This window comes from Sorangium sp. So ce295, assembly GCF_051527405.1.
GTDB lineage: Bacteria > Myxococcota_A > Polyangia > Polyangiales > Polyangiaceae > Sorangium > Sorangium cellulosum_B.
This window is the reverse complement of sequence record NZ_CP150324.1, coordinates 12,960,234-13,072,849: the sequence shown is the minus strand read 5'-3', so window position 1 is coordinate 13,072,849 and position 112,616 is coordinate 12,960,234. Positions and strand designations below refer to the sequence as shown.

At 71.4% G+C, this 112,616-nt stretch carries 98 protein-coding genes (2 of these 98 cut by a window edge); 50 read left to right on the top strand and 48 right to left on the bottom strand.

The window, feature by feature from the left end; translation table 11 throughout:
- The 3 genes in view from WMF11_RS49385 to WMF11_RS49375 are tightly spaced (at most 2 nt apart) and all read right to left on the bottom strand, a layout consistent with a single transcriptional unit that may run on beyond the window.
- Positions 1-520, bottom strand: the start of a protein-coding gene (locus WMF11_RS49385) for a c-type cytochrome (RefSeq protein ID WP_437975712.1). The gene continues 893 nt to the left of window position 1, outside the view; 520 of the gene's 1,413 nt are visible here — the first part of the coding sequence; the start codon lies at positions 518-520; its stop codon lies beyond the left edge, outside the window.
- On the bottom strand, positions 517-2,871 hold the full coding sequence (locus tag WMF11_RS49380) for a PKD domain-containing protein (RefSeq protein ID WP_437975711.1): 2,355 nt from the start codon (positions 2,869-2,871) through the stop codon (positions 517-519). The genes WMF11_RS49385 and WMF11_RS49380 overlap by 4 nt, the downstream gene beginning before the upstream one ends.
- A gap of 2 nt (positions 2,872-2,873) precedes the next feature.
- On the bottom strand, positions 2,874-4,622 hold the full coding sequence (locus tag WMF11_RS49375; protein WP_437975710.1) for an Ig-like domain-containing protein: 1,749 nt from the start codon (positions 4,620-4,622) through the stop codon (positions 2,874-2,876).
- A 428-nt stretch (positions 4,623-5,050) separates the two neighbouring features.
- Here WMF11_RS49375 and WMF11_RS49370 point away from each other — a divergent pair, with 428 nt between their 5' ends.
- Positions 5,051-6,349, top strand: a complete 1,299-nt coding sequence (locus WMF11_RS49370) for a glycoside hydrolase family 43 protein (RefSeq protein WP_437975709.1) — start codon at positions 5,051-5,053, stop codon at positions 6,347-6,349.
- A 98-nt stretch (positions 6,350-6,447) separates the two neighbouring features.
- Here WMF11_RS49370 and WMF11_RS49365 read toward each other — a convergent pair whose 3' ends face one another.
- The 3 genes from WMF11_RS49365 to WMF11_RS49355 form a co-directional block, all read right to left on the bottom strand.
- On the bottom strand, positions 6,448-7,455 hold the full coding sequence (locus WMF11_RS49365) for a hypothetical protein (RefSeq protein WP_437975708.1): 1,008 nt from the start codon (positions 7,453-7,455) through the stop codon (positions 6,448-6,450).
- Complete coding sequence (locus WMF11_RS49360; protein WP_437547734.1) at positions 7,452-8,042, bottom strand: RNA polymerase sigma factor; 591 nt, start codon at positions 8,040-8,042, stop codon at positions 7,452-7,454. The genes WMF11_RS49365 and WMF11_RS49360 overlap by 4 nt, the downstream gene beginning before the upstream one ends.
- A gap of 341 nt (positions 8,043-8,383) precedes the next feature.
- A complete protein-coding gene (locus WMF11_RS49355; protein WP_437547733.1) occupies positions 8,384-8,623 on the bottom strand; it encodes a helix-turn-helix transcriptional regulator in 240 nt (79 codons plus the stop codon).
- Positions 8,624-9,009: 386 nt separating this feature from the next.
- Here WMF11_RS49355 and WMF11_RS49350 point away from each other — a divergent pair, with 386 nt between their 5' ends.
- Positions 9,010-9,705 carry an HAD family hydrolase gene (locus WMF11_RS49350; protein WP_437905989.1) on the top strand — a complete coding sequence of 232 codons (696 nt, stop codon included), beginning with the start codon at positions 9,010-9,012 and terminating at the stop codon, positions 9,703-9,705.
- A 151-nt stretch (positions 9,706-9,856) separates the two neighbouring features.
- Here WMF11_RS49350 and WMF11_RS49345 read toward each other — a convergent pair whose 3' ends face one another.
- A complete protein-coding gene (locus WMF11_RS49345) occupies positions 9,857-10,441 on the bottom strand; it encodes an RNA polymerase sigma factor (protein WP_437905988.1) in 585 nt (194 codons plus the stop codon).
- Positions 10,442-10,858: 417 nt separating this feature from the next.
- On the opposite strand from WMF11_RS49345, the gene hisZ reads away from it, so the two are divergent.
- Both hisZ and WMF11_RS49335 read left to right on the top strand, forming a co-directional pair.
- Positions 10,859-12,154, top strand: coding sequence for an ATP phosphoribosyltransferase regulatory subunit (gene hisZ / locus WMF11_RS49340; protein ID WP_437975707.1), 1,296 nt, complete (start codon positions 10,859-10,861; stop codon positions 12,152-12,154).
- A gap of 112 nt (positions 12,155-12,266) precedes the next feature.
- A complete protein-coding gene (locus tag WMF11_RS49335; RefSeq protein ID WP_437975706.1) occupies positions 12,267-13,550 on the top strand; it encodes an adenylosuccinate synthase in 1,284 nt (427 codons plus the stop codon).
- Between the two features lie 150 nt (positions 13,551-13,700).
- On the opposite strand, the gene WMF11_RS49330 is transcribed toward WMF11_RS49335, so the two are convergent.
- Both WMF11_RS49330 and WMF11_RS49325 read right to left on the bottom strand, forming a co-directional pair.
- A complete protein-coding gene (locus WMF11_RS49330) occupies positions 13,701-14,060 on the bottom strand; it encodes a tetratricopeptide repeat protein (protein WP_437975705.1) in 360 nt (119 codons plus the stop codon).
- Positions 14,061-14,162: 102 nt separating this feature from the next.
- Positions 14,163-14,666 carry a hypothetical protein gene (locus WMF11_RS49325; protein ID WP_437975704.1) on the bottom strand — a complete coding sequence of 168 codons (504 nt, stop codon included), beginning with the start codon at positions 14,664-14,666 and terminating at the stop codon, positions 14,163-14,165.
- Between the two features lie 540 nt (positions 14,667-15,206).
- Between WMF11_RS49325 and WMF11_RS49320 the strand changes: the two genes are divergently transcribed.
- Positions 15,207-16,010 carry a class I SAM-dependent methyltransferase gene (locus WMF11_RS49320; protein ID WP_437547727.1) on the top strand — a complete coding sequence of 268 codons (804 nt, stop codon included), beginning with the start codon at positions 15,207-15,209 and terminating at the stop codon, positions 16,008-16,010.
- A gap of 469 nt (positions 16,011-16,479) precedes the next feature.
- On the top strand, positions 16,480-17,325 hold the full coding sequence (locus WMF11_RS49315; protein ID WP_437905982.1) for a DUF4142 domain-containing protein: 846 nt from the start codon (positions 16,480-16,482) through the stop codon (positions 17,323-17,325).
- A gap of 18 nt (positions 17,326-17,343) precedes the next feature.
- Here the strand turns inward: WMF11_RS49315 and WMF11_RS49310 are convergent, their stop codons facing one another.
- Positions 17,344-18,012: a hypothetical protein gene (locus WMF11_RS49310; protein WP_437905981.1), complete on the bottom strand. Its 669-nt coding sequence runs from the start codon at positions 18,010-18,012 to the stop codon at positions 17,344-17,346.
- Positions 18,013-18,198: 186 nt separating this feature from the next.
- Between WMF11_RS49310 and WMF11_RS49305 the strand changes: the two genes are divergently transcribed.
- The 3 genes from WMF11_RS49305 to WMF11_RS49295 all read left to right on the top strand — a co-directional run bounded on the left by WMF11_RS49305 (position 18,199) and on the right by WMF11_RS49295 (position 21,747).
- Positions 18,199-19,368, top strand: a complete 1,170-nt coding sequence (locus WMF11_RS49305; RefSeq protein ID WP_437975703.1) for a hypothetical protein — start codon at positions 18,199-18,201, stop codon at positions 19,366-19,368.
- Entirely contained in the window at positions 19,365-20,408 is a 1,044-nt protein-coding gene (locus WMF11_RS49300; RefSeq protein WP_437975702.1) for a tetratricopeptide repeat protein, read from the top strand. The genes WMF11_RS49305 and WMF11_RS49300 overlap by 4 nt, the downstream gene beginning before the upstream one ends.
- Positions 20,409-20,493: 85 nt before the next feature.
- Positions 20,494-21,747: a hypothetical protein gene (locus WMF11_RS49295; RefSeq protein ID WP_437975701.1), complete on the top strand. Its 1,254-nt coding sequence runs from the start codon at positions 20,494-20,496 to the stop codon at positions 21,745-21,747.
- A 31-nt stretch (positions 21,748-21,778) separates the two neighbouring features.
- On the opposite strand, the gene WMF11_RS49290 is transcribed toward WMF11_RS49295, so the two are convergent.
- On the bottom strand, positions 21,779-23,731 hold the full coding sequence (locus WMF11_RS49290; protein ID WP_437975700.1) for a protein kinase domain-containing protein: 1,953 nt from the start codon (positions 23,729-23,731) through the stop codon (positions 21,779-21,781).
- Between the two features lie 88 nt (positions 23,732-23,819).
- On the bottom strand, positions 23,820-24,662 hold the full coding sequence (locus WMF11_RS49285; protein WP_437547719.1) for a Uma2 family endonuclease: 843 nt from the start codon (positions 24,660-24,662) through the stop codon (positions 23,820-23,822).
- A 661-nt stretch (positions 24,663-25,323) separates the two neighbouring features.
- On the opposite strand from WMF11_RS49285, the gene WMF11_RS49280 reads away from it, so the two are divergent.
- A complete protein-coding gene (locus WMF11_RS49280) occupies positions 25,324-27,810 on the top strand; it encodes a beta-propeller domain-containing protein (RefSeq protein ID WP_437975699.1) in 2,487 nt (828 codons plus the stop codon).
- Positions 27,811-27,874: 64 nt separating this feature from the next.
- Here the strand turns inward: WMF11_RS49280 and WMF11_RS49275 are convergent, their stop codons facing one another.
- Positions 27,875-28,603: a glutathione S-transferase family protein gene (locus WMF11_RS49275; protein WP_437905975.1), complete on the bottom strand. Its 729-nt coding sequence runs from the start codon at positions 28,601-28,603 to the stop codon at positions 27,875-27,877.
- A gap of 85 nt (positions 28,604-28,688) precedes the next feature.
- On the opposite strand from WMF11_RS49275, the gene WMF11_RS49270 reads away from it, so the two are divergent.
- The 4 genes from WMF11_RS49270 (at position 28,689) to WMF11_RS49255 (ending at position 36,971) form a co-directional block, all read left to right on the top strand.
- Positions 28,689-29,417 (top strand): helix-turn-helix transcriptional regulator, encoded by a 729-nt coding sequence (locus WMF11_RS49270; RefSeq protein ID WP_437905974.1) that lies wholly within the window; start codon positions 28,689-28,691, stop codon positions 29,415-29,417.
- A 195-nt stretch (positions 29,418-29,612) separates the two neighbouring features.
- Positions 29,613-31,238: a hypothetical protein gene (locus tag WMF11_RS49265; protein WP_437975698.1), complete on the top strand. Its 1,626-nt coding sequence runs from the start codon at positions 29,613-29,615 to the stop codon at positions 31,236-31,238.
- A 760-nt stretch (positions 31,239-31,998) separates the two neighbouring features.
- On the top strand, positions 31,999-32,889 hold the full coding sequence (locus WMF11_RS49260; RefSeq protein WP_437975697.1) for a hypothetical protein: 891 nt from the start codon (positions 31,999-32,001) through the stop codon (positions 32,887-32,889).
- Between the two features lie 212 nt (positions 32,890-33,101).
- Positions 33,102-36,971, top strand: a complete 3,870-nt coding sequence (locus WMF11_RS49255; RefSeq protein WP_437979409.1) for a protein kinase domain-containing protein — start codon at positions 33,102-33,104, stop codon at positions 36,969-36,971.
- Between the two features lie 26 nt (positions 36,972-36,997).
- On the opposite strand, the gene WMF11_RS49250 is transcribed toward WMF11_RS49255, so the two are convergent.
- Positions 36,998-37,915, bottom strand: a complete 918-nt coding sequence (locus WMF11_RS49250) for a helix-turn-helix transcriptional regulator (RefSeq protein WP_437975696.1) — start codon at positions 37,913-37,915, stop codon at positions 36,998-37,000.
- 104 nt (positions 37,916-38,019) lie between these two features.
- On the opposite strand from WMF11_RS49250, the gene WMF11_RS49245 reads away from it, so the two are divergent.
- The gene (locus WMF11_RS49245; RefSeq protein WP_437975695.1) at positions 38,020-38,784 is read left to right on the top strand and encodes an SDR family oxidoreductase; all 765 of its coding nucleotides are present in this window, start codon (positions 38,020-38,022) and stop codon (positions 38,782-38,784) included.
- Between the two features lie 52 nt (positions 38,785-38,836).
- Here the strand turns inward: WMF11_RS49245 and WMF11_RS49240 are convergent, their stop codons facing one another.
- Positions 38,837-39,625: a Uma2 family endonuclease gene (locus WMF11_RS49240; RefSeq protein ID WP_437975694.1), complete on the bottom strand. Its 789-nt coding sequence runs from the start codon at positions 39,623-39,625 to the stop codon at positions 38,837-38,839.
- A 220-nt stretch (positions 39,626-39,845) separates the two neighbouring features.
- On the opposite strand from WMF11_RS49240, the gene WMF11_RS49235 reads away from it, so the two are divergent.
- Positions 39,846-40,631, top strand: coding sequence for an HAD family hydrolase (locus WMF11_RS49235; protein WP_437905966.1), 786 nt, complete (start codon positions 39,846-39,848; stop codon positions 40,629-40,631).
- 18 nt (positions 40,632-40,649) lie between these two features.
- Here WMF11_RS49235 and WMF11_RS49230 read toward each other — a convergent pair whose 3' ends face one another.
- The 3 genes from WMF11_RS49230 to WMF11_RS49220 are packed head-to-tail and all read right to left on the bottom strand — an operon-like array spanning position 40,650 to position 42,453.
- Positions 40,650-40,889: a hypothetical protein gene (locus WMF11_RS49230; protein ID WP_437905965.1), complete on the bottom strand. Its 240-nt coding sequence runs from the start codon at positions 40,887-40,889 to the stop codon at positions 40,650-40,652.
- Positions 40,890-40,919: 30 nt separating this feature from the next.
- Positions 40,920-41,861 carry a hypothetical protein gene (locus WMF11_RS49225; RefSeq protein WP_437975693.1) on the bottom strand — a complete coding sequence of 314 codons (942 nt, stop codon included), beginning with the start codon at positions 41,859-41,861 and terminating at the stop codon, positions 40,920-40,922.
- Positions 41,862-41,895: 34 nt separating this feature from the next.
- Positions 41,896-42,453, bottom strand: coding sequence for a glycine cleavage system protein R (locus WMF11_RS49220; protein ID WP_437905963.1), 558 nt, complete (start codon positions 42,451-42,453; stop codon positions 41,896-41,898).
- A 223-nt stretch (positions 42,454-42,676) separates the two neighbouring features.
- Here WMF11_RS49220 and hisC point away from each other — a divergent pair, with 223 nt between their 5' ends.
- The 4 genes from hisC (at position 42,677) to WMF11_RS49200 (ending at position 47,785) form a co-directional block, all read left to right on the top strand.
- Positions 42,677-43,774, top strand: coding sequence for a histidinol-phosphate transaminase (gene hisC / locus WMF11_RS49215; RefSeq protein ID WP_437975692.1), 1,098 nt, complete (start codon positions 42,677-42,679; stop codon positions 43,772-43,774).
- Positions 43,775-43,995: 221 nt separating this feature from the next.
- Positions 43,996-45,612 (top strand): DUF4832 domain-containing protein, encoded by a 1,617-nt coding sequence (locus WMF11_RS49210; protein WP_437975691.1) that lies wholly within the window; start codon positions 43,996-43,998, stop codon positions 45,610-45,612.
- 113 nt (positions 45,613-45,725) lie between these two features.
- Positions 45,726-46,538 (top strand): alpha/beta hydrolase, encoded by an 813-nt coding sequence (locus tag WMF11_RS49205; RefSeq protein ID WP_437975690.1) that lies wholly within the window; start codon positions 45,726-45,728, stop codon positions 46,536-46,538.
- Between the two features lie 233 nt (positions 46,539-46,771).
- On the top strand, positions 46,772-47,785 hold the full coding sequence (locus tag WMF11_RS49200; RefSeq protein WP_437975689.1) for a zinc-dependent alcohol dehydrogenase family protein: 1,014 nt from the start codon (positions 46,772-46,774) through the stop codon (positions 47,783-47,785).
- Positions 47,786-47,915: 130 nt separating this feature from the next.
- Here WMF11_RS49200 and WMF11_RS49195 read toward each other — a convergent pair whose 3' ends face one another.
- Positions 47,916-48,848 (bottom strand): LysR family transcriptional regulator, encoded by a 933-nt coding sequence (locus WMF11_RS49195; RefSeq protein ID WP_437975688.1) that lies wholly within the window; start codon positions 48,846-48,848, stop codon positions 47,916-47,918.
- Between the two features lie 186 nt (positions 48,849-49,034).
- Here WMF11_RS49195 and WMF11_RS49190 point away from each other — a divergent pair, with 186 nt between their 5' ends.
- Complete coding sequence (locus WMF11_RS49190; RefSeq protein WP_437979408.1) at positions 49,035-49,988, top strand: zinc-binding dehydrogenase; 954 nt, start codon at positions 49,035-49,037, stop codon at positions 49,986-49,988.
- Here WMF11_RS49190 and WMF11_RS49185 read toward each other — a convergent pair.
- The 3 genes from WMF11_RS49185 to WMF11_RS49175 form a co-directional block, all read right to left on the bottom strand.
- Positions 49,985-50,776, bottom strand: a complete 792-nt coding sequence (locus WMF11_RS49185) for a helix-turn-helix domain-containing protein (RefSeq protein ID WP_437975687.1) — start codon at positions 50,774-50,776, stop codon at positions 49,985-49,987. The genes WMF11_RS49190 and WMF11_RS49185 overlap by 4 nt on opposite strands.
- A gap of 63 nt (positions 50,777-50,839) precedes the next feature.
- Positions 50,840-51,856 (bottom strand): aldo/keto reductase, encoded by a 1,017-nt coding sequence (locus WMF11_RS49180; RefSeq protein ID WP_437975686.1) that lies wholly within the window; start codon positions 51,854-51,856, stop codon positions 50,840-50,842.
- Positions 51,857-51,979: 123 nt separating this feature from the next.
- Positions 51,980-52,630, bottom strand: coding sequence for a glutathione S-transferase family protein (locus WMF11_RS49175; RefSeq protein WP_437979407.1), 651 nt, complete (start codon positions 52,628-52,630; stop codon positions 51,980-51,982).
- A gap of 120 nt (positions 52,631-52,750) precedes the next feature.
- Here WMF11_RS49175 and WMF11_RS49170 point away from each other — a divergent pair, with 120 nt between their 5' ends.
- A complete protein-coding gene (locus tag WMF11_RS49170) occupies positions 52,751-53,614 on the top strand; it encodes an AraC family transcriptional regulator (protein ID WP_437975685.1) in 864 nt (287 codons plus the stop codon).
- A 180-nt stretch (positions 53,615-53,794) separates the two neighbouring features.
- Here the strand turns inward: WMF11_RS49170 and eutB are convergent, their stop codons facing one another.
- The 3 genes from eutB to WMF11_RS49155 all read right to left on the bottom strand — a co-directional run bounded on the left by eutB (position 53,795) and on the right by WMF11_RS49155 (position 58,205).
- Positions 53,795-55,996: an ethanolamine ammonia-lyase subunit EutB gene (gene eutB, locus WMF11_RS49165; RefSeq protein WP_437975684.1), complete on the bottom strand. Its 2,202-nt coding sequence runs from the start codon at positions 55,994-55,996 to the stop codon at positions 53,795-53,797.
- Positions 55,997-56,035: 39 nt separating this feature from the next.
- A complete protein-coding gene (locus WMF11_RS49160; protein ID WP_437979406.1) occupies positions 56,036-57,448 on the bottom strand; it encodes an ethanolamine ammonia-lyase reactivating factor EutA in 1,413 nt (470 codons plus the stop codon).
- A 79-nt stretch (positions 57,449-57,527) separates the two neighbouring features.
- On the bottom strand, positions 57,528-58,205 hold the full coding sequence (locus tag WMF11_RS49155; RefSeq protein WP_437975683.1) for a DUF4336 domain-containing protein: 678 nt from the start codon (positions 58,203-58,205) through the stop codon (positions 57,528-57,530).
- Between the two features lie 50 nt (positions 58,206-58,255).
- On the opposite strand from WMF11_RS49155, the gene WMF11_RS49150 reads away from it, so the two are divergent.
- A complete protein-coding gene (locus WMF11_RS49150) occupies positions 58,256-58,762 on the top strand; it encodes a MarR family winged helix-turn-helix transcriptional regulator (RefSeq protein WP_437975682.1) in 507 nt (168 codons plus the stop codon).
- Here WMF11_RS49150 and WMF11_RS49145 read toward each other — a convergent pair.
- Both WMF11_RS49145 and WMF11_RS49140 read right to left on the bottom strand, forming a co-directional pair.
- The gene (locus WMF11_RS49145; protein ID WP_437975681.1) at positions 58,698-59,351 is read right to left on the bottom strand and encodes an exonuclease domain-containing protein; all 654 of its coding nucleotides are present in this window, start codon (positions 59,349-59,351) and stop codon (positions 58,698-58,700) included. The genes WMF11_RS49150 and WMF11_RS49145 overlap by 65 nt on opposite strands.
- Positions 59,352-59,650: 299 nt before the next feature.
- Complete coding sequence (locus WMF11_RS49140; RefSeq protein WP_437975680.1) at positions 59,651-60,622, bottom strand: hypothetical protein; 972 nt, start codon at positions 60,620-60,622, stop codon at positions 59,651-59,653.
- A 595-nt stretch (positions 60,623-61,217) separates the two neighbouring features.
- Between WMF11_RS49140 and WMF11_RS49135 the strand changes: the two genes are divergently transcribed.
- Positions 61,218-61,802 (top strand): hypothetical protein, encoded by a 585-nt coding sequence (locus tag WMF11_RS49135; protein ID WP_437975679.1) that lies wholly within the window; start codon positions 61,218-61,220, stop codon positions 61,800-61,802.
- A gap of 224 nt (positions 61,803-62,026) precedes the next feature.
- Here the strand turns inward: WMF11_RS49135 and WMF11_RS49130 are convergent, their stop codons facing one another.
- Together WMF11_RS49130 and WMF11_RS49125 are read right to left on the bottom strand one after the other, a co-directional pair.
- Complete coding sequence (locus WMF11_RS49130; protein ID WP_437975678.1) at positions 62,027-63,106, bottom strand: putative sensor domain DACNV-containing protein; 1,080 nt, start codon at positions 63,104-63,106, stop codon at positions 62,027-62,029.
- 697 nt (positions 63,107-63,803) lie between these two features.
- The gene (locus tag WMF11_RS49125; RefSeq protein ID WP_437975677.1) at positions 63,804-63,998 is read right to left on the bottom strand and encodes a hypothetical protein; all 195 of its coding nucleotides are present in this window, start codon (positions 63,996-63,998) and stop codon (positions 63,804-63,806) included.
- A 2,373-nt stretch (positions 63,999-66,371) separates the two neighbouring features.
- Here WMF11_RS49125 and WMF11_RS49120 point away from each other — a divergent pair.
- From WMF11_RS49120 to WMF11_RS49110, 3 genes are all read left to right on the top strand, one after another.
- On the top strand, positions 66,372-67,121 hold the full coding sequence (locus tag WMF11_RS49120; protein ID WP_437975676.1) for a hypothetical protein: 750 nt from the start codon (positions 66,372-66,374) through the stop codon (positions 67,119-67,121).
- Positions 67,122-67,300: 179 nt separating this feature from the next.
- Entirely contained in the window at positions 67,301-67,663 is a 363-nt protein-coding gene (locus tag WMF11_RS49115; RefSeq protein ID WP_437975675.1) for a hypothetical protein, read from the top strand.
- Between the two features lie 739 nt (positions 67,664-68,402).
- On the top strand, positions 68,403-68,969 hold the full coding sequence (locus WMF11_RS49110) for a hypothetical protein (protein ID WP_437975674.1): 567 nt from the start codon (positions 68,403-68,405) through the stop codon (positions 68,967-68,969).
- Between the two features lie 179 nt (positions 68,970-69,148).
- Here the strand turns inward: WMF11_RS49110 and WMF11_RS49105 are convergent, their stop codons facing one another.
- The 3 genes from WMF11_RS49105 to WMF11_RS49095 are packed head-to-tail and all read right to left on the bottom strand — an operon-like array spanning position 69,149 to position 73,520.
- Positions 69,149-70,678: a hypothetical protein gene (locus tag WMF11_RS49105; RefSeq protein ID WP_437975673.1), complete on the bottom strand. Its 1,530-nt coding sequence runs from the start codon at positions 70,676-70,678 to the stop codon at positions 69,149-69,151.
- 37 nt (positions 70,679-70,715) lie between these two features.
- Positions 70,716-72,320, bottom strand: coding sequence for a hypothetical protein (locus WMF11_RS49100; RefSeq protein WP_437975672.1), 1,605 nt, complete (start codon positions 72,318-72,320; stop codon positions 70,716-70,718).
- Between the two features lie 15 nt (positions 72,321-72,335).
- Positions 72,336-73,520, bottom strand: a complete 1,185-nt coding sequence (locus tag WMF11_RS49095; protein WP_437975671.1) for a hypothetical protein — start codon at positions 73,518-73,520, stop codon at positions 72,336-72,338.
- A gap of 226 nt (positions 73,521-73,746) precedes the next feature.
- Between WMF11_RS49095 and WMF11_RS49090 the strand changes: the two genes are divergently transcribed.
- From WMF11_RS49090 to WMF11_RS49080, 3 genes are all read left to right on the top strand, one after another.
- Positions 73,747-74,865, top strand: a complete 1,119-nt coding sequence (locus WMF11_RS49090) for an RNA polymerase sigma factor (protein ID WP_437975670.1) — start codon at positions 73,747-73,749, stop codon at positions 74,863-74,865.
- A 150-nt stretch (positions 74,866-75,015) separates the two neighbouring features.
- Entirely contained in the window at positions 75,016-75,882 is an 867-nt protein-coding gene (locus WMF11_RS49085) for a helix-turn-helix transcriptional regulator (protein WP_437975669.1), read from the top strand.
- Positions 75,883-75,945: 63 nt separating this feature from the next.
- On the top strand, positions 75,946-76,158 hold the full coding sequence (locus WMF11_RS49080; RefSeq protein ID WP_272104003.1) for a hypothetical protein: 213 nt from the start codon (positions 75,946-75,948) through the stop codon (positions 76,156-76,158).
- 214 nt (positions 76,159-76,372) lie between these two features.
- On the opposite strand, the gene WMF11_RS49075 is transcribed toward WMF11_RS49080, so the two are convergent.
- Positions 76,373-77,398, bottom strand: a complete 1,026-nt coding sequence (locus tag WMF11_RS49075) for a hypothetical protein (protein ID WP_437975668.1) — start codon at positions 77,396-77,398, stop codon at positions 76,373-76,375.
- An 845-nt stretch (positions 77,399-78,243) separates the two neighbouring features.
- On the opposite strand from WMF11_RS49075, the gene WMF11_RS49070 reads away from it, so the two are divergent.
- Positions 78,244-78,624, top strand: coding sequence for a hypothetical protein (locus WMF11_RS49070; protein WP_437547690.1), 381 nt, complete (start codon positions 78,244-78,246; stop codon positions 78,622-78,624).
- 18 nt (positions 78,625-78,642) lie between these two features.
- Here WMF11_RS49070 and tam read toward each other — a convergent pair whose 3' ends face one another.
- Positions 78,643-79,413, bottom strand: a complete 771-nt coding sequence (gene tam, locus WMF11_RS49065; RefSeq protein WP_437975667.1) for a trans-aconitate 2-methyltransferase — start codon at positions 79,411-79,413, stop codon at positions 78,643-78,645.
- A 198-nt stretch (positions 79,414-79,611) separates the two neighbouring features.
- Here tam and WMF11_RS49060 point away from each other — a divergent pair, with 198 nt between their 5' ends.
- The 4 genes from WMF11_RS49060 to WMF11_RS49045 all read left to right on the top strand — a co-directional run bounded on the left by WMF11_RS49060 (position 79,612) and on the right by WMF11_RS49045 (position 83,322).
- Positions 79,612-80,538, top strand: a complete 927-nt coding sequence (locus WMF11_RS49060) for a class I SAM-dependent methyltransferase (RefSeq protein ID WP_437975666.1) — start codon at positions 79,612-79,614, stop codon at positions 80,536-80,538.
- Positions 80,535-81,062 (top strand): hypothetical protein, encoded by a 528-nt coding sequence (locus WMF11_RS49055; RefSeq protein ID WP_437975665.1) that lies wholly within the window; start codon positions 80,535-80,537, stop codon positions 81,060-81,062. The genes WMF11_RS49060 and WMF11_RS49055 overlap by 4 nt, the downstream gene beginning before the upstream one ends.
- 206 nt (positions 81,063-81,268) lie before the next feature.
- Complete coding sequence (locus tag WMF11_RS49050; RefSeq protein ID WP_437547686.1) at positions 81,269-81,880, top strand: NADPH-dependent FMN reductase; 612 nt, start codon at positions 81,269-81,271, stop codon at positions 81,878-81,880.
- A gap of 35 nt (positions 81,881-81,915) precedes the next feature.
- Positions 81,916-83,322 carry a sigma-54-dependent transcriptional regulator gene (locus tag WMF11_RS49045; RefSeq protein ID WP_437975664.1) on the top strand — a complete coding sequence of 469 codons (1,407 nt, stop codon included), beginning with the start codon at positions 81,916-81,918 and terminating at the stop codon, positions 83,320-83,322.
- Here WMF11_RS49045 and WMF11_RS49040 read toward each other — a convergent pair.
- From WMF11_RS49040 to WMF11_RS49025, 4 genes are read right to left on the bottom strand one after another with little or no spacing between them, the layout of a single operon-like run.
- Entirely contained in the window at positions 83,315-84,673 is a 1,359-nt protein-coding gene (locus WMF11_RS49040) for a sensor histidine kinase (RefSeq protein WP_437975663.1), read from the bottom strand. The two genes, WMF11_RS49045 and WMF11_RS49040, sit on opposite strands and share 8 nt — an antisense overlap.
- Positions 84,670-85,869 carry an FtsX-like permease family protein gene (locus WMF11_RS49035; protein ID WP_437975662.1) on the bottom strand — a complete coding sequence of 400 codons (1,200 nt, stop codon included), beginning with the start codon at positions 85,867-85,869 and terminating at the stop codon, positions 84,670-84,672. Before WMF11_RS49035 ends, WMF11_RS49040 begins: the two co-directional genes overlap by 4 nt.
- Positions 85,863-87,122 carry an ABC transporter permease gene (locus WMF11_RS49030; RefSeq protein WP_437905905.1) on the bottom strand — a complete coding sequence of 420 codons (1,260 nt, stop codon included), beginning with the start codon at positions 87,120-87,122 and terminating at the stop codon, positions 85,863-85,865. The genes WMF11_RS49035 and WMF11_RS49030 overlap by 7 nt, the downstream gene beginning before the upstream one ends.
- Positions 87,119-87,838, bottom strand: coding sequence for an ABC transporter ATP-binding protein (locus WMF11_RS49025; protein WP_437905904.1), 720 nt, complete (start codon positions 87,836-87,838; stop codon positions 87,119-87,121). Before WMF11_RS49025 ends, WMF11_RS49030 begins: the two co-directional genes overlap by 4 nt.
- Positions 87,839-87,993: 155 nt before the next feature.
- Between WMF11_RS49025 and WMF11_RS49020 the strand changes: the two genes are divergently transcribed.
- The 4 genes from WMF11_RS49020 to WMF11_RS49005 all read left to right on the top strand — a co-directional run bounded on the left by WMF11_RS49020 (position 87,994) and on the right by WMF11_RS49005 (position 92,727).
- Positions 87,994-88,947 carry a GlxA family transcriptional regulator gene (locus WMF11_RS49020; protein ID WP_437975661.1) on the top strand — a complete coding sequence of 318 codons (954 nt, stop codon included), beginning with the start codon at positions 87,994-87,996 and terminating at the stop codon, positions 88,945-88,947.
- 273 nt (positions 88,948-89,220) lie between these two features.
- On the top strand, positions 89,221-89,937 hold the full coding sequence (locus WMF11_RS49015) for a DJ-1/PfpI family protein (RefSeq protein ID WP_437905902.1): 717 nt from the start codon (positions 89,221-89,223) through the stop codon (positions 89,935-89,937).
- A 312-nt stretch (positions 89,938-90,249) separates the two neighbouring features.
- On the top strand, positions 90,250-90,564 hold the full coding sequence (locus WMF11_RS49010) for a DUF3817 domain-containing protein (protein WP_437975660.1): 315 nt from the start codon (positions 90,250-90,252) through the stop codon (positions 90,562-90,564).
- A 243-nt stretch (positions 90,565-90,807) separates the two neighbouring features.
- On the top strand, positions 90,808-92,727 hold the full coding sequence (locus tag WMF11_RS49005) for a hybrid sensor histidine kinase/response regulator (protein ID WP_437975659.1): 1,920 nt from the start codon (positions 90,808-90,810) through the stop codon (positions 92,725-92,727).
- A gap of 152 nt (positions 92,728-92,879) precedes the next feature.
- On the opposite strand, the gene WMF11_RS49000 is transcribed toward WMF11_RS49005, so the two are convergent.
- A complete protein-coding gene (locus WMF11_RS49000) occupies positions 92,880-93,593 on the bottom strand; it encodes a glutathione S-transferase family protein (RefSeq protein ID WP_437975658.1) in 714 nt (237 codons plus the stop codon).
- Between the two features lie 250 nt (positions 93,594-93,843).
- On the opposite strand from WMF11_RS49000, the gene WMF11_RS48995 reads away from it, so the two are divergent.
- Entirely contained in the window at positions 93,844-95,220 is a 1,377-nt protein-coding gene (locus tag WMF11_RS48995; protein WP_437975657.1) for a hypothetical protein, read from the top strand.
- A 10-nt stretch (positions 95,221-95,230) separates the two neighbouring features.
- Positions 95,231-96,541 carry a hypothetical protein gene (locus WMF11_RS48990; protein WP_437905896.1) on the top strand — a complete coding sequence of 437 codons (1,311 nt, stop codon included), beginning with the start codon at positions 95,231-95,233 and terminating at the stop codon, positions 96,539-96,541.
- A gap of 28 nt (positions 96,542-96,569) precedes the next feature.
- On the opposite strand, the gene WMF11_RS48985 is transcribed toward WMF11_RS48990, so the two are convergent.
- Complete coding sequence (locus WMF11_RS48985) at positions 96,570-97,472, bottom strand: PfkB family carbohydrate kinase (protein ID WP_437975656.1); 903 nt, start codon at positions 97,470-97,472, stop codon at positions 96,570-96,572.
- A 272-nt stretch (positions 97,473-97,744) separates the two neighbouring features.
- Here WMF11_RS48985 and WMF11_RS48980 point away from each other — a divergent pair, with 272 nt between their 5' ends.
- Positions 97,745-98,218, top strand: a complete 474-nt coding sequence (locus WMF11_RS48980) for a CoA-binding protein (protein ID WP_437975655.1) — start codon at positions 97,745-97,747, stop codon at positions 98,216-98,218.
- 27 nt (positions 98,219-98,245) lie between these two features.
- The gene (locus WMF11_RS48975; RefSeq protein ID WP_437975654.1) at positions 98,246-98,869 is read left to right on the top strand and encodes a DUF4389 domain-containing protein; all 624 of its coding nucleotides are present in this window, start codon (positions 98,246-98,248) and stop codon (positions 98,867-98,869) included.
- A gap of 61 nt (positions 98,870-98,930) precedes the next feature.
- On the opposite strand, the gene WMF11_RS48970 is transcribed toward WMF11_RS48975, so the two are convergent.
- The gene (locus WMF11_RS48970) at positions 98,931-99,431 is read right to left on the bottom strand and encodes a hypothetical protein (RefSeq protein ID WP_437975653.1); all 501 of its coding nucleotides are present in this window, start codon (positions 99,429-99,431) and stop codon (positions 98,931-98,933) included.
- 334 nt (positions 99,432-99,765) lie between these two features.
- Between WMF11_RS48970 and WMF11_RS48965 the strand changes: the two genes are divergently transcribed.
- Both WMF11_RS48965 and WMF11_RS48960 read left to right on the top strand, forming a co-directional pair.
- On the top strand, positions 99,766-100,425 hold the full coding sequence (locus WMF11_RS48965; RefSeq protein WP_437975652.1) for a siderophore-interacting protein: 660 nt from the start codon (positions 99,766-99,768) through the stop codon (positions 100,423-100,425).
- A gap of 91 nt (positions 100,426-100,516) precedes the next feature.
- Complete coding sequence (locus WMF11_RS48960; RefSeq protein ID WP_437905890.1) at positions 100,517-101,011, top strand: hypothetical protein; 495 nt, start codon at positions 100,517-100,519, stop codon at positions 101,009-101,011.
- Between the two features lie 27 nt (positions 101,012-101,038).
- Here the strand turns inward: WMF11_RS48960 and WMF11_RS48955 are convergent, their stop codons facing one another.
- Both WMF11_RS48955 and WMF11_RS48950 read right to left on the bottom strand, forming a co-directional pair.
- Positions 101,039-102,682, bottom strand: coding sequence for a 5'-nucleotidase C-terminal domain-containing protein (locus WMF11_RS48955; RefSeq protein ID WP_437975651.1), 1,644 nt, complete (start codon positions 102,680-102,682; stop codon positions 101,039-101,041).
- A 40-nt stretch (positions 102,683-102,722) separates the two neighbouring features.
- A complete protein-coding gene (locus tag WMF11_RS48950) occupies positions 102,723-103,616 on the bottom strand; it encodes a LysR family transcriptional regulator (protein ID WP_437905888.1) in 894 nt (297 codons plus the stop codon).
- A gap of 65 nt (positions 103,617-103,681) precedes the next feature.
- On the opposite strand from WMF11_RS48950, the gene WMF11_RS48945 reads away from it, so the two are divergent.
- On the top strand, positions 103,682-104,626 hold the full coding sequence (locus tag WMF11_RS48945) for an MBL fold metallo-hydrolase (RefSeq protein ID WP_437547666.1): 945 nt from the start codon (positions 103,682-103,684) through the stop codon (positions 104,624-104,626).
- A 24-nt stretch (positions 104,627-104,650) separates the two neighbouring features.
- Here WMF11_RS48945 and WMF11_RS48940 read toward each other — a convergent pair whose 3' ends face one another.
- Complete coding sequence (locus WMF11_RS48940) at positions 104,651-105,514, bottom strand: LysR family transcriptional regulator (protein ID WP_437975650.1); 864 nt, start codon at positions 105,512-105,514, stop codon at positions 104,651-104,653.
- A gap of 83 nt (positions 105,515-105,597) precedes the next feature.
- Here WMF11_RS48940 and WMF11_RS48935 point away from each other — a divergent pair, with 83 nt between their 5' ends.
- A complete protein-coding gene (locus tag WMF11_RS48935; RefSeq protein WP_437975649.1) occupies positions 105,598-106,386 on the top strand; it encodes a hypothetical protein in 789 nt (262 codons plus the stop codon).
- Positions 106,373-107,179, top strand: coding sequence for a hypothetical protein (locus WMF11_RS48930; protein ID WP_437975648.1), 807 nt, complete (start codon positions 106,373-106,375; stop codon positions 107,177-107,179). Before WMF11_RS48935 ends, WMF11_RS48930 begins: the two co-directional genes overlap by 14 nt.
- Before the next feature lie 97 nt (positions 107,180-107,276).
- Here the strand turns inward: WMF11_RS48930 and WMF11_RS48925 are convergent, their stop codons facing one another.
- Positions 107,277-107,921: a glutathione S-transferase N-terminal domain-containing protein gene (locus tag WMF11_RS48925; protein ID WP_437905883.1), complete on the bottom strand. Its 645-nt coding sequence runs from the start codon at positions 107,919-107,921 to the stop codon at positions 107,277-107,279.
- A gap of 394 nt (positions 107,922-108,315) precedes the next feature.
- On the opposite strand from WMF11_RS48925, the gene WMF11_RS48920 reads away from it, so the two are divergent.
- On the top strand, positions 108,316-108,666 hold the full coding sequence (locus WMF11_RS48920) for a hypothetical protein (protein WP_437905882.1): 351 nt from the start codon (positions 108,316-108,318) through the stop codon (positions 108,664-108,666).
- A gap of 10 nt (positions 108,667-108,676) precedes the next feature.
- On the opposite strand, the gene WMF11_RS48915 is transcribed toward WMF11_RS48920, so the two are convergent.
- Together WMF11_RS48915 and WMF11_RS48910 are read right to left on the bottom strand one after the other, a co-directional pair.
- Positions 108,677-109,357, bottom strand: a complete 681-nt coding sequence (locus tag WMF11_RS48915; RefSeq protein WP_437975647.1) for a DUF1826 domain-containing protein — start codon at positions 109,355-109,357, stop codon at positions 108,677-108,679.
- Between the two features lie 327 nt (positions 109,358-109,684).
- Positions 109,685-110,128 (bottom strand): hypothetical protein, encoded by a 444-nt coding sequence (locus tag WMF11_RS48910; protein ID WP_437905880.1) that lies wholly within the window; start codon positions 110,126-110,128, stop codon positions 109,685-109,687.
- 139 nt (positions 110,129-110,267) lie between these two features.
- On the opposite strand from WMF11_RS48910, the gene WMF11_RS48905 reads away from it, so the two are divergent.
- Complete coding sequence (locus WMF11_RS48905; RefSeq protein ID WP_437975646.1) at positions 110,268-112,388, top strand: cytochrome C peroxidase; 2,121 nt, start codon at positions 110,268-110,270, stop codon at positions 112,386-112,388.
- A gap of 88 nt (positions 112,389-112,476) precedes the next feature.
- On the opposite strand, the gene WMF11_RS48900 is transcribed toward WMF11_RS48905, so the two are convergent.
- A protein-coding gene (locus WMF11_RS48900; RefSeq protein WP_437975645.1) for a hypothetical protein crosses the window boundary here: on the bottom strand, positions 112,477-112,616 show its final stretch. The gene runs 421 nt beyond the window's last position; the window shows 140 of its 561 coding nt (coding positions 422-561); the start codon falls outside the window, past its right edge; the stop codon is at positions 112,477-112,479.

Below are 112,616 nucleotides of genomic sequence, written 5' to 3'. Positions count from 1 at the left end.
AATCACACTGCCGCTCGAACGTGAACAGGTAGAAATTGTAGTCACCGGTCGAGAGGTCGCGGCTCACGATCTCGACGAAGGGCTCGCCGCGAACGAAGCCGAGCGCTGTCATTTCAGCCGGCCTCTCGCGCATCTCGGTCACGCGCGGAAAGACGATGAGGCGCGGATTGACCGCAGAGACAGCGCCCTTCACGAGCGAGGTGGAGTTGCCGGTGAGCGCGAAGGCGCGATCCTCGTCGAGCTTCGCAACGCGGAGCAAGCTGGCGAAGTCGGTGATGCTCGGTCGCGGCGTGGCGCACACCGCCTGGAAGAAGCTGTCGCCGCGCGGCGCGGCGCAGAACGCGCTGTACTGCGCCTCGCGCGTGGGTAGGGCCGACAGCTCCGGGTCGGGAGCGCTCACGGGCGGCAGCGTGCCCCAGTCGGTCGTCGCCTCGTCCGTGGCAATCACCTCGCCGATGTCGCCGACGACGCATGCCGGTAGCAGCAGCGAAACCAGGCACAGGCTCGGAAGGTGCTTCATGACGGCCTCCTGCGGCGAGCGCCGAACGTCATCAAACTGGCCACGAGCGCGAACGCCAGGAGCGGCGCGCGACGGTCCGAACGCCCGCCCGTCACGCTGCAGCCTAAGCCTAAGAAGCCTCCGTCCTCGCTCGGCGCCTCCGCATCGTCCTCGCTCGGCGCCTCCGCGTCGACGGTGCCGTCCAGCTGCTGCACATAGGCGATGAGCTGCCCGAGCTCGGCCTCGCTGAGCCCGCTGATGAAGGCGTGGCGATCGTCGGGGTTGGCCGTGACGAGGACATCGCGCAGCGTCGGCGCGGAGCCGTCGTGCAGGTACGGCGCCGCCTCCCAGACGCCGTTCAAGGTCGGCGTGTCGATGCCGAACAGCGGCTCACCCGCGCGCATACCCGACGACGCCTTCACGGTGCCGACGTCGTGCAGCTTGCCACCCACGCTGTCGGTCCCGTCGGGACCCGTGTGGCAGAAGCCGCAACCCAGGCGCTTGAAGATGGCGCGACCCGCGACGCCGTCCTGGGTGAGCGAGCCGTCGGGGTTGCGAAAGGGGCTCGGCCGGTACGTGTCGAGCGAGCCGAGGAACGCCGCCAGCGCGTCGAGCTCGGGGCTCAGGCCGGCCTTCTTGTCTCCGCGCGGCGTGCCGACCGCCCCCACGGCGAGCTGCTCGGCGGTCAGGAAGCCCTTCCCGCCGAACAGGTGGCGGATGTTGTCGTCCGAGTCCTGGATCTCGTCGAAGCTGCCGCTCCAGTTGACGTTGCCGTGGCCCGTGCCGCGCCGCCCCAGCAGCGAGACGGTGTTGCGGAGCCCCTCCCCCGCGCTGCCGAAATCCCAGACTCGCCCGTCCTCCGCGCCGTCGAAGTGACACGACGCGCAGCTGATGTAGCCCTGGTCGCTCATGCGGATATCGGCCGAGTTGAAGAACAGCTGCTTGCCGCGCAGGACCTGCGGGTCGAGCTTCTCGACGGCGACCGTCGGGATCTCCGTCAGCTTCTTGGTGATGAGGTCGTGCGAGCTGACGATGTCGGCGACGTCGTAGACCGTCACCGTGCGGCTGAGCGACGCGTGCACGAACAGCTTGTTGGTCTCGGTCAGCGCCAGGCCGCGCGGCGCGAAGCCCGTCTCTTTCAGCGCGGTCACGAACTCGCCCGAGTAGGCGTCGCGGACCTCCACCAGGGCCGAGCCGGCGACGCTGATGAACGCGTAGTCGCCGAGCGGCGTGAACACGACCTGGTTCGGCAGGTTGCGATCGTCCAGATCGATGCGCCGCGCGACGTCCTCGGCGCCCTCCGCGAGGTTCAGCAGCGCCACGAGCGGACGTACCGTGTTGTCGTCGGTGAGGTCGAGCCCATCGCGAAATGGACCGCGAAAGATGTTGTCCTTCTTGCCCGGCACCCACGCGAACGAGCCGTCGGGCGAGAGCCCCACCGAGAACAGGTAGTTCGGCAGGCCGCGCCCTTGTTGGTCCGTGTCCTCCGTCGTGGTGTCCGCGGCGAGCGCGAAGCGCGTGCTCACCTGGAAGGTCGCCGCGTCGATGCGCGCCACCTCGCCGTGGCTGTCCTCGGAGAGGAAGCGCGTGACGTAGATCTGCGAGCCGTCGTGCGACACCGAGACGCCCCGCGGCGTACCGCCGAGCCAAAGCTCGGCCACGACGGCGCCGCTCGCCACGTCGAGCTTCAGCACCTTGCCGACCGCCATCAGCGTCACGTACGCGGCGTCCCCGGTCGGGCTGATCGCGAGGCCCATCGGTTGCGACGCGTACGGCAGCGCGATCTCGCGCTCCACCGAGAGCGACGCGGCGTCGAGGATGGAGACGGAGTGCGCATCCCGGTGCAGCACCCACAGCGTGCCTTGCGCGGTGAGCGCGAGCCCGACCGGGCCGCGCGCCACCGGCACCTCCGCGACCTTGGTCAGCGCGCTCGCGTCGAGCACGCTCACGCTGTCGTTCTCGTAATTGGCCGTGTAGACCTTCGCGTTCGGCGGGTCGTACACGAGGTCGGTCGAGCCCGCAGCGCTGCCCGTGACGAGCGGCCGGTGCGCCGTGTGCACGAAGGCGACGCTGGTGAACCCGACATCGTCTTTGACCGTCACGAGCACCGGGTAGTGGCCGGGAGCGGCGTAGGTGTGGACCTGCTGCACGTCGTCGACCATGAACTCGGTGCGCGTCTCGTCTCCCATGTCCCAGCGCACCTGAACGGGGCCGACCGCGTCGCCGATCGTCAGGTCGAACGTGACGGCCTCGCCGGCGAGCGAGGGCGCGCGCACGGGGACGCTGGCCGTGACGGCGCGCGCCTCGGCCGGCCAGGCCGCCGCCGCGCAGAGGCCTCCGAGCAGGCCGAAGAGCGTCGGGAGCGAGCGCATGCTCAGGGACCGGTCGTGAACGTCGACTTGAACTCAGCCGCCATGCCGTTGCCGACGAGATCCTTCATGCCGTCCTTCGGCAGGACGATCTCGTAGGTCGTGTTCGGCATCAGGTCCTCGTCGGGATCGAAGCTGACGATGCCCATGTACAGGCCGAAGCTCCCCTTCAACGGCTGCCCGCCCACCGGCCTTACGATGAAGCTGCCGTTGTGAACCGTGGCGATCTCGACGTTGTCGGTGAGGCTGAGGCCGACGCGCGACTTCCTGGACAGCCCCGTCGCTCCGTTCTTCGGCAGCACCGTGTCGACCGCCGGGGGCGTGGTGTCCGGCTCGGTCGAGTGCGCGGCGATGACCATGCCGCGGTAGGGCAGCTCGTCGTCGGCCAGCACCAGCAGGCTGCCGACCGGGATCGAGAACTGGTCGTCGCCGTTCGTGAACTCGAGCCGCCCCCAGACCCGGCTCTTGATCGACATCTTGTGGATGTCGCGCACGTCGATCTTGGAGACGCCGGCGTCCGGCCGCAGGTGACCGAGGAACAGGGTGCCGTCGGAGAAGCTCATGTACTCGGACCCGGCGGGGTAGCCCATGGCCCTGAACGCCGAGTCGGGCAGCGTGGCGATGGGTGAATTGGCCGAGCCGATGTCGGTGGGGTCGGTCAGCACGTCCCACACGCGCAGCGGCGACTGCACGTAGATGTGCTTGCCGTACAGACCGCAGATGTAGCTCTTGCTCGGGGTGATGAAGTCGAGCGCGACCGGGTTCATCGGATCGCTGATGTCCATCGTCGCGATGCCGCCGTTGTCCTTGGGCGTCGTGATGACCAGCGTATTGCCCACGGCCCACAGCGGACCGGCGCTCACGCCGCCGAACTGCGAGATCGGGATCTTCTTGACGAACTTCACGTCCTCGGGATCCGCGGCGTCCAGGATATGCAGGCCCGTGTTGGTGCCGCCGACGTAGATGACGCTGCCCTGCCAGTACATTCCCCAGACGGAGTCGGTGAAGTCCCCGTAGTTGATGCCGTCGAGCTTGACGAGCCTCACGTGACGAGGCGCGCGGGCGTCGGTGACGTCCCAGATGTCGACGCCGGTGCCCGAGGTGGTGACCTGGTAAAACTTGTCGCCATAGCGGCCGAGCGACGTCTGGTGCGACTCCGCCTCGCCGACGCCCTTGGGCCCTCCCTTGGGATCGAAGCCAGGGCTCTGGATGCGCGAGAGCATCTTCGGTTTGGTCGGATCGGCGATGTCGTAGAAGACGATCTCGGCGTTGCCGGCGCCCTGAACGTAGCCGTTGATGACGATCGGCTGGTTCTGGTGATGGCCCGCCTCGAGCGTCGGCGACACCAGGCCGTCTCGCCAGCTGTTGCGCGGCAAGTTGATCTTGTTCGCCGGCATGGGCATGTTCGGGATCTTGCCTTCCGGGGCGGTGATCGTGTCCGGCTCGACTCCGCCCGCGCCCGTGCTTCCGGTCGTGGCGCCTCCACCCGAGCCGCTCGTGGCGCCGCTGCTCGTGGCGCTGCTGCTCGTGGCGCCGCTGCTCGTAGCGCTGCTGCTCGTGGCGCCGCTGCTCGTGGCTCCTGCCGCCGGCGTTGGGGCTCCGCCGCCGCTGCCCACCACCACGGATGTGGTGTCACCGGAGCCGCCGCCGTCATTTCCTTCGGGTGAGTTGAGGTCCCCCCCGGAACACGCCGCGAGCACGGCGGCCAACGAAGGAAAGCCGAGCCAGCGTAGTCCCATCCTCGTCGAACGCATGCCTGACCTCTTCTGTAGCGTGTGAGTCATGATAGGTGGCCATCCCAACGGGAGGTGGAGCCGACAGCCCCCACCGGGATCGCGCCGGCACACGGGCACACGGGCACACGGGCACACGGGCACACGGGCACACGGGCACACGGGCACACGAACGCGCGACGCGCCCCCTACAATGAATCGGTTAAGATGAAGCCAAATGTGAGCGCTCACATTCGGGATGTCAAGCGCGATCGGCCGCACGCGTTCTGACGCGATCCGGCAGCTTGACGCTGCAGGCCAATGATCGCCGGTTTTCGATTGACGCTATAAATGTGAACGCTCACATTCGGTGCCCAGGTACTGGACGTCCGAGCGGCGCAGCTTGGCGTGGTGGTGCTCACCGTCGCCATGGTCGTCGTGTTCGATAGGCTGATGAGGAGGTGCTCGACATGGACTACGCTCGTTCGAAGCGGATTGCTGGTCTTCTACTTTCGGCATGGCTCGGGGCCTGCGACGGGGGTGAGGCGAAGCCGGACACGGCGGCCTCTGGCCCAGGAACGTCGTCATCGAGCTCCAGCAATAGCTCGAGCAGCAGCGGCGCAGGCGGCAGCGGCGGTGAGGGCGTCAGCAGTGGCACGGTGGGCAGCGGTGGCGCAGGCGGCAGCGGCGGCGCAGGCGGCAGCGGAGGCGCAGGCGGCAGCGGCGGCGCGGAAGGCGGCGGCGGCGCAGGCAGCACGCCGCCCCCGACAGAGTTCGACAATCCCATCATCAAGTACGATGCGCCAGATCCGACCAGCGGCCCCGGAGACCACGTCTTTACAGCGGACGCCGCTGCCATGGTCTGGAACAACAAGGTCTACCTCTATACCGGCCATGACGAGCAGGCCGAGGGTGCAGAGGGCTACCGCATGTTCGACTGGCGGCTCTGGACATCGTCCGACATGATCCACTGGGAGAACAAGGGCGCGGTGATGCGCTACAATGTGTTCTCCTGGGCTCGCGGCGGCGACTCGACGGGCAACGCCAATGCGGGTCAGGTGGTCGAACGCGACGACGAGGACGGCAACCCGAAGTTCTACTTCTACGCGCCGGTGGAGGGCGGCCAGTCCGGCTACGGGATCTCGATCGGCGTCGCGGTCGCGGACAAGCCGGAAGGGCCGTTCAAGGACGCACGGGGGATCCCGCTCATCTTCCTGGCCGACACCGACGGCACGGCAGACCATTCGTGGCGAAACCTCGATCCGACGGTGCTCGTCGACGACGACGGCCGGGCCTACATGTACTGGGGAAATGGGGTCTTGTACTGGGTCGAGCTCGAGGACGACATGATCCACCTGAAGGGTGAGACCTACACGACCGACGGCAGCGGGAAGATGCAGAACCGCAGCATCAGCGGCGCCCAGATCCACGTGCTCAAGAACATCCCCGGCTACACCGAGGCGCCTTATCTGTCCAAGCACGGCGGCCTCTATTACTTGACCTACGCTTCGGGGTTCCCGGAGAGCATCTCCTACGCGACCAGCCCGTCACCGGAGGGGCCGTGGCAACATCGAGGCGTCATCCTGGATCCGGTGCCGAACAGCAGCACCATTCACCAGTCGCTCTTCGAGTTCAAAGGGGCCAGCTACCTCACGTACCATAACGCCGCGCTGCCGACCGGCGGTAGCTATCGGCGATCCACGTGCGTCGATCGCGCCTACTACAACGACGACGGGACGATCCGGAAGATCGTCCCGACACACAGGTGATTTGCACGGCGCCAGGGGAGCATCGGCGAGGGCCGGGCGACGCGTGCTCGGGCGTGGGCGCGGTCTTTCGCCACGCCATGGCGATGCCTCTTTTCGTATCAATCTGCGGGTCCGTTCTTCCTCCGCTGCACGGCGCCTTTGCTCGTGTCGAGCCCGGCGGCCGACTCGACGCGATCGGCGTGAGGGCTGCCCGGGTGTACCTCGAGGAAGCGCCGCGCCGCCGCGTGTGCGCCCGCGCGATCCCCCTTGCGCGCCAGCGCCTCGACGCGGATCGCGGCGGCCTCGTCGGAGAGCTGAGCGCTCGGGAACTCGCGCGCGTGGCGAGCCAGGAGCGCGAGGGCGGCCGCCGGATCGCCGCGTCGCAGCGCGCGCCGCGCGGTGTCGAGCAGCGCCAGCTCGGCGGCCAGCGTCGGCGCGTTCCTTTCGCGTGCGCGCGGGCTGTTCACCGCCGTGGCGGCAGGAGCCGTGGCGGCGGGCGCGGCCAGGAGCGGAGCGTCGTCCGTTCGCTCCTCCGGGACGCGCTCGTGCAGCTCCGCCTCGGCCGCGCCAGGCGCGCGCGGCGCGGCGAGCGCAGCCGGCGCGCTGGAGGCCTCCTGAGCGCTCCTCGCGGGGATCGGCGTGTCGACGTGCGTCCACTCCGCGACCCCGAGCGTGAGGACCCCCGCGAGCGCGCCGATCCCGAGCGCGCTCAAGATCCCGCTCCCGCCCGCCACGCCCGCCACCTTCAGCGCGGCGCTCGCCCCCGCCGCGGCCGCGCCCCCCACCCCCGCGGTCGCGCCCCCTGCCGCGACCGCGCCCCCCACCCCCGCGCTCGCGCCCCCTGCCGCGACCGCGCCCCCTGCCACGGTCGCGCCCCCTGCCGCGCCCGCGCCCCCTGCCACGGTCGCGCCCCCCGTCGCGCCCGCGCCCCCCGTTCCCACCGCGGCCGCGCCGCCAGTCGCCGCCACGGCTGCGCCCCCCGTCCCCGTCACGGCGGCCCCGACGCCGACCGCGACGAGCATTCGCCGGGTCAAGCCGCTCGGCGGACTCTCGTCGAGCGCCGCGCGGAGGAGCGTCGTTGGCAGAGCACTCCCCTTCTTGTCCAGAAGGCGCTCGGGATCGGTCATGGCGATTCACCTCGGAAATGGGCCCGCGCCTCTATCCGCCTCACGGCGGCCTGGAAGTGCTCGCGCGCCCGGCGGAGGCGAGACGCGACCGTGCCTGCCGGGAGATCGAGCAGCGCCGCGATGTTCGCCGTTGTCATCTGCTCCAGCTCGAACAGCACGAAGACAGCGCGCTGCTCGAGGGGCATCGTGTCGAGGATGGCGTCGAGCATCGCGCGGGCGCGGGCGCGATCCATCATCTCCTCGGGGTCCGGCGCCGGGTCGACGCGCTCGCAGGGCGCGTCCTCCAGCACCTCCCGGCGCCGCTGCTGGGTCCTCCGCGCGCGCGAGGCGATCCGCAGCGCCGTGCTGAACAGGAACGCGGCCTCCCGGCCCGATTCGATGTCCCCGAGCCGCCGGGCCGCCACGAGGAAGACCTGCTGCGCCGCGTCCTCCGCGTCGGCGCGCGGCACGCCGAGCCGCACCAGCGAGCGCCAGACGAACGCCGAATGCTCCATCACGAGCCCGGTGAGGCGCCCGGCCGCCGCCCGGCTGTCGGGCGGAACTGCGGCGGGGAGCTGCATCAGGGTCAGCGCTTCACCACGGCTCACGCCTTGTGCAATCTCCGGATCGAGGCGACTCGATCACAAAATCGACAGGCCAGCACGGAGCTGCAGCACCTGGTGACCGCGGGCACTTCGTGAATGAGCTGCGCCGAGCGTTCGAACAAGCATGAACGCCGCATCAGCGGAAATTGCGGTCCTTGGTGCACGTCGGCCCGCACAAGCGCGCTGGGCGTGGGCTCCTCGCGCCGCATGCGCGTCGCCGCATGCGCGTCACCTCACGCGTGGAGCACGACCGCGCGCAGCGCCTTCGTCGTCGCCGGCGCTCGTGGTCACGACGACGCTTCCTTTCTCGTGCCCTTGTTCGACACAGGCAAGCACCGTTGTTCTCACCCCCGCTCGCCCGGCGCGTCACCTTTCCACTGAAAGACGTGCTCGAGCGGCACGCCGAAGGCCGCCGCGATGCGGAAGGCGACCTCGAGCGAGGGCGAGTAGCGGCCCTGCTCGATGGCGACGATGGTTTGACGGGTGACGCCGACCTTCTCGGCCAGCTCCGCCTGGGTCATCTCGCCCGCATGGAACCTCAGCGTGCGGATGACGTTCGTGATCCGAGGCTGCCCCTTGCCCATGCCGCGCTCCATTCCTTGAACGTCACATCTCGCCCTCGGAGGCAGCGCGTCCTTCCCCATGCGCAGGAGGCGAGCTCCGCCTTCCACACATCCGGCCGCGGATGGCCGGACATCTGCGCCGCTTCACGCGCGCGGCCCCGGCTCTGTTTCGTCGCGGTTTCGCCTCGCGCTGCGCCCCGGCGCCCACGCGCGGCCGCGCTGGTTCGAGGTGCCAGCGATGCCCGGCGGGACCGCTGACACCTCGAACCAGGTAACTGACCGGCGAACCAATGTCAAATTTTTCATACACAAAGTCGCAATTAATGGACACAAAGTCCGGTTCATGCGACATCGGGGTGCTCGCCGTACCTTCCGTCAGCGAGGGCGCCAGCGTAGGCTCTCTGGTGATGCTCACTCCCACGGTGGTCGTGTTCGACCTGGACGGTACGTTGATCGACAGTCGGGGCGACATCGTGGCGGCGGTGAACCATGCGCTGGTGGCGACGGGCCGGGCCCCGCTGCCCGGGCAGGTGATCGTCCGGTACGTGGGCGACGGCGCGCGCGCGCTGTGTGCGCGCGCCGCAAGGCTCCCCGAGACATCCGAGAGCGTCGAGGACGTCCTCCGCCACTTCCTCGACTACTACGCGCGGCACCCGCTCGACTTCACCCGCTGGATGCCGGGCGCGCAGGAGATGCTCGAGAGGCTCTCGGACCTCGGCGATCTCGCGCTCTGCGTCTGCACGAACAAGCCGCGCTCGACCACCGACGCGGTGCTCGCCGCGCTCGGGGTCGGCGCGCGCTTCCGCGCGGTGGTCGCGGGCGGCGACGTCGCCGCCAAGAAGCCGGATCCGGCGCCGCTGCTCCACCTCGCGGCGCGCGTCGGCGTCCAGCCGCACAAGATGGTGATGGTCGGCGACGGCCCCCAGGACATCGAGTGCGCTCGCCGCGCGGGCGCGCGGTCGATCGCCGTCCTCGGCGGCTTCGGATCGCAAGACGAGCTCCTCGACGCCCGCCCCGACGTGCTCCTCCGTACCATGGGAGAGCTCTGGGACGTCCTCCGCCGCTGGCGCGACGCGACGGTCAGGCTCTCCACCGTTCGTTAGCTGCACACCGCCGGGTGGTGCGCGTCGGATCTGCGCGCGGCCGGCCTGCACGCGCGGGCAGCCTCCCTCCCCGGCACGCGCAGGACGTCGCCGCCCGCGCGCGCAGGACGTCGCCGCCCGCGCGCGCAGGACGTCGCCGCCCGCGCGCCCCTCAGGCCGCGACGCCCTCGGCGATCTCGCGCCCGAACGCCGTCGCGTTGAGGATCGCGCGCAGGCGCACGCGCGCCCGGTGGAGCCGCGAGCGGACGGCGCTCTCGCTCACGGCGAGCTTCTGCGCGATCTCCTGGAGGCCGAGGTCCTCGTGGTAGTGCGCGAGCACCACGTCGCGGTAGTCCTCCGGCAGCTCGCAGAGCGCCTCGCGGACGTACGCCTCCCGCTCCGCCGCGGACGCGGCGTCGTCCTCGCCGATCGTGCTGCGCATCGTCGGCAAGAGGCCGAGCTCCTCGAAGTCGAGCCCCTCGACGATGCGCGCGCGCTGCCGCCGCTGCGACCGCATCAGCATGAGCGCCTCGTTCGCCGTCACGCGGAAGAGCCACGTCGTGAAGCTCGAGTCGCCGCGGAACGAGCGGATCGTCCGCACCACCTGCAGCAGCGTCGACTGCACGAGGTCGAGCCGATCCTCGTCGGACACCGGGTAGCGCGCGAGCTGCCGCTCCACGTGCGGGCGGATGAGCCGCGTGAGCTCGTCGAGCGACTCCCGATCGCCGTCCTTCGCCCGGCAGATGACCTCGGCCAACGGGCCCGCGCTCGCGGCGCGGGGCGACGGGCGCGACCCGACCGCGCCGGGCGGGGTGAGACCGCAGGGCGCCGGAGGAGTCTCAGGCCTGGTGCTGGCGCTCGGTACATCGGTCGGAACGGCGGTCAGAGCCATGAGCCATCTCTCCGTCGAGGGCGCCGCGTGCGCTTCCGGCCCACGGGCCCGGTGGTGCGCACCGACGAGCAAAGGCCTTGCCACGGCAAGCTCAACGGACGTGCGCGCCGCGTGCGCACCGCGTGCTCAGCCGGTATAAGCGGGGCCACGATGTCCAGCGACGCTCCGCGATGGGAAGCCCCCCGAGGGGGAAACAGCCACGTTCCGACGCCCGAGGTGGACCGGCCAGCGCCGTCCGCCTCCGCTCCGCCGCGTGCGCTGGCCCACCCGCTGCCCGCCGGGATGCGCGATCTCCTCCCCGAGGAGGCGCGGCGCCGGCGCGCGCTCGCCAAGCGCGTGCTCGATCACTTCGTGCTGTACGGCTACCAGCCGGTCTCGCTGCCCGCGTTCGAGTTCGCCGAGGTGCTCGAGCGCGGGCTCGGCACGCTCGACGCCGCGGACGTGCTGCGCTTCATCGAGCCCGAGTCGGGCGAGGTGGCGGCGCTCCGCCCGGACATGACCCCGCAGATCGCGCGGCTCGTGGCCACGCGGCTCGCGGACGCGCCCCGCCCCCTCCGCCTCTGCTACGAGGGCACGGTCCTCCGCCGCCGCCAGGGGCGGGCGCGGCGCCACCGGCAGATCCCGCAGGCCGGCGTCGAGCTCTACGGCGTCGGCACGCTCGCCGGTGAGCTCGAGATCCTCCGCCTCGCCGCGTCCGCGGTGCGGGAGGCCGGCCTCGAGCACTTCGTCGTGGACCTCGGCCACGCGATGATCGCGCGCGCGCTGCTCGACGCCGTCCCGGCGGGGCTCGCGGCCGAGCTCTCCGAGGTGCTCGAGCTGAAGGACGCCTCCCGCCTCGCCGCCGTGCTCGCGAGCCCGAAGGCCGCCGACGTCCCGCGCCGCATCGTCGCGGCCATCGCCGCGCTGCCGGATCTCGCGGGCGGCGGCGCGGCTGACCCGGACGGCGCCGCGGTCTTCGACCGCGCCACGCGCCTGCTCACCGGCACGCCCGCCGAGGCGCCGCTCGCCGAGCTCCGCGCGCTCTGGGACGCGGCGAGGGCGAGCCCCGAGCTCGGCCCGGCGCTCCGGGTCGACCTCGGCGAGCTCCGCGGTCTGGCGTACTATACGGGTGCAATTTTCCACGTGCTGGCCGATGGCCCCGGGGAGGCGATCGCGGCGGGCGGGCGCTACGACATGCTGCTGTCCCGCTTCGGCCTGCCGATGCCGGCCGTCGGCTTCGCGCTGAACCTCGACGCGATCGCCTGGGCGCGCGACGTCGCGGGCGCGGCGGACGAGCCGGCGCTGCGGGTGCTCGTCGCTGTGCGGCCGGAGCGCGCCGCGTCGCTCGCTGCGGCGCTGCGGGGGCTGGGCCTCCCGGCCGTGACGCACGCGCCGGACCAGGATCCGGAGGGGTACGCGCTGTCCTGGCGGTTCTCTCACCTGGTGCGGGAGCGGGACGGGGCGCTTGTGGTCGAGGCGACATCCGGCGGCGGCGAGGCCGCGACGAGCGCGAGCGCCGTGCCGGCGGCCCTCGACGACGCCGCGGCGGCCCAGGCGATCGTGCTGAAGACGGGGGCAGGACGTCCGGGCGGCAAGTAGACGCTCGCTCGGCAAGCGAGCCTGGGGTAAAGGCGAACCTGGACCCGGACGGAGCCGCTCGGAGTGACGAGCGGGCCGAGGCCGGGCCACGTGATCCAAGAGGAGCTTCGGAATGACCGCGATCGTGATCGTCGGCGCACAGTGGGGCGACGAGGGCAAGGGCAAGGTCGTCGACCTTTATACGGAGAGCGCCGACCTCGTGGTGCGCTACGCCGGCGGACCCAACGCCGGCCACACGCTGGTGGTGGGCGGGGAGAAGCTCATCGTTCGGCTCATCCCGAGCGGCATCCTCCGCTCGAACGCCCGCTGCGTGATGGCGCAGGGCATGGTGGTCGATCCCGGGGTGCTCGTCTCCGAGATCGACGCGGTGGAGGCGCGGGGCTGCTCGACGCAGGGGCGGCTGTTCGTCTCGGATCGCGCGCACCTGATCTTGCCGTTCCACCCGCTCGTCGACTCGCTCCGCGAGGCGGCGGCGGCCGACGGCGTGCGGCTCGGGACGACCAAGCGCGGCATCGGCCCCTGCTACGAGGACAAGGCGTCGCGGCGCGGGGCGCGGCTCGGCGATCTGCGCGACATGAAGCGGCTCGCGCAGCTCGTGTCGCGCTCGCTCGAGGCGTGGACGCCGACGCTGCGCGCGCTGGGCGGCGAGCCGCCGTCGCTCGACGCGATCCTCGAGGAGCTCACGCCGCTGGCGAAGCGCATCACGCCGCTGCTCGCCGACACGTCGCAGCTCATCGACGGCGCGCTCCGCCGCGGCGAGCGCGTGCTCCTCGAGGGGGCGCAGGGGACGTTGCTCGACATCGATCACGGCACGTTCCCGTTCGTGACGTCGTCGTCGGCGATCGCGGGGGGCGCGTGTGTCGGCGCCGGGGTCGGCCCGACGCGCATCCGCCGCGTGCTCGGCCTGGCGAAGGCGTACTGCACGCGCGTGGGCGAGGGGCCGTTCCCGACCGAGCTCAACGGCCCGCTCGGCGAGCGGCTCCGGTCGGTCGGCGGCGAGTACGGCTCGGTGACGGGCCGGCCGCGGCGGACCGGGTGGCTGGACCTGCCGGCGCTGCGCTACGCGGCCCGGGTGAACGGCCTCGACGGGATCGCGCTCACCAAGCTCGACGTGCTGACCGGCATGCCGGAGCTCAAGGTCTGCGTCGCCTACGACACGCCGTCGGGGCGCACGCGGGAGTTCCCGATCGACGACATCGCGACGGCCAAGCCGGTGCTCGAGACGGTGGCCGAGTGGAGCGAGCCGATCGACGCCGCCCGCTCCATGACCGAGCTGCCCGCGGCGGCGCGGCACTATGTGGAGATGGTCGAGAAGGAGACCGGCGTGCCGGTCGACGTCGTCTCCGTCGGCGCGGACCGCGAGGCGACGATCGTCCGGCGCAACGCGTTCGCGTGAGGGGCAAGCGAGCGCGAAGCCCCACGTCGAGGGGATGAAGAGAAGGCCGGCACCGTGAGACAACGGGCGCCGGCCTTCACCGGCGGAGCGCGACAAGACCGCGTCCGGCTTGACTGCATCGCACACTCCCCGGCACGGGCGCCGTCGGACTCACGTCTCGAGGGCTCCCGCCGCTCCGAGCCGGGCACGATCGAGCCAGGCGAGCAGCTCCTTTGCCCTCCTGTTGTCTCCAAACCTCCCGAGGAACCAGGTGTACGCGCGCTCGAGGACCAGAACCGCGTCGGGGTGACGTCCCATCGCGATGAGGCAACGGCCTTTGCCAAACAGCAGCGTGAACTCGGCCAGCTCGTCTCCTCTGCCGCTCATCATGCCGGACGCGCGCTCGTACGTCGCGAGGGCCTCCTCCCACCGACCTGCATCCAGCAGCATATAAGCGAGCCCGCCCAGCGCGTGAGCGAGCAGGACGCCATCTCCGTGGGCCCGCTCGGCGAACCGAACGACATTCATCATGTGGGGCGTTCGCGTGAGCAACGGGACCTCGGCTCACCGCAGCGGGCGATGAGCCGCCGTCTCGTCCAGCGGGACGGTTGTCCAGACGTGCAGCTTTGAAGATTACTGGCCCGAGCCGCCGTTCTTGCCGCCGGGCGTGCCGCCCCGCTGGCCGCTGCCGCCGCCCGGCGCTGTGGTCCCGCCCGGCGTGCCGGTTCCGCCGCCTGGCGCGTAAGCCCCTCCCCCCGGCGTGCCGCCGGTGCCCGGCGCGCCGCCCGTGCTCGGCGTGCCGCCCGTCGTGCCGCCGGTGCCCGGCGTGCCTCCGGGCGTGCCGCCGGTCGTGCCGCCTGTACCGCTGCCCGGTTTGCGCTGGGTGCCGCTACCCCACTCCTGCGTGCCGCCCTGGGTGCCTTGCTCGCCCTGGGCGCCCGCGCCCGGCTCTCCCGTCTCTCCAGGCATCGTGCCCGCGCCGGGCGTGCCGCTCTCGGGCGCTCCTGGGGTTCCAGGCGCGCCGGGGGTCTCTCCGCCCGCCGGTGTGGGCGCCGGCGAGGCCGCCTCTCCGCCTTGATTGCCCCCACAGGCCATGAGCGGCAGCGCGGTCAGTACTACCAGAAACATGCTTCGCATGATGTGTCTCCCAGGTCGTTTGCGTTTGCGGCTCGTGCCGAGCCGCCGGCGATGCGGACGCGCCCATGCGCGCGAAGGCCGCCTCCGGAGCCTGGCGGCGTAGCGTCCCGCGCTCGACATGCTGGGGCCGGATCCGGCCCTCGGAATCGAGACGTCGCCGGAACGGCGCATCGGGCCGCGCCCGATCGAGAGCCGTTGACCCCTCGGGACACGAACAACGCCTGACGCCGGCCGGCGCGCGCTCGACGACAGGCGCTCAGCCGGTCACGGAGCGAGCGAATCGATCCACACGCGCCACACGCCACGGCGCCCGGGCCGCGCTGGACCAGCTCCGGCGGCAGGGCAGCGGCGTGCTCATCAGAAGCCGCGCGGGAAGGCATCTGGACATAACGTCGGCACAAGCGCGCTTTACAGCCCGGGCCGAACAGCTCACCCGTTGTGCGCTGCTCGACAGATCGATGTCGCTGGAAGAACGTCGGGCGAAGTCAGCAGGGAGAAGTTCGCTTTTCCTCCGTGGGATCGACTATTCTGTCCATTCCTATGGCCGAGAACAGCTACGTGTTTGCGGGTTCGGAGCGCGCGCGAGAGCTGGAGCGCCTGCGGCGGATCGAGGGCTTCTTCGACCCCGGCAGCCGGCGCCTTCTCAAGGCGTCCGGGATGGGGCCCGGCTGGAGCTGCCTCGAGGTAGGAGCCGGCGCTGGGTCGATCGCCTGCTGGATGGCAGAGCGCGTGGGACTCGAGGGCGAGGTGGTCGCGGTCGACCTCGATGTCGGGTTCATGGACGCTTCTCCGCCGCCGGGCGTCCGGATCATCGAGGGCGACATCCGCCAGCTCAATTTCCACGCGGCGCGCTTCGATCTCGTGCACGCCCGCTACGTGCTCGTCCACAACGCGGATTTCCAGGATCTCCTCGACGCCATGCTCGGAGCGCTGAAGCCCGGCGGCCACCTGGTGCTCGAGGAGCCGGACTTCACCGCGGCGAGGGGCGCCTCCGGTCCGGATATCGAGGCGTTCGATCGGGTCAATCGGTCGATCCTCGCGATGTTCGAGGCCGACGGCAAGGACCCCGGCCTCGGCCTGCGCCTTCCCGCGATCCTGACGTCGCGAGGGCTCGCCATCGAGGCCGTCGAGAACGAGGTGCCGCTGTGCCCGGGCGGTCACCCGCTGTCCGAGATCATGAGCCTCTCAGCCACCCAGCTCCAGCACAGGCACCTCGCGACAGGGCGGGTCAGCGCGGAAGATCTCGCCGGCTACGCCCGGTTCGCGGCCGATCCGTCGGCGTGGGGTGTCTACTATGGCACCGTCGGCGTCCTGGCCCGCAAACCGGCCAGGATCTCCGACTGACGTCCTTCTCCCGCCAGGGCGGCCAGCTGACGGTGCCAGGTGACGGTGACCGAGATCCCGATTCCGGGCCCGTCCTCCAGCAAAGCGGCAAACTCCGTCCTGCGCTCTCCGTCGAGCCAGGACATGGCACCACGCTGATCCTCCGACAGCGCCGCTCCCGGCCCCCGCCCGCCCTCGCGCAGGGATTCCAGGGCCGCCGGTCCGGGCGGTGCTCGCGTCCGTTCATCGACGTCGAGAGGTGGCACCTCTGCGCCGGTCCGTCGCGCGGCACGGACGATTCAGCCGATCCTGCGCGCTGGTGAGAATTGCCTATTTGATCTTCTCGCGGCTTGCGTCTCCCAACAACAGTTCAAGATACGTGACGGGGCGGGCCAGGCATCACCGCCGAGCGCTCCAGCGCCGGCCCCGCTTCCGTCAATGACATGGGGGAATTATGAACATTCGAGTCGACTCTCTTCGTTTTGCATGGATGGCAGCCCTCGCGCTCGCGGGGACCAGCGCTTGCTCCGTCGCGGCGGGAGACGGTGTTCTGGTGGCGGCGGACGAGGACAGCTCGGAGGAGGCGGTCGAGTCCACCTCACAGGCCTTCTCCCTCACCATGCCGCAGCTCGCCGCGGTGCTCGCCGCCTTCAACGCGACCGAGATCAGCGACGCGCAGATGGCCCGCGCCAAGGCGTCGGACCCGCACGTCATCGAGCTCGCCCAGCAGCTGTTCGACTATCACACCGCCGCGAGCCAGCAGCTCGCGCTCGCGCTCACGCAGATGGGCATGGCGCCGGTGGACAACGAGATCAGCCTGGCGCTGATCGATCAGGGCGCGGCGGCTCAGCAGCAGCTCACGGGGCTCGCGGGGCCCAGCTTCGACTGGACGTTCGTCAATGTTCAGATCCATCGACACCGGGAGTTCCTCGCCCATCTCCAGGAGCAGATGGCCATCGTGGGGCCCGAGCTGCACCCGGGGCTCTCTCACCTCGTCCCGGAGGTCCTGAGCGCCACGAAGCGGAACCTCTCGTTCGCCACGTCGCTGCTCGCGCTCATCGGCAGCCCGTACATTCCGGAGGGCGGCTATCCGCCTGGCGTCCCCTACTACGGCAATTACGGCACCTACGGGAACTACATCGACTACGGCAATTACGGGAACTACGGCAACTATGGCAACTACGGCGGCGGCTTCGCCAACAGCGCGCCTTCCTACGGCCCCGTCTACTTCGGCGCCAACGGGCCCTACTCGCCGGCCGTCTCCCCCTACTACGGGGTTTACGGCCGCGGCGCGCCGTCGGGCTTCGGCGCGCCCGGCCCGTACCCCCGCCCGTGAGCCGAGGGGCGCGGCGCGCTACAGGCGGCGCCGTGCCCGGCCGCGATCCGGGATGACCGCGTGGATCTCCGCCTCGCTGAAGCCAGCCGCCCTGTAGAGACGCTTCAGGTGCACAAGCTCGATGTGCGCGCTCTTCGCCACCGAGGCGCGGATGCGGTCGAGCACGCTCAGCCGCTCCAGCGGCAGCCGGGTCGCCTCGACCGTCGAGCGCACCGCCGCCGCCGCCGACTTCACCTCGGCCGCCGCGGCCTGCGCCTTGTCCAGGCTGAGCTTCGGGTGGATCCCCGAGCCGAGCAGCTGCGCGAGCACCTCCAGCCGATCCGGCTGCCCCGTGAGATCGCCGTCCTCGTCGTCGGCGAAGTAGGCCACGCCGCCCGGGAACAGGATCGACAGCGCAGGATCCGCGGAGGGGCGCCCCACGGCGTTCCAGACGTCGTCGGCGACCTTGCCGAGCGCGTCGTCGGCGCGCGCGGACTCGGCCTCGACCTTGGCGAGCAGCGGCTCCGCCTCGGAGCGCGCGGCGTTGCGCTGGGCCTCCACCCCGTCGAAGAGCGTCAGCACGGGCACGAGCCGCTGCTCGGCGAGCTCCCGGAGGGGCCCGCCCCTCGCGGAAGCGCTGTGGAGCGTCGCGCGCACGTCACCGATGATGTCGTCCGCTGGCGCATCCTTGCGAATCACCTCGCCCATGATGTCGATCCTCCTCAGGCTCCAAGGCTGCGGAGTCCAGCGATACACGACCCGCGAACGCCCCCCGTCGACGCTGTCACCTCGGGCACCATAACGGACCAACGCCCACCCGATCAACCGGATCGCAGCCCTGCGCCGTCGGCCCCGGCGTGAGCCTCCAGTGCGCCTCCCTGGTACACTCTCGCCGTGCACCTCGGCCCGCTGCTGCTCACGGCCCTGCTCGTCCTCCCGCTCGCCGCGCACGCCGGACAGGCTGGCGATCTGGTCGCCGCCGCGGCGGCCGCGGGGCGTCCACCCGAGTGCGCGGCGCGATCCGGCCGGGCCATCGCGCGGGGGCCCACGGTCTGGGAGCGCGCGCGGGCGCCCGAGCTCCCGCGCTACTGTGACCTGCTCGCGCGCGGCCAGGCGCAGCTCGGCGGCGACGCCGAGGCGGCGCGCGCGTCGGCGCGGCTCGCCGACCAGCTCCTCCCGGGGCACGCCGCGCCGCAGGTCCTGCTCGCCCGCGCCGCCCTCGCGCTCGGCTCGCCCGAGGACGCCGCGCGCGCCTTCGAGCGGGCGCGGAGCGTCGATCCCCGCAGCGTCGAGGATCCGCAGACGATGCACGACCTCGCGCGATCGCTCGCCCGCACCGGCAAGCGCGGCGAGGCGATCGCGATCTACCGCGCGCTCGTCCCGCGGATCGATCTGCTCGGGACCGCGGACCAGCGCGCGCTCGTGCTGCTCGAGGCGGCGCACCTGTCGATGGCCACCGCGGGCGCGGCGTCCGTCGCGGACGCGAGCGCGAGGCCGCCCGCCGGCGCGCGCGGAGAGGCGGCCGCCCGCAGGGACCTCGACGAGGCGATCGCCTACCTGCGCGAGGCGCGCCTGCGCGCGCAGACGCAGCTCGCCCGCGACGTCACGCTGTCGCTCGCGCTCGCGCTGGACCGCTCCGGCGACAAGGCCCAGGCGGACGCCGCGCTCGAAGGCGAGGCGACCCCGCTGGAGGCGGCGCGGCCGCGCGGGGAGGGTGCGCGCGGGCGCGCGGAAAACCAGAGCGCCGGCGCGGCCGCGCGCGAGCGGACCGCGGACGACCTCGCCAGCGCGGCGGCGCGCCTGCGCACCGTCGACTACCTCGCGGTCCCGGAGGACAGGCTCGCCCTCGAGGCGCTCGCGCTGGAGCGGGCCATGACGGCGGCCGCGATCGCGCGCTGGGAGGCGTACCTGTCGGGCGCCGGCGGCCAGGGGCCGTGGGCCCCGGCGGCGCGCGCGCGCCTCGACGCGCTCCGGCGAGGCGCAGGCGGCGGAGGCCACCGGCCCGAGCGCGCCCCGCAGGAGCGGAGCGCGGCGCCGCGGCCAACCACAGGAGGGGCGCGGTGACGCGGCCGTCGCTCCCGCCCCGGCGGTCGCCCCTGCCGCGGCGCTCGCGCCTGCCGGGCGTCGCGGCGCTCCTCGCGCTCGCGCTCGCGGCGGGGCCCCTCCACGCAGCGCCGACCGTCTGGTCCCGCGCGCTCGATCCGGCGGCCGACGAGCGCGAGGAGCTCATCTCCCAGGCGGACGCGCTGCTCGCGCGGTACGACCAGCTCCGGCGCTCGCCGCTCCTGGAGCGGGTCGAGGAGATCGGCCCGCTCTGGCTGCGCGAGGCGCGCGCCCTGTACGAGCGCGCCGGCGCGGCCACGTCGCGCACCCCTTCGGTGCGGCTGCGCTACGCCGACATCCTGGAGCACCTCGGCGACGTGCAGGGCGCCGTCGCGACGCTCGAGGGGCTCCTGCGGCTCCAGCCGCCGGCGCCTTTCCGGGCCGACGCGTGGCACGCGCTGGCGGTCTGCTACGCGCGGCTCGGCAGGTACACGGACGAGATCGAGGCGTACGACGAGGCGCTGGTGCTCGAGCCGCACGCGGTCTCGCGGGCGCTGCTGCTGGCCAACCAGGCCGAGGCCTACATGGCGCTCGGCGACATCACGTCGGCGGTCGAGGGGTACCGCGCCTCGCTCTCGACCCTCGGGTCGCTCGATATGGTCCGTTACGGCGTGACCACGCTCTGGGGGCTCGCGGTGGCGCTCGACCGATCCGGCGACCTGGAGGGAGGCATCGAGAACATCCGGCTCGCGAGGACCTACGACCGGGCCGACCAGCAGATCAACGGCGCGGGCTGGTTCTACGTGCCTCCCTACGACGAGGCCTGGTACGCGGCGCTCGGCCACTGGGCCGCGGCGCGGAGCGCAGAGCTCGGCGCCGCGCGCGCGGAGGCCTACCTGCAGGCCGTGGCCGCGTGGGAGTCCTACATCGCCCGGGCGCCGGGGAACGATCACTGGCTGCCGCTGGCGAAGGCGCGGCGGGCGCAGTGCGAGAGGGAATCGGAACAGACGTTGAAGACGCTGAAGCGCCTGCGCAAGCTCGCGGCGCCCGAGCGGCGCTGAGCCGAGGCGACGGGCGCTTCATCGTCTGGACGGCCGCGCGCCGCTTCCGCCCGCTCCGGCGGCGCACGGCGAAGGAAGGCCACCCGTGCGCGTGGTTACCGATGGCGCTCCGGTCGTACGGCGTACAGCGGGCGATGGCGAGAGCCCCCTTTACGACCCCGGCCAGCGGGTTCACCTTAACGTGGTCGCCCTCGCGCGCGGGGGCGGCGCCGGCCAGCTCACCCCGGACGGAGGATCCATCGAGATGCGTGACTCGGTGTTCGATGAGCATGTGCTCTGGTCCGGACGTCCCAAGGTCGTCGCGACCCCGATGCTCTACCTCGTGGGCGCGGCGGTCTGCGGCGTGACCTCCGCGATCAGCACCGCGTCCGCCATCGTCGTGAGCCAGGCGCTCGACGCGTCGCCGAACCAGCTGCTCGCCTTCGCGGCCTGGATGGCGAGCCTCGCGGTGGCGTTCAGCTACCTGCCGCGCTGGTGGCGCTCGGAGCTGGAGTACATGCTGACCGATCGGCACATCGTCGTGCAGCGCGGGAAGCTCCGGCGCTCCATCGAGCGGCGGTCGATCAGCTACGCGCGCATCCACTGGAACCCGAAGCACCCCGGCGTCGGCGACCTCGAGCTCGTCAGGGCGGTGCCGACCGGCGCCCTCCGGCGGCGGCTGTCGATCGTGCTGACCGGGGTCGTGGCCCCGGATCGCGTCTGGGCGATCCTCCGGGGCGTGGTCCCGTCGGCGCCCGCGGGCGACGGTCACCGCCTGCTCTCGCAGCGCCTCGACGAGGGCGAGCGGGTGCTCTGGTCGGCGCACCCGGCCGACGGCTGGCACAAGTGGCTCCCGAACGGCCTGCGCGGCGTCGGCTCGGTGCTGCTCGGCGTGCTCCTCGGCGGCTTCGCGGTGGTCACGGCGGTGCACGCCGTGCGCAGCATCCGCATCGTGACCGCGGCGGGCATGGATCCGGAGAGCGTCTCCTTCGTGGCGCTCGTCGCGTCCCTCTCGCTCACGATCGTGCTGCTCGTCGCCGCGGGCGCGGCGATGCTCTACATGTCGGTGGTGCGCCCCGCGCGGCTCTCGGCGCGGACGCGGTACCTCATCACCGACCGGCGCGTGCTCATCCAGCGGGGCGACGAGGAGCTGCACCTCGATCGCTCGCGCATCGTCGACGTGATCGACGCGCCGGGCGCCGGGGGCCTCCGGGACGTGTTCCTCGTGCTCGACGGCCCGCGCGCCCGCGCCGTCGCCGCGAGCGGCGCCTTCGGCGAGGCGCCGGGCGCCGGGCTCCAGCCGGTGCTGCACCGGGTCACGGACGTGGACTCGATACGGCAGATCCTGCGGCCGGCGTAGCCCGCTGCGCGGTGCCGTTCAGGCTGCGACCTCATCGCATGGTGGTCGTCGAGTGGACTCCGATGGTCGGCTCGCCCCCTGCGATGACGTCGACCGGAGCGCGCTTGACCAGGTTGAAGACGCTCACGGGAGGGGCCCCCGGCAGCAGGCTCCTCGCGCCGACCTCTTCGAAATCGAAGAGCTGCTGCGCGGCCTCGCGGACCGTCGCCTCGACGAGGATCTCCCCGGGCCGCGACGCCCTGGCGAGGTGCGCGGCGGCGTTGACCACCTCGCCGAGCACCGTGTAGTCGAGCCGGCCGTACGCCTGAGATCCGACGCTGCCGGAGAGGACCTGCCCCGTGGAGAGCCCGATGCAGATCCCCTGCGTGTACGGCGAGCCCTCGCCGGCGCGGCGCGCCACCGCCGCCATCTGCGCGCGGACGGCCACGCACGCGCTGAGCGCCCGCGACAGGTGATCCGGCCCCTGGAACACCGTCATCACCGCGTCGCCGAGGAACTTGTCGACGACCCCCCCCTTGGCGACGAGCTCCGGGACGATCACCTCGAAGTTGGCCCGGAGCAGCCGCATGGCCTCGCCGGGGAGCCTCTCCCTGGTCACGGGCGTGAACTGGAAGATGTCGATGAACGCCACCGTGGCCATGACCGCCTCGCTCGCGAGCGCGATCGCGGGGCCCATCTCCCGGATCCGCTCGATCAACGCCGCGCTCGTGAACTGCCGGAGGATCTTGTTCTCCTCGTCCGAGCGGGCGTTCCTCCGCAGCTCCGCGACGTGCTTGATGGTCTTGTCGATTGTCGCCTCGAGATCGCCGCGCTGGATCGGCTTGAGCAGGAAATCGAACGCGCCCTGGTTCATCGCGCTCCGGATGTTCCCCATGTCGCCGTAGGCGGACATCATCACCGTCCTCGCAAAGGGGCTCACCTCGGGGACGCGTCCAAGGAAGGTGAGGCCATCCATCACGGGCATGTTGATATCGGTGACGACGACGTCGATGTCGGGGTGGCGCCGGAGCTCGTCGAGGGCGTTCTCGCCGTTGTCAGCGAAGATGAACTCGTAGACCCCGTCGCGGATCTTCTGCCGGAAGAGCAGCTTCATCATGAGCGCCACGTCGGGCTCGTCGTCGACGAGGAGGATCTTGGCGGGGCCCTGGCTGGCATCGATCACCGCAGCGAACGCCGCCACGAAATCCGCGGCCGACTGGAACCGCTGCGCCGGGTCCTTCGCCAGCGCGTGCTCGAAGAAGCCGTCGAAGCCGGGCAGCAGTCCGGGCACGACGCTCGACGGCGGCGGGAACGGATCGGTGCAGACGCTGATGAGCAGCTCCCCGATCCCGCTCGCCGCGAACGGGAGCCGGCCCGTGAGGGCCCTGTAGGTGATGACGCCGAGCGACCAGAGATCGCTCAGGTGATCCGGCACGACGGCGCGCACCTGCTCGGGGCTTATGTACGACGGCGTGCCGACGACCCTGCCGAACGATCCCTGCTGATCGTCGTCCGACTCGAAGATCGTCCACACCACGCCGAAATCCAGGAGCTTCACGCACTCTCCTGGCTCCTTCCGCGCCAGGAAGACATTCGCCGGCTTGAGATCGCGGTGGATGATCCCCGCCGAGCTCGCCACCTGCAGGCCACTGGCGATCTGCCGGAGCAGGGCGAGCGTCGCCGACGGCGAGAGCTGCCGCTCCCGGGTGAGCCTGGCCTCGAGGTCCTCCCCTTCGAGCAGCTCCATGACGATGTACGGGCAATCTTCGTCGATACCGTAGTCGTGTATCTGGACGATGTGCTCGTTCTGGAGCCGAGCGATCGCCGTCGCCTCTCGCTCGAATCGGCGTCGCGCCGAGTCGGAGCTGACATGCTCGGGCGTCATCACCTTGAGCGCGACAGGACGCCGGAGCACCTGATCGAACGCCTCCCAGATGACGCCCATCCCGCCGCGTCCGATCTCTCGTCTCAGCGAGTACTTCCGCGCGATCGTCCGGTTCAGCATGGTGAGCGCAGCGTAGCGAGCTCCCGGCGCGCTTGCTCAAAGGGCCGCAAATAAGGGGATTCCTTAGGTCCCGGCGAGCGCGCCGCGCTCACCTCCGGGTCACGCGGGCCTCCAGGTCGCGCACCCGCGCCTCGAGCTCGCGGACCCGCGCCTCGGCGGCGGCGCGGGCGCGCTGCTCCGCGGCGCGGGCGCGCTGCTCCAGGGCGCGCGCCTCGCCCTCGGCGCGGAGGGCCTCCTCCTCGGCAGGCACGAGATCCGTCGCGCGGGAGCTCCGCGCGACGCGCAACGTCGGGTGCGGGCCGTCCTTCAACACGACGAGGTGCGCGTCGAGCGCCTCGATCCAGACGGGATCGCCGCTGCCGTGGACCCGCAGGTAGGTGCCGTCCGCGTCCCGCCGGTACAGCTGGAGAGGCACCCGCTCCTCCGCGAGCGGCGCGCGGGCGGCAGCCGCCTCGGGATCGAAGAGCAGGAGCTCGGGACAGCCGAGCTGCCAGTACTTCGCCGGCGCATCCTCGTAAATACGGCGCCAGTCGCCCGCGACCACCTCCAGCGCGAACCGCGGCGGACGATGGCCCGGCAGCCAGGTCTGCCACTGCCGCGGGATGGGCGGCAACGGGCGATGATCGAGGACGTAGAGGTCCGGCAGGACGCGCACGAGCGGCTCGCCCCGCACCCACGCGAAGAGATGCCCGGTGCCAGCGTACAAGTCGGCCCAGCCACGCTCGCGCGCGAGCTGCGCGATCACCGACAGCAGCAGGCGGACGACCTCGGACCGCTCGGCCTTGTCAGGACGCTCCGCGTCATCGGGCAGATACCAGCCGGACCAGTCGATCGCGGCGCCGGCCTCTTCCGGCGAGAGATCGCGGAGCACGAGCGCGCGGGGAGAACGCCGAGGGGTAAGGGGGAACCCGATGCGATTCGGCGATGCCACGCGAGGAAACTAGCACCCCGACAGGCCCCGCGGGGCAGCAGAGACAACGGACGCAACGGACGCAACCGCGGCAACAAAGCCAGACGACGTGCCCCTGCCGGACGCTTGACAGGGACAAGGGGCCATGCCCTCCCACCCGCTCGAACCTTTCTTCACATCGCCAGCGGCGGCGACGGCGGCAGCCTCGCGCTGAACGATCTCACGATCCGCTGACAAGGGCAGCATCCGAGATGGCCAGTCGCACGGGTCCTCGATAGCTGGCCTCATGGGTCGCCCGAGGCCACCACCGTCGACGGCAAGACCTCGTCTGATTGGCATTCATAGCGGAGGTTTGAACGGGGAGGCGGGGAGACGGGGAGATCCATGGATTGTTCTCCCCGTCTCCTCGCCTCCCTGTTTCATTCTCTCGAAAGCTCGAAGGACGGCCCAGAGCGCTCCCCCCACAAGGTGTGCTGTCCGGGTCTCATGAACGTCGGCACCATCCCGCACCGACGTAAATCAACAGTGCTACCATCCAGCTTGGCACACGTGTGCCAAGCGGCCTGCAGGCAGTGCTTGCGTGTCGTGCTCTCGGCGGCGCTGCCCGAGCGGCGCGCGGGCGAAGCGCGGTGAATCGAGCGAGCGGGCGGCTGGCGCGGGCCTTGCGAACGCATCAGGCACCATGCGAACCCATCGTACCCATTCTTCCCTCTGGCTCCTCCTGGCAACAGGCCTCCTCGCCGCCGGATGCGAGTCGGCGTCCGCGCCTGTCGACTCGGTCGGCTCTCAGCGGGCGGCGCTCCACCGGGCTCAGTCCTGCGAGGACCTCGAAGCGCTGCTGAAGCAGGACGCGCTCGCCAAGATGAACGCCCAGATCGACGCCACGATCGCGAGCTACTCGGCGTACGGCTACCCCCGCGGCGCCGCCGTCGGCGGCGTCGACAACGGCAGCGTCGGCGTCCCCGGAGGGGCGCAGGATCCCACGGACACGCCCGCCCCGGTGCCGCCCACAGCAGACGACGGGGGAACCGGCCAGGAGACCTCGGGGGAGGACAGCGGCAGCGGCGCCGACCCTGCCCACTCCGAGACGAACACCCAGGTCGCCGGCGTCGATGAGGCGGATATCATCAAGACCGACGGCAACAACATCTACGTGCTCCACGGCCAGAGCTTCTACACCCTGACGGCGCGGCCGGCGTCGTCGCTCGCGGTGGGCAGCTCGCTCGCGATCGAGGGGTCGCCCCTCGAGATGTTCGTGGAAGGCGACAAGGTCGTCGTCTATTCGTCGGTCAACGGGGCCGCGATCTACGAGCAGGCGGGCGTCACGCCGCGGCCGGGGTATTACGACTACCTGCTCATCGACACCATGGGCGGCGGCGGCGTCGCGCCGACGCCTGGAGACCCCAGCGGGCCGAGCGCCGCGCCGGGGACCCCCGCCGACGGCGGAGACGCGAGGCCGCTGCCGCCGGACGACGCCGAGCCACCGTCCGGCGGCGACACGCCGTCCTCGGATGGCGCCCCGTCCGGCGGCGACACGCCCCCCGACGCCGACGCGCCGGCGCCCCCGCCTCCGGACGGCGGCGGGGTCGATGAGCCGCCGTCCAACGACCCGAGCGTCGACGTGCCCGGCTCGGGCGGCGTCTGGGCGCCGCTCACGAAGATCACCGTCCTGAGCCTCGCCGGCGGCGCCCCCAGCGTGGTCAAGGAGGTCTACTTCGAGGGAAACTACAGCTCGGCGCGGCGCACCGGCCCGAACGTGCGCACGGTGCTGAGCGGCGGCGCCCACGGCCCCGCGCTCCACTACTGGCCCTCAGGCCTGACCGAGTACCCCGAGACCGCCGAGGCGTGGACCGCGGCGTTCGAGCAGCTCCGCACCGAGAACGCGGCGATCATCGAGGACGCCGCGCTCTCGACGTGGCTGCCGTACCGCTTCGAGAAGCAGGGAGAGGCGGTCACGCTGCTCGACGCGAGCTGCTCGGACTTCTATGTTCCGGAGGCCGGCACGACGTCGTACGGCCTGACGCAGATCGAGTCGATCGACCTCGCCGACCTCGCCGCGGCGCCGGAGTCGACCTCGATCGTCGGCGCGACCGACACCGTGTACGCGAGCCACGACGCCCTCTACGTCGCGGCGCGCTCCTGGCAGCAGCAGGCGGCGCCCGGCGAGATCTTCGCCGGCACGAACCTCACCCATCTGCACAAGTTCGATCTGATCGCCGACCCGAGCCAGCCCGGGTACGTCGCGTCAGGCTCGGTGCCCGGCCACATCATCAACCAGTTCTCGCTCGATGAGCACAACGGCAAGCTCCGCGTCTCGACGACATCGCAGGTGCAGGCGGAGGCGGAGCCCAGGTGGACGACCAGCAACAACGTGTTCGTCCTCGAGGCGCAAGGGACCGATCTCGAGAAGATCGGCGCCGTCACCGATCTCGCCCCCGGCGAGACCATCCAGTCCACCCGGTTCGTCGGGGATCGCGGCTATGTCGTGACGTTCCGCCGGGTCGATCCGCTGTTCGTGATCGATCTCGCGGACCCGGCGTCCCCCTCCGTCGCGGGTGAGCTCAAGATCCCCGGCTTCAGCGAGTACATGCACCCGCTCGACGACGGTCACCTCCTGACGATCGGCAGGGATGGCGAGGAGGACGGCACGGTGACCGGCCTTGCTCTCCAGATCTTCGACGTCACGAACGCGTCGGCGCCCACGCTCCTGCACAAGGAGGCGCTCGACGGGGCGGAGTACATGCACTCCGAGGCCGAGTACAACCACAAGGCGTTCACGTACTACGGCGCGCTCGGCATGCTCGCCTTCCCGCTCGTGAGCTTCGACGGGCAGACCGGCGCGATGTCGAGCACGCTGGAGCTGTTCAACGTCGATATCGAGGACGGGTTCAGCCGGCTCGGCGCTGTCGACCACAGCGGCTTCTTCAGCAGCGTGCCGTCGGGGTGCTATTACGGCGGGGCCGCCGTGCAGCGCGGCCTGTTCATCGAGGACTACGTCTACTCGTACTCCCAGGGCGGCGTGCTCGTGAACGCGCTCGACGACCTCGCGACGCCGGTGGCGTCGCTGCCCCTGCCCACCCCGGACTCGGTCGGGTACGCGTGCGCCGGCCCCGGCGACGTCGCGGAGCCCGCGCCGGCGCCCGAGCCGGCGCCCACCCCCGAGGAGTAGCGCCAACCAGGCCGCGATCGGCCGCAGCGCCGCCGCCCCGTCCGGGCCGGCGGCGCTGCGCCGCTCAGGCGCCCGGCCGCGGCGCCTCCCACGGGTGATCCGGGTAAAACTCCTTCATGAGCCGCGCGGTGTACGCGGTGAGGTTCGCGAACCCCTCGGCCCTGCGCCGCAGCGGCGAGTCGAAGAACGGCGTGAGCAGGCCCGCCAGCGCCGCGAAGGCGGTCGCGTCGACGCCCGCCGGGCGCGCTCCGAAGAGGTACGGCTTGTCCCCGAGCAGCACGGAGAGCGCGGCCAGCGAGCGCGCGCCGAGCTCGGCGACCTCGTCGTTCGCGTGGCGCGCGGGGCCGACCGCGCGGAGCGCCTCGCGGACGCGCGCGACGAGCTCCTCGCGCAGCTTCGGGCGCGCCTCCTCCGGCGCGCCGTTGACGAAATTCGCCGGGCCCTTCGCGAAGTTCTCCGGGATGAGCCAGCGGGCGTGCACCATGGTCGGCGTGAGGCTGTTCTCGATCATGCGCTCGATGGCCCACGCCTCGGCGCGCTGCCGGGCGTCGAGGCCGGCGTCGAGATCCTTCCCGTGCTTCTTCTCGAGGTGCTCGCGGATGAAGTGCGAGTCGGCGATGCGCGCGCCGCCGTCGTCGATGAAGGGGAGCTGCCCCTTCGGTGACTGATCGGGCCGCGCGCGCTCCTTCGTGTAGGGCAGGCCCAGCAGCTTGAGCTGGACCTCGGTCTTGGTGACGTAGGGGCTGGCCTCCGGCAAGCCGAACAGGGGGCCGAAGCTGTGGAGCGTGATCATGTGCAATCTCCGAGCGGTTGTGGGTGCGCCGTGGACAGCGCTTGATGTAGCCCCGCCCTGCTGACAACCTGGTGTCAGCATCCCCGTGCGACGCGCCGATCGCCTGTTCCAGATCCTGCAGATCCTGCGCCGGCAGCGGGCGCCGATCACGGCGGCGGCGCTCGCCGAGGAGCTCGAGACGTCGAAGCGCACCGTGTACCGCGACATCGCGGATCTCCTGGCCCAGCGCGTCCCGATCCGCGGCGAGGCCGGCACGGGGTACGTGCTCGATCGCGGCTTCGACATGCCGCCGCTGATGCTGACGCCCGACGAGATCGAGGTCGCGGTCCTCGGCGCGCAGTGGGTCGCCCAGCGCGGGGACGTCGCCCTGCAGCGGGCGGCGAAGGACCTCATCGCGAAGATCGCCGCGGCGGTCCCCGAGCGGCTGCGGCCCTTCGTGTTCGAGCCGGCGACGGGCGTGCCGGTCGGGGAAGACCAGGCGCCCGACGCGCTCAACCTGGCCGAGGTGCGGGCGTCGATCCGCGCCGGCACGAAGATCGCGCTTCGCTACCGCGACGAGACGGGGAGCGAGAGCGAGCGCGTCGTGTGGCCCGTGATCGTGGGCTATCTCGAGTCGACGCGGCTCCTCGCGGCGTGGTGCGAGCTCCGCCAGGACTTCCGCCACTTCCGCACGGACCGCGTGACCGGCGCAAGGTTCCTCGACGAGCGCTACGCCGAGAAGCCGAGCGCCCTCCGCGCGCGGTGGCTCGCGCACATGCGCGCGCGTGGCAAGCTGCGAGAGCGCGCCGGCGCGACGTCGACCAGGGCGCGCTAGATCGGCGTGTCAGCCATCCCGCCAGAGAAGCTGGTCGATGACGAGCGGTCGCTGGAAACAGCAGCGATTTTCACTCCCAGAAAGTGACGCTGTATCAACAATTTATCCATGCATTGACGATCCCCAGTCCGACCACGTCGGGCGTGGGCGATTTTGCTTGATTCGAAGAGTGGTTGTTCGTCTTGTAGCCCTCACATGGCGATCTGGACCAACGGAACCGACTTCGTGCTCTGCACGCGCTGGGGGATCGCGCGATCGAGCGGGGGCCGGGATCGCAAGCAGACGGTGCTGCGTTTTCCCACGAAGGGGCTGCGGCGCGACGAGGATCCGCCGGAGCTCGTCTCGTTCGTGGTCCTCGATGCCGATGGCCGGCGGGCGCTCGTGCTGCGCGAAGGCGGCTCGCCCTCGATCTGGACACACGATGATGCGGGCGGCGCCCTCACGCCCTGCGAAGCAGGCGAGATCCTCGGGCTCGCCGCGTCACCCGGTGGACCGATGGTCGCGCTCGCGGTCGATCGAACGCCCGGATCGGGAGCGCGACTCCGGCTGCGCGCGGCCCGCCTCGACGGCGCGCGCCTCGACCTCGGAGACGACATCGCCATTCCCGAGGCGCCCCGGCTCGCGTGGCGCTCATCGCTGTTCAAGGAGGGGAGCAGGTGGCCCGAGGAGCCGAATGACGAAGACGACGACGAGCCCGAAGATCCGCCCTTCGATCCACGGCTCCTCGGCGTCGAGATCCAGGGCGCGGGCGGCGCCTGCTGGCGCGGGGCCGTGCGGCTGTCGGCAAGCCGCTTCGGCGTCGGCGTGACCTCGACCTACAGCGGGCTCGTCGCGGCGCTCGATCCGCGCACCTTGGCGTGTCGCCTCGCGGTCCGGTCTCCCGCGGAGCGCGAGCAATTCGACATCTTCGTCCTTCCGATGCCGGAGGGCGCGCTCGTGACGCTCGTGGCCAATGATCGACATACCGAGTTTGTCTACGTCGACACGTCCGGCGCGGTGCGCGGGCATCGTCACCAGTTTGGCAAGGATCTGGCGTGGGGCGCGGATTCGCCGGGGCTCGCGTGGGACGAGCGAACCGTGCTTGTGAGCCAATCGCTGGGCGAAGAGCAGATTCAGTCGCTCACCCTGCCCGCGCTCGAGGCGCGCCGGTTCGGCGAGGATACAGGATGTCTGATCGACGCCGGCTCCAGCGCCGACGGCGCGGCTCACTTCACCGCTCGCACGCACCACAGCTACAAGCGTCCGCACAACTGGCACCTTTCGCGCTGGACGCGCCACGGGGCGCGCTACCGCGCGAGCGAGATCGAGATGCCTGATTTCCGGCCGGTGGAGCCGCCGGCGCCCGCCTCCCCCGCGGCGAAGCGGGCCGAGGGAGCACCGGCGCTGGGCGCGGTCGCGGACCCCGCGACACCGTGGCGCGCGCGCGTCGGCGCCGAAGCGGCGCTGCGGGTGCGCGTCGAGAATTGCGGCGGGCCGGCGCGCGGGCTCTACGTGGAGATCGGCGGAGCCGCGCTCGCCGATGGGATGGTGAGCGCGCTGGCGGTGGCCATCGAGGGGAGCGCGGTCGTCGCGTTCACGCGAAAGGAAGCGGCGGCGCGCGCCGAGCTGCCGGAGGCTGTTCTGGAAGCGGGCTTCATGCCCGCGGCGTCAAGAGGCGCCTCCGCGGCGCTCCCCCCGCAACCGGCGATCGTGATCGAGCTCCGGGTGCGCGCGGAGCGGGCAGGCCAGGGGCTCTTGAGCGTGCGCGTGGGGCCGCGAGGAGCGACGGGGACGGCGGGATCGGCGATGGTGGGACGGTCGTTCACCGTCGAGGTGGGGTGAAAGCCATACCGCGGCTTAAGCAAGCATTGAACGGGGAGGCGGGGAATTTTCGAATTCCCATCCCCCATTTCTCTTCTCTGATCGGGGCCTTTGACTCGTGGGTCCAGGGTTCGAGTCCCTATCGACCCACCCAACAAAGGTCAAGCGCTCACGAGCGAAGCGCCGGTCCTGGGTGAGGTTGCGCTCACGAACTACCGACCTTTCCGGTACGGCTGGCTCGGCGCTCGTGTTCTCCACGTCGCGCCGGCGGCGACACGCGAGGTCTCCGCAGGGTCCCGCTCCGGTCGGGCGGCGGCTGCGCGCACGGTGGTGACGAGCCACTCGAACACGGCGCGGACCCGCGGCGAGGCGAGCACCTCGCGGTGGGAGACGACATAGAGCGCACGCTCGAGCGCGACGTCGGAGACGGGGACCAGCGCCCGTTCGGTATGAGCCCCACCGCGGCTTCCGTTGATCTGGCGACTCCGACGTGTCGAAATTGGTCTGTGCGGCGACGACCCGAGACTCACACGCCGGCGACTCGGGCGAAGAGGAATCGAAGGCGAGCGACTCGATGTGCGGGAACGGGAATGAGTCGGCGCCCGATCATCGACGTCGGCCCTGCTTACGCAACGCGTCAAAGGGCGCTCGATGTGGCGTCTCGAGCCGATGTGGGGCTTGGGCGCAATCCCCAGGAGCACTCGAGAACGAGAAATGGTAAAATGAGCATTTGTTGCTTGCGAGCTAGAACGCTGACACCCGCGCCGAAAGGAGGAGGCCGATGGCTTCTCTCTGTCCTCGCATGGTTGCACTTGTCGCTGCATCGCTGGCTACCACCGCCTGCATTGGCGCCGAGCTCGATGAAGAGTCGGAGGAGCTCGTCGAGGTAGACGAGAGCGCGCTCGTCGCTGGAAACGGCATGATCCCGAACGCGCTGAGGCCGAACGGGTTGAGCCCGAACGGGTTGAGCCCGAACGGATTGAGCCCGAACGGATTGAGCCCGAACGGGTTGAGCCCGAACTCGCTGAGCCCGACCGCTTGGTCGGCTATCCGGAATCCGGGCACGAGCGGCTCCCTTTCGAGGGAGCTCCTGCGCTATGTCGTGGGCTGTGCGCTCAGGCCGGACCAGTCGTTCGCGTTCTCGTGGACGGACAGCGACGGGGTCGTCCATCCAGAGACGTACCGAGGCGAGCTCGGGCTCGCGTTCTGGTGGGCATTTTCCCCCCTTAACGATACTTATGTCCAGCGCCAGCTGACGGCATGTCTCGCCGCGCGAACGAACTGGTACGGCGTCTCGGTGATGGTCTCCCTTCGCAACAATGAACTCGGCTCGGTCATGGCGGAACGCACAACCTACGGGGTGAGAGAGGGGGCGTTCTGGGGAAATGTATTCAGCGCGACGCCGTATCTGCAGGCCTGCTACTCGCCATCCGGTGTCACCCGTGCGCGCCAGATGCAGCGTGATTGTGCGGCCGGTCACGTCAACGTGGACCCCGTGACCGGGGCCACGACGGTTCAGCAGTGTGGTCCGATCGTGATCGCAGGATCATGCGACACCCTCTGCAACTCCGTGGACAGCACGACCGGCGCCTACCGAGGCTGCATCTATGATGCGGCAGTCTCGCCCTCGGTGCGTACGGACCAGGTGATCACGTCGTTCCTGCCACCCTGAACAACCGATCCTGTCCCTGGCGCACCACCAATTCCGGTAGCTTGGGCAAGAAGACTGGCAGGTCGGCCTCTCCGTGCGCTCGCCCGTGCCAGTGCCGGTGAGCTCCTGGCGCGGTGTTCCCCGGATTACGTGTTGCCCGCGCCGAGATACCGCGATGCAACCCGTCTGAGGATGCGCCCCCGCGGGCCCAGGCGAAGTACATAAGACTATCGATGCGCGCGGCAGACGTGGTCGAGGATCGGTTCGAGATCGAGCGACTCGCCGGCACCGGCGGGATGGGCGACGTGTACCGCGCGCGCGACCGGCTGTCAGGGCAGGCGGTCGCGCTCAAGGTGCTGCAGAGCGCGAGCGTGAGCGATCTGAGCCGCCTCTCGCGGGAGGCGGAGGCGCTCGTCACGCTCCGGCTCCCGGGGGTCGTGCAGTATGTGGCGCACGGGGTGACCGGCGCCGGACGGCCTTACCTGGCCATGGAGTGGCTCGACGGCGTCACCTTGGAGGAGCGGCTCGCCGCAGGGCCGCTCTCGATCGAAGAGAGCGTGACCCTGGCGGCGCGGGTGGCGACGACGCTCGGCGCGGTCCACCAGCTCGGCATCATTCACCGCGACCTGAAGCCGAGCAACCTGATGCTCGTGGGCGGCGCCGTCGAGCGCGCCACGCTGCTCGACTTCGGCATCGCCCGGGACATCCGGCTTGCGCGGAGCGTGACGGCGCCCGGCGCGGTCCTCGGCACGCCCGGATACATGGCCCCCGAGCAGGCGCGCGGCGAGGCGCTGATCGACGCGCGCGCAGACGTGTTCGCGCTCGGCTGCATGCTCTTCGAGTGCATCGCCGGGCGCCCGCCGTTCCTCGGCGAGAGCGCGCTCTCGCTGATCATGAAGGCCGTCCTGGAAGAGCCGCCGCGGCTCGGGGAGCTCCGCGACGATGTGCCAGAGCCGCTCGAGCGCCTCGTGGCCCGGATGCTCTCGAAGCCGATCGAGCACAGGCCGCGCGACGGCGCCGCCGTCGCTGAGGAGCTCGCGACCCTGGCGCAGGTACGGCTCCCCGTCGGAGGGAGCGCGACGGCGCCGCCGGCGCCGAGCGTGGAGATCACGACGGCGGAGCGCCGGGTCATGTGCGTTATCCTGGCCTCCGACGGCAGCGCTGAGGCCGACGCCACGCTCTCCGAGGCCGAGTGCACCTCTCGAACCGAGGCGCTGCGCCGCACTGCGGCGCGCTACGGCGGGCGGCTCGAGCTCCTGCAGTCGCAGTGGCTCCTCATCACGCTGTCGGGCGCCGAGGCCCCGACCGATCTCGCCGAGCGCGCGGCCCATTGCGCGCTCGCCCTGCGGGCAGAGCTCGGGGGCGTGCCCATGTCCATTGCGACGGGGCTGGCGGAGGTCGCAGGGAGGCTGCCGGTGGGCGCGCTGATCGACCGCGTCGTGCAGCGCTTCCCGAATCGCTTCCGAGGGCCGGGGTCGGGGATCCAGCTCGACAGCGCGACGGCGGGCCTGCTCGCCAGCCGCTTCGACACGACGCAAGGACCCGAAGGATCCTGGCTGTGCGGCCCCAGGGACGAGCCGGACACCGCGCCCAGGCTCCTCGGCAAGCCGACGCCCTGCCTGGGGCGCGAGCGCGAGCTCTCGCAGCTCTCGACCGAGTGGCGCCATTGCGTGGACGAGGCCGTCGCGAGCGCCGTGGTCGTCGTGGGCGACCCCGGCCTGGGCAAGTCACGCCTCGCCTGGGAGTTCCTCCGCGCGCTCAAGGAGCGGAGCGAAGCCGCCGAGGTCTGGATCGGCAGGGCCGATCCCATGGCCGCCGGTTCCGCCTTCGGCCTGCTCGGCCGGGCGCTCCGCCGGGCCATGGGCATTCTCGACGGCGAGCCGATCGAGGCACGGCGGCGCAAGGTGCTCGCCCGGGTCGAGCTGCTCGACGGGCTCGGGGGCAAGGGCCCGCACCTCGCGGCGTTCCTCGGCGAGCTCGTGGGAGCGACGTTCCCCGACGACCGCGACGTACAGCTCCGTGCGGCGCGCCAAAACCCGGTGCTGATGGGCGACCGCATCCGCCAGGCCTTCGAGGATCTCGTCCGGGCGGCGTGTCAGCGGCACCCGGTGCTCCTCGTGCTCGAGGATCTGCACTGGGGCGACCTGCCCACGGTGAACCTGGTCGACGCCGCGCTCCAGCACGCGCGGGACCTACCGTTCTTCGTGCTGGCGCTGGCCCGCCCGGATGTCGACGAGCTCTTCCCTGCGCTCTGGAGCCAGCGCAACGGGCTCCGCATCCGCCTCGCGGCGCTTTCGCGGCGCTCGAGCGAGCGGCTCGTGCGGCAGGTGCTCGGCGATACCGTCGATGCCGATCAGGTCGAGAGGCTGCTCGCGCGCGCCGAGGGCAACGCGTTCGTGCTGGAGGAGCAGATCCGTGCCGTGGCCGAGGGCAGGAGCGAGGGCATGCCCGAGACGGCGCTCGCGATGGTGCAGGCGCGGCTCGAGGCGCTGGGGATCGAGGAGCGCCGCGTCCTCCGTGCGGCGAGCATCTTCGGCGAGACGTTCTGGGAGGGCGGGGCCCAGGCCCTCGTGGGCGGCGCGCCGGTGGCGCGGCGGCTCGCCGAGCTCGTGCGGCGGGAGCTCATTCTCCGGCGGGACGAGGCGCGCATCGCGGGCGAGGTCGAGTACCAGTTCCGGCACGCCCTCGTACGGGAGGCCGCTTACGGCATGCTCACGGAGCGCGATCGGCGCGTCGGGCACGCGCTCGCGGGCGACTGGCTGGATCGGACCGGGGGCGCGGACGCCATGGCGTTGGCCGAGCACTTCGAGATCGGCGGCGCCCCCGCGCGGGCGGCGGATGCGTACCTGCGCGCGGCCGAAGCGGCGCTCCGGGGCGGCGATCTCGTCGCGGCGATCGCGCGGGCGGATCGCGGGGTCGGCTGCGGGGCAGCCGGCGATACCGTCGGCAGGCTCCGCCGGGTCCAGGCAGAGGCGCATGTGTGGCGCGGCGATCTCCTCCTGGCCGTGGAGCGAGGCACGGAAGCGATCGAGCGGACCGAGCGCGGCACGACCGCATGGTTTTCGGCCGTCACGCAGGTGGTCAACGCAACATTCAAGCTGGGGCTGCTCGACGAGCTCGATCGCTGGATGATCCTGGCGGCGGGCGCTGTCCCCACCGACGCGCAGGGGGCCAAGCTCGCCTGTCTTGCCAGCGGCGCGACCATGCTGACCGTGGCCGGTCGCTACGTAGAAGGGCGCGCGCTGATCGAGACCGTCGAGCGTGCCCATGGGAGCACCGATGCGCTCGACGTGGCAGCGACCGCGCAGCTCCATGAGGCGCGCGCTTGTTATGCCATCTGCACGGGAGATCTGGTCGTCGGCGCGGGCAGGATGGAAGCCGCAATCCTTGCCTTCGAGCAGGCCGGTGATCGCCGCAATGCGAACGGCGCACGCGCCGGTCTGGGCATCGCCTACGCCGAGCTCGGCGACTTCGAGAGGGCGGAGTCGATGCTCCGCGCGGCTCAGCAGGAGGCCGACCGGATGCAATTGCATGAGCTCAAGCTCGCCTCGGAGGCCAACCTCGTGCAGGTCCTCGCGGGTCGCGGTCGGCTGGACGAAGCGCGGGCGTTCGCCGAGTCCGCTGCGGCGTCGAGCCGGCCAGCGGGTCTGGTACGCACGGAGCTCATGGCTCGCTGCTATCTCGCCAAGGTCTGCATCGCCCTCGGTGACTTCGAGGTCGCCGAGGACGAAGCGTGCCTCGCCGTAGCGCTCGCGCAGAGCGCACCGACCCTCGGCGTACAGGCGTACGCTGTTCGCGCGCGCGCGCTGCTAGGGCTCGGGCGCGTCGATGAGGCGGTCAGGACAGCCACGGAGGCGAACTCCATGCTGGAGTCGTTCGGCACCGTCGAAGAAGGCGAGTCGCTCGTCCGCCTGACCTTTGCCGAGGCGCTCGTCGCGAGCGGCAGACACGATGAGGCCGCCACCGCGATCGCGGAAGCCAGGACAGCGCTGCTCGCACGCGCGGACAAACTCAGCGACCCGACCTGGCGCGAGCGTTTCCTGCGCGATGTGCCTGACAACGCACGCACCCTCGATCTCGCGCGGCAGTGGCTCGGCGGCTGATCCTGCGTGGTAGATCTGCGCCCCGTTCATCCGCTGTCAGCCCCGCACAGCGCCGCGAGGCGGCGCTCGTCCTCGGGTCCGCCCGCCGCGCGCGCCGTGTAGTAGACGAGCTGCTGGCGGCTCGACGTCGTCGAGGCGAGCGTGTGCCACTCGAGCACGAGCGGCCCGGCGCCGTCGGCGTCGCGGCCACCAGCGCCCTCGGCCTCGACGCGGAAGGCCTTCGTGCCGCTCACCTTGGCGCGGACCTCGTGGCGCGCCCAGATCGCCCGGAACGCCTCGCTCGTCTCGAGCAGCTCGGCGACGAGCGCGTCGAACTCCGGATCTCCCACGTGCGAGCTCGCGCTGAAGCGGAAGGCGGCCACGACCTCCCGCTCGATCACGCCGATCTCCGCGTAGCGCGCGCGGTAGGCCGCATGGCGGAAGGTCATCCAGAGCAGGTTGCGCCTTCGCGGGGAGACGTCGCCGAAGTCCACGAGCAGGCGGCGCGCGGCGCCGTTCCACGCGAGCACGTCGAACCGGGGGCTGAAGACGAGCGACGGGACGCGCATCGCCTCGAGCGCGCGCGCCATCGCCGGCTCGGCCCTCTCCTGGCGCGCCGCGGCCCGCGCGGGCTCGGGCCGCGCCAGGTAGAACAGGTGACCTCGCTCGTCGTCGTCGAGCTTCAGCACGCGCGCGATCGCCTCGAGCGTCTCGCGCGACGGGTTCACGTCACGCCCCTGCTCGAGCCGCGTGTACCAGTCGACGCTGAGCCCGGCGAGCTGCGCGATCTCCTCGCGCCTGAGGCCCGGCGTGCGCCGCCGCTTCCCCGCGAACGCGCCGCCCGCGATCGGCGCCGCGCGCATCCGCCTCCCTCGGAGGAAATCCGCCAGCTCGCTCCGCCTGTCGCTCACGATCCCGCGCGCCCCGGGCACGCACCGAAAGATGCGCTGTTCGCGCGCCTCCATCCAGGGATTGCCAATCCTAGGTTCGCGGCACGTCTGCCTAACCTCGACGCGGAGCTCCAGATTGCGGGCACCCCCGACCGGGGACCCAACCAGGAGCTGGCACCATGTCTCAACATCTTCCTCTCGCAGGTCGCATCGCCGTCGTCACCGGGGCCTCCAGCGGCATCGGTGAGGCCACCGCGCGCAAGCTCGCAGCGCAGGGCGCCGCCGTCGCGCTCCTCGCGCGCCGCAAAGACCGCCTCGATTCGCTGGCCGAGGGCATCCGCGCCGCGGGCGGGCGCGCGCTGGCGCTCGCGGTCGACGCCAGGGACAGGACCGCCGTCGCCGGCGCCGCGCGATCGATCGCCGCCGAGCTCGGCCCCGTCGACCTCGTGATCAACAACGCCGGCGTCATGTTGCCGTCCGGCGTCGAGGAGCACCGGATCGCCGATTTCGAGCAGATGATCGAGGTCAACCTCACCGGCGCGATGCGGGTCGTCGACGCGTTCGTCGATCCGCTGGTCGCGGCCGCGAAGCGGGGCGGCCCGTCGGACCTCATCAACATCTCGTCGATCGCCGCGCACGGCGTCTTTCCGACGTTCGCCGTGTACTGCGCCACCAAGGCCGCCGTCACCCACCTCTCGCGCAACCTGCGCGCCGAGCTCGGACCGAAGCACGTCCGCGTCTCGGTCATCGAGCCCGGGTTCGTCAACACGGAGCTCCAGAGCCACATGACCGACGAGGCCGCCAAGGCGTGGATCGCCGAGGCGAAGCAGCAGATCACGTGGCTCACGGCCGACGACCTGGCGAGCACGATCGCCTTCACGGCCGGCCTCCCGCGGCACGTCAACCTGGCGCACGTCACCATCATGCCGACCCAGCAGGTGTGACCGGCGCCTCCTCGCGACCGGAGACGCTCGCGGCGCCGTGACGCGCGCCACGTTACCCGTGATCCAGCTGCTCCAGCTCGCGCACGCGCGCCTCCAGCTCGCGCACGCGCGCCTCGGCCGCCTCCCTGGCGCGCGCCTCGATCGCCGCGGCTTCCTCCTGGGTGGGCACGAGCTCGCCCTTGCCGCCGGAGCGCGTGAGGCGGAGCCGGGACTCGGCCCCGCTGCCGATCACGCAAAGCCAGCTGTCGAGCGCGGGGCTCCACACGCGCCCGGCGCCGGCGTACACGCGGACATACGCGCCGTCGGGGTCGCGCCGGTAGGCCTGGAGCGCCACGCGCCCCGTCGGCGGCCGGTGCGTGGCGGCCAGCGGATCGAAGATCGCGAGCTCCGGGCAGCCGAGCTGGCAGTACTTGAGCGGGACGTCCTCGTAGGCCTTCTGCCAGTCGGTCGCCACGATCTCCAGGGCGAAGCGCGGGGGCCGGTGTCCGGGCAGCCAGGTCTGCCACTGCTTGGGCAGCGGCGGCGCGGGCCGGTGATCGAGGAGGTAGACGTCCGGCGAGACGCGCACGAGCGGCTCCTCGCGCACCCAGGCGAAGAACCGATCCGTGCCGGCGTGGTGGTCGGTCCAGCCGCGCTCGCGCGCGAGCTGCGCGATCGAGGAGAGGAGCAGGCGGGAGATCTCGTCGTGCTCGCCCCACGCGCCGATGCCGTCCGCGTCGTCCAGGTACCAGTCCGACCAGTCGATGGTCGCGCGGAGCTCCTCGGGCTCCGGGTCGCGGACGACGAGCGCGCGCGGCAGGCGCGTCGCAGGGGGAGCGGCTCCGGAGCGGGCAGGCAGCACGAGCCCACACGGTAGCACCCCGAGCGGAGCGGCGGGAGCCACAGGCGGGCGCGACAGCGCGCGGCAGTCGGCCGTGGCGCGCCGTAGGGCGAGGGCGGCGCCGGAGGGGGCGGCGCAGCGCCGCGGGCAGCTGTCGCCAGCGCGCTCTGACGGACCGCGCGCCGCGTCGCCGAGGCGCCGTGGGGCTCCCGATCCGGCGCGCCGGCGCCATGTCGGCGGCATGCGTTCTCTCGGGGGGGTGCTCTTCGACGTGGATGGTGTGGTTGTCGATTCGCCGCATGAGCGCGCCTGGCAGGAGGCGCTCGAGGCGCTGATGGCGACCGAGTGGCGCGCGATCGCGCCCGAGACACGCTACGCGCCCGAGCGGTTCACGACGGCCGTCTACCAGAGCGAGGTCGCCGGCAAGGCGCGCGAGAGCGGCGCGCGCGCGGCGCTCGACTACTTCGGCGTGCCCGACGCGGCGGAGCGCGCCGGGGTCTACGCCGAGCGCAAGCAGGAGGTGCTGCTCCGGAAGATCGCGGCGGGGAAGTTCGTCGTGTTCCCTGACGCGACGCGGCTGATCCTGGAGCTCAAGGCGCGCGGCGTGCTCCTCGCGGCGGCGTCGTCGTCCAGGAACGCCAGCGAGCTCCTCCGCAGGATCCGCGTCGACGCCTTCGTCGAGCACCAGAACCCCCGCCGCGCGCCGGTCTCCCTGGGCGCGACGCTGCTCGATCTGTTCGACGCCGACCTCTGCGGCGCCGTGGTGGCGCGCGGAAAGCCGGCGCCGGACCTGTTCCTGGCCGCCGCGCGCGCGCTCCACGTCCCGCCGCCGCGCTGCCTCGTGATCGAGGACGCCCCCTCGGGGGTGCAGGCCGCGAAGGCGGCCGGAATGACCTCGATCGGCGTGGCGCGGCTCGCCGACGAGGCGCTGCTGGCCGCCGCGGGGGCGGATCGCGTCGTGACGACGCTCGACCAGCTCGATCCGGACGCGCTGGTCGAGGGGCGGATCGCGGCGCGCGCGGCGTGAACCGCGGTGAGGGCGGCGTCACGATGCGCGAGAACGGAGGCGAGCAAGCACCTCGTCGGCGTCGAGCGTGTCTCCTGCGTCGTCCTGCGCAATGCCCTCGGCTAGCGCGGCGTGGAGGGCCCCCCGCTCCTCGTCATCGAGCTCATCGAGCGCGTCTCCCCCCACCGCGACGAGATCCACGACGGCCCCCTCCGGCAATTCGGTGGGCTCGTCGAGCACGAGGTGGCCGTTCCGCACGGTGGCTTTCAGCGAGAGCACCGTAGGCTCATAGCACCGTGCGGCGCCCCCTCAGCCGCCCTGCTTGCGGACGATCGCCAGGCTCCAGATCTCCCCGGCGCTCGTCCCGACCCACAGCGTCGGCGACCCCTTGCCCGCGACCGCGAGCACGGCCGGCTCGCCGCGGGCGCCGAGCGTGACGCTCGCCGTGGGCGCGAGCGACGCGCCGGACGCGGCCTCGATGGCGGCGCCGTCGAACAGCGCAACGCGGCCGTCCGCGAAGGCCGCGAAGAGGCTCGACTCAAGGACGGCGACGTCGGCGACGGGATCGGCGAACGTGAGCATCTTGGCCGCGAGCTTGCCGGACGACCTCACGACCGCGCAGAGCGCGCTCGCGCCGCGCTTGTACACAGCCGTCAGCTTCGGGCCGCCGCGCACGCGATCGAGGTTCTGGGCCGCGCGCGGCAGCGAGGCGCGGAGCGTCGGGCCCGGCTCGGGCGTCGCGCCGGGGTGGACGCGGAGCTCGCCGCCCTCCCCCGCGCCGTCCATCACCACGTGCGCCTCGGTCTCGGTCAGGTCGAACGCCCGCGCGGAGCCGCGCACCGCGAACGTGCGGCCGTTCACCTCGGTCTTGTCGAGCTTGAGCTCCGTCGCGCTGCCGTCCCAGCCGAGCGCGAGCGCCGTCTCGCCCGACGGCCGCGTGGCGAGCTGCCGCGCGTCCCGGCCGACCTGATCGAGCTTCGGGCCGTGCGTGATGCCGAGCAGCGCCCACACCGCGTCGTCGCCGCTCCGCACCACGGCGACGTCCTTCGACAGGAGCGCCACATCGTGCGCCGAGGACAGCGACAGGTTCGTCGTCTTCGCGCCGGAGCCGCCGACCGGGCAGACGCCGAGGCGCACCGGATCGGTCGAGATCATCGCGACGAGCCCGGGGCTCGCGAGGACCGCGGCGCCTCGGATCTCCGCGTCCAGGCCGTGCACCTTGCGGGGGGAGCTCAGATTGCTGAAGGGCATGGCCCGCTAGGATACCGGTTCTCGCGCGGCGCGGTCAGCCCTTGATGAGCGAGCGGACGTCGATGTCGAGGTTCTCGGTCTCCGCGACCGCATCCATCGCCTTGCGGAGCTGGGTAACGGTCACCCCGGCGGGGACGTCGACGCGGGCCTCCATCCGGAAGAGCTGCGAGCCGGTGACGGGCGCCTCGTAGGCCGAGGTCTCGAGCGAGACGATGTTGACGCCGACGCCGTGGAGCGCGCGCGACACCGCGCGCACGATGCCCTCGTGATCGAGCGCGTCGACGGAGATGACGCAGGGGATGGTCGCCGCGCGCCGGTGCGACTCGGGGCTCTTGGTCCTGCGGCTCTGCACCGTGAGCCCCGTCGCCCGGGTGAGCGACTCCGTCTCGCGCTCGACCGCCTCGATCGCGCCGGGGGGGCCCGACGCGAGCAGGAGGATGCCGAACTCGCCGCCGAGCACCGCCATCCGGCTGTCCTCCACGTTGGCGCCGCGCTCCGTCAGGTAGTGGGTCACCTCCGCGACGATGCCCGTCCGATCAGGGCCGAGGCAGGAGAGGACCAGGAAGACTTCAGGCTCGGGCGTCGTCGTCATGCGGCGCATCTTAGTCCGATCCGCGCAGCCAGCGCACCTCGCCCCGGGCGCGCGGCGAGGTGCGCGTCCCGGACGACGAGCGCCCGGGCAACGCCGTCCGTGTCCTCCGGCCGAGCTCCCCCGAGGGCGGCCGGATCGAGCGCCGCGCGCGCGTCCGCGCGCCTCTTGCCGGCGACGAGGCGCTTGTCTCCGGCGGGCCAGTGGGCGAGAGACGGCCATCCCCATGCTGTACGAACGCGACAACATCCATCGACTCACGCCCTACACGCCCGGCGAGCAGCCGCAGCGGGCCGACGTGGTCAAGCTCAACACGAACGAGAACCCGTACCCGCCCCCGGCCGCCGTGCTCGAGGCGATCCGGGACGTCTCGGCCGATCAGCTCCGCCGGTACCCGCCGCCCCGGGCGCAGCAGTTCCGCGAGACCGCGGCGCGGCTCCATGGCCTGTCGCCCGAGCAGGTGATCGCCACGAACGGCGGCGACGAGCTGCTTCGCATGGCCATGACGGTGTTCTGCGAGCCCGGCGGCCGCGGCATCGGCGAGACGTACCCGACCTACTCGCTCTACGACGTGCTCGCGGAGATCCACGGCACGACGATCACCCAGGTCCCCCTCGCGGAGGACTGGTCGGTCCCGGAGGATTTCGCGCAGCGCCTGAACGAGCACGGCTGCCGGCTCGCGCTCCTCGTCAACCCGCACGCGCCGTCGGGGCGGCAGGAGCCGCTCGACAAGCTCGAGCGCGTCGCGCGGGCGTTCCGCGGCGTGCTCCTCATCGACGAGGCGTACGTCGACTTCGCGGAGTTCGACGCGACGCCGCTGCTCGACCCGGCGCGGGGGCTCGACAACGTGCTGCTGCTGCGGACCCTGAGCAAGGGGTACTCGCTCGCGGGGCTCAGGTTCGGGTACGGGCTCGGGCACCCGCGGCTCATCGAGACGCTCGACAAGGCCCGCGACAGCTACAACACCGATATCCTCTCGCAGGCCGCGGCCACCGCGGCGCTGTCCGCGCGGGACGAGGCGAGGAAGAGCTGGGAGAAGGTGATCGCCGAGCGCGCCCGCCTCACGGGGGCGCTCCGGCAGAGGGGGTTCACGGTGGCGCCGAGCCAGAGCAACTTCGTCCTGGCGAGTCCGCCGAGAGGAGGGCTGTCGGCGCAGGCGATGTACCGGGCGCTCTACGATCGCGCGATCTTCGTGCGCTACTGGGACGCGCCGCGCATCCAGGACAGGCTGCGGATCACGGTGGGCACGCCGGAGCAGAGCGACGCGCTGCTTGGCGCGATCGACGAGCTGTCGCGCGCCGCCGGGGCCGCGAGCGCGTCATGAGCCGAGCCGCCGTGGCGGATGGGGCTATGCGCCCTCGCGCGCCGTCCGCTTCGTGCGCATGTGTACGATCCTTGCGCAGCCCCTGACCTCGGCGCTGCGCGCGCCGGCGGGCCGCGCCGGTGGCATCGGCCCTGCAATCCCCTCGACCGTTCACTGGACAGCGTGCCCCAGAGGTCGGGCCATGAAGCCTCGTCGATTCAGGGCGGGAGAGGAGATTGCTTATGCGTCACCAGCGTCACCAGCGTCACCAGCATCATCAGAGCAGCCGGTCATCGTCCCATGTCCTGTCGCGCCTGTTTCGCGGCGGCGCCCCCTGTCTTTCCCTGGCGCTCGCCACGGCATGCGGTGCTGGCTCCGGCGGCAGCCCGGTCGACTCGCTGACGTCCAGCGCGGCAGCGGAAGGCTCCGTCAGCGGCGGCGGCAGCGGCGGCAGCGGCACCGGCGGCAGCTCCAGCAGCGGTGCCGCCGGCGACGGCTCCAGCAGCGGTGCCGCCGGTGACAGCTCCGGCAGCGGCGGCGGCGCGGTCCCCCCGCCGGGCAGCTGCGGCGCGAGCGGCGCCGTCGTGAGGCGCACCTACGCGCCCAGCCTGTTCGCGGCGGGCGCGGATCCCTCCGGTGATGCCGAGTGCCAGGGCGTGCTCAACCCTGAGCGCGGCGTCTTCCATTTCAGGGATCTTCGGGGCCTGGGATCCGTCGCTGGCCTTCGGGACGAGGGATACACGCTGATCTACGGTCAGGCGCTCATCGACGATTACCGCGCGCGGGACATCGACCAGCCCCTCATCGACCAGCTCAACGAGAGCTTCGCCGCCGTGCGCTCGGCGGGGCTCAAGGTGCTCCCCCGCTTCTACTACGCGTCGGACATCGGCGAGGACGACGCGCCGCTCGGCCGCGTGCTGTCCCACATCGACCAGCTCAAGCCCGTCCTGGAGGCGAACGCCGACGTCATCGCCGTGCTGCACCCCGGCTTCGTCGGCGCCTGGGGCGAGTGGCACTCCTCGACGAACGATCTCACCCGTCCAGAGAGCCGCAAGCAGATCTTCGACGCGCTGCTTCAGGCGCTGCCCGCGAGCCGGATGACCCTCGCGCGCCGCCCCTCGCACAAGCTCGAGGCGTACGGCGGCCCGCTGACCGAGGAGACGGCGTTCTCCGGAGCGCCGCTCTCGCGGATCGGCCACCTGAACGACTGCTTCCTCGCGAGCGAAGACGACGTCGGCACCTACCAGCTCCCCGGCGAGAAGGCCTATGCCGCCGCGGACTCGGCGTTCACGCCCGTCGGCGGCGAGACCTGCGGCCGCAACCCGCCGCGCAGCGAGTGCGCCTCGGCGCTCGCCGAGCTGTCCGCGCACCACTTCAGCTTCATCAACACCGACTATCATCCCGACGTGCTCGATGACTGGCGATCCGGGGGCTGCTTCGAGACGATCGCCTGCCGCCTCGGGTACCGCTTCGTCGTGACGGAGCACGAGTCACCCGAGCAGATCGCGCGCGGGCAGCCGCTGCCCCTCCGGCTGCGCGTGTTCAACGACGGGTACGCCCGGGCCTATAACCCGCGACCGGTCTACCTCGTGCTCCAGCAGGGCGATGCGCGGCGGGTGGTCCAGGTCGACGCCGATCCGCGCCGCTGGGCTCCTGGCGAGGAGAGCGAGATGTGCCTCGAGGCGCAGATTCCGGCCGATCTCCCGCCGGGCGACTACCAGCTCGGCCTGTGGCTGCCCGACGGATCCGAGCGCCTGCGCGACGACCCGCGCTACGCGATCCGGCTCTCGAGCGGCGCGGCGTGGGACGGCGCCAGCGGCGTCAACCGGCTCGACGCCGCAGTCCGGGTTGTCGAGTGACCGGCCAGGGAGCCCCGCCGCGCGCGAGCGTCCGCCCCCACGGCCCAGGTTGACCCGGCGGCCGTCAAGCGCTGAGCTTCGTCGTGCTAGAGCGCAGCAAGGGAGAGGCACAGATGAGCCAGGAATCCGAGCGAGACAAGATGATGAAGAGGACGGCGGTCCTCGAGATCCCCGGCATGGATGCCGTCATCCTCCGCAGAGATATCGAGTACCAGGCGACCGATGCAGGCGCCCTGACCTTCGACCTCTACGCTCCACCAACCGCGGTGGCCGTGGCGTGGGCGCCTGCCGTCGTCTTCGTGTCCGGCTACCCGGATCCGGGGTTCGAGTCGGTGTTCGGCTGCAAACGCAAGGAGATAGGGCAGTCCACGTCGTGGGGACGGCTGGTGGCGGCCTCCGGCCTCGTGGGCGTCAATTACACGAACCGGGAGCCGTCCGATCTCCATGCGCTGCTCGAGCACCTGCGGCAAAACGCGGCCTCGCTCGGGATCGACGAGCGCCGGATCGGCCTGTGGGCCTGCTCCGGCAACGTCCCCATGGCCCTGTCGGCGCTGATGCGGGAACCGAGCGGCTCGCTGCGGTGCGCCGCCCTCTGCTACGGCTTCATGCTCGACCTCGGAGCGTCCACCCGCGTCGCGGAGGCGGCGGCGCAGTTCCGGTTCGTCAACCCGTGCGCCGGGAAGTCGGTCGACGACCTCCCTCCGGACCTGCCCCTGTTCATCGCCAGGGCAGGACAGGACAGGATGCCTCACCTGAACGAGACGATCGATGACTTCGTCGCCGGAGCGCTGGCCCGCAACCTGCCAGTGACGCTCGTGAACCACGCATCGGCGCCGCACGCGTTCGATCTGCTCGACGACAGCGGGGCTTCGCGAGAGACGATCAGGAGCCTCCTGGGGTTCCTGCGGTTCCATCTCCTGGGGTAGGGCGATCCGGCCTGCGCGCTCGGCTCACCGGGCGCTGCCGGCGGGCGACGAGCCCTCCGGCGCCGCAGCCGAGCACGGCCGCGACGCTCGCGGCGGGCCCACGGGCAACGACCCCGCCGTGCTGCGCCAGGAGGACGACCGCGCGGCGCACGTGCGATATCGCGTGTTTCGGTTCATTTTCGTTCGATCTATCGTACAGGCGTCAGCTCCACCCACCGCGAGGAACATCGCCAATGACGACCGTGAACACCTCCTTGATGCATGCGCTCGTTCTGGACGGCGTCGGCTCCCCCTTCCGACGGACCGACGTCGCCCGCCCCGTCGCCGGCACGGGCCAGGTGCTGGTGCGGATCAAGGCGAGCGGGGTCAATCCGCTCGATCTCAAGATCCGAGCGGGCCAGGCGGCGCACGCGAGGATGCCGCTGCCGGCCGTGCTGGGCATCGACCTCGCCGGCGTCGTCGAGGCGGTGGGGCCCGATGTCGCCCATTTCAAGCCGGGAGATGAGGTCTACGGGATGACAGGCGGCGTCGGCGGGCTTCAGGGCTCCCTCGCCGAGTTTGCCGCGGTGGACGCCGACCTCCTGGCCATCAAGCCGGCCAACCTCACCTTCCGCGAAGCGGCCGCGCTTCCGCTGGTGTTCATCACCGCCTGGGAAGGTCTGGTGGATCGGGCCGATGTCCGCACGGGCCAGAAGGCGCTCATTCATGGGGGCGCTGGCGGCGTCGGCCATGTCGCCGTCCAGCTCGCCCGAGCGCGCGGAGCGGAGGTGTTCGCGACCGGCTCGGCGGACAAGAGAGAGCTCCTCTCGAAGCTCGGCGCGACGGCGATCGACTACGCCACGAGCTCGGTGGAGGATTACGTCGCTGCCCACACGGACGGTGAAGGCTTTGACGTCATTTACGACACGGTGGGCGGCGCCGTCCTCGACGCCTCGTTCCATGCGGTGCGCCGCTATCATGGCCACGTCGTCAGCTGCCTGGGATGGGGGACCCACGCGCTCGCGCCGCTGTCATTCCGCGGCGCGACCTACTCGGGCGTCTTCACGTTGCTGCCGCTGCTGACCGGGAAGGGGCGAGCCCATCACGGCGACATCCTGCGCCAGGCGAGCAATCTCGCCGAGGCCGGCGCGCTGAGGCCGCTGCTGGATCCCCGTCACTTCACCCTGGGGACCGCTCACGACGCCCACGAGGCGATCGCGACGCGCTCCGCCGCGGGCAGGGTCGTGATCGATATCGCAGAAGGATGACGGGCTCACCGCTCTTCTGGTGGCGTGATGGCGATGCTCATTGGCTACCGCATCGTCGGGTTCATTGAGGAGGTCGAGCGGCGACTCGGAGCTCTCCGCCGTCATCGCGGACGGCATGGCCGGCGCGGCGTCACGCTCTGACGGACGACGGCTCGGCCGCGCCGCGCACCGCGTCGCGGAACCACCGCTGCGCCGGATCGCGGTGGTGGCGCTCGTGCCAGTACATGCGCACCTCGAAGCCGGGGAGCTTCACCGGCGGATCGACCACGCGCAAGGGGAGGATCTCCGCGAAGGCCTCGGCCACGCGCGCGCCGACGGTGACGACCAGGTCGGAGCCGGCGACCACGTGCGGAGCGAGGAGGAAGTGCGGCACCGCCAGCGCCACGCGACGGCGCTTCCCGAGCTGCGCCAGCGTCTCGTCGACGACGCCGCCGGGCGTGCCGCGCGGGGCGATGAAGACGTGGCGCATCGACGTCCAGGAGGCGAGATCGATGCCCTTCTTCACCAGCGGGTGCCCCTTGCGCACGAGGCACACGAAGCGCTCGCGGTAGAGCGGGCGTGAGCGGACGCCGGCCGGGAGCCCGTCGCTGCGCGCCGGGGCCACCACCACGTCGGCGTCGCCGCGGGCGAGCTGCTCCTCGAAGGAGGCGTCGAGCGCGCGGAGCCAGAGATCGACGTTCGGCGCCTCGCGCCCGAGGCGATCGAGGAGCTTCGGCGCGAGGACGAAGGAGCCGTAGTCGGCGGTGGCGACGCTGAAGCTGCGGGCGGCGCTCGCGGCCACGAACGGCTCCTCGGCGCGGAAGCAGCGATCGAGGGCGCGCATCGCGTCGCGCACCGGCTCCGCCAGCTCCTGGGCGCGCGCCGTCGGGGCGAGGCCGCGCGAGGTGCGGACGAAGAGCGGATCGCCGAAGAGGCGCCGGAGCCGGCCGAGCGCATGGCTCGTCGCCGACTGGGTGAGGCCGAGCCGCTTGCCCGCGCGCGTGAGGTGCCGCTCGTCGAGGAGCGCGCCGAGCACCCGCACGAGGTTGAGATCGACCGTGGCCACATCATGAAGGGCAGGCATGATGTGTATGTCTATCATGCAGTGGATCGATGCGGCGAGCCGGCGCATCTTCTCCGCGTCGACGGCGCAATCGCCGTGAAGAACAAGGAGCACGCACATGGACCACGTCATCGCGGGGGTTCGGGGGAAACGGGCTCGGTCGTCGCCGACACGGCACCACCGCAATCATCGATTGGAGGTTTCAGCATGAAGGCCGCAGTCGTACATGCGCTCGGTGTCCCGCCGTCCTATGATGATTTTCGTGAGCCGGAGCCCGGCGACGGTGAGACCGTGGTGACCGTACACGCCGCTCCGCTCAGCCCCATCGTCAAAGGCCTGGCCTCGGGCAGGCACTATGCGAGCGGAAAGAGCGGCGGCTTCGTCCCGGGCGTCGATGGCGTCGGCGCAGACGCTGCGGGGAGGCGTGTCTACTTCCTGTTCCCGAAGGCGCCCTTCGGCTCGATGGCCGAGAGGTCGCTCGCCATGGACGGCATGATCGTGCCGGTTCCCGACGCGCTGTCCGATGAGCAGGCCGCAGCGATCGCGACCGGGGGGCTCGCCTCCTGGATTGCGCTGTCACGCCGGGCGCTCCTCCAGAAGGGCGACACGGTGCTCGTGAACGGCGCGACGGGCGCGGCGGGGGGCATGGCAATTCAAACCGCCCGTCACTTCGGAGCGAGCAAGGTGATCGCCGTCGGTCGTGACAAGGTGAAGCTGGACCGGCTCGACGCCGACGTGAAAATCGCCTTGGACGAGGACGCGGATCGATCACTACGGGATCAATTCGATCAAGGCGTCGACGTCGTGCTCGACTTCGTGTGGGGCGAGCCGGCCGTCCGCGTCCTCCGGGCAGCGACGAAGGACCGTGGGTCCAGGGCCGGCGAGCCGCGCCTGCGCTTTGTTCAGCTGGGTACCGTGGCTGGCGACGAGATCCCGATCCGAGGTGACATGCTGCGCAGCACGGGGATCGAGCTCATCGGGAGCGGTATCGGAAGCGTTCCCGTGAAGGAGCTGCTGGCCGGGGCCGGCGAGTTACTGGCAGCGGCCCCGGCGGCCGGCTTTCGTGCGCCGTTCAAGAGTCTGCCGCTCAGCGCTGTGGCCGATGCCTGGAACGAGGAGCCCGATGTGCGGTGCCTTCTCCTGCCGAACGCAAAGGCCTAAGGTCGATCCTCAGCCTGCGTGCAAGGAGAACTGGTCATCCGGCGGCCCGCGCGTTTGAAGAACGCGCCCGGGGTGAGCCCGACGAGCTGACGGAAGTCGGCGATGAGGTGGGCCTGGTCATAATAGCCCGCGTCCGCGGCGATGCGCGCCCAGTCGCGCGAGGTCGCTGCCATTCGCACCGCGCGTTGCAGGCGGACGGTCCGCGCGAACTCCTTCGGGCCGATGCCGACGTTCTCGATGAAAGCGCGGCGAAGATGCCGCGCCGTGACGCCGAGCCGATCGGCAACGCTCTCCACCCGGACCTCGCCCCCTTCGAGCAAGCGAACCGCACGACGGGCGAGCTGCCCCGGTGCCGTCTCGAAGGGTTGGCCGGCGCGAAGGGCGAGCGCCCGGGCGACGCGGTCGATCACGTCCGCGCGGCTCCTCGCTGCGAGCAGCTCACCGCAGAGCTCGCGCCCCGCGCGGCCCCACACGTCCTCCAGCGGGACGATCCGGTCCGTGAGCTCGCTCGCTGCCACGCCGAGCAGCGGAACCGACCAGCCAGGCTTGAACCGAAGAGTGACGGTCCGCGCGAGGCCGGTCTTGCTCTTGAATATCGCGCGCGTCCGGGGGCCCGCGACCCACACGTCCCCCTCGCGCCCCCCCTCGAGCACTCGAAAAAAGAGGCCCGTTCTGCCGTCGGGAAGCCACTCGACGTCGAACACCTGACCGGGGGGTGCCGCGACATCGCGGACGTCCTCGACGAAGCGCGGGAGCGCGAGGGTGGGGAGCTCCATCGCTGCGGCCATGTTGGTCACTCTTACGCCTCTCGTGCGGCCGTTCAAGCCGACGCGGGTGCCCGCGTCGATCGGCTACCGCTCGCTGTCGAGCGCCTTCATGTGCTGGGCGGGGTAGCGCGTGCCGCCGATCGCGTCCGCTGGCACGATGCTCTCGAGCGCCGCGACGTCGCTCGCCGACAGCGGCTTGTCGAGGGCCACGAGGGCGTCGTCGAGCTGGGCTCGCGTGCGGGCCCCGACGATCGGCACCAGCGCGGGCTGCTTCGCCAGCACCCACGCGAGCGCGACCTGAGCCGGCGTCATCCCTCGCTCGCCGGCGAAGGCGTGGAGCTTCTCGACGACGCTCGCGTTCTTTGCCCCCTGTTCGCCAGCGAAGCGCGGCATGTACTGCCGGAAGTCCGCCTTTCCCGAGGGCTTGCTGCCGGTGAGCAGCCCCCGCGCAAAAACCCCGTAGAGCGTCGCGCTCATCCCGAGCTCTGCGAGCGTAGGGAAGATGGACGCCTCGGGCCCGCGCGTCGCGATCGCGTACTCGATCTGCAGGTCCACGATCGGGTGCACCTTGCTCGCGCGCCGGATCGTCTCGACCCCCACCTCGGACAGCCCGACATGCCGGACGAAGCCGGCCTTGATGAGGTCGGCGATCGCTCCGACGGTGTCCTCGATGGGCACCTGCGGGTCGAGGCGCGCGGGGCGGTACACATCGATGACCTCCACGCCCAGCCGTTGCAGGCTGTACGTCGCGAAGTTCTTCACGGCCGCCGGGCGGGTGTCGATGCCCAGCGCGGCGCCGTCCGGGCCGCGCATCGCGCCGAACTTCACCGACAGCTGGACCTTGTCGCGCACCCCCTCGATCGCGCGCCGGAGGAGGAGCTCGTTGTGCCCGTTGCCGTAGAAGTCTCCGGTGTCGATCAGGGTGATCCCCCGCTCGATGGCGCGCCGGATCGTCGCCACGCTCTCGGCGTCCTCGGCCGGGCCGTAGGCGCCGGACATCGCCATGCAGCCGAGGCCGACAGGAAAAACGCTGGGCCCGGTCTTGCCCAGCGGAGTCGATCGGAGCGGGGAGCGGCTCATCGTGGCGTCGAGGTGGGTCATGGGGTGTTCATGCCACGCGCCCACGGCCTCCGATTGGAAGAAACGGACATCCGGGGACCCGGCGTCTCGCTCCAACTGGGCACCAGACCCGCGGATCAAGCCCGCGGCCGACCGGCCCCTCGGTCATGGAGTGGCCCCGAGCAACGGCGTCATGTCCGGATCCGCCTTCTGCATCGCGCGCCGATACGCGGGGCGCGCGCCGATGCGATGCAGGTAAGCCAGGATGTTCGGCCACGGCGAGAGATCGTACGGCTTGAACAGCCGCATGGTGGTCAGCGAGAACACCGTCATGATGTCCGCCGCCGTCAGCTCCGGACCGGCGAGATAAGCCGCCTCACCCAGACGCTTCTCCACCGTGGAGAAGATCAGGTTGAACCGTTCCTTCGCCGCCTGCAACGCCGTGTTCTTCTCGGACGCATCGATGCGCTCCAGGGACCACACCCGCAGGACGGCCGGCTGCAAGGTCCCGTTGGCGAAGTGGAACCAGTAAAGATAGTCGGCGAACCCGGCCTGGCCGCGCTTCACGGCGAGCCGCCCCTCACCATGGGTCGCGATCAGATACTCGGCGATCGCCCCGGATTCGCCGAGCACCAGTTGCCCGTCGGTGAGGATCGGCGCCGTTCCCATCGGGTGCAGCGCCTTGTATTCCGGCGGCGCCATCCTGTTGTCCTTCCGGCGCTCGTACCGTTTCAGCTCATAGTCGAGCCCAAGCTCCTCGCAGAGCCAGACAATCCGCTCCGACTGGGAACGCCCGAGGTGATGCACGGTCAGCATGTTGTTCGCCATGAGCTCAACGTACGACCGCACGTCGCGAGAAGCTTGCCGGTAGCTCTCTGCTTCTTGCTCGATCCTCTCGCCGGGGACAGAAAAGCGTGATGGTGCTACGCTCGCCGCATGAACCTGGCGGCGCTCGCCGAGCTCGCTGCAAGCCAGCTCCCTCGCCCGAAGGACCGCGCTGGCCAGTACGTGCGACCGCTGAAGAACCTCGGCATCCTCCGGCACCACCAGCCGACATCGTTCGAAGCCGCGGTCTACGAGCCGGTCATGGGCCTTGTGCTCCAGGGGCGAAAAGAAACGGTGCTGGGAGCCGATTCGTTTCCGATGAGCGTCGGCGAGTGTCTGCTCATCAGCCACGACCTCCCGGTGATCGCGCGCGTCACGAAGGCCCCTTACCTCGTGCTGCTCTTCGATGTCGAGCTGGAGACGCTGCGCGACCTGGTCGAGGCGATGGCCGATTCGCCTCCCTCCGCCGCGGAGTCCCGCTCGCTCGCGGTCCACACCTGCGATGCCAGGCTCGTCGACGCGCTCCATCGCTATCTCGCGCTCGCGGGCGCGCGGATGGATGCAGCGGTGCTTGGTCCGCTCGTCTCGCGCGAGATCCACTACCGGCTCGCGACGGCGCCGTTTGGCGGCATGTTGCGGGACCTGATCCGCCGTGACAGCCACGCCAGCGCGATCGCGCGCGCGATCGCACAGCTGCGGCGTGACTTTCGATCGCCTGTCGAGATCCCGGAGCTCGCGCGCAGCGTCGGGATGAGCGCGTCTTCGTTTCACAAGCACTTCAAGGCGATCACGGCGTCGTCACCGCTTCAGTATCGAAAGGGCCTGCAGCTCCTCGAGGCCCGCCGCCTGTTGCGCGCCGGCACGATCTCGGTGTCCGCGGCGGCGTTCGACGTCGGCTACGAGAGCGCGGCGCAGTTCAGCCGCGATTACACGCGCAAGTTCGGCGTATCGCCGAAGCACGACATTCCGGCATGATTTCTGACACGCGGCGCTAGAATACCGACGATGAGGCAACCCCGAGAATTTTCACAGGGAGGCGGGGAGGCGGGGAGGAAGAAAGAATGAAGTTCTTTCTCTTGCCGTCTCTCGCTCCCCGCCTCCCCGCCTCCCTGTGAAATTCCTGCTTTTTCTCGTGATTTCAACCCGTTTGTCGCTCTAGCCGGTGAGCGACGCCTCCAGCCGGTTGCCAGCCGCGCGGTGAGCGAGCACCGCCACTACCTTCTCGACGATCACGCCCCCCGCCTCCGCGGCGGGCAGCCCGCCAGCGTGGATGTTGGAGATCACCGTGTATTCGAAGCCGATGGCAGGATTGCCGCTGAAGGCGGCGGCCGCCTCCTGGTCCGCGCCGGGCGCGAGGCGGTAGGCGAGGTAGGCCGAGAGGCTGCTCGACGCCAGCTCACCGCTGCCCGGGCGCTCGCCGAGCAGCACGACGACCAGCCGCGCCGCGAGCCGCTCGGCGACGGCCTCCGCGAGCTTCACCCGGCCGTAACGCGCGAGCAGCGGCTGGCCGACGGTCACGCCGCGCGCCCCCAGGCCGTCCAGCAGGACCGGGAGCAGATCAGGGATGTTGCGGTGGACGGCCTCGGCGCTCAGGCCGTCCGAGACCACGATCTGCACCTCGGCCTCCTCCGGCGCGAGCCGGGCGGCGCTCTCCGGGGCGAGGCGCGCCCCCGCGTCGGCGGAGCCGAGGTGCTCTCCCTTGCTGGCCGCCGTCGTGGAGATGAGGCGGAACGCGGCGACGCGGGCCAGCTCGTCCTCGCGCAGCTCGGTGGCGAGCGCCGCCCGCGCGATCGCCTCGTCGCGGCGACCGCGCCGGCTCACCGCGTTGGCCGGGCGCGGGCCGGCGGTGGCGAAGCCGTAGGCGGCGGGCGTGGCCGCGAGCAGCTCGGCGAGCTCGGCCTCGTCCGGGCAGAACTGCCGCACGTCGCCGAAGCACGGCCCGCGGGTGATCGCGCCCGCCTCGCCCTGCGCCTCCCCCGCGCGCGCCAGGATGCCCCGCGCGAGGGCCCACTCCAGGAACTCGCCGCCGGGCGCGCGGCCATGGATCTCCCGCAAGGTCTGCACGTCATGCCCGCTCGTGTCGAAATAGGCGAGCATCCGATCGGTGTTGAGACAGACATCCATGTAGTAGTTGGCGCCCGCCGCCGTGAGCAGCTGCGTCGCCATCTGCTGGCCCTCCAGCGTGACGTGGGCGTGGAGGGTGTAACAAGGGGCCATGCCCATGGGCACGCCGAGGAGCTTGCCCATGAAATGATCCTGGAGGTTGGCGAGGATCATCTCGCGGTCGTCGAGGTGCGTCTCCGGACCGATGAACCCGGTGACGTTGTTGAGCATGAACGGGTCCCAGCGGCGGGCGAGGCCGTAACAGAGCGCCTCGGCCGTGGCCATGTCGATGCCGTCGTGCTTGCCGTACGTGAGCTCGCTGCCCTGGCCGGTCTCGAAATACATGAACTGCTCGGCCTGGCCGGCGAGCGGGCCGCGCGCGGCCATGCGGCGATAGCCCTCGTCGAGGAGATCGACGGTGACGTCGAACTCGGTGACACAGCAGGACTCGGTGCCGGCCAGGCTCTGAAAGAGGATCTCCACGGGCGCGCCCTGGTCGAGCGCGGCGAGCTGCACCTTGAGGTGCGACAGGCAGCAGATCTGCGTGGGGACGCCGGTCGCGCGGCGGATGCGGTCGAGGTGGCGGAGGATCGCGGCGGTGGTCTCCACCGTGCCGGACGCGGGGTTGACGCCGAGCAGCGCGTCGCCGGCGCCGATGGAAAGGCCCCAGTAGAGCAGCAGGGTGATCCCTCGGAGATCGTCGGTGGGGTGGTTCGGCTGGAGGCGCGAGGCGAGCGTGCCAGGGGCGCCGAGGAGCGTGCGGGCGCGGGTCGGGCGGCTGATCTTCCGGGCGAGGTACACGAGCTCGTGCACGTCGCAGAGCTTGGCGAGCGCCGCGGCCATGACCCCGGTCAGGGCGCGGCCGACGCGCGCCACCTCCGGGCCGGGGGCGCGGAGCAGGTGGTCCTTGAGCTCGCCGAGGCGCAGCGAGGCGATCCCGGCGAAGGCGTCGCGGTCGATGTCGTAATTGACGCGCATCACCGCGTCGATCTCGCCGCGCGCGTCGGTGAGCGGGTGATCGTGGAGGTGCTCCAGGGTCAGCTCGCCGAGCAGCTCCCGCGCGGCTTCCCGCGCCGCGTCGTCGCTCGCCGCGAGGCCTGCCTGGCGATCGCCGGCCTTGCTGCAGTCGGCGGCGCCGAGGAGCCGCTTCAAGCCGCGGAACGAGCCGCCGTGGCCAGGCAGGCGGGTCGCGTAGACGACGTCGGTCCGGGGGCGAGGGACCTCGATCCGATCGAGCGGGGTCGGTTCCTTCACGGCGCGCTCCTCCCTTCACGGAAGGTTCGCCGAGCGACGTCATGGCGTCATCCCGTAGAACGAGACCGGCAGGATCTGATCGCACAGGCGGCCGACCTGGACGAACCGGGCGCCGTGCGCCTGCACCTCATCGATGACGAGGAGGTCGATCGGCAGAGCGCCCCAGCCGGTCACGTAGCCCCCGAGCGTCTTGCCCGCGTTCTGCGCGGTGAGCAGCACGAGGGGGTGCTCGGGGATCGGTCCGGCCCGGCGCAGCGCGCCCGCGAGGCGCACGCCGAAGCGCTTGAGGGTCGTCGCCGAGACGTCGTCGAGGGCGATCTCCAGAGAGCCGCCGCGGGTGCTCCGGCGGAAGAGGTCCACGGCATGATCGAGCTCGGCGTCGGACGAGGCCGGCGAGAGGCGCGCCAGGATGGGCAGGTCGCGCAGGGGCAAGCGCTCGGGGCGCGGGAGGAACAACGTCGCGCCGGAGAGCTGGGTGGCGTGGCGCAGCAGGCCGTACGCCGTGGCCCGGCCCATGCTGGCCGGCGTCGCCACCCGCGCGCTCAGCCGGGGCGAGGCGAGGATCGCGCGGGCGAGGTCCACGCCGAGATCGCCGTGGTGAGCCGGCTCGGGCAGGGGGCGCCCGGCCAGACCGGCGTAGATCAGCTCGCCCACGCCCCCGGAGAACGTGAGGGTGGGCGCCGCGATCCCCTCCGGCAGCGCGAAGGGCACCTGCACGTGGCGCGCGGCCGCGGGCGTGTCGAAGGCGCCGGCGCGCCCCGCGATCGCCGCCTCGAGCAGATCCACGTAGAAGGCGACGACGGCCTCGGCCTCGGCCTGCGAGAGCACCTCGCCCGGGCCGCGGTGGAGCCCGAGGTGGTCGAACGCGGCGCGGGCCTCGGGCGAGAGCGCGCGGAGGCGGCGCGAGCGCGGGTCGAGCGCGACGTGCCGCGCGCCCACGAGAAGACAGCCGGTGCGCTGGACCTCGCCGGCCAGGCCGAGCGCGATGTTCGTGGTGCCGCCGCCGATGTCGAGGTTGACGACGGGCTCGCCGGGGCGCGCGCGCGACAGGGGCGCGGCGCTGCCCATGAAGGCCACCCAGGACTCGAGGCAAGGGTCCTCGGCGACGGCGAGCAGCGCGTCCCCAACCCGCGCGCGGATCAGCGCGGCGAGCGCGTCGGCGTTGCTCCGGCGGGCGGCGAGGCCGGTGATGATCGCCCCGCCGCCGAAGAGGGCCCCGGGCGCCACGCCCGCCTCGGCGAGCCAGCGATCGAGGAGCGCCGCCGCCGCGTCGAGATCGAGGGCGTCGCCGGCGAGGGGCGTGAGCGCCATCTCCGATCGGTACCGCTCCTCCAGCGCGCCGAGCTCCACCCGGCCGCTGCCCGCGGCGCGCGTGAGCGTCGCCGAGGCGGCCACGGCGCAGCTCGTGGTGGAGCCGAAATCCAGGCCGAGCAGGGTGACCTGGGCGCCCATCACCGGACCGTCCTGATCTTCATGGCCAGGCCACAGTCCTACCGCACCGGCGCCCGCGCGCCGCTCCACGTCAGGGACGTCAGAGCACCCGCTCGAACGCGGCCTGCAGCGCGTCTCGACCGCCGCGCTCGACGACGTCGCCGTGCGCCACCACGATGCGCTCCGGCGCCCACGCGAGCATCCGCTCCACCGAGGCGCGCACCGCCGCGCGATCGCGCATCATCGAGCGCGCGATGCGCGACGGGCCGAACCTCCCGTAGGCGTCGTTCAGGCGCATGAAGAGGCGCGTCGGGAAGTGCTCGCTCTGCGCGATGTGAAAGCAGAGATCCCAGACGAAGAGGGACCTGCTCGGCCGGTGGAAGAAGACCGTCTCCTCGAGCTTCGGCATCCCGCCGATCGCCACCTGGTCGATCTCCGCGGACCAGAGCGGGTCGGGCGCGCCGTCGAGCACGCCGGTGAACGTCACGTCAGGGCGCTTCTCGCGGAGCCCCCGCGCGCCGTAGAGCCGCGCCCCCGGGAAGAGCCGCGCCGCCGGCGAGAGGCCGAGGTGGTGCAGCAGGTTCGGCGCCACGATCGCCCGCACCTCGCCGAGCGCGCGGATCTCGTCCGCCTCCCGCTCCACGCTGGGGAGCGGCGAGAACAGCAGCAGCCCGCCGTCCTCGAGGCGCACGACCGGAGATCGCACCGGAAACCGGAGAAACCCCACCTTCAACGTGTCTTCCGCAACCCAGAGGGATTGATCGAGCCGTCGCAGCATGCTCCAATTGGTAAATCAGCTTGACCATTTAGTCAAGCAAGTTGACCATCATGACCAAGCACAACCTCGATCCATGCGACGTCTCCGAGCTCGAGCGGCGCAAGCGCGTGAGCCTCGGGCAGCTCCTGCTCCGCTCGGCGCGGCTGCTCGACGAGCGGGCGGTGGCGCGCGTCGTCCGGCGCGGCGCGACCGGCGTGCGCCGGGCGCACACGGCGCTCATGCCGTACATCGACCTCGAGGGCACGCGGCAGATCGACCTGGCGGAGCGCGCCGGCGTGACGAAGCAGGCGGTGGGTCAGCTCGTGGAGGAGCTCGAGGCGGCGGGCGTGGTGGAGCGGACGCCCGATCCGGAGGACCGGCGGGCGAAGCGGGTGCGGCTCACGCCGCACGGGCTGAAGATGCTCCTCCACGGGCTCGGGGTGCTGCAGGAGCTGGAGGACGAGCTCACGCGAGCCCTGGGGGAGAAGCAGATGGCCTCGCTGAAGAAGGGGCTCACCTCGCTCCTCGCGGCGCTGGAGGCGCCGGAGGCCCCGGAGACGCCGCCCGAGGGCCGGTGAGCGCCGGCACGGCGGGGCTCCCGGGAGCGCCGGCCGGGTGGGGCTCGAGGCCCAGCGCGTGCGGCAGGAGCCGGGCGATGTTGCGCGCATCATCGATGGCGCGGTGCTGCGTCCCCTGAAACGAGAGGCCGATGCGGCGCAGGGCCTGCCCCACGCCGAGCTCGCGCTCGGCGCCGAGGCGGCGGGCAAAGGCCCGCTTGACGTTGAGGTGATCGCCGCCGAAGGGCAGCGCCACCCCGTGGCGGCGGGCGTCGCGCTCGATCTGCCGCTTGTCGTAGCCGCCCCAGGAGCAGAAGAGCGCCTGTTTCCCGCGCACCAGCTCTCTCAGCCGCGCCGCCGCCGCGGGGAAGCGCGGGGCGGCGTCGACGTCGGCCTGGCGGATGCTCGTCAGCCGCATGCAGAACGCCGAGAGGCGCGGGTGTCGGATCGGGCGCACGAAGCACTGCAGCTCGGCGGCGGATCGAAGGGTGGCGGCATCGACGAGCACGGCGCCGACCTCGATGATCTCCATCTCGTCGCGGGGGAAGGCGGGGTCGTCGCTGCAGGTCGCCTCGAGATCGATGACCAGGTAGTGAGTGGGGGAAGACATCGGCGTTCTCCTTGACTTCGTTGCGGGTAGTCTGCGGTCGCGATGACCGGAGGACCCGGACACGATTCCGGACACGCCGCCCCAACGGGCTTTTCCTGGAGGAATTACGTGGCGTGGCTCGTCGCCGAGCACGGCTCGCTCGCCTCGGTGGCCCAGAAGGTCGCGCACCTCTCGGCAGCCGCTGCGGGGAGCGGGAGCGGGCGGGAGAGCGCTCCATATGGCGCGGCGGATCGAGGACGAAGAGCTCCTCTGGCGAGGAGAGCGGCTCACGCCGCGCTGATCGGGCGCAGCGCCGCTCGTCAGGAGAGCACGTCGGAAGCGTCCTTTGCTTCGAGTGCGTTATCGACCCACCGATCGAGGGTCGCAGGGTCCTTGCGCGCCTGGATGCGCTCGCGATGGTCGGCGGTGAGGGCGATCCCTGCGCGCGCCACCAGCCGGAGCAATGCGTCGCGCTTGGCCTCGAGGATGCCCTCGAGCTTGCCCTCCCGGATGCCCTCGAGCTTGCCCTCGATCCGGCCACGCTCGATGAGCTGCTGGGCGAACGGGGGAAAAGAAGCCTTGCCTTCGGTCTGCCGCTCCATGATCAGCGCCTCCAGGGCTCTCCGCATGGGTTCACGCAACGCATTGTAGACGATCTGGAAGTACACCGCCGCGTGCTCGTGGTCGAGCCGTCCGAGCGCCCCCAGCGCGGACTGGACCACGGCGAGACCGTTCGGTCCGTTGCCGTGCGCCACGGCCGAGAGAATGGCGAGCTCCGTCTCCTTTTCCGCCTGGGCCTGATCCGTCACCTCCGGCACACTCGCCGACCCCAGCACCAGCGGCTGGAGCGTCCCGAGCCCCAGCCCGAGATCGATTTTCTGCGCGGCCCACGCGGCCACCTCCGCGTCGGGCGCGACGACGAGGACGACTGCCGAGCACTCCTTCCGGGCCCGCACGACCGCAACGTAGACAGGCCATGAGTAGCCCTTGCGCCGATCGATGTCGCGCTGGACCTCAAGGACGATGGAGAGCACCAGCTCTCCAGCCCCGTCGCGGAGCTCGAGCACCAGGTCGGCGCAGAACTCGACCGGGATGAGCTGGTCCAGCGAAGCCTCGACGACCGCGACCGTGGCATACGGCGGGAGATCCAGGTGAAAGAGGATCTCGAGGAAATGAGGCGCGAGCGACGGATTCTCGCGGAACGATTCCGCGACGGCGAACCGTCGCGAACCGGTGCTTTCCCCGGAGTTTGAGGGGGGCGTGACGACGGATCGCACTCCCTCGCACGGCATGGCCCCAACCCCGGCCCAACCGGCGAGCCTGGGGCTCGGCGAGCTCGCGATGGTCGATCCCTCGCCTCGCGCCGCCGTGGTCGCCTCGCTCGCCGGCACCCTGAGCCGCGCCGTCGCCCTCGGAGATGCGGAGGCGGCCCGCGTCGTTCACGAGGCTATCGGCCGATTGCTCGGCGCAGCGCCAGCACCGGAGAGGCCGGTAAGCCCACGCCGGTAGGTGACGCCTACCGGCGCCAGGAGGTGGCCTTCGCAGACCCACACCGCATTGCCGAGGCGCAGCCCCCCACGGGCCGGTCGAGTGCGAGCCCTCCTGGGCCTGACCTGGCGGATCGAACCCCGCGAACGCATCATCCTCCTTCAGTCGGTACAGAAACCCATCAGCTAGCTTAAGCGGCAACAGGGCCCAGCCGCGTCTTCTCCCTCTCGTTGACCATCGTCCTCTCGTTGACCATCGTCCCCGGCGTCGCGCGCGCATGGGGCCACGCCGAGCGGAGCCGTGCGCAACGGCCCGCCTGGCGCATGCCGCAACGTGCGCGTTTCGTGCTAGGGGGTCCGCCGAGCCAATTCGTCGCGCTCGAACTGGATTATTCGTAACATGGCTAACACCAAGCCCGTGATCAAGCTGGCCGAGCTACTCGGAGCGGGTGCCGAGATCTGCGACAACTACGACTTGGCGGGCGACTTTGCCATGCTGAGAGAGCTGCTCTTCCCTGAGTGGATCGACGGCCAGAGCTGGGAGGTACGGGAGGGCCATCACCCAGACTGTCCCTGGTGCGACGGATATTGCCATGACGAAACGCGCACGATTTGGGTAGCCCGACCGCGGAACGGCGCCGTTCGCATCCGCACGCTGGTTCACGAGATGGTGCACGCGAGCCGCGGCATCGCGGGCCACGAGGAGCCGTTCCTCGACGCGCTGGCGACAGTAGCCGATCGCGCCGCGAACACCGGCCGCCGTGACCTGGAAGACATGATCCGGATAGAGCATTCCGAGTGGGGGCGTGGCGAGACGGTGGTGGCTCGAGATCTGTACTCCGACGTCGAGGCCGCGCGGACGCACGGTCTGTCGTTCGATGACGCGGTACAGAAGGCCGCGACTAAGCGCTACACGTCCGTGGCGGCGCTGTTAGCAAAGTACCCGCGTGTCCGCACGCTCGGACCGAAGGGAAGTCAGTCGTGACGCTGGCTGCGCTTCGTTTGTGTCGACCGAGTCGCCCGCCGCCAACGGGCCGCTCGTCCCGTTGAGGGCGGCGAGTTCACGTTCGGGGTCCTTGAGTACGCGATGGCCATCAACAGGCCTGCGCGGCGGACCATCAGCCAGCCTGGGCGTCAACACGCAGCTGCCTAAACGCTATTTCGTCGGGCGGTAACTTTGGGAGCAAACGCCCGACCGGATTTGGGACCTCACAATGCGAAGTCGTCGTAACTGTCGCGCACAGGGTGATAGACCACATGCCCCTGGGCGTCTTGAAACATCGCGGCTGCTGGACCGTCAGCGGATGCGATCAGCGCGACGCGGTGGGGTGTCTCCTCCACGAAACAAGCGGCGCTTCGATGGCGGGTGCCCTTCAGGTTCAGATCGAATTCTTCGAGCCGTTCGTCTGCATGTACCCGCATGACCGGCGGAGTACGATGCGCCGCTGGAAGCTTTGCTCGGAATCCCACAATGGCAAGCGCTGGCGTGGCGAGCACAGCACCGTCGACAGTGCTCATCCGTCCGATGAGACTGAGGGCGCGATCGCATTCGGCGGCCGCGTCCTGCGCTTCGACAATGTCATCTTCGCCGGGGTTTTCCCGACCCCCCTCTACCATCGATGCCTCCCAATGGCGGGCGACCATTTGACCGAACTTGAGCGGTGCCTTTAGCATCGCAGCGCCAAACGCGGGCATCGACGCTGCGTCGTCCTGGTTTACAATCGCAATGATTCCACCATGCCTCCGACGTATGAGCTCGGAGCTAAGCATGTTCAGTGCGCCGCTCGCGAGTGCGTACTTGTTCTGGACAACATCGGTCATATTGCCCATGGCCTCCACGATGTCGCCCAGCGCTGGTTGCGGAGACGCGAATGGCCAACTGACAAGTGGCTCGCTCTGCCCGCCCGCGCAAGAGACAATCTCGCGACTGCCGTAAAAAAATCGAAGAGCGCCCGCCCCAACCACGCGAACGGTCAGGACTTTGTCGCGATACCAGCGCAAATTCTGCATGTGACCGACCCCCGTGATCAAGAGTTTGTCAGCCACACAATGTACAACCAGGTACTCGCCGTCGCCTCGAGCGAGAAGCGCGTACTTCGCCGCGTTCCCGGACGTGAATTCGTCTAGTGTCTCGAAGTCCACGACGTGCCACGGTTCCCAACCATGAACACGCTCAGGCGTGGCATACCTGGGGTCAAGGACGCCCGGATAAATGAGGTTAAATGTGAGATCGTGGCCCTCTTCGCGAAACAGCGAGGCGAAGAATAGAACCTCAACCAGCCGCTCCAAGTGGGGAAGCACAACCCGCCCCAACTTGGTGGCGAGCGTCTTGGCGACGTCTACGGGATATATGGCACTCATCGTAGTAAGACCTCGACAGAATCATGTGTCGCGCGATGCCTGACAACGAGACGACCGTTTCGTTGTCGGATAACCGGGCGGCGCGATTCGCGCGTGGCCGAGCATGGGTGTCGACTGCTTTCCGCTTGCTGACCACATAAGCTGGCCGAACAAGTATATACTTACGTCCCCCGGCAGGCCAAGGACCCGATGCGCCTTCAATACGGGCCCCCCGCCCGTTCGCTGTCCGTTCCGCAGACCAGCCCGCCGGCCGCATCCTCTGGCTTGCCGTCTGGAGGGACGACCCGCTAGAGATCATGCAGCGCGCCGGTTACGCCGGTGTCCAGGCGACGCAGGGCTACATGCGCGAGGCCGAGGGGGCCACGCGGGACTTGGCGACGTCTTCCCGCCGGTGCCGCTCTCGCTCTGGGAGGGCGGTGTCTCGTCTGGGAGTCGTCCGCACGGCGCGCAAGCACGCGAAATCATGGCGGGGGCGCGTGGAATCGAACCCGATGCAAGACGCACCGGACGCCGGAGCTGCGAAGGTCGCCCTCGGCGCCGGGTCCGAGGCTCCGCGGTTCAGGATGCGAGGTCTGGGCTGAGCCGGCGATCTATGCGCTCCCGCAGTCAACCGAACGGGCGGCCCTCAGCCCAGCCGCTCCCGCTCCCACCGCACCTGGGCCGCGATGGCGTCGTCCGCGGCGCGCACGCCCTCGACGAAGAGCTCCGCGTGGGCGGGGTTGTCCAGGTTAAGGCCGAGCCGGAGCAGCAGGGTGCGGTCGCGCTGCGCGACGGATCGGAGGATCTCGGCAGCTGTGCAGGGATAGCGAGCGGGACGCACGCTGGGAGTGTACCAGAGGAGCGGTCGGACGGTGCGGCCGAGCGGCTGGCTCTCGCGTGAGCCGCGAACTCGGTGCGGCCGGCGTCGGGACGAACATCGATCCCCCGGTCCCCTTCCTCAGACACCGACGTCGCCGTGAAGGCGACCCCGATGGGGGCTCACCGCTGCCTCCGCCACCGGTGCCGCCGGGGCTGCGGCCGTGCCGTGGTGCCACGGAGGACCAGAGCCGCCGTGTGGTGCACGGAGCTCGGCGGGCGCGCTGCGGGGTCGCACTAGGTGAGAAATGCTGTGCGTGATGCCCGAGAATGCGCTTTCTCGGGCGTCAGCGGCTCCGCAGGGTAGCCGAGCCTACTGTTTGAGGCGCTTCTACCTGGAGGAAATGATCCGCGACGCGCTCCACCCGACCGAGCTCACGTCGCCAGCGAATCGACGCTGCCGTCTGCCTGGTTGAGTACGCGGGGGGGCGGCTGCGGAGATCAAGAGGCACGCCGAGCGCTCCGCGGGAGCGGCTGCGGCCACATGATGGAGGCACGCGAGTTCGGGATCGCGCCGGCGTCGCGCTGCTTGGTGCCGGAGCAGACAGCGGCCGCGGGGTCGAGGTGGACGCCGGCGCGCGAGGAGCCGTCGCCGGGTCGAGGTTCACCTGGATGACTTCGCGCGCGACGTCGGCACGGCGCGCGTCGGCCAGCTGGCGCCCGTTCTGCGCGACGCACATGGCGCCAAGGCAGACAGGAACCCCGCATTCCTCGCTCCAGAGCGACCGCATATGCGCGGGGCCGCCGACGACGCGCTACATGGCGCTCGAGCATACATGCCGCAGGGCCGAGGTCCCTGACCGCTCTGCGCACGGGGATCGAGGTGGACGCCGGCGAGTTCGGGGCCGTCGATGTCCGTGTGCTCAAGCGCGTCGGGCCCTGCGATCGCTCGTTGCGAGCGGGCGTCCAAGCCGCGCGTGGTCGCGGCACCGCAGAATCGTGAGACACGCGGCGCGGCCCGCCCCGGTCGCGCGGGCGCCGTCGATCGAAGACGCGCGGCTGCGCAGCGGCATGGTCGAGCTCTTGATCCGTCTGTTCTCCCGCTCCGCTCGCCGGAGTACCGCGCGCGGTGTGATCGAGGTGATGGCATTCCTGGGTGATCTGCATCGCCTGCGCCTGGTGATCGGCGTACGCGCGGCTCGGCAGCTCGACGCCGAGAGGCCCACCGGCCGGGGCAATAGCGGCGACGCCCTTGAGCTGCGGCGAGGGCTGCGGGACCGTCCGGGCTGCGGTGCCTGCCGAGCGCCATCGGGCCACCCGTGGCCGGTCTCGTGGCTCCCCGCCGATGGCGCCGCGGCGTGTGGCGCTCCCGGGCGGCTCAGACGCGCGAGCAACGTCGTGTGGCTCCGGGCGCGTGAGCGCTAGCGCGTCGTCGTCGCTGACCGCGCAGGCCACCGCCAAGCGCCGCGCTCGCGGGCGACGTGGCCGCGCGAGCGACGTCGCGTGGTGCCACGCGCGTGGCCGTCACAGCGAACGGTCACCGCTGCCTGCGCACTGCGCCGCGCTGGATCGGGCTTGCAGCCGACATCGTGCAACGCGGGGCGTGTGGCCGCTCGCGCGCTCCCGCGGCGGCGCGACAGGCAGCTGGCGCCGGCACGTCGACACGCGCTGCAGCCGCGCAGGTAGCTGCCCGCTGGCGCACACTCTGGACGGTACGACCCCTGGCCAGTGCAATGTGCCCGACTAGATTCCGTTCGACGCCGATCCTGAGATCAGAAAAATGGCCCGCGTCGGCAGACTGCTCGCGAGTTGCGGAAGACGGGAAGAGGATGATGAAGACGACAGGCCGGCATATCCCATCGGGGGCAGTGCTCGCTCTCGTCCTCAGTGTCGTTCCGATGCAGGCAGACGCATCCGAGCTGAGCGCCGGAATTAACTTCGGGTGGCTCCAGGCTGGCACCACGACGCGCCTCGCGGTGAGCCCGCATGCGGGAATATCGTGGCGCATCAGGAGCGATCTCCTGTTTAGCCTTCGCGATCTGTTCAGTGTCATACCCCCAATCCAGATAGGTGGAGCTGGTGTCTACAACAGCACCATCGTTGCCCTCGGATATAGTTGGGAGAATGGCGACTTGAGTGCGGGGCCATCGGTCGCGGTCTACTTTATGCCGGCTTGTGGACGTACAATGTGTGGGCGCGTTGCCGGCATGGCGGCAGGCGCCCATGCGCAAACCAACGCGTACGTTGCCGGACCGCTCGGCGTGTCGGTGAGCGCGAACGTGGATTGGGTCGGCGGGAGAAGTCTTGTGCTTCCAGGTTATGTGTCGGTGCTTGTTGTCGCCGGTCCCGTGCTTCGATGGAGTGTAAAATAAACGCAAGAGGAATTCTGCTGCCGATTATGGCCGTCCTCATCTGCATGCTAGCGGCATGCAACTTGACGGTAGGAGACTGCTATCCCATCGAGGAGTGGGAGAGCGGTGCAGGTGCAGGTGGACCAGTCGGGCCGTCTGTTCCCGTCATCACCTCCGTCACCTCCGGCGACTTCGGGGATGCGCCGCCGAGCGGATCGGAGTACGGTAGCGAGCGCAAGCTGCAGTGCAACAAAACGGACCACGAAGACGAGGAGGAGAGCCCGAGCGACAGCTCGGAGAGGCCGACAGATAGCCCGGAGAGCCCGCCAGACCCGTGCCCTGGATTCGGCGACATATCCGGAGATGGAGCAACCTTCTTGAGCTGTAGCGATGCGTGCAGCTCGAAGTGCCCGCCGCCTGGAATGGCCCCGTGGGTGTACGTAGATTTCGATCCATCGGAATTCAAGTTTTTCACCACCGTCGAGGACGACGGCGAGGGTAAAGGCGGAGGGTGGCAAGAGGCTAGGGCCAACCCGAAGTTCAAGAGACTCACTATCCCACGCAAGATCAAGAGCTGGAACTGCCCTCTCACCATCGGAATGCCGCTCCGGACCGAGTTGATGGGGCGAATCGATTCAAGCCGTGCAGCCAGCCTCAGCGAGGAGATCGCGGAGGAGGTCGCAAACCGCATGGACTACGACTTGCCGCAGGGGACCTTCTGCGACAGGCTTGTCGACGAGATGCTGGCGACGTTCAAATCCAACTATCCGCGACTCGGTGCCAGGGTGACGAACTAATGGTGATAACTCGCTCTGAGCTGCTCGATCTCGTTTACGGATTTTACCCGCGGGGCGTGCATAATTTCGCACGCATCCATGTACCTCCCAACGAGCCCTTCTACGACGACACGGAAGAGCACCGCCGCCTGGTGGGAGCTGCAAGCCGCGGGCGAGCGGAGTACCCAACGTGGAAAGCGATGATCCGCCGCCTGGGGGATCGATACGGCCTTCAAAACGAGTCACTCCACCTGTTGTCCGGGGGGGCCGACCCGGCGTACTCGGCCCGCATCTGGCTCACGGACCAAACAGCGCTCAGCTTCCATGTGTCCTTGCTCGGGCCGTACTACGGGATCCACCTGCCCGGCATCCCCGAGGAGGAGCCGGTAGCGCGCGAGATCGCTCGGGAGATCGAGGCCACGTACCCCGGCTACCGACCGATCCCGTCGGAGCTCGGGAACGAGGTGGTACCGGATGTGGCGATGGACGGGGCGTCGATGGGCAAGGCGACGATCAACATGTGCCTCTTCTCGGTCGCATGGACTTTCGTAGATCCGGCGTAACCCTTTCCCCTTGGCGTCCGTCGTCGACGTGGCCGGGCTCGTGACGCGCCGCCGGCGAGGAGCTCGAAGCGAGCTCGGCGGCTTCGCCCCCCGGCGGCGCGGGCGCGTAGGTCGAGGCGCACGTCGGCGAGCTCGGGAGCTATGGCCGTCCACCTGGTCGAGCTCGGCCACGTCGCGGCGGACGCCGGCGACCTCGCGATCGCGCTAACGTACACGGTGCCCGAGCAGATAGCGGGGCTGCGGCGTCGAGGAGCACCGCGGCGGGGTCCGCAGCTTCCGGCGGACCGAAGGGAGCGGTTTATGAGAGGATGGGCTGCCTGATGGAACGAAGAGCATGGTCTCCCGGGTGCGGCGCGGTGGCCATCTCCTTGAGCTCGGATCCCTGGGATTGGGCGTGGGTCGGCGTGGCCCTGCTCGTGCTCGTTGGCATGGCCGCCGCAGTCGTTTTCGGCATCCGGCGCCGTCGCTGACGTGGTAACGCGGCTGTACCCCGCAAGGGGGGCGCCGCTCGCTTGGGGAGGCGCCTGGCGGGGGAGCGGCCGCGGGGTCGAGGCGGACGCTGGCGAGCTCGGCGCCGTCGATGTCCATCTGGTCGAGGGCGGAGCGCCGCCATTGACCTGGTCGCAAACCGCATGGACTATGAACTCCCGCCTGGAATCTTCTGCCATAAGCTCGTCGATGAGGCGGACGCTGCGTTCAAGTCCAGGGATCGGCGACTCGGCGCCGCTGTTGTAAAGAGATGATGATAACTCGCTCCGAGCTGCTCGATGTCGTCTACGGCTGCTACCCGCGGGGCGTGCGGAACTTCGAGCGCATCCACGTGCCTCCCGGCGAGCCCTTCTACGACGACACGGAGGAGCACCGCCGCCTGATAGAAGCCGCAAACCGTGGGCGAGCGGAGTACCCAACGTGGGAAGCAATGATCCACCGCTTGGGCGATCGATACAGCCTGCAGAACGAGTCGGTCAGCCTGGTGGCGGGGTGGAGCAACCCGGCGTACTCGGCCCGCATCTATCGCGCCAAGGACGTGGGGCCCGTTCCATCGCTCAGCGACAGGGCTTCGCTCAGCTTCCACGTGAGCCTCCTCGGGCCCTATTACGGGATCCACGACAGGGGCGAGCCCGACGAGATATCGGCGGCGGTGGTAGAAGAGATCGAGGCGACGTACCCTGGGTATCGACCGATCCCACCGGAGCTTGGGAACGAGGTGGTGCCGGATGTAGAGATGGACGGGGCGTTGATGGGCGAGGCGACGATCTATGTATGCCTCTTCTCGGACGTATGGACTTGGGTGGATCCGGTGTAGCCCTTCCCCAGGTCGTGCGCCGTCCGCGTGGACGGCGAGAAGCTCGAGGCGAGCTCGGCGGCGCCCCCTCCGGGGCGGCGCGGCTCCCTGGACGTCGAGGCGCACGTTGGCCAGCAGCTTGCCTACAAAGTGGGGGGATGCCTTGGGATCCGCGCCGTCCTCCCCTGACGTGACTGCGGCTACTCAGGAAACCGAAACGTCTCGTGACGCTCGCCGCTCGGCCCCGTCGTCGTCGTACCATCGTGGTGCCAGCTGGTGCCGCCCGTGCCCGGCTGTCCGATCTCGAAGGTGACGCCCTCGAGCGTGAGTTGCTCCTCGTCAAGGTAGGCGACGCCGATCGAGTCGCCGCCGCGCCCGGGGCCACCGTAGCCGCCAGGCCCTCCCTCGCCGCCACGGCCACCCATGCAGGCCTGAAAGACGTCCAGCAGGTCGGCGCCCGGTGCACCTCTGCCGCCTCGGCCGCCCTCCTGGGGCGGCCCGCCGTCGCCACCCGTGCCGCCGCCACCCGTCGTGATCGTGCTATCGCGTACGGTCAAGCGGGCGTGAAGCGCGACGACGCCGAGCGCCGGATGTGCATTCGCTCCCCCGCGGCCCCCTCGGCCACCACAGCCGCCGGCCCCGCCCGAGCCTCCTCCCGCGCCTCCCTTGGAGGCCATACCGCACATGGCGAGTCCGCCCCGACGACCGCCGCCGCCGCCGCCGCCTTGCCCCGGCGTGCCCCAACTCCCCTCCGCCCCCGTGTCGCCCTCCCATCCTGTCTCGGTGAGCCGCCCGATGCCCTCGCCGGGCGGCCCCTGCGTTCCCGGAGCCCCGGGGCCCCCGTCGGACCCGTCGTAGCAGCGGACATTGTCCTGCTCCGCGGTACCACCGATGCCCGAGGGCGACGGGTCCCGCTCCGAGGCGGGCTCACCGTCGTCGCCATCCTCGGCGCTGTCGGGCAGCCCGTCTCCTCCCTTGCCGCCGATGCTCGTGAGCCCGCTCTCGCACCGGTTCACGGCTGCAGCCCCGCCGGCGACGATGGCCGCCGAGCACGCCTCCGCAGCGAACATGCCGTCCGGTCCGTCGGGTGGGCTGTACAGGGGCCACTTCTCACCTTTGCTGCCTGCCCTTCCGCTGCGCACGCGGATCTCGCTCCGCAGGATCTCCACCACCGTGTTGGACTGAGCGACCACGCCGATCGCGCCTGACGCGTGAAAGTTGAGATCGGCGAGCGTCGAGACGCCGTCCGCTGCCCCCTGGTCCTTGGGGCCCGCGGGCGCGATCGTCATCAGGGTATCGTCGAACTGCCTGTACTTGAGCGTGGACCGCGGGAGCTGGGAATCGCGCACCCATTCCCGGCAGTTGAAGCCGCCAAGGATGTCCACGCCAGAGGGCAGCGTGATCGGATCCACCTCGAAGAAGTCGTTGCAGAGGAACACGCGCCCTCGTCCAGTGCGCGCGAGCTCTATGGCATGCGCGACGGTGTACACCGGTTTCGCCTTCGTTCCGGGGTTCCTGTCGTCGCCGCCGCCGAAGTTTCCGGCGACGAACACGCCGCAGCCGTCGTCGAGGATATCAGCGGCGACGTGCTCGACGCAGACCGACTCCGGGGGCGGCTCGTCATCGCACGAGGTGCCCTCGCAAGGCGCGCCAGCGTCGGGTACAGTTCCGCAGCCGGTCGCCCACGGTGACAATAGAAGGCACAGCGTAGCGGCGATGGTCTTTCTCATGTGCGTCTCCTGACGTGTGCCGTCAGTACAGGGCGGCTCATCGGGGCGGTTCCGGATCTGGCGCATCGAACCTGTACCAGAACAGCGCAGGCCCCTCTTGCCCCTGGCCTGGCGCATCGTCGGTGACTGCATTGCCAGGGCGGCCACCCTGGCCAGGTTGTCCGGGCAAGACGATCGCATCCTCCAGAAGGTTCACGGAGGCGCTCATGGAGGCGATGCCGAAGGACGCTCCCCCGAGGCCGCCGCCGCCGTCGCCCCCACGGCCACCGTTGCCGCCAGCGCCGCCGGCGCACCCTCCCGCCATGCCGGTCAAAGAGCGCCCACCATTGCCACCGCCCCAACCAGCGCCTCCCCACTGGCCCGTTCCGCCGACGCCACCATTGCCGCCCTTCCCTCCGAGGACCCGGCTGGCCTTGACCGTGAGAGCGCTCCCCTGCAATGCCACGATCGCGATGCTCGCGCCGCCGTAGTCGCCCCCATCGCCTCCCTTGCCACCGCAGCCGCCGCTGCCCCCTGATCCTCCGGCCGCGCCGCCCTGGGGTCGGCCCGTCGGACACGCGAACGTAAGGGTGCGCGAGCTGCTGCCGCCACCCCCGCCACCGCCCTGGCCGACGCCGCCCCTCTTGCCGCCCTCCCCGCGGACGCCGATCCATCCGTCAAGGTCCAGGCGGCCAACGCCAATCGCTCCGGCAGCGTGCTCCGCGTCGGCGCCGTCTGCTCCGCGGCCCCCGTTCGTACACGGCATGCTGGACGCGCCGCTCCCAGCCAGGCCGCGGTTCTCCGGATTGCCGACCGGCTCCGGCAGCCCTGAAGCACCATCGCCGCCCGTGTCCACCCCGCCGTCTCCGCCGTACCCACCCGTCGACTCAATCCCGTCGCCGCACACGGTCACGACCGGAAGGGCGCCCGGCGCCGCGTCCGCGGTGCAGGCGTCCGCGCCGTCGTTCCCCACCACGCCGGCGCTCGCGCGGAAGCTCGGCGCGTCATCGCCCGGCTCACCTTCCTTGCCCTCGCCCGCGACGACCTTGCTCGACACCACGTTCGCCTTGGTCCCTTCGCTCAAGATCATCGCGATCGACGACTTGCCATCGCTCGCCGAGGCATCCGCCGCCACGACGTGCACACCGAAGATCGTCGAGGTGTCCTGCCCCTGGATCACCCGCAGCGGGATCCCCCTCAGCGGAGCGATGATCGTCGGGTGATCCGGCCCGCCGAACGACCCCTCATACGACCAATCGTCGCCGTCATCGCAGAGACGCCCGCCCCACAGGTCAACCCCCGACGGCAGCGTGATCGCCTCCTCGAACGCCCCACCGCAAGCGTACACACGCCCGGTCGCCGCTTGGCCGTTGCCTCGCCCGTGCGCGGCTAGCCCGATCGCGTGCTGGAGCGTCTTCACCGGCGCTCCCTTCGTCCCGAGTCTGTTGTCGGCGCCCTGCTTGCTGACGAACACGCCGCACTCGTCGTACGCCACCGCCGTGGAGGGGTCGCCATCACAGACAGACTTCGGTGGTGTGAGGCAGAGGCGTTCTTCATAGCAGCTATCGTCGTAAGCGCACCCGGAGAGGCCACCCGCGCCGACCGTGGAGAGGATGCCCACGGCCAACAGCAGCCGCATTCGTTGCAGTTTGAGAAGAGGCATGTCCTTGCTCCCTGATCACCACGCGCCGTAAGCCACGAGGCCGGCCTGTGTCGGTGCAATCGTCGGCGCCAGCCCAAGCCGACCTTTGGTCGGTTCAGCGTGCAGAAAAGAGAAATCCGTGAAGAACGAAGCCAGGGTCGCAGCACCCACCACACCGCTCGTCACCACCATCGCCGTTCCGAGCCCGGCGAAGAGATCTCGTTCTCGTCGTAGCCCTGACAGCTCGGAGCACGAGGAAGGTTTCGGCGTTTCCCGACACGCCCCCTGAGAGACCCCCGCTGCGTCGAGCCTCGCGTTCCGCTCGTGCAGGTCTCCGTCGGCAGTCCTCGCGCGGACCATGAAGACCGCACCGAGCGAACCTGTCGCCAAGGTCAACCCAATACCGGCGGTGCGCAGGGTGCCTGGCCAGGATGTCCAGGGGCTGGGTGGACGGCGCCTCACAGCAGGCGAAGAGCCCACGGCCTGCGGCCTTTCCTTCGGTGATTGAGGCGCGGTCTCCTTGGCGCTGCTCGCCTCCGTGGCGCTCCCCGCCGCCGCGCGGGATAGCTCCATGGTCATCTCGTGCTCCACGCCCGCCACGCCAAGGAACCCCTGAAACGCGTCCGCGTGGCCCGGTGCACGGCCCCGCACCATGTGTTTGTCCCCCGGCTCGAAGAAGAGCGTATAGGTGCGCGCGGTCCGTCCGACGCGCTCGCCGTCGATGAGCACCTCGGCGTCGGGCGGATCCACCGAGAGCACGAGCGTGGCGACGCGCTTCACTGCCTCGCGCTGGCCTGCCTGGAATCGCCGCTCGAGCGCGTCCGGCAGCGCTTCGCGCTGTTCGAGGCTTTTAGCAAGGTGCTCGGCCGCATCGCGATACTTGTGCAACGCGACCTCGCAAAGGCCGAGCTCGCCGGCGATCTCCGCCCGCTCTCGCTCGGTGCTGGTCGTCGGGTCCGCGGCGTCGAAAGCAGCCTTGTAGGCAGCGTATGCCTCGCTCCACCGCCCGGCATTGCGCGCTCTCTGACCACGGCGAACATGGTCCTTTACCGATGAGCTGTCGTTCGGTCTCGCCTTCGGGGGGGACATCGGCGGCGCTGGCAGACTCCGTGAAGTCTGTTGCGCCTTCGGGGGGGCATCATCGGCGCTGGACGAGGTCGGGAAGCCTGTTGCGATCCCGAGCGCGAGAAATATCGAGAGCGAATGCGCAATGCAACGCATCCAGGGACGGTACTGACGCCGGCCGTTCGGCGTCAACCGCCAGGAATCGCGACGCCTCGGCCGTTTGGGCGAGAATTGGCGGTCGTATGACGGAATGTGCTCAGTCGTCCTGTAGACCCGCTTCCGTGTGGTTGAAGATAGCGCCTTGGATTACATTATCCGACCAATATTGCTCGCTGGTTCTCTTTTTTGAAGCGTTTGGACCCGCTCAAGTGTGCTGCTTAGCGTGGGCAAGCCACCGACCGTCTTCCCCGGCTTCGAGCTCTTCCGGCGCCTCGCCAGGCGCCACGGCGTGCCGGAGCGAAACGCCGAGGATATCGCTCAGGAAGCGCTGCTGCGCGGGCTGGAGGCCGACAAGCGGCTCGACCCGGGGGGAGACCCAGCGCCGTACCGGGTCACGATCGCCATCAACCAGGCGCGTAATCACGTCCGTGACGCACGCTGCCGCGGCGAGGTGCTGACGTCGTTTGATGAGTGCGAGATCCGAGACGAGTACCCCACGCCGGAGGAGCTGCTCCGGAGACGGCAGCGGGAAAAGTTCACGCGGGAGCTGATAGACCAACTCGATCCCAAGTACCGGGATGTCGTGATCAAGCACGACCTCCAAGAGGTTCCGCTCGCCGAGATCGCGGCCGAGCAGGGACTTCCGCTGGACACGGTGAGGACGCGATATTGGCGGGCGCACCAGGAGCTCCGGGTGCAGCGGGAGCGGTGGCAGGCGCAGGAGCGCTCGCAGGGAAGGGACGATCGCCTCTGCGTGCCGCTCGCACTGGGCTTCGGGCGCCGCGCGTCGTGGGTGGCCTCGCTACGCCGCCTGGCCGTGAGGATCGTCGTTCAGGGTGCGCTCGCCCTGCTGACCGGCGCGCTCGTCTCCTCGGTGTCGTCCCTGCCCGACCTGCAATCGTGGTACGGGGCGGCGGCGGTCCCTGCCACCCCGCCCGCTGCGCAAGAGGCTGCGGCGTCGCCTGCGCGAGACGGTGCGCACAGCGCCGAAGCGCCCGCCGGCGGAGAACGCGCGCACAGCGCCGCAGCACCGGCCGCGCCGATCGCGCACGGGATGTCGTCACCGAGGGCGCAAGGAAGCGCGCGCGTGCAGGCGGTGGCGAGCAGCACGCCCGTTCCCTCAACGACGACCGATCGCCGGCCCGCGCCTCCGGCGAGCGCCGTTCGACCGACCGGCGAGGAGCGCGAGCGGAGCCTGATCAACCAGGCCCGGCGGGCCATCGAGGCCCGCAATGTCACGGCGAACGTCGAGGCTCTCCGGCTGCTGAACATCCACGCGCGGGAGTTCCCCCGTGGGCGGTTCGTCGCCGAGCGCGAAGCACTCCTCCGGCAGCTTCGCTGAATCGTCGGCTGTCCTTCGGCAGCTCACAGGCGGTGACCTTGGTGATGTCTTCGGACAGCACAAGGCGAAGATCCGCCTTGCATCCCGACATGAGCGATCACGTCCAGGAGACGAAACGCGATGAGTACGATGGAGGATCTACTTGGTGCGATGTGGCTCATTTCGCCGCTCGGGCTCGCGATGATCGCGTGCGTCGCGATCGGCTTCGCGGTCACCGCGCGCGAAGCGCTGGGACGGGAGCGCGGGCTTCGCGAGGCGCGCGAGCACGCGCATGACGACGAGGAGGCAGCCCTCACCGATGCGAAGGAGCAGGCCGTGGGGGACCGGGATCGATACCGGCGCCTTCTGGACTGTCACGTCGACGCGGCGCTCGCGGAACTAACAGACGCCCGTGCGCGTCCCGTCCCCTGGCCAGGAAGGGTCCTCGAGTCGTTCTGCGCGACGATGCCTTCGTGGAGGAGGAAGCTGGCCGAGAGCACGGGGTTGGAGTCGAGGGAGGTGGAACGGTTGCTGAGGAGCGACCTCCCGATGACGCCCGGCCTTGCCCGGCAGCTCGAGGCCTTCACCGGCACGCCGGCGCGGTACTGGGAGCGCCTCTGGCAGCTGCACGACGACCACCGGACGGACGCCGAGGAGACCGTGGTGATCCAGGTCGGCGAGCCCGTCACCAAGCGCGAGAGCTCGGCGCGTCCCGCATCGTCGCCGGCGCAGAGCTCGACACCGCCGACGCTACCTCCCCGCGCGCTCGACGTTCCTCCGCCTGTGGTGAAGTCTCCCGAGCTTGCGGCCAGGAGCCCGCGGGCGAAGCTCCCGCCGCCTCCACTGCCGCGGCTTCGGTCGCCGCTCCCTGTCGGCGTCGCGACGGGGACTGAGCTCGCCCGGCGCGCTGCCACGCTGACGAGCTTCCCAGTACAGCGTGACGAAGGCGGGTCGGGTTCCGCAACGGCTGCCGATTGGGAGGACGTAGAGCGCTCTCCGCTGAACACGACACTTCCGGGAGTAAGGAGCCATGGGTGAATGGCGTAATATCATTATGTTTCGAGAAGCCAGGGAGATCTCTGTGCAGGGAGTGGGATTGCAATGAGCGTCAAGGGCCTGGTTGTCCACTTTCGGCGCGACTTGGATGACGATGAGGCGCAGCGAACGATCGACGCTCTGATGATGATCAAGGGCGTTGTCAAGGTCGCATCCGTCAAGGCCGGTTACGAGGACGAACTGAACCGGCAGCGGGTCAAGCGAGATTTGTTAAGCAAGATTGACGGGCTTCTGAGGGATGACGAGGCCACGATCTAGCTGCCGACGAACCCGCGTCATCGTGGCGTCGATGCAACTGGCACGCCGTGTCCCGTTGGGCTCAGCGGTTACCACTCTACTGTACGCGCCGCCCAGATTGGCGGCCCGCAGCCTCCAAGGGGCGTCTGCCGGCCTCCCTTCTCCTGGGACGACATGGGCACGAGTCGGGGGGGCTCTGCTCAGTTGTAGAACGCCGTCCGGGTCCTGACTCCGCTCAGTTGTAGAACGCCGTCCAGGCCCTGAAGTACCCCTGGAACGCCTCGATCCTGATCTCACGCCGCCGTTTGCGCGAGCCGACGTGCTGCCAGTACCACGTCCTGCCGGACGGAATCTGCTGATGCCACTTTCCGTCGTTATAGTAGACGGCTTGCCAGGTCCACTTGGCATTCCAGAAGTCCCAGTGGCGGAACAGGTGCTCGAGCCGTGTGCTGCCGTTGCAGGCAGCGATGATGGAGTGGGAGACCTTCCGCCTCTTCGACCCGCTGCCCCGTGTCAGCTTCGTCCTCGCCGCGCTGTCGCAGTGCCAAATGCCCTTGGATTGGCAGTAATTACCCGAGAAGACGTCATCGCCTGCGTCGGAGCACACGCTCGCGGCCGCCTCCAGGGCTGCTCGCAGGTCCACGCGACGGAGATCGGCCGGTCTGCCGAGATCGGCCAGCGAGTCGACGACGTCGCGCCCCTCGAGCGCTCTCTCGACCTCCGGGGCGTCGCTCTCGTCGTCGAGCTCCCGGAGAACCAGGGGGACCGGGACGCTCCTGTCCGTGAGCTGCAAGAAACGCATCAAGGGGGACGGACTGTCACCATCGCGCACCTTTTCTGGCGGAGCCGTCGACCCCGGAGGAACCTCGGCGATCTCCGAGTAACTGACCTCGCCGAACGCCGGGATCGCCTCGAAGGAGACGAACCTGTGCTCGTCGATCTGAAAGCTGCCCAGCTCATAGCGCCTCGGCCCGGGCACGCGCCCGAGCCTCTCGTACGCGCGGCGCGAGCCCGGGTCGAGCCTCGCGAGCAACGGCCGGGATGACTCGTCAATCTCACGCCAAACGTACCTCGAAAGGTTGGAGGGGTCGAACGGCGGAAGCGGCTGCTCCATCACGGGCAGAAACGCCGCGATGGGAAGATCGAGTCCGGGATCGACAGCCTCTTCGCGGCTCGTATCGATCGCCTTGTCATCTCTCCTGGCTCGGCCTCTCTGGTCACTCATACATTCCCCCTGCGTGAAGAGCTCCAGCGCCGCCATGGTCGGCCCTATTCAGGCCGTACGCTGTGCCATTACGGGCCGCTCACCGTGGATATGTATGTGGTGGTGAGGCCGCGTCAACTCGATGGACGAGGACGCGCGCCGGACGAGCTTGAGGATGATCCGGGCACGCCGATCCCGCGATGGCGGCTGCAGCGCCCCCGTCCTCACCCTGGCTCGTACCGATCCGACCGACCGAACACAAGTCGAACGGACAGATCCATCACTACAAGCGCGCCGCGCGCAAGATCGCCGAGCTTGGGCTGGGCGACTTTGCCCCCCTGGACGAGGCGATCCCCGAGCTGAGAGGAAAGGGCGGCTCGGTAGGCGGAGCCCATACCGCGTCCGCTGGAGCAGACACGGGCTCGGCGAGCGCCGAAGCTTCCGCCGCCGGCGTGCCGCCCGGTCAGACGGCGCCTCCGGGCGACGTCCCCGCGCCCGCCACGGCGGACGCTGGCGCCTTCACAGGCGGTTCGTTGGGCCCGCGTTGGGCCACGCGGGAAGATGATTCGGCCAAGCGTCAGTCGGAACCAATTGAAATAAGAGACATTTCGGCCGCTGACGCCTCGGCGCCGGAGATGTCCTCGCGGAACATGTCGACGAAACCGTTGTGCTCGAGCGTCGGCATGGGCAGCACGCTACTGCCACCTCCATGAGGTGGGCAAGCTGCGCGCACGCCTCCAGCCATGTCTCCCATGAGCGTAAATGAGCGAAATGAACCATTGTTTAACCACGCAAGTCGCCGTGTCGCTCCACACGCGGCGGCTCAACCGTGCAGGCCGGCGCCAAGCAGCTCCGCGCAACGAGGGCTTCCCGTGGCGCCGCCGCCGCGATAGGACAGCGCCGTGACACGCACCATCGCACGGTGGATACCCCTCCTCGCAGCGCTCTCCGCCGGGTGCGCCCCGGCGCCGCCCCCCGCAGCCCCGACGGCCGAAGAGGTCACCGCGAAGAAGGCCGCCAGCATGGCGCTGACCGCGCTGTTGAACCGCAAGTTCGACGTCCAGGGCTGCGACGCCTCCGAGGCGCGCGTGGTCCAGGAGGCCGAGGCGCGCGCGGGCGCGCCCCAGGGCGAGCGCTGCGCCATCCTCGTCGCGCGCAGGAGCGACCGGACATGGCTCGTCGCCGTCCGCTCCTCGCTCTCGTCCGCCTCCGTCGGGGCGCAGGCGCTCGTGACCGTGCTGCCCGAGGCCGAAGGCGTCGGCGCCATCGAGTACACGCGCTGAGCCGCGCGGCGGCCGCGCTCACCGCGCCGTGGCGACGAGGAACAACCGCCGGAACGGAAACGGCGTCTTCCCGTCCGCCGCCTTCGGATACGCCGCCGCCACCCGCCCGCCGTACTCCTCCAGGAACTCGGCCCGCTCGTGCTCATCGAGCGCCGCGAGCAGCGGCCGCAGCGCGGTCCCCTTGGTCCACTCGACGACCGGATTCGCGCCCTCGAGGACGTGCAGATACTCCGTCTCCCAGATGTCGATCCGCGCCGCGTGCGGCGCCAGCATCCCGTAATACGCCGCCGGCGCCGCGACCGGGCTCTCCCTCACCACCGCCGCCAGCTTGTCGCGGAAGCGAGGCAACCGGCTCGCCTCCACCATCGCGGCGTGCGACGGCGCGCCGTGGTTCCTCGGCATCTGCACCGCCAGCACGCCGCCGGCCGCGAGCCGCCCGAGCAGCGCCGGGAACAGCGCCTGGTGGTCGTCGAGCCAGTGCAGCGCGGCGTTGCTGAAGATCAGCGCGGGGGGCGCGGACGGCGCGAAGCGCGCGATGTCGCCCTCGACGAACCGCGCCCCGGGCAGCGCGGCGCGCGCCTGCGCCAGCATCTCCGGAGAGCTGTCGACCCCGAGGATCCCCCGGCCCGGGAAGCGCTGCGCCACGAGGCGGGTGATGTTGCCGGCCCCGCACCCGAGATCGACGATGTCGCCCGGCGCGGTGAGGTCGACCCGGCCGAGCAGGTCAATCGCAGGACGCGCCCGCTGGTCCTCGAACTTCAGGTACTGCGCAGGATCCCAGTCCGCCATTGCACACCTCCACCGAGCCAGCACCCCAGAGCGTGAGCTCCACCGCCGCCCCCCTGCCCTCTACCTTCAGCAGATCCGGGCACGCCCATCGACGTAGAGGCCAAGGACGACCGCGGCAACTGTCGCGACGCACGACAGCGCCGGCGCGGCCGAGCGCCGCGCTGGACATCCCCGCACGGGAGCGGCACCCTCGCGCCGGTGGATGCTCCGGAGATCTCCGATCTCCTCGTCGACTACGATCCCGACACCCTCGCGCGCCTGCCCGTGCGCCGGAGCGCGGTGGTCGAGCGCCTCCGCGCCGCAGGACGCCCCGGCGCAGCCCGGCTCGCTGCGCGGCTCCCGGCGCGGGACGATCTGCTCGACGAGGCCGCCGTCGACGCGCTCCTGCTCCGCGTCCACGCCGAGCTGCAGCGCCTGTCCGAGGAGTTCGACCAGGGAGCGCGCGTCCGCTTCGTGCTCGCGCCGCTGCTCGACGCGCTGCGCGCCGCCGGCGCGCCCCGCCCCCTGCGCGTCGTCGACGTGGGCTGCGGGCTCGGCTACGTCGTCCGCTGGCTCGCCGCCCGCGGGGCGCTGGGCGCCGACGTCGAGCTCGTGGGCTGCGATTACAACCGCGCGCTGATCGAGGCCGCGCGCGCGGCGGCCAGCGACGAGGGCCTCCCGTGCCGCTTCCACGTGGCCAACGCGTTCACGCTGCGCGAGCCAGCCACCGTCTTCCTGTCCACCGGCGTCGTCCACCATTTCCGCGGCGACGCCCTCGTGTCGTTCTTCCGCGAGCAGGCCAGGGCGGGCGCCCTCGCGTTCATCCACTTCGACATCAAGCCGAGCCACCTGTCTCCCCTGGGCGCCTGGATCTTCCACCAGGCCCGCATGCGCGAGCCGCTCTCCCGCCACGACGGCGTCCTCTCCGCCCTCCGCGCCCACGCCGGCGACGCGCTCCTCGCGGCGGCGCGCGCCGGCGCCGAGGGCCTCTCCTCCGCGCTGTTCGACGGCCACGTCGGGCCCTTTCCCGTCCTGCGCATCATGCACGCGGTGATCGGCCTCCGCCCGGACCTGCGCGCGCGCTTCGTCGACCAGCTCGAGCAGCTCGGCCCGCGCGCCGGCCGCCGGCTCGGAGCGTTCACGTGATCCCCGCGCTGCTCACGCTGCTCGCCCTTGTCGACGCGGCGTTCTGCGGCTTTCGCGACGCCGCCGGCCGCAACCCGCGCATCGAGAAGCGCGCCTATTTCCTCCGCGCCGTCCGCCGCGGCGCCCTCGCAGGGCTCCTCGCCGTCGCCGCGCTCGCGGCCCTCACCTTCGCCGTGCTCGGGCTCGCGCCCGACCCCGCGGGCCTCTGGATCGATCTGCTCGCGGCCGGACGGCGCCTGATCCTCGTCTACGGCGCCTACGCCACCCTCGTCTGCACCGCCCTGCTCGCCTACGCGCTGCCCATCCACGAGGCGCGCGTGCTCGCCAGCGTGACGATCCTGGGCCCGCTCACCATGGTGCGCCCCTGGGTCCTCGCCGCGGGCGCGCTCCTCGCCGCGCTGGCCGCCGCGCGCGCGGAGACGGCCGCCCTGACGCTCGCCTCGGCGCTGACGATCGGCCTCATCGAGCGGCTGCTCGGGCGCGGCTGGCGCCGCGGCCGGCCCGTCCCCTTCCAGCCTTCGTAAACGGTCCTCCTCAAGCGGCTCCGGGCGCGACGCTCGCCGCGAGAGGCGCCTGTCGCCACGGCGCCTCTCGCGGCGCGGGGCCGAGGGGGTCCCCCGCGCCGACGAACTCCTCGACCCGCCGCGCGAGCGCGGGGTAGCATCGCGCCGCAATCCACCGATCACCGAGGAGCGCCGCGCGATCCGTCGCCGGCCGCAGGCAATACCCTATGAAGCTCGCTGTCATCTCAGGCAGTCACCGCAACGGCTCCGAATCGGGGAAGATCGCGCGCCACGTGCAGCAACAGCTGTCGTCGTCGGCGGACGTCTCCTCCACGTACACGCTCGATCTCGCCGACAACCCGCTTCCGCTCTGGGATCCGGAGGTCTGGCAGCCGTCCGAGAAATGGGAGCGCGTCTGGGGCCCCATCTCCGCCGAGCTCAAGACGTCCGACGCCTTCGTGATCATCGCGCCGGAGTGGGGCGGCATGGTCCCCGCCGGACTCAAGAACTTCTTCCTCCTCTGCTCCCGGGGCGAGCTCGCGCACAAGCCCGCGCTCATCGTCGGGGTCTCCGCGAGCTCGGGCGGCGCCTACCCGATCGCGGAGCTGCGCATGAGCAGCTACAAGAACACGTACCTTTGCTACATCCCGGACCACGTGATCGTGCGCAACGTCCGCGGCCTCCTCAACGACCCGGAGGCGCCGCAGTCCCCCGACGACGAGCGCATCCGCGAGCGGCTCCGCTACGCGCTGGGCATGCTCCTCCAGTACGGAAAGGCCCTGCAGCAGGTCCGCGCGAGCGGCGCGATCGACCTGGCCAAGTACCCTTACGGGATGTGACGGGCCCCCGGCGGCGAACACGCTAGTCTCGCCGGGTGCCGAAGATCCTCGTCATCGACGATCAGCCCGCCGTCTGCGTCGCGCTGACGACGCTGTTCGAGCTGCACGGGCACGAGGTCCGCGTCGCCGCCACGCCCGATGAGGCGATGGCGGCGGTGCTCGGCGACGAGCTCGGCGCCGTGGTCCAGGACATGAACTTCCGGCAGAGCGCCACCTCGGGCGAAGAGGGGATGGAGCTGCTCCGCCGGATCAAGGCCGTCGACCCCGAGCTGCCCGTCGTGGCCATGACCGCGTTCACGTCGATCGCGGGCGCGGTCGAGCTGATCAAGGCGGGGGCGAGCGACTACGTGCCCAAGCCGTGGGACGACCAGAAGCTCGTCGCCACCGTGGGCAACCTCGCGCGGCTGCGGGCGCTCGAGCAGGAGAACGCGCGCCTCCTGGCCCAGCGCGGGCGCGCGCGGCACAGGCTCGCCGAGCGCCACGACCTGGCCGGGCTCGTGTACGCGAGCGACGCGATGCACGAGGTCGTGAGCCTCGCCGTCAAGGTCGCGCCCGCCGACGTGCCCGTCCTCATCACCGGGCCGAACGGCACCGGGAAAGAGCTCCTCGCCACCATCGTCCAGGCCAACTCGCGGCGGCGGGACCGGCCGTTCGTCAAGGTGAACGCCGGGGCCCTCCCCGACGAGCTCGTCGAGGCGGAGCTGTTCGGCGCGGAGCCAGGCGCGTTCACCGGCGCGACCCGCCTCCGCGCCGGCCGCTTCGAGGAGGCCGACGGCGGCACCCTCTTCCTCGACGAGATCGGCACGCTGTCGCTGAACGGCCAGAAGAAGCTGCTGCGCGTCCTCCAGACCGGCGAGTACCAGCGGCTCGGGAGCAGCGTCACCCGCAAGGCCGACGTGCGCGTGCTGAGCGCGACCAACCGCGATCTCCCGCGGGCGATCGCCGAGGGATCCTTCCGCGAAGACCTGTACTTCCGGCTCAACGTCATCGAGTTGACGATCCCCGCGCTGCGCGATCGCCCCGAGGACATCGCGCCGATCGCGAGCCACCTGCTCGATCGCCTCGCCGCGCGCGCGGCGGGCGGCGAGCGGGTGACGCTCGGCCCGCGCGCGCGCCACGCGCTCACCGAGCACGACTGGCCGGGCAACGTCCGCGAGCTGGAGAACCGGCTCACGCGCGCGGCGCTGGTGCGCAAGGGCGAGACGATCGAGCCGCACGACCTGGGGCTCGACGCGGTCGCGCGCGTGCCGCCGGCGCCAGCTGCGCACGCCGCGTCGTCCGCGCCTTCCGCGACCTCCTCCGAGCGCCTCGAGATCGAGCGCGCGCTCGTCGAGGCGCGGGGCGTCGTCGCCAAGGCCGCGGCGTCGCTCGGCCTGAGCCGGCAGGGGCTCTACAGGCGCATGGACCGGCTCGGGATCCAGATCGAGCGGAAGCTCAAGTAGCGCGCTCGTCCGGCGGCGGCGGCAGGCGGCACTCCGCCTCGGCCCCGCCCCCCTCGCGGCGCCGCAGCGCGAGCGCGCCGCCATGCGCGGTCGCGATCTCGCGACAGAGCGCGAGGCCGAGCCCGCGGCCCTGCTGCTTGGTCGAGTAGAAGGGCAGGAGCGCCTTGCCCGGGGCATCGTCCGGCAGCCCGTGGCCTCGGTCGGCCACCGTGAGCGCGAGCTCGCCCGTCGCGAGGCGCCGCACCGAGACCTCGATCTGGTCGGGCGGGCTCCCGGCCTCCACGGCGTTCTTGAGCAGGTTCAGGAGGAGCTGCTGGATCTGCGCTGGATCGAAGAAGCCTGGCTCGTCCGGCGCGCCGCCCAGCGTGAAGGGCGCGAGCCCGCGCAGCCGCTCCAGGAAAGGGCGCCACGCGACCCGCTCGGGGGCGGGCGGCGGGAGGCGCGCGAGCTCGGCGTACGCGGCGAGGAAGCGGGCGAGGTGCGCGCTCCGCTCCTCGATGGTGTCGAAGACCACGCCGAGGCGCTCCCGCTGCTCCGGGCAATCGAGCAGGAGGCGGCCCGAGTGGAGGAGCGAGGAGATCGGCGCGAGGGAGTTGTTGAGCTCGTGGCTGATCAACCGGATCGCGTTCCTGTGGAGCTCCGCCTCCCGGCGCGAGATCTCGCGCGTGAGCGACCGGACCGAGACGAGGACGTGCGCCTGGGTGTTCAGGCGGAACGCGCGGCGGGCGACGTACAGCGTCTCGAGCTCGCCCCGGCGCTCGACGGACACGAGGGCGTCCCGCCCGGCGATCATCGCGGCGCGGAGCTCCTCGGGCTCCCCGGCGAGCAGCGCGGAGAGCGTCCTCTGGCCAATGCGCTCGCCCGCGGCGAAGAGGGCGCGCGCAGCGCCGTTGCCGTACACGATCCGGCCCGCCTCGTCGTGGAGCACCATCGCGACGGGCGTGGCGTCGAGCGCCGTCTCGAGCAGGAGCTCCTTCTGGTAGAGGTCGTCGCGCTGCGCCCGCAGGGCGTCGCCGAGGCGGTTGTGGCGCTCGACGAGATCCCCGAGCTCGTCCCGGCGGTCGTGCCGGACGCGCTGCGTGTAGTCGGACTCGGCGAAGCTCGCGAGGCCGTCGGTCACCGCGCGGAGCAGGCCGACCGCGCGCCCGAGCAGCGCGCGGGAGGCGAGCGCGCCGGCGACCAGCGCGAGCCCGAGCCCCGCAAGGGCGGACACGGGCAGGGACGCCTGCGCTCGCGCGGCGGCGAGGCTCCCGGCGCAAGCGGCGGCGGCGGTCAGGGCGACCACCGAGGCGAGGCGGACCTGGAGGGGCACACGGAGAAGCGCGCGGGGCCACGCGTGGAAGGAGGTCATGATCGCGACGCCTCCGCGGGGGAAACAGCGCTCGCCCGGAGCGCGGGCACGAGCGCCGCGGCCATGCCCGCGAGCCAGAAGGCCACGGCGACCAGGAGGGCCGTCGGCGGCTCGAGGGGCACGTCGAGCTCGGGGGCCACGGCGCGCGCCGCGGCCCGGAGCCCGGCGAGGGCGACGGCGCCGGCGGCGAGGCCGGCCGTCGTGAGCAGCGCGTTCTCCGCGAGCACGAGGCGCGCGACGTCGGCGCGGGTCGCGCCCAGGGCACGGCGGATGCCGAGGGCCTGGCGGCGCTCGGCCACGAGCAGCGAGGCCATCCCGATGCGCCCCAGGAACACGACGACGAAGATCGCCCCGAGGAGCGTGAGGGCCAGGCCGCCGGCGCCGCGGCTCGTGCCGGCGTCGAGGTCGACGCCCTCGTCGAGCCGGCGCACGAGCACGGCGCGGCGCGGATCGGCGCGCTCGAGGGCCTCCCGCACGCGCGCGCCGGCGCGGTCGTCAGCGCCCGGATCGACACGGACGAGGTACGTCAGCGAGCGGCCGAGGGCGGGCCCCTCGGCCGCGAAGAGGGCGCGCTGGGCGTCGTCGGGATCGCGGCCCATGGCGACGCGGAACGACGGGACGACGCCGACGACGACGAGGGGCCTCTGCCGGGCGCTCCGGCGCACGGTCTGCCCGACCGCGCGGCCGTCCGGGAAGAGGCGCGCCGCGAGCGCCTGCGTGACGACGGCGGGCGTCGCCTCCGCGCCCGCGGCGTCCGCTGCGGCGAGCAGGCGCCCCGCGAGGGGAGCGAGGCCGAGGACCTCGGCGACGCCGCCGCGATCGTCGAGCATCCAGGCGACCGCGCGCGGGCCGCCCGGGAGGGTCGTCTCGACGACCTCCCTGTGCGTGAGGTTGAACGGCGCCGCGGTCGCCTCGGCGGCGGCGAGGACGCCGGCGACGCGCCCGAGGGCCGCGGCGTCGCGGCGGACCGCGGCCGCGCGCTCGTCGAGGGACGCGAAGCTCGGGCCGTCGCGCTCGGTCGCGGCGAGCAGCAGCGACCGCGTCTCGATGCCGCGCGGCGCGGAGGCGCCGCGGGCATAGTGGACGGCGAGCCCCGAGGCGTGCACGGCCACGGCGAAGCCGAAGGCGGTCTCGAGCACCATGAGGAGCGCGGGCGTCTTCCGGCGAGAGAGCGCCCTGACGAGGGGGCCTAGCACGATCGCCGGAGCCCTTCGGCCGGAGGGATCCTCGCCGCGCGCAGGGCCGGGTACGCGCCGGCGAGGAGGCCGGCGGCCATCGCGGCCACGAGCGCCGCGCCGGCGGAGCGCGCCTCGAGGTGGTAGTCGACCGGCCGGAGGTGGATGACGCGGTTGACGATCTCGAGCGCCGCCGCGGCGACGCCGATGGCGAGCGCGGCGGCGCTCGCGGCCACGAGCGCCACCTCGGTCAGGAGCCCGAGGAAGACGCCGCGGGCGCTCGCGCCGAACGCGCGGTAGACGGCGATCTCGGCGCGCTTCGCGCGGAGCTTCCCCTCGAGCAGCCGCGCGACGCTGAGCGTGCAGGCGCCGAGGAGGACGTCGGCGAGCAGGACGAACAGGGTCGTGCCGGGGTCGTCCGCGCGGAGCGCGTGCAGGCGCTCGCGCGGCACGAGCTCGGCCCCGAGGACGCGCCGGCCGCGCGCGCGCTCGCCGCGGGCGTAGGCGTCGAGCTCGGCCTGGAACGCGGCCCGGCTGGGCTCGTCGCGCAGCTCGACCACGAGATCCAGCCAGCCGTTGTCGGTGGCGGCGAGCGCGTCGAAGCTGCCGCCCGGGTCCTCGACCTCACGGACCAGCGCCGGCCGGACGCCGAGCGCGAGGCCGGCGGCGCTCGGCGCGAAGACGACGGCCGTGCGCGGGGCGCGCGTGCGCGGGGCGGCCGGGAGCGCGACGACGCCGACCACCCGGAACGGCTCGCCGAAGAGCCGCAGCGTGCGACCGATCCCGCTCGCTCCGGAGAACAGCGCGCGCTCCGCCACGTCGGAGAGCACGACGGGGCGCTCCTGGCCGGCGCCCTCCGCCGCCGGCCAGATCGCGCCGCTCCGGACCGTTGCGCCCACCATGCCGAAGAGATCGCTGGTGCAAAAGATCACCTGGACAGGGGCGAGCGGGCCGTCGTCCGGGCTCCCTGCGGCCACGGCGGCGAAGAGATCCGACGCGCGCGAAGGGTGGGGGCTCTCGAGGAGGACGCGATCCCGGTAGCTCGGGGGATCGATCGCCCTGGGATCGGTGACGGCGCCGCCCTCCCGCGGGAGGGAGACGAAGTAGAGCCCGCGCGCCGACGCGAACGGATCGGACGCGCGCGCGTGGAGGACAGCGCGCGCGGCGGTCCACGCGGCGAGGCCGAGCGTGAACGCCAGCAGCATGATGGCGGTGTGCCCGGGTTGCCGGCCGAGGCTCCTGAGGGCCATCCGGAGCGCGTCGCCGGCCGTCACGGGAGGCCCTCCGGCGGAGCTTCCGAGGGCGGCGCCGGCGGCGCGAGGGCCCAGGGATCGATGAGCTTGCCGTCGAGCACGTGGACCCTGCGGCGCGCCCGCGCCGCCAGCTCGGGGTCGTGCGTCGTCATGACGATCGTCGTGCCGCCGGCGTGGATGCGCTCGAGCAGATCGAGGATCTGCCGCGCCGAGCGGGAGTCGAGGTTGCCGGTGGGCTCGTCGGCCAGGAGGAGCGAGGGCTCGCCGACCAGCGCGCGCGCGATCGCGACGCGCTGCTGCTGGCCGCCCGAGAGCTCGCTGGGCCGGTGGTGGAGCCGCGCGCTCAGGCCGACGCCCTCGAGCGCGCGCAGGGCGCGCTCGCGCCGCACACGCGCGGCCAGGCCGCGGACCCGCAGCGGCACGTCGACGTTGTCGAGCACGTCGAGGTCGGCGATGAGCTGGAAGCTCTGGAACACGAAGCCGATCTTCCGGTTCCGGATGGCGCTCGCGCGGGCGTCGGAGAGCCCCTGCATCGGCTCGCCGTCGAGCAGGTACTCGCCCCCGTCGAAGGGATCGAGCAGCCCTGCGACGTTGAGGAACGTCGTCTTGCCGGAGCCGGAGGGGCCCATCACGGCGAGGAACTCGCCGCGCGCCACGTGCAGCGTGAACCCGGAGAGCGCGTGGGTCTCGAACAGGCCGCGCCGGTAGACCTTGGTGACGTTCGTCATCCGTATCATGTCGGTCTCTCTGGCAGGAAATGCAGGTACTTTATCTTCAAGGCCACCGGCCAGACAGCTACCGTCGTCGCGTGAAGCGGCCCCCTGCATCGAAATCCGCTCCCTCTGCCGCGCCGCGCGCGCATCGCCATGGCCCGACGCGCAGGGTCGTGGCCGTGGCCTACGACGGCGCGAGCGCCATCGACGTGGTGGGGCCCACCGACGTATTCGCCCTGGCCTCGGACATCGCGAGAGCGAAGGTGCCCGGCGCTCCACCCGCCTATGCGGTCGAGATCGCCGCCGTGGACGGCGGCGTGATCCGGACGCTGTCGGGGGTGCAGATCGTCGCCCACAAGGCGCTCGCGGATCTGGCCCCCGGCATCGATACGGTGCTCGTCGCCGGGGGCGAGACCCGTGAAGCGACGCGGGACGCCCGGCTTCTCGCCTGGCTGCGCGCGACGACGCCCGAGGTGCGGCGCATGGGCGCCGTCTGCACAGGCGCCTTCCTCCTCGCCGCCGCGGGGCTGCTCGCGGGGCGCCGGGCGGCCACCCACTGGCATTCCGCGGCAGCGCTCGCGCGCGAGTTTCCCGGCGTCGAGGTCGACCCCGACGCGATCTTCGTGCGGTCCGGGAAGATCTACACGTCGGCGGGCATGACGGCGGGCATCGACCTCGCGCTCTCGATGGTGGAGGAGGATCTCGGCTACGACATGGCGCTCCTGGTCGCGCGGGGGCTCGTGGTGTTCCTCAAGCGCCCGGGTGGACAGTCCCAGTTCAGCCGCCCGCTCCTCGCCCAGACGGTCGCCGCGGGCCCGCTGCAGGGCGTGATCGACTGGGTGCTCCGGCACCTCGACGCCGACCTGCGCGTCGAGGCGCTGGCGGAGCGGGCCGGGATGAGCCCGCGCAACTTCGCGCGGACGTTCACCCGGGCCATGCGGATGACCCCCGCGAAATTCGTCGAGGCGGCCCGGCTGGAGCAGGCGCGCTCCTGCCTCGAGGGGGGCCGAGCCTCGATGAAGCAGCTGGCGCGCGACTGCGGCTTCGGCACGGACGAGCGGATGCGGCGCGCGTTCCAGCGCACCCTGCAGGTCACGCCGGAGGACTACCGGAGGCGCTTCGGCCGACCGTGAGCGGACGCCGGGCGCTCGGCCGAGCGCCGTCGACGCTCGCCGGATCCTTCGCGCACGGCTGCACGCGACGGGGTGCGCGGGGCCCTGCGCCCGCGTGTCCTGAAAGCAGGGGACGATGTCCTTTCCGCCGCGGCCGACGCCGCTCACAGTCAGGCCTGCGAAGCGCGCTCAGCCGCGCTCGTGAGCGCCGGGCGCGGGGCGGCGTCGAGACGAAGCTCCGCCATCAGGGCGATCCTCCGCAGATGAAGAGACGAAAGGGTTCAGGGACGAACGATGACGGACACCTATGACATCAAGCTGCCAGGTCCTCAGCCGCCGCTCCAGGTCGGCATGGTGCTCTACCCGGGCCTCACGGCGCTGGATCTGATCGGCCCGCAAAGCGTGCTGACCGCTCATGCGACGACCTATCTGCTCTGGAAGACGCGCGACCTGGTCATGTCTGACTCGGGGGTTCCCATCCAGCCGACAGCGACCTTCAGCGACTGTCCGGACGACCTGGACATCCTGTTCGTGCCGGGCGGCATGGGCACCCCCGACGCCATGGTGGATCAGGAGGTCCTTCGCTTCCTGAGGGATCGGGGCGCCCGCTCCAGGTACGTGACCTCCGTGTGCACGGGGTCGCTCATCCTGGCGGCGGCAGGTTTGATGCAAGGATACAAGGCCACGACACACTGGTCCACGCGCCACATCCTGGAGGCGTTCGGCGTGGAGTGTGTCCGGGCGCGCGTCGTGGTCGATCGCAACCGGATCTCGGGCGGCGGGGTGACCGCAGGCATCGATTTCGGGCTGACGCTCCTGGCGCTGCTGCGCGGGGACGATGCCGCGAAGCTGACGCAGCTCATGCTGGAATACGACCCCGCCCCGCCCTTCAACGCCGGGACGCCCGAAGCTGCGGGACCCGAGCTGACGCAGCGCCTATTGAGCGTCCTCGATCCGTACGATCAGCAGATGCGGAAGATCGCCGCCGAGAGGAGCAGCAGAGCGAGCTGAAGCGCCGGACGCGCGGCCGCCACGGGCCGCAGCATCCTGCCAGCATCTGTCGCCGCATCCCTCGTCGATCGGGAGCGCGCCGTCCACGCCGCGGCCTCCGCGGGGCTGGTCGTCACGTGGATCGCGGGATACCTCTTGACCGCGCGGCTACAACTCCCCATGACGGAGCTCTGGATCGCCGCGGCGATCACCCCGCCGCTGGTTTCGCGGCTCGCCCTCGTCCACGGCGGGCGCGTTCGTAATGACCTTTACCCTTCCCTTCGTGGTGCTGCTGATGATGGTCTTTCGCCCCACCTGGTCTGGTGTCGAACGATGAGCGCGCTCCGCGCCCTGCGCCTCGTCGGCTTCCTGGAAGGGCTGTCCTTCCTGGTCCTCCTCGGCGTCGCGATGCCGCTCAAGTACCTCTTCGAGCTGCCGATCGCCGTGCGGATCGTCGGCAGCGCCCACGGGCTCCTCTTCCTGCTGTTCGTCGGCGCGCTGATCCGCGTGGCCAGCGAGCGCGACTGGCCGCATCGCCGCTCCCTCGCGGCGCTCGTCGCGTCGCTCGTCCCCTTCGGGACGTTCGTGCTGGATCGCGCCCTGAAGCGCGAGATCGAGGGCGACACGCAGGCCGCCGGCGATGGCTGACGCCGGCGCGTCGCGTCCACGTCACGCGCGCCGGCGCTGCGCGCGCCGCGCGCGGATGCGGCTCAAGGACACGGGCGTGATGCCCAGGTACGACGGACAGGCCAGGACTGGCTGAACTTGCGAGGCGGCTGCATTCGAGTCGCCCCGGCACGCTTGCCTGCTCTCGCAGCCGCTCGTCCGCCTCGAGGTCGCGACGCGCCGACAGCGCCGATCGCGCCGGTGCGCTATAGGGTGTCGTCGCGGATGAAGCAGCAGCAAGAGCAGCTGTGGCTCGACGACTTCATCGGAGGGCTCCCCCTCCCCGTCCTCGTGCTGAGCCCGGCTGGTGCCGCGATCCACGAGAACCCGGCGTATCGCGCGAGGTTCGGCCCGCGCGCCGACGAGCGCAGCGAGATCGCGTCCGCGCTTCGGGGCGGACACGCCTCGGCGCTTCGCGCGGCGCTCGGCGGCGTCTCGCGCTCCGTGCCGCTCGGCTCGATCCGCGGCGCGCCGTTCACCGGGCACTATTTCCCGATCCGCGATGCTTCGGGCGCCGTGGCGTTCGCCGGCATCCTGTTCGTCGAGGAGCGCGCCGCTCCGGTGCCGGCCGCTCCAGCGCTGATCTCGGAGACCCACGACATCCCGGAGGTCGAGCGCAGCCTTCGCCGCATCCTCGACATGATGCCGCAGCTCGTCTGGTCGACGCGGCCCGACGGGTATCACGATTTCTACAACCGCCGCTGGTACGACTACACAGGCGAGACGCCCGACGCCACGCGCGGCGCCGGCTGGAACGACCAGCTGCACCCCGACGATCAGCAACGCGCCTGGGAGCGGTGGGTTCGCTCCGTCGAGACGGGGGAAGACTACGAGATCGAGTACCGCTTCCGGCGCGCCGACGGCGCCTACCGCTGGTTCCTGGGCCGCGCGCTGCCGATGCGTGACGACGCAGGGCGCATCCTCCGCTGGTTCGGCACCTGCACCGACGTCGACGATCAGAAGCGCCTCGAGCAGCAGCGGGCCGAGGTCCTGGCGCAGGCCGAGGAGACCAGCCGGCTGAAGGACGAGTTCCTCGCGATCGTCTCGCACGAGCTCCGCACGCCCCTGACCGCGATCCTCGGGTGGGCGCGCATGCAGCGCTCGCGGCCGGAGCTCGCGCCCAAGGCGATGGAGGTCATCGAACGCAACGCCGAGGCGCAGGCCAGGCTCATCGAGGAGATCCTCGAGAGCTCGCGCATCGTGACCGGGAAGATCCGCCTCTACCCAAGGAACGCGAGCGTGAACGAGCTCGTCCGCACCGCGGTCGACGCCATCCGGCCGGCCGCTGACGCGAAGGCCATCGGCCTCGAGGTCAGGCTCGATCCCGGTGTCGGGGACATCGTCTGCGATCCCGATCGCTTCCAGCAGGTGGTCACGAATCTGCTGGTCAATGCGGTGAAGTTCACGCCGGGCGGCGGGCAGGTCCGACTCCAGACGGCGCTCCGCCCGGGCGGCGTCGAGGTGACGGTGACGGATACCGGGAAAGGCATCTCGGCCGCCTTTCTCCCGCACGTGTTCGAGCGGTTCCGCCAGGCGGAGGCGGCCACCACACGGCAGCACGGCGGACTCGGTCTCGGGCTGGCGATCGTCAAATACCTCGTCGAGCTCCATGGCGGCACCGTCTGCGCGCGGAGCGACGGTGAGGGGAAAGGGGCGTCCTTCAGCGTGCTCTTGCCGGTGCGGGCCGTGGCCGTGGCGCAGAGCGAGGGCTCCGAGGTCTCGTCCGAGATCGAGGATCCCTCGGCAGGGACGATCCCCCGGCTCGACGGGCTGCGCGTGCTCGTCGTCGACGACGAGCCGGACGCGCGGGAGCTCGTCACCATGGTGCTGCGCGAGGCGGGCGCCCAGGCGGACGAGACCGGCTCGGCCTCGGCCGCGCTGGAGATGCTGAGTCGCGCTCGGACCGACGTGCTCGTCAGCGACATCGCCATGCCGGAGCAGGACGGCTACGCCCTCCTTCGCGAGCTCCGATCCCGCGCTCCGGACCTCGGCGGCTCCGTGCCGGCGCTGGCGCTCACCGCCTTCGCCCGGCGCGAGGACATCGTTCAGGCCCGGGACGCCGGGTTCCAGCTCCACCTCGCCAAGCCGGTCCAGCCGGGCGAGCTCGTGGCGGCGGTCCATCGGCTCGCGCGCAAAGGCGCCTGATACGCACCCGTCGTCGAAGCGGGGAGAATTTCACAGGGAGGCGGGGAGACGGGGAGTATTTTGAAGATTTCCCTCCCCGTCTCCCCGTCTCCCCGCCTCCCTGTGAATTGTCTCCGCTGAAAAGGGCTGCAAATGAGCGGATTCCTAGGAGATCAGGCGGGAGGGTTCCAGTCGGCATAATAGCGTTGCCGCATGCGCTCACAGTAGGCAACCAGGTTGGGCTGGGCCTCGGCGTGACGCTTCAGCGGGGAATCGACGGGGAAGCGGAGCACGCTGGCGAGGAGGGCGTACACGGTCGCGTCCACCGAGCTCGGCTCGGTCCCGAGCATGAAGGGCTGGTCGCCGAGCAGGGTGGCGATGGCGCCGAGGTCCGCCTTGCCCTGGGCATAGATCTCCTCGCGGCTGTGGCGCCCCGTGCCCTGCGCGCGGAGCATGCCGGTCATCCTTTTGCGCAGGAGCTCGACGATCAGGCCGCCGACGACCGGCGGCATGAGCGGAAGGAAGATGGGGCGGTAGGCGGCCCACCCCTCGGGCTCGCTCCAGCGGACGAACACCACCATCCAGTAGAACGCCTCTTCGAGCATGCGCCGGATCACATGACCTCGAGCGCGCGCCTCCGCGGTGAGGTGGGCGTCGAGCTTGTCGCCATGGGCGCGCTCCAGCTGCTCGATGATGAGCTGCGAGTCGCCCACGGTACAGCCATCGATGTCGGCATAGGGGACCTTGCCCTTCGGCGCGCGGAGCGGGTCGGCGGAGCGCACCTCGTAGGGGAGGCCGACCATGCGCAGCCAGGTCTCGAGCTTGAGGCAGAAGGGGCTGATGTTGGGGACGCCCCACGCGGCGGGGGCCTGATAGAGGGTGATCATCTCGGCGCTCCTCGTTGAAGTTCCAGCACGTCATCTCATCTCTCCGAGGAGCGGCGCGGCGTCCACGTAGACGGATGAAGGACGGAATCCCTCGCTCGTCCCCCGCAAGAAACCGGCGCCGGACCTCGGGCGCACGACACCTGTCCGCCTCCCTCGCGGACACCTGTCCGGACGCGGACACGCGCCCTCGCGCGCCGCCCGCCGATTGCCGCCAATCCTCTCGGGCACGCCCGCTGCTTGGGCGCCCCGCATGCGTCTTCTCATCCGCTTCGTTTTTCCCTCCGCCACGGCGCTCCTCCTCGGTTGTTCCCCCGAGGCGGCGCCGGGCGCGAGCACCCCGACATTCCACAGGGACATCGAGCCGCTGCTCCAGAAGAGCTGCCTCGGCTGCCACGCGCAGGGCGGCACCGCGCCGGTAAGCCTGGCCTCGTACGAGAACGCGAAGGCGCTCGCGCCGGTCATCGCCGACGAGACCGAGGCGCGGCGGATGCCGCCGTGGGGCGCCCTGCCGACCGACGAGTGCGCGCCCCCTCGCCCGTTCCGGGGGGACCTGCACCTCTCCCTCGACGAGATCGCCCTGCTCCGCGCCTGGAGCGACGCCGGCGCGCCCAAGGGGGATCCCGCGGACGCCCCGGCCCCCTATACGCCCGTCGCCGCGGGCCTGTCGCGCACGGACCTCGAGCTCTCGCCCAGGGCGCCCTTCGCCGCGGCGGAGGGCTCCGACAGCTTCCGCTGCTTCGTCCTCGATCCGGGGCTCACGGAGCAGGCGTGGGTCCAGGGCTACGACGTGCTGCCGGGCAACCGCGCCGTCGTGCACCACGCGCTGCTCTTCATCGACGCGAACCGCGAGGGCGAGGCGCTCGGCGGCGAGAGCGGCAGCTACGAGTGCTTCGGCGACGCGCGCCTCTCCGAGACGTCGCTGCTCGGCGCCTGGGCGCCCGGCACGCAGGCGTTCGAGCTGCCGCCGGACATCGGCATCTCGGTGCCAGCGAACGCGCTGCTCGTGATGCAGGTCCACTACCACCCGAAGCCCGGCGAGGCGCCCTCGCCCGACGCGACCCGGGTAGCGCTCCGCCTCGCGGACGAGAAGCCGAGCCGCGCGCTCTCGAACCTCGCGCTCGGCAACGCCGAGGCGCCGTTCCGGGACGGCAACGGGCTTTTGCCCGGGCCGGGCGACCGCGGGAGCGTCGAGTTCCGGATCCCGGCCGGCGCCCGGGGGCACGTGGAGCGGATGCGGTACGTCATCGACTTCCCGATCCCCGAGATCTCGATCTACGGCGCCGGCGTCCACATGCACCGGGCCGGCGTCGACCTCAAGGTCGACCACATCCGCGCCGATCCGCGGGGCGACGAGGCCGACCGCCAGTGCCTCGTCCAGACGCCGGCGTGGGACTACAACTGGCAGCGGCTCTACAGCTACGACGCGCCGATCGACGAGCTGCCAACGCTGCGGTCGGGCGACACGATCGAGCTGCGCTGCACGTACGACAACACGACGGAGAACCCGGCGCTCGCGGCGCAGCTCATCGAGGAGCGCCTGCCCGCGCCGCAGGACATCGTCCTCGGCGAGACGACGCTCGACGAGATGTGCGTGGCGTTCCTGCCTGTCGTCCACCCGAACCTTTGAGGAGACGCCGATGCCTTCGAACCCCTGTCATGCACTGTTCGGTCTCGGCGCGCTCCTGCTCGCCGCCTGCTCTTCACCGCCGAGCGCCGCGCCGCCCGGGCCCACGACGCCGCGCGAGGACCTCTGCCCCGAAGGCTTCGCCGATTGCGACGGCGACAGCGACAACGGCTGCGAGGCCGCCCTGCTGACGAGCGTCGAGAGCTGCGGCGCGTGCGGCGCGCGCTGCGCGGGCGGCGACGGCGCGACCGCGCTCTGCTCGGCGGGCGCCTGCACCCTCGCGTGCGACGCCGGGCGGGCCGACTGCGACGGCGACGGCGACAACGGCTGCGAGGCCCTCGTCACGGAGGATCCGCGCCACTGCGGGGCCTGCGGCGTGACCTGCGCCGACGCCTGCTGGAACGGCACCTGCGACGCCGCCGTGCTCGCCGGCGAGCTCCGGCTGCCCACGTTCGTCAGGATGGACGCGACCGGGATCTACTGGACGAACCAGGGCACGGGCGACGCGCCGGACGGCAGCGTCATGCGGCTCGATCCGGGCGGCGGGACGCCGGTGGCGCTCGCGCCGGAGCAGGAGCTCCCGGGCCCGCTCGCGCTCGACGAGGCCGCTGTGTACTTCGCGCACGCGCGCGGCCTCGCGGCCGTCCCGAAGGCCGGCGGCGAGGTGACCGAGCTCGCGCCCGACGCCCGCCGCGTCACGGCGCTCGCGGTCGACAAGGGCGCGCTCTACTGGGTCGAGGCGGGGACGCCGCCGGCGTTCGAGGACGGCGGGCTGTTCACGCTGCCGCTCGGCGCCGAGCCCGGCGCGGCGAAGGTCATGCTCGCGGCCATCCCGGGCGCCGCCAGCGGGGTGGCGCTCGACGCCGGCCATGTGTACGTGACCGCGCGGGGCACCGGCGCGGCCGACGGCGCGATCTACCGGGTGGCGCGCGACGCGGCGCCGCCGAGCGCGCCGGAGAGGCTGCACGAGGCGCTGATCGCCCCGCGCGCGCTCGTGGCGCGCGGCGGCGCGCTGTGGCTCATCGAGGGGCGCGGGATCGCCACGTTCTCGCCCGGGAGCCCGCTTCGCAGGGTCGTCCCGGATCTGCCGCAGATCCCCGCGCAGCTCGCGTTCGACGACGCGCGCGTCTTCTGGACGACCGCGCGGGAGGCCGACGGCCAGGTGCAGAGCGCGCGGCTCGACGGCAGCGATGTCGCGACGCACGCGCGCAACCTGAGCTACCCGTGGGGCATCGCCGTGGACGGGACCAACGTCTACTTCAGCCTCGCGTGGAACGGCGGGCCCGCGACGGGGGCGCTCGTGCGCGGGCCGAAGGGCCCGTGACCGCGCTCTCCCCCGGGGGAGCCCGGCCTCAGCGCCAGCCGACCCTCGCGCTCGCCGCGGCGTGACCGCGCTGGATCGCGCGGGTCCAGAGGTCGGGGCGCTCCGGGCCGTGGTCGCCGGCGCGGGCGATCTCGGCGCAGATCGCCGCGGTGAACGCGTCGCCCGCGCCGGCCGCGCGGGTCTCGGCCACGACCGGCGGGGCGAGCGCGATCTCGCCGAAGGGGCCGGCGGCGCGGGCTGCGCCGGCGCCCTGGGTGAGCACCAGGGTCGCGCTCGGCCGCATGGCGGCGCGCAGCTGGGCGTCGTCGAGGCCGAGCCCGGCGAGGTCCGCCGCGCTGCACCGCACCACGTCGGCCTCGCGGAGCAGGGCGTGGAGCACGCGCGGATCGCGCCCGGCCCAGAGGCGCCACCGCGCGTTGAGGTCGACGACGACGACGGTGCCCGTGCGGCGCGCGGCCCGCGCGGCCCGGCAGAGCGCGGCGATCGGCGCGAGCGCCGGAGAGATCCCCGAGAGCAGCAGCACCGGCGCCGCCCACCCCTCGGGCACCGAGAGGGGCAGATCGTCCTCTGCGCGGTGGGCGACCATGTGCCGCGCCCCGCCGGTGTCCTCCAGCAGGATGAGCCCCTGGCGGGTCGGGATCAGCGCCACACCCGCGACGTCGACGCCGGCCGCCGCGACCCGCGCCAGGAGCGCCCGACCCGGGGCGTCGTCGCCGAGCGCGGCCGCGAGCCCGACGCGCAGCCCGCTCCGCGCGAGCGCGACAGCGGCGTTCACCGCCCCGCCGCCTGGACGGAACCGCAGCGAGGCCCCGCGCGGAGGCGCGAGATCCCAGAGGGCCTCGCCGGCGCAGATGACGTCCAGGGTCGCCCCCCGCGACGGCGCGACCCGCGCCGCGGTAACCCGCCCAGCGCTCGCAAACATCGATGCCATGGGGATCCCCATCTTACACCACGGGGATCGCAGCAGCGCGCCGTGACTTGATCGTCACCACAGACGTCGAGCTGCTCCTGCTGCACTCGTGGACCTTCGGCCCAGCACGACCTGCACCGCAGGCGCACGTGTTGCGCCGCAGGGGACAGGCCCTCCGGCCTGCGCCGCGCCAGCGCCGGCCGGCACGAGCCATGCAATCGTCGATCGTCGATCGTCGAGCATCGTCGATCGTCGGTCGTGACGAGCGCACGAGCGGAGCGCGGGAGGTCCCAATGCGCAACAGAATGGAAGACGTCAATGAATTCCTCTCCCACCGGCGGGTCGCCCTGGTGGGCGCGTCGCATGACGACAAGGACTTCAGCCGGATGGTGATGCGGGAGCTCATCGATCGGGGTTACGACGTCGTTCCGGTGAACCCGGGGGGCGGCGTGATCGAAGGCCGCGTCGCGTACGCCGAGGTCGGCGAGATCGATCCCCCGGTCGAGGGGGCGATCGTGATGACCCCGCCCCAGGTCACCGAGCAGATCGTGCGGGCGTGCGCCGCTGCCGGCGTCCAGCGCGTGTGGCTGCACCGGGGGGTCGGTCAGGGTGCAGTGAGCGCGCCTGCCGTGCAGGCCTGTCAGGAGCTCGGGATCCGCGTGGTCGCGGGCGAGTGCCCGCTGATGTTCCTCCCGAACACGGGCTTCGTCCACCGGCTCCACCGGTTCACCAAGAAGATCGCGGGGGGTTACCCGGCGCGCGCGTGAAGCGCCATGAACCTGGGAGATCTCGAGATGACCTCGTATCCTGTCACCTTCACCGTCACGCGCCCCTGGAAGCTCGATCGCGTCCAGCTCCTCGCGCGTGTCCTCCTGCTCGCGGCGCTCTCGATTGCCGGCGTCACGGTGGGCTTCGTCATGATGCTTGTCTATCTGGCCCTGCCCGCCGTGGCGGCCGCGCTGGTGGCTCAGAAGGGGTCGGCCCGGTTCCTGGCCGAGGACGGCCCCAGGCTGACGCGCGCGCTCGTGTGGCTACAGGCCGCGTTCGCTTATCTCTTCCTGCTCACCGACAGGCTCCCGCTCGATCGCCCGGCCGAGACCGCGCGCCTCGACATCGGTACGACCGGCGCGCCGACAGCGAAGGACGCGCTCCTGCGGCTCTTGACGAGCCTCCCCTCGGCCATCGTCCTCGCGCTGCTCTTCTGCGTCGCCTATCTGGCGTGGCTCGTCTCGGCGGTCGCGGTCCTCTTCACCGAGCGCGTCCCGACGGCCATCTACGATTTCCAGTGCGGCGTGCTCCGGTGGCAGGCGCGGCTCCTCGCCTATCATGGGTCGCTGGTCGACCAGTACCCGCCGTTCGCGTTCGATCCGGGTCCCGTGGACGGCACCCCGCGCGATCACGCGGGCACGTTCGCCTGAGCCGTCCTCCCGGCGCCGAGGAAGGAGCCCGTTCGCCGGTCCCTGCCGCCGGAGGGCGCCGTCACAGGTCGACGACGCAGGCGACGCTCGTGGTCGTGTCCGCGCCGTGCTCCGTGACCTCGATCTGGATCTTCGAGCTTGCCTCGTCCGCTCCGGCGCCGAAGCGAGCCTCGAAGTCCAGCTCGTACCAGGTCTCGGTCGAGATCGGATCGCCCACCTTCCACGCGAGCTGCTCGAAGCTGCCGAACGACGTGTGATCGAAGACGAAGATCGTGTCGGCGGGCGCGGTGTGCGAGACGGTGAGGGAGGGGCTCGTGAACTCGTAGGCGCCAACCTCGCCGAGCTCGAGGCTGCAGGCCTCGCCCGAAGGTGTGGTCCCCTCGTAGGTTCCGACCAGGCAGGCGCTCGCGCTGGGATCGCTCGTCAGGGAGAGGTCGGGACAGGCGGCGAGGCGCTCTTCGAGCGCCGAAGGGCTCGGGCCCGAGCCGCCCGAGCCCGAGCCCGAGTCGCCCGACCCGTCGTCGTCGCCTCCGCAGGCCACCACCAGGCCGAGGGTGAGCACGGGAACGAAAGCCAGGTAAGAGCGTCGTCGAGCGGGGTTCATGCCACGGGAGGATGAGGTCATCCGACAGAGGTTAGTGGAGACGCCAGCGCTCGCCCAGCTGTCAGATCCGACAGGGGGCTCCGGCCCTCGAGCGCCGCCGGCCCGAGCGAGCTCCATTCGGTCGGTACGATGTGCCCTTCTCGCGCGCAACCTGAGCTTCCCGTGCCCGCCGCTGCGTGATCGCGCTGGAGCGCGCGGGCCCAGAGGACTGTGCAGGGCTTTCGCCCTCCGGTCCTCCGGCCTTTGCGCTTCTTCACGCACCGGCACAGTCGCCCTGACTACGCTGACCCGCATGGCATCCGGAAAAGGTCGCTTGCTCGGGCTCCTCGGCGGGCTGGTGCTGACCGAGGCGAAGGTGCAGGCCGTGGGCACGCCCCACCCGCTCTACCGGCGCGTGGTGATCGAGGGCGAGGGGCTGCGCACGCGCAGCTGGCAGCCCGGCGACAAGATCCAGGTGCTCCTCCCCTCGAACGACGTGCGGACGTACACCCCGATCGACTGGGCGGAGGGTCGGACCACGCTGCTCCTCCACGCGCACGGGAGCGCGCCGGGCGCGCGGTGGACGGAGGCCGTCCGCCCGGGCGACGTCGTGCGGTTCGTCGGCCCGCAACGCTCCCTCCGTCTGGGAGGCGTGGGCCTCCTGACCGGCGACGAGACCTCGCTCGGCGTGGCGGCCTCGGCGCGCCGCCTCGGCGCCCACGCCGTCCTCCGGGTGACGAACGTCCCCGCGGCGGAGGCGGCGGCGCGATCGCTCGACGTCTCCGTGGACCTCGCGGGATCCGACGAGGAGGCCGCCGCTTTGCTCCGCGAGCGCGCGGCGGGCGTCGCCACGGCGGTGGCCTGCGGCGGCGGCGCGTGGATCCAGCGAGCCCGGGAGGTGCTCCGGGCGGCCGGGGTGCGGGAGGTGCGCGCCAAGGCCTACTGGATCGCGGGGAAGACCGGGATCGACTGACCTCTCTGCACACCGGCGAGCGCTGGAAGGGTGGTTTGTTGGCCATCCTCGCGCATCCTGATAGCCCCTCTGATCGAGGTGGTCGGGATCGATGATGCAGATCGGACGCTGGGCGCTCGCCGTCGCGCTACTCACGCTCTCTGCTGACGCCCGTCCGGACCCGCGGACCGGCGTCGCCGAGGCGCCGCGCGCCCGCGCCGGCGTCACGCTCGCCGAGACGCGGAGCCGCGTGCATCCCGCCGCCACGCGGCTCGGTGACGTGGTCCCTCTCCTGCGGCAGGACGCGTCCGCCGAGATCTCGGCGATCGACTGGAGCCCGCTCCGGCTCACCCGCCGCTACGGGGTCGCCGCCACCGTGGTGCGCCTGGACACGAAGCGCACCGGGGAGCGAACCCTGACGGCGGCCTGCGTGGTGTCGGCGGCCGTGCGCGAGCTCGACACGGGCAACATCCTCTTCGTGGTCGAGGGCCGCGCGCGGGTCGAGGACAGCGCGGCGGCCGGCGAGCGCGCCCAGCGCGACGCCCTCCGGGCCGCCATCCAGAGCGCCGTGCGCGCGGTGCCGGACGGCCTGCGCCGCTCGCGGTGAGCTGATCCGCGTAGAAAAAGAGACCCCTCAGGGATCGGATCGACCGTGCTCCCCCGCGGGCGGCGGGGAGGACAGCGCGTCGACCTCGCCGCGCGTCACGCGCTTGTCGCCGTCGCGGTCGAGCGCCTTCATCAGCTCGCCGACGACCACCTCGGACGGCGTCTCGGAGGTCGCCCTCGAGACGGCGGCCCTCAGCTCCTCGGTCGAGACGCGGCCGTCCCCGTCGGCGTCGATCACCTCGAAGGCCCCGAGCTGGCGGACGAGATCCGCGGCGAACGACTCCACGAGGACGAGCTTCGGATCGCGCCCGCTGTCCGCCGGCGGCACCTTCTCCGGGTGCTCCTGGGCGAAGCGGACCAGCGGCGCGATGTCATCCATGCCGCCGAGGAGCCCGCGCGGGAGGGCGATCCGGTACGCGCGCTCGTCGACCAGCGGGAGGCCGTCGATCGCGCTCAGGACGCCTCGCGCGTCCGTCGCCATCCGGTCGTCGATCTGGAGGTAACCGCCGTGCTGGGCGGGGGCGCGCGACCGCGACGCGGCGACGGCCTCGCGGACGACGCGGCCAGGCAGGAGGGTCACCACCACCTCGTTGCTGAAGGGCACCTCGGCCTTGAGATCCCCGTAGGTGAGGCGCTCCCGGTACGCGCGGCCGCCGCGGATGCCGCCGCCGTTGAAGAGGCACCCCTCCGCCCCGAAGGCGTCGCGGATCCGCGAGCAGAGCAGCGCGCCGAGCGACGTCTGCTGGACCCGCGTCCCGACGGACGAGAGCTCGCTCCCCGGCGGGAGCCGGAGGAGGGTGGCCGCGTCGAGGTCGCGCACGATCTGCATGTGGCGGTCGACGCGCGCGCGCATCGCCGGATCCTCGGGATAGGCGCCGACCTCCTCGATCCGGACGGTGACAGCGGGCAGGTCGGGCGCCCCGGCGGGCGGCGCCATGGCTGGCCACACGAGGTCGATGATGGCGGCGCTCTCCGCGTCCGTGCCGGCCTTCACGACCCAGCAGCCGTCCACGTCGTCGAGGATCACCTCGTGCTCGTGGCCGCCGAGGATCACGGGAAAGCGCGGATCGCGCTGCGCCCGCGCGAGCTCGAGGTCCTGGTCGCGGCTCTGGTGCGTGATCGGGATCACGCACGCGCACCCCTCGTCGCGGAGGAGGCGGCGGGTCCAGCGGAGGGCCGCCTCGTTCGCCGGCTCGATGTCGATCCCCCCGAACGCATCCCGCCGGTACAGGCCCTTCACGTGCACGAGCAGGCCGAGGAGGCCGATCCGGACAGCGCGCCCGCCGGGGCTCGAGACGTCGAGGATCTCGTGCGTCGGCAGCGCCGGGGCGAACGAGGGCATGTTGGTGTTGAGCCACGTGCCCTGGAACTCCTGCACCCGCGCCCTGAGCTCCGGCAGCTCGACGTCGGCCTCGTGGTTGCCGAAGATGGTGTGGGTGACCGGCAGCGCGTTCATGCAGTCCACCATGCCCCTGCCGTGATCGAGGCTCGACAGCAGGCTCGGCGCGAGGAAGTCGCCGGCCATCACCACCAGGAAGCGATCGGCGGGCGGGGCGGCGTGGCGCCGCACGAGGGTCGCGAGGCGCGGGAGGTTGTCGAGCAAGTACACGTCGTTCACGCAGACGATCCGCAGAGAGGGGCCTCTGGGCAGGGCGCGTGCGGCGGCGGTCATCGCCATCCAGGATAGCCCAGCCCGCGGGCGCGCGACGCCGTCAGCGCCGAGCGCCCCTCGCCTTGGGCGGGCGCCACGCGCGCAGGCTCTCCGCGAGCGGCTCGAGCACCGCGCGCACGCGCGGAATGGCCCTGGCGCTGCGCGGGCAGAGCAGGACGAGCGAGCGTCGCGCGGGCGGCAGGTCCACCTTCAGCTCCACGAGCGGCGGGTGCCTGCGGAAGTGCGGGTGCTCGCGCGCGAGCATCATCGCGCCGAGCCCCAGCTCGCACGCGCGGATCTGAACGAGGTAGTCGTCGGACGCGAACGACGGGCGCCACCCCGGGATCAGGCGGCCGAGCGCGCTGTTCGGCGAGAGGTCGTCGAGCGGCGGCGCCCAGCCGATCCACGCGAGCTCCGCGGGATCGGCCTTGCCCGCCGCCCGCGCCGCGTACTGCTCCGACGCGAAGGCGCGCAGCTCGATGTCGACCGAGGCGACGCTGTCCTCGCCGGCGGGGACGCCCAGCCGCAGCGCCAGATCCGCCTCCCGCCTCGTCAGGTCGAGCGGGCGCACCGTGGACACGACGTGCAGCTCGATCGCCGGCGCGCCCCGCGAGAAGGCCGCCGCGAACGGGACGAGGAAGCCGTGCGCGATGCCGGGAGGCGCCGTCACCCGGACCACGCCCGTGGGCGCGTGGCGCCGCTCCGCCGCGCGGGTCAGCTCGGCGGCCCAGTCGGCCATCCGCTGCGCGGGCTCGACGAGGCCGGCCCCGTACGCCGTCAGCGCCGTGCCGGCCACGCCGCGGTCGAAGAGGGGCTCGCCGAGGAGCGCCTCCAGCTCCGCGAGCCGCCGGCTCACCGTGGGCTGGGTCATCTGCAGCTTGCGCGCGGCGGCGCTCAGGCTGCCTGCCTCCGCCACCGCGAGGAACAGCCGCGCGTCGTCCCACGAGATATCCATCTGCGTATGACACCATGCGACTTTCGCCAGTTACCCATTCATTTTTCGGGGAACACACTGGCGGCATGTCCAGACACACCTTCCGCTTCGTATCCCGCGCTCTCCTCGCCTCCGCGCTCCTGCTCGGCGCGTGCGCCGAGCCGCTCCCGCCGCCGAAGGACCCGCCCGCGTCGACGCACGGCGCGACGAGGGCCACGCTCGGCACGCCGATCCGGCTGCAGGTGATGGAGGCGCTCCTCGACGAGGCGGGCCCCATCACCGTCGAGACCGTCGTCAGCGCGCGGTGGGAGACCAGCCGCGCCGGGCTCATCAACCTGGCCCACGAGCGCGCCGCCGGCCTGACCGACGGCCTGGAGCCTGTCGACATCACCTTTCACGCGCTCGCGCACCCGGCGCGAGGCCTGTACCTCATCGACACGGGCGCGTCGCAGGCGCTCGCGGCGAGCGACCATCCCCTCCGCACCGGCCCCGTCGGACAGGCGCTCAACTTCGGCGCCTTGCGGGTGGAGGCCAGCCTCGGCGCCTTTCGCGGCGAGCGGGCGCTGGCCGGCGTGCTCCTCACGCACCTGCACATCGACCACGTGCTCGGCCTGCCCGACGTCGCGCGCGACGTCCCGATCTTCGTCGGCCCCGGGGAGTCCACGTTCGAGAGCCCGTTCCATGCGCTCACCCAGTCCACCGTGGACCAGCTCCTCGAGGGCCGCGCGCCCCTCGAGGAGTGGGCCTTCGGCGGCGAGGGCGTGATCGACGTGCTCGGCGACGCCTCGCTCTTCGCGCTCTCGGCGCCGGGACACACGCCGGGCTCGGTCGCCTACGTCGCGCGGACGCCCGAGGGCCCGGTGCTCTTCACCGGCGATGTGTGCCACACGGCCTGGGGCTGGCGGAACGACGTCGAGCCCGGGAACTTCTCGTCCGACCCGGCCGGGAGCGCCGAGAGCCTCGCCTTCCTCCGCGCCCTCGCCGCCCGCCACCCGTCGATGCAGGTGCGCCTCGGGCACCAGTCGCTGTGAGCGCCGGGCCTCCCCGGCAGGCGCTCATCCGTCGGAGGTGAGCTCCTTCTGGAGGTGCCGCTCCAGCCGCTCCAGCACCTGGCGCGCCACGCGCCGGAGCCGCCGGGGGTAGACGGCGACGAGGGGCGGGCTCGGCAGCGGGAGCCTGGGCAGGAGCCGGATCAGGCGCCCCTCCTGGACCCGGCGCGCGACGAGCCAGCGCGGGAGCACGCTCACGCCGAGCCCTGCCTCCACGGCCCTGAGGTTCGTCTCGATGTCGTCGGTCGTGAGCCTGACGGTGAGCCCCATCTTCTCGAGATCGCGCACCCCGCCGCTCGCCACGACCCGCACCGCGGCGAGCTCCGACATGGATGTCGGCGCCGGCTTGCCCGCGAGCAGGCCGGCGCTGCCGACGAGCCACTGGGGCGAGGTCCCCAGCGTTCGCTCGATGAACGACGGCTCGCTGCGGACGCCGACGCGGAGCGCGAAATCGAACGCGCCCGCCACGAGGTCGACCCGCTGATCGGTGAGCGCGGCGTCCACGACGAGCCCCGGCGATTCATGCATGATCCGCACGAGCTCGGGCAAGAGGAGGCGGCGGCCGAGCGCCCCGGGCGCCGAGAGCTTCACGCGGCCCGCGAGGTCCCCGAAGCCGGACGCGGCGCGGAGCTCCGCGTCCTCGAGCGCGCGCACGTGCTCCTCGATCTGCTCGTAGTACGCGCGCCCCTCCAGGGTGAGCGCGACGCGCCGGGTGGTGCGCTCGAACAGCCGGAGACCGAGGCGCGACTCCAGATCGGCGATCCCGCGGCTCGCGGCCGATTGCGTCATGGAGAGCTCGCGCGCCGCCCGCGAGAAGCTGCCGCTGTCCGCCACCTTGCAGAACACGCGCAGCGCGAGGAACCGATCCATGGCTCAATTTATTCTGAATTGAACTAACTGTAAGCCGTATTCTATCGCTACCGGCATGAGCGGGCGCTGGCCATCCTGCGTGCATGCTCGTACGCCACACGTTCGATGGGCCGAGGCGGGGCCGTCTGCTCCGCCTCCTCGCGTTCTTGAGCGCGCTGCTGCCGCCTCTGGGCGCCCGCGCAGCCGAGGCCACGGGGGCATCCCCGCCGCCGGAGGTCGCGCCCCGCGGCGCCGATTCCGCGGGTCCGGTGCCCGCGGAGGCTCGCCTCGTCCTTGGATCACGCCTCGTGGGCAGGGACACGGGCGGCGGCCTGGAGCTCGACGGCCGCGTGCGCCTCGCGGGTGGGGCGCAGCTCGGAGCCGCTGCCTCCTTCTGGGCCCTCGAGCGAGCGTACATGGGAGGGCGAACGGTGACAGGCGCGAGCGGCGCCTCGGGCGCTGCGGTCTTCCTGATGCCGCTCGTGACGCACGGCCCGCTCGAGCTCGATCTGCGCCTCAAGACGGGGTTCCTGGCGCTCCGGGATGTCGGAGGCAGCAACGGGGGAGGCGGCGGCGCGCCCGCGTCGGCGCTCCGGCACGTCGACGAGCTATCGATGGTCGCTCACGTCGCGCTCGGCGAGGCGTGGCTGCTCCGCGCCGGGGCCACCGTCGGCTTCGAGCTGGAGCTCGATCCGACCACGGAGCTGGCCGACGTGGCGCAGGTCCTGACGGCGGGCGCCGGCTACGCCGTGTCCGAGCACGTTCTCCTCACCCTCGACGCCAGCGCGGGAGGCACCTTTGGATTCAACGGCGACAACGGCAAGTTCCTGCTCGAGGGCTCTTTCGGAGCGCGCTTCGCTTTCGGACAAGGAGGCTCCCGTGTCGCTCACTGACCGCCGCGGCCACCGCCTTCACCTCATGACGCTCGCGTCGAGCGCGTGCCTCGCGCTCCTGCTCGGGGCCGCGCGGGCCGACGCGCAGGCTCCGGACGCCGGGTCCGGGGCCGTCGAGCGCGCCGGCGCGGGCGCCTTCGATGCCGGGCCGCCCGGGGCCGCGGACGCGCTGGGCGCGCGCCGGCCCGCGCCGGACGTCCCGGTGGGCGGCTTCGTCGACCTCGAGTGGCGCGTGATGGGCCTGGGAGGACACGTGTCGCACGGGCCGGCGTTCGCCGCCGGCGTGACCTTCGCCAACGGCCTGGTGCGCCTCGGCCTGGGTGGGCTCGCGCGGCCGGGGCCCATGAATCCTGCCACCTTCGACGTCGCGCTGCCCGGAGGGCAGACCTACAAGGGGCAACGCACGCTCGAGCTCAAGTCCGACGGATCCATGCTGGGCGCGCACGTCGGGCTCTCGTTCCGGCTGCCCTTCGCGGAAGCGCTGGCGGTCCAGATCCCGATCACGGTCGGCTACGGCGGGTTCGGCTTCTACTTGCAAGGGAACGATCGCAAGACGCCCGACGGACGCCGCGTGAGCGCGTGGGAGGACGAGCTCTTCGCGGGCAAGGACTCCTTCCTCGGCGTGGTCGTCGATACGGGGCTGCGCCTCGGGTACCAGCCGGACGACGCGCCGTGGTTCAGGCCCTACGTGGGCGCGAGCTTCACGGCGGTCCCCGGCTTCGACACGTTGGTGCGAGACGATTACCTCGGGTTCAGCGGAGTCCTCGGCGTGGAGATCGGCCACGGCATCTGAGCGGGCGCCTTCGCCAGGTGAGGAGGAGGCCGAAGTCACGGGCTCCCCGCAGGAGGTACGCGCGTCGGGCGGGTGGCGGCGCCATGGGGGGCTGCGCTCAGGGGTCGAACCGGTAGGTGGTCTCGGCGGCGGATGCCCGCGCCGCGAACTCTCGACAGAAGCCGTTCAGCGCGGGATAGGGTTCGGTCGGCAGGACGCGCCGGAACTCCAGATGCGTGACGAGGCAGAACAGCGCGACCTCCAGATAGCTCAGATCCCGGTCCGACGGCAGCGCGGCGAGCGCGTGACCCGCGTTGTCCTCCAGCCATGACATGGTGTTCATAAGGCTGTTTCGCTGCTTGGCATGGTGCGCGCTGCCGTCGCTGGCCCCGGCGGCGCCGGCCATGATCAGCCCGACCTCCGTCGCCATCGCATGAACGACGAGCTCCTGGGCGTTCGCGAGGAGGGGTTGGTCGAGGTCCTCCGGCCATACCGTGCGTACCGCGCGCTTCGACTGCCGCGACAGCTCGCGGCAGATGTTGAGCGCGCCGAACCACACGCCGCGGGATGTCCGGAGAGCCGGCATCTTGAGCGCGGGGTTGCCCGCGTAGTCCGCCGCGTTGGACGACATGAGGTCCCGCACGACCTCGAGCGAATGGTCGACCCCCATCTCCACGGCGAAGATCCGCGTGACACGCGTGAAGTGCGAGCTGGAACGGCCGACGATGACGGGCTTGACGAGCTCTCCCAGAGCCTCTGACATGCTTGCTCCTCCGATCCAGGGACCATTCAGCGTCGATGAGGGTCCGACGCGTGGATCGCCTCGAGCTCCGAGCCGGCCCCGTCGTGCGGCTCCCACGCACCGTGGAGCGGTAGCATAGCTGGCGTCCGACCCGCGCCGTCAAGCATCCCACGGGGAGGCGAGTGCTCTGGCAGGTGGAGCAGCGGCAAGGCTGGCCGGGAGCCGTGCCTGTCCAGGCGATTGCCGCCTCACGCGAATTTTCGATGACCACCGCACGCCGTGCGAGTAGGTTTGGTCACCTGGAGCCCAATTTCTCGTGTCTGCCAGCCGAGAAGTCGAGCTTCAGGGGTTGATGCAATCAGCCTCTTCACCTTTCACAGCTGTGCGTTTTCCCGCGCTCGACAAGGAGACCAGGATGAAGGACCACGCGACGCACGATGAGCATGCGCACGATCACGGCCAGGCGTGCGGACACCAGGCGATACGTCATGGTGACCACGTCGACTACCTGCACGATGGCCACTTGCACCACCGGCATGACGACCATGTCGACGAGCACGTCCTCTCGGTGAACGAGGAGAACCCTGCACAGTGCACCCCGAACCACGCGTGCTCAGGGCACGACGTGAAGCACGCGCACGGAGACGACTGCGGGCACCCCGCTGTCCCTCACGGAGATCACGTGGACTTTCTCGTCGACGGCCACTTGCACCACCCGCACGGCGGGCACTGCGACCATCACGGCGACGTACAGCTGACGGCGTAGCGCCGCGGTTTCAGGCCAGGGCGTCGAGCGTCACGACGACACGTGGCGACGTTCCGGGCGGCGACCGGTGCACCGCGCCGCGGTCCTGGTTGCCCGGCCACGCCTCTCCCTTGAGCAGCCCGACGTCGAACGGCTCCATCCGGCGGAGGCGCGCGCCGGCGCGCAGCACCCCCGAGACCTCGTCGGGGACGCCGTTGGCGCGATGTCCGAGCCGGTCCCGCCGGACGTCGGCGTGCTCTGCCCACTCCGTCCCAGGCCCGACATAGGTGGTCACCAGGCGGGCGGTCACCATGTCGGCGTGGAGACGAGGGCACATGGGCTTGTCGAGCCGCGCGAGCCGTAGGCCGACCCGCGGGCAGCCCGTGAGATCCGCGAAGAGCGATATCAGCCCGCGCACGTCCTCGAGGAACGCTTCACGGCCGGGCGAGGGGGGTGCTCCAGCAGCCAGCGCCGCGAGATCGGGCGCGGCCGGATCGACGCTGAGCGTCTCGGCGAGCGGCCGTGGCAGAAGCCATTCGCGCACGAAGCCGTCCATGTCGGGGTCGACGCCCCGCCGCAGCACGCAGACGCTCACCTCGGGCGCCGCGAGCTCGGCCAGGTCGACGAGCTCCGTCACGATGCGCGTCGAGCTGGCTGGCGCCGCGCGCGGCGATGCGAAATCCTCGTATTCCTCAGCGGTCGTTGTCGTCATCACGTCTTGTCTGGCCTTCCGTGTAGGCGCCGCGACATGAGCCACCCTGCCGCGACGAAGCATCGCGAACCAGGATGCCATGGGGCACGGCGTTGATGCAACCAAGTTGCATCAAAAGGCAACTCGATGTAGTGATGTCGCTGCCAGCAGGTCCAGCGGATGTGCTGGCAACCGGTGGATGGATCGCTCGACGTGAGCTACCGCTGCGGAGACAACGACCTGAACGACTCGCCTCCTGACTGGGAACACGTCATCTATGACGCGGATCGAGCCGGGGTCCGAAGAAGCCATTTCAGGCGGCAGGCCTCCAGACGGCAGCTACCCGCTCTACGGAACGCGCATCCTCGCAGCGCCCTCGCCGGCCTCCGGCCCCTCCGGAGGCGGCAGCGCGACCGTCTGCGCCTCGATCCGGGGGAGCTCGCGCCGCAAACGAGCGCGCTGGAAATCAGCGTCGAACGGACCCTTGAACCATAACACCAGCACGTAAATCCCTCCGAACGACTCGGCGAGGTACGAGTCCTCGGGAGGAGCGGCGGGGCGAGCCACGCGGAGCCGGCCGCCCCGCCGCAAGGGTGGACCCGACCGGGCGGCCATCTCCCGCTCGGCAAAGCGCGCGGCGAGCGGGAGCACCGTGGGCGCGACCGGCCAGGCACACCAGATGTTGTTCGATTCATCGATCACGGCCGCGGCGGCGGCGCCAGCGCGGGCGACCAGATCGCTCAAGGTGTCTCGCAGCGCCTTCCACTCGGGGATGTCGTCGCTGAGGGGCATGCATCCCAGTGTAGGCCCTTCGCGAGGACAGGCAGCCTCATCCTTCGGCGCTCCAGCCCGGCCAGGCCAGGCCAGGCGAGCGACGACCCCGCGGCGACGCGTCTGTCACACTCTCGCCCGCTGGGCCGATGGTCCACGCATGAGAGCCGCCGCTCCGACCGCCCTCGCCCTCCTCGCCCTCGCCTGCACCCCCTCCCCGCGCGACCCGGCCCCGGCGCCGCCGCCCAGCCCTCGTGCCGCAGCGGAGGCGCCGCCGCCGCCCATCTGCGCCCGGCGTGCGGCGGGCCCCGCGCCCGCGCCCCTCGACGCGACCCACGCCGGCTCCGGCGTCGCCCTCGCGGAGATCGGCGGGCGCACCCTCGCCTTCGTCGCCGACGAGGACGACGCCGCCCTCCACACCGTCGACATCGACGCCCGCGCCGCGCTCGCGCGCACGCCGCTCGCGGGCCGGCCCGCCCAGGTGATCGTGCTGGGCGACGGCCGCGTCGTGGCCTCGCTGCGCGACCGCGCCCTTCTCGAGGTGCTGGAGCCGGTGGGCCCTGCCGCCCCGCTCGAGCGAAGGTGCCTGGTGCCCGTGGCGAGCGAGCCCGTGGGCCTCGCGATGACGCCGGACCGCGCCACGCTGCTCGTCGCGAGCCGCTGGGGCCACGCGCTCACCAGCCTCGCGACCGCCGATCTCCGGCGCACCGGCGAGCTCCCGCTCGCGCGGGATCCCAGCGCGGTCGTCGCGTCGAGCGACGGCCGGCGCGCGTTCGTCTCCCACGCGGTCGGCGGCCGCATCAGCGTCGTGACGCTCGGCGAAGGCGGCGCGCCGACCGGCGCGCGGGAGCTGTCGACCGACGGGGTGGAGCGGCGCGCCCCGAGATCGACGTCGAAGCTCGCCAAGCCTTTCCCCCGCAGCTCGAGCGGGCCGTCGCGGAAAGTGTCCTTCGATCTGGAAGACGGCACGCCGTTCCAGATGCGCCGCCCGACGGTGAACGTGGATCGCCGCGGCTCCCAGGGCTTCGCGCTGGCGCGCGCGGCGAGCGGCGCGGTCTTCGCGCCCATCGCGCTCGTCGATCCGGGGCCCACCACGGGCGCCGGCGGTTATGGCAGCGCGCTCGTCCACACCGTGATCGAGCACATCGCGGTCGTCGACGCGATGGGCGAACGCGCGGACGTCCCGCCGGTCTCGGCCCACCTCGGGCTCCGCGGCTGCCGGCTCCCGCGGGCGGCGGCGATCGAGCCCGGGGACGAGGTGCTGCTCGTCGCGTGCCTCGGCCACGACGAGGTGATCGCCTACGACGCCCGCGCCCAGATCCCCGGCAAGCCGCAGCGGACCGGATCGGTGCGGGATCGCGAGCTCTTCCGCGCCCGCGTGGGCGCCGGGCCCACCGCCATCGCGGTCGACGGCGCGCGCCGGCGCGCCGTGGTCTTCTCCCGGTTCGACGGCGCGCTGACGATCCTGCCCGCCGCGCGCGACCCGGGGCCGACCGCGATCGGCGCCGCCGGCAAGGAGCTCGCGGGCGAGCTGCCGGTCATCGCCCTGCCCCGCGCGTCGCGCCTCGACGAGCAGCGCGCGGAGGGCCAGCGGCTGTTCCACGCGGCCGGCGGCCGTCGCGTCGCGTTCGACGGCCGCGCCTGCGCCAGCTGCCACCCCGACGGCCGCGACGACGCGCTCACCTGGTCGACGCCGGAGGGCCCGCGCCAGACGCCGATGCTCATGGGGCGGCTCGACGGCACCGCGCCGTACGGCTGGGAGGGCGGCAAGAAGGACCTGGAGAGCCACTTCGCCCGCACCATGTCCCGGCTCGCGGGCACCGGCCTGAGCGCGAAGGAGCGCGACGCCATCTTCGCGTACCTCCGCGGCATGGATCCGCCCGCCGAGGCGGCGGTCCTCACGGCCGAGGGGCGCGCCGCGCTCGCGGCGGCGCCGGCCGGCGCCGCAGAGCCGGCGGCCGGCGCCCGCGCCGCCCTCGCGGCGCGCGGCGAGGAGCTCTTCCACGCCCGCGAGGCGGGCTGCTCGAGCTGCCATGTCGGCGACGAGCTGACCACCGACGGCGCGCGGCACGACGTGCGGAGCGCGACGCGCTTCGAGACGGAGCGCTCCTTCGAGACGCCCTCGCTGCGCTTCGTCGGCCGCTCCGCGCCGTACTACCACGACGGCCGGTACCCGACGCTGCTCGCGCTGGTCGAGGGGGTGGACGGTTCCATGGGCCACACGGCCCACCTGTCGGCCGGGGAGCGGCGCGCCCTGGTCGCTTACCTGGAGTCGCTCTGAGGGAGGCGCGGCCGGCCTGAACCGCGTCGTCCCGGGCGGGGCGACGCTCGACGGCCACGCGCCCGATCTCCACGCCTCTCGCGGGAGCTCACGCGTGGCGGATCGGCTCCGCGAGCCAGCGAACCAGCGCCTCACCCTCGAGATCGAGCAAGGCATCCGTGACCTCCCCCGGGCCGTTCGCGCGGGCTCGCTCGAGGATCAAACGCGCTTCGTCAGCCGTCGGCCGTC

What these genes read in the sequence shown, in the direction of transcription:
- WMF11_RS49380 (WP_437975711.1), bottom strand. Translation starts at nt 2,871, where the DNA reads ATGCGCTCGCTCCCGACGCTCTTCGGCCTGCTCGGAGGCCTCTGCGCG.
- WMF11_RS49375 (WP_437975710.1), bottom strand. Translation starts at nt 4,622, where the DNA reads ATGCGTTCGACGAGGATGGGACTACGCTGGCTCGGCTTTCCTTCGTTG.
- WMF11_RS49370 (WP_437975709.1), top strand. Translation starts at nt 5,051, where the DNA reads ATGGACTACGCTCGTTCGAAGCGGATTGCTGGTCTTCTACTTTCGGCA.
- WMF11_RS49365 (WP_437975708.1), bottom strand. Translation starts at nt 7,455, where the DNA reads ATGACCGATCCCGAGCGCCTTCTGGACAAGAAGGGGAGTGCTCTGCCA.
- WMF11_RS49355 (WP_437547733.1), bottom strand. Translation starts at nt 8,623, where the DNA reads ATGGGCAAGGGGCAGCCTCGGATCACGAACGTCATCCGCACGCTGAGG.
- WMF11_RS49350 (WP_437905989.1), top strand. Translation starts at nt 9,010, where the DNA reads ATGCTCACTCCCACGGTGGTCGTGTTCGACCTGGACGGTACGTTGATC.
- hisZ (WP_437975707.1), top strand. Translation starts at nt 10,859, where the DNA reads ATGCGCGATCTCCTCCCCGAGGAGGCGCGGCGCCGGCGCGCGCTCGCC.
- WMF11_RS49335 (WP_437975706.1), top strand. Translation starts at nt 12,267, where the DNA reads ATGACCGCGATCGTGATCGTCGGCGCACAGTGGGGCGACGAGGGCAAG.
- WMF11_RS49330 (WP_437975705.1), bottom strand. Translation starts at nt 14,060, where the DNA reads ATGATGAATGTCGTTCGGTTCGCCGAGCGGGCCCACGGAGATGGCGTC.
- WMF11_RS49325 (WP_437975704.1), bottom strand. Translation starts at nt 14,666, where the DNA reads ATGCGAAGCATGTTTCTGGTAGTACTGACCGCGCTGCCGCTCATGGCC.
- WMF11_RS49320 (WP_437547727.1), top strand. Translation starts at nt 15,207, where the DNA reads ATGGCCGAGAACAGCTACGTGTTTGCGGGTTCGGAGCGCGCGCGAGAG.
- WMF11_RS49315 (WP_437905982.1), top strand. Translation starts at nt 16,480, where the DNA reads ATGGCAGCCCTCGCGCTCGCGGGGACCAGCGCTTGCTCCGTCGCGGCG.
- WMF11_RS49310 (WP_437905981.1), bottom strand. Translation starts at nt 18,012, where the DNA reads ATGGGCGAGGTGATTCGCAAGGATGCGCCAGCGGACGACATCATCGGT.
- WMF11_RS49290 (WP_437975700.1), bottom strand. Translation starts at nt 23,731, where the DNA reads ATGCTGAACCGGACGATCGCGCGGAAGTACTCGCTGAGACGAGAGATC.
- WMF11_RS49280 (WP_437975699.1), top strand. Translation starts at nt 25,324, where the DNA reads ATGCGAACCCATCGTACCCATTCTTCCCTCTGGCTCCTCCTGGCAACA.
- WMF11_RS49275 (WP_437905975.1), bottom strand. Translation starts at nt 28,603, where the DNA reads ATGATCACGCTCCACAGCTTCGGCCCCCTGTTCGGCTTGCCGGAGGCC.
- WMF11_RS49265 (WP_437975698.1), top strand. Translation starts at nt 29,613, where the DNA reads ATGGCGATCTGGACCAACGGAACCGACTTCGTGCTCTGCACGCGCTGG.
- WMF11_RS49260 (WP_437975697.1), top strand. Translation starts at nt 31,999, where the DNA reads ATGGCTTCTCTCTGTCCTCGCATGGTTGCACTTGTCGCTGCATCGCTG.
- WMF11_RS49255 (WP_437979409.1), top strand. Translation starts at nt 33,102, where the DNA reads ATGCGCGCGGCAGACGTGGTCGAGGATCGGTTCGAGATCGAGCGACTC.
- WMF11_RS49250 (WP_437975696.1), bottom strand. Translation starts at nt 37,915, where the DNA reads ATGGAGGCGCGCGAACAGCGCATCTTTCGGTGCGTGCCCGGGGCGCGC.
- WMF11_RS49245 (WP_437975695.1), top strand. Translation starts at nt 38,020, where the DNA reads ATGTCTCAACATCTTCCTCTCGCAGGTCGCATCGCCGTCGTCACCGGG.
- WMF11_RS49235 (WP_437905966.1), top strand. Translation starts at nt 39,846, where the DNA reads ATGCGTTCTCTCGGGGGGGTGCTCTTCGACGTGGATGGTGTGGTTGTC.
- WMF11_RS49225 (WP_437975693.1), bottom strand. Translation starts at nt 41,861, where the DNA reads ATGCCCTTCAGCAATCTGAGCTCCCCCCGCAAGGTGCACGGCCTGGAC.
- WMF11_RS49220 (WP_437905963.1), bottom strand. Translation starts at nt 42,453, where the DNA reads ATGACGACGACGCCCGAGCCTGAAGTCTTCCTGGTCCTCTCCTGCCTC.
- hisC (WP_437975692.1), top strand. Translation starts at nt 42,677, where the DNA reads ATGCTGTACGAACGCGACAACATCCATCGACTCACGCCCTACACGCCC.
- WMF11_RS49210 (WP_437975691.1), top strand. Translation starts at nt 43,996, where the DNA reads ATGCGTCACCAGCGTCACCAGCGTCACCAGCATCATCAGAGCAGCCGG.
- WMF11_RS49205 (WP_437975690.1), top strand. Translation starts at nt 45,726, where the DNA reads ATGAGCCAGGAATCCGAGCGAGACAAGATGATGAAGAGGACGGCGGTC.
- WMF11_RS49200 (WP_437975689.1), top strand. Translation starts at nt 46,772, where the DNA reads ATGACGACCGTGAACACCTCCTTGATGCATGCGCTCGTTCTGGACGGC.
- WMF11_RS49195 (WP_437975688.1), bottom strand. Translation starts at nt 48,848, where the DNA reads ATGCCTGCCCTTCATGATGTGGCCACGGTCGATCTCAACCTCGTGCGG.
- WMF11_RS49190 (WP_437979408.1), top strand. Translation starts at nt 49,035, where the DNA reads ATGAAGGCCGCAGTCGTACATGCGCTCGGTGTCCCGCCGTCCTATGAT.
- WMF11_RS49185 (WP_437975687.1), bottom strand. Translation starts at nt 50,776, where the DNA reads ATGGCCGCAGCGATGGAGCTCCCCACCCTCGCGCTCCCGCGCTTCGTC.
- WMF11_RS49180 (WP_437975686.1), bottom strand. Translation starts at nt 51,856, where the DNA reads ATGACCCACCTCGACGCCACGATGAGCCGCTCCCCGCTCCGATCGACT.
- WMF11_RS49175 (WP_437979407.1), bottom strand. Translation starts at nt 52,630, where the DNA reads ATGCTGACCGTGCATCACCTCGGGCGTTCCCAGTCGGAGCGGATTGTC.
- WMF11_RS49170 (WP_437975685.1), top strand. Translation starts at nt 52,751, where the DNA reads ATGAACCTGGCGGCGCTCGCCGAGCTCGCTGCAAGCCAGCTCCCTCGC.
- WMF11_RS49160 (WP_437979406.1), bottom strand. Translation starts at nt 57,448, where the DNA reads ATGGGCGCCCAGGTCACCCTGCTCGGCCTGGATTTCGGCTCCACCACG.
- WMF11_RS49155 (WP_437975683.1), bottom strand. Translation starts at nt 58,205, where the DNA reads ATGCTGCGACGGCTCGATCAATCCCTCTGGGTTGCGGAAGACACGTTG.
- WMF11_RS49150 (WP_437975682.1), top strand. Translation starts at nt 58,256, where the DNA reads ATGACCAAGCACAACCTCGATCCATGCGACGTCTCCGAGCTCGAGCGG.
- WMF11_RS49145 (WP_437975681.1), bottom strand. Translation starts at nt 59,351, where the DNA reads ATGTCTTCCCCCACTCACTACCTGGTCATCGATCTCGAGGCGACCTGC.
- WMF11_RS49140 (WP_437975680.1), bottom strand. Translation starts at nt 60,622, where the DNA reads ATGCCGTGCGAGGGAGTGCGATCCGTCGTCACGCCCCCCTCAAACTCC.
- WMF11_RS49135 (WP_437975679.1), top strand. Translation starts at nt 61,218, where the DNA reads ATGGCTAACACCAAGCCCGTGATCAAGCTGGCCGAGCTACTCGGAGCG.
- WMF11_RS49120 (WP_437975676.1), top strand. Translation starts at nt 66,372, where the DNA reads ATGGCCGTCCTCATCTGCATGCTAGCGGCATGCAACTTGACGGTAGGA.
- WMF11_RS49115 (WP_437975675.1), top strand. Translation starts at nt 67,301, where the DNA reads ATGATCCGCCGCCTGGGGGATCGATACGGCCTTCAAAACGAGTCACTC.
- WMF11_RS49110 (WP_437975674.1), top strand. Translation starts at nt 68,403, where the DNA reads ATGATGATAACTCGCTCCGAGCTGCTCGATGTCGTCTACGGCTGCTAC.
- WMF11_RS49105 (WP_437975673.1), bottom strand. Translation starts at nt 70,678, where the DNA reads ATGAGAAAGACCATCGCCGCTACGCTGTGCCTTCTATTGTCACCGTGG.
- WMF11_RS49100 (WP_437975672.1), bottom strand. Translation starts at nt 72,320, where the DNA reads ATGCCTCTTCTCAAACTGCAACGAATGCGGCTGCTGTTGGCCGTGGGC.
- WMF11_RS49095 (WP_437975671.1), bottom strand. Translation starts at nt 73,520, where the DNA reads ATGCGTTGCATTGCGCATTCGCTCTCGATATTTCTCGCGCTCGGGATC.
- WMF11_RS49085 (WP_437975669.1), top strand. Translation starts at nt 75,016, where the DNA reads ATGTGGCTCATTTCGCCGCTCGGGCTCGCGATGATCGCGTGCGTCGCG.
- WMF11_RS49080 (WP_272104003.1), top strand. Translation starts at nt 75,946, where the DNA reads ATGAGCGTCAAGGGCCTGGTTGTCCACTTTCGGCGCGACTTGGATGAC.
- WMF11_RS49075 (WP_437975668.1), bottom strand. Translation starts at nt 77,398, where the DNA reads ATGGCGGCGCTGGAGCTCTTCACGCAGGGGGAATGTATGAGTGACCAG.
- tam (WP_437975667.1), bottom strand. Translation starts at nt 79,413, where the DNA reads ATGGCGGACTGGGATCCTGCGCAGTACCTGAAGTTCGAGGACCAGCGG.
- WMF11_RS49050 (WP_437547686.1), top strand. Translation starts at nt 81,269, where the DNA reads ATGAAGCTCGCTGTCATCTCAGGCAGTCACCGCAACGGCTCCGAATCG.
- WMF11_RS49040 (WP_437975663.1), bottom strand. Translation starts at nt 84,673, where the DNA reads ATGACCTCCTTCCACGCGTGGCCCCGCGCGCTTCTCCGTGTGCCCCTC.
- WMF11_RS49025 (WP_437905904.1), bottom strand. Translation starts at nt 87,838, where the DNA reads ATGATACGGATGACGAACGTCACCAAGGTCTACCGGCGCGGCCTGTTC.
- WMF11_RS49015 (WP_437905902.1), top strand. Translation starts at nt 89,221, where the DNA reads ATGACGGACACCTATGACATCAAGCTGCCAGGTCCTCAGCCGCCGCTC.
- WMF11_RS49010 (WP_437975660.1), top strand. Translation starts at nt 90,250, where the DNA reads ATGAGCGCGCTCCGCGCCCTGCGCCTCGTCGGCTTCCTGGAAGGGCTG.
- WMF11_RS49005 (WP_437975659.1), top strand. Translation starts at nt 90,808, where the DNA reads ATGAAGCAGCAGCAAGAGCAGCTGTGGCTCGACGACTTCATCGGAGGG.
- WMF11_RS49000 (WP_437975658.1), bottom strand. Translation starts at nt 93,593, where the DNA reads ATGATCACCCTCTATCAGGCCCCCGCCGCGTGGGGCGTCCCCAACATC.
- WMF11_RS48995 (WP_437975657.1), top strand. Translation starts at nt 93,844, where the DNA reads ATGCGTCTTCTCATCCGCTTCGTTTTTCCCTCCGCCACGGCGCTCCTC.
- WMF11_RS48990 (WP_437905896.1), top strand. Translation starts at nt 95,231, where the DNA reads ATGCCTTCGAACCCCTGTCATGCACTGTTCGGTCTCGGCGCGCTCCTG.
- WMF11_RS48985 (WP_437975656.1), bottom strand. Translation starts at nt 97,472, where the DNA reads ATGGCATCGATGTTTGCGAGCGCTGGGCGGGTTACCGCGGCGCGGGTC.
- WMF11_RS48980 (WP_437975655.1), top strand. Translation starts at nt 97,745, where the DNA reads ATGCGCAACAGAATGGAAGACGTCAATGAATTCCTCTCCCACCGGCGG.
- WMF11_RS48975 (WP_437975654.1), top strand. Translation starts at nt 98,246, where the DNA reads ATGACCTCGTATCCTGTCACCTTCACCGTCACGCGCCCCTGGAAGCTC.
- WMF11_RS48965 (WP_437975652.1), top strand. Translation starts at nt 99,766, where the DNA reads ATGGCATCCGGAAAAGGTCGCTTGCTCGGGCTCCTCGGCGGGCTGGTG.
- WMF11_RS48960 (WP_437905890.1), top strand. Translation starts at nt 100,517, where the DNA reads ATGATGCAGATCGGACGCTGGGCGCTCGCCGTCGCGCTACTCACGCTC.
- WMF11_RS48955 (WP_437975651.1), bottom strand. Translation starts at nt 102,682, where the DNA reads ATGACCGCCGCCGCACGCGCCCTGCCCAGAGGCCCCTCTCTGCGGATC.
- WMF11_RS48950 (WP_437905888.1), bottom strand. Translation starts at nt 103,616, where the DNA reads ATGGATATCTCGTGGGACGACGCGCGGCTGTTCCTCGCGGTGGCGGAG.
- WMF11_RS48945 (WP_437547666.1), top strand. Translation starts at nt 103,682, where the DNA reads ATGTCCAGACACACCTTCCGCTTCGTATCCCGCGCTCTCCTCGCCTCC.
- WMF11_RS48940 (WP_437975650.1), bottom strand. Translation starts at nt 105,514, where the DNA reads ATGGATCGGTTCCTCGCGCTGCGCGTGTTCTGCAAGGTGGCGGACAGC.
- WMF11_RS48935 (WP_437975649.1), top strand. Translation starts at nt 105,598, where the DNA reads ATGCTCGTACGCCACACGTTCGATGGGCCGAGGCGGGGCCGTCTGCTC.
- WMF11_RS48925 (WP_437905883.1), bottom strand. Translation starts at nt 107,921, where the DNA reads ATGTCAGAGGCTCTGGGAGAGCTCGTCAAGCCCGTCATCGTCGGCCGT.
- WMF11_RS48920 (WP_437905882.1), top strand. Translation starts at nt 108,316, where the DNA reads ATGAAGGACCACGCGACGCACGATGAGCATGCGCACGATCACGGCCAG.
- WMF11_RS48915 (WP_437975647.1), bottom strand. Translation starts at nt 109,357, where the DNA reads ATGACGACAACGACCGCTGAGGAATACGAGGATTTCGCATCGCCGCGC.
- WMF11_RS48910 (WP_437905880.1), bottom strand. Translation starts at nt 110,128, where the DNA reads ATGCCCCTCAGCGACGACATCCCCGAGTGGAAGGCGCTGCGAGACACC.
- WMF11_RS48905 (WP_437975646.1), top strand. Translation starts at nt 110,268, where the DNA reads ATGAGAGCCGCCGCTCCGACCGCCCTCGCCCTCCTCGCCCTCGCCTGC.